The following is a 115343-nucleotide window of genomic DNA, read 5'->3' as shown; positions in this document are numbered from 1 at the left end:
TTTAAGGTCACGCATAAGCTGCTTTTGTGCCAGCTTTATATCCGCTAACTTCGGTAGTGGTCTAGTATCTAAACGTGCCACCGCTTCAGAACTCAGAAGGTGCGTTTCAATAAAGTGGCAAAAGCTATTCGCAAGTAAAGGCTGTTTAATGACAAAGTATCTATCTAATCTATACTTATCATCATAATGTAAATACACATTATTTAAGCTTGCTCCGCTGTACAATACCGTATTGTCAATGACGAAACCTTTGAGGTGTAACACACCAAATAGCTCTTTTGCTTTTACCGGCACACCATACACTTTTACATTACTATGTGTCTGAGCCAGTTTGTCGCAATATAGTTTCGCATTTCCTTCAGATCTTTCCTCGCCAATTAAGCCACGTTGTGCTCGATGGAAGTCGACCAACACGTTAATTTCAAGCGCTGGATTTTCAAGCGACTGCTTATGCAAAGCTTCTAAAATCTCACGGCCTGCTTCATCGTCTTGTAAGTACAATGCGGTGATGTAGATCCTTTCCTCTGCACCACGTATCAAGTCGAGTAATTCATCATGATACTGCTTTGCATCCGTTAAAATTTGGATTTTATCAGCTGTCAATGCAAATCCAGGTGTATCCTGCCAAAATGCCATAAATACCTATTCGTTAGGGGCTATTCTCTAGAGAATAACGAAACAAAATTACTAAGAACATACCAAAAAAAAACAATTTGATCATCGAATAGCGTTAGTTTTGCCTCTGATGGCTTAAATATCCATCAAGTACAGTATTTTTGACAACTGTACGATTTAGAGAAAAATGAAATTACGGTTTTATTTTACATCTAGGTTGAATTACATAGAATCGACCTCATTAATTCTCGGTATGTTAATTTTAGGAATGACCCATGAGTGATGTTAAACACTGCAAACTGCTTATTTTAGGCTCAGGCCCCGCTGGCTACACTGCTGCAGTCTATGCTGCACGTGCAAACTTAAATCCAGTATTGATCACTGGTATGCAACAAGGTGGACAATTAACCACTACAACTGAAGTTGAGAACTGGCCTGGTGATGCCCACGGTTTAACAGGTCCTGCGCTTATGGATCGCATGAAAGAACATGCAGAAAGATTCGAAACGGAAATTATTTTTGACCATATTAATAAAGTAGATGTGACTAAGCGCCCTTTCACATTAACAGGTGATCAAGGTACTTATACGTGCGACGCACTTATTATCGCCACTGGTGCATCGGCTAAATACCTTGGTATGGAATCTGAAACAGCGTTCCAAGGGCGTGGTGTGTCAGCTTGTGCTACATGTGATGGTTTCTTCTACCGAGGCCAAAAAGTAGCTGTTGTTGGTGGTGGTAATACCGCCGTTGAGGAAGCCTTATATTTGTCTAATATCGCTGAAGAAGTTCACGTGATTCACCGTCGTGATACATTTAGAAGTGAGAAGATCCTTTCAGATCGTCTACTTGAAAAAGCGAAAAATGGTAACGTCGTTCTACATTTGAATCGCACTTTAGATGAAGTGTTAGGTGATGATATGGGCGTAACAGGAATTCGAATTAAAGATACGGATTCTGAAAACACTGAACAGCTAGATTTGGCTGGTGTGTTCATCGCTATCGGCCACAAGCCAAATACAGATATGTTCGCAGGGCAACTTGAAATGAAAGATGGCTACCTTGTTGTACAATCAGGGCTGCACGGCAATGCTACACAGACCAGCGTTGAAGGTGTATTCGCAGCAGGTGATGTGTCAGATCACATCTATCGTCAAGCAATCACTTCTGCTGGCACAGGCTGTATGGCGGCTTTAGATGCAGAGCGTTACTTAGATAACTTAAAATAAATCTTGAAATGGGAGCAAATGCTCCCATTTTATTTATCACAGTTTTGCGCTATTTTAGCTATATCAGAAGCCATAACGTCTTTATATGACACAGCAATTATTCCACCTCAATCTGCACGATACTTTTTTTCCACCATGTAAATATGCTTTAAAAGACCCTGATGGCCTGCTAGCTATTGGTGGGTGTTTAAGTGTTGCACGTTTAAAAGTTGCCTACGCCAATGGTATATTTCCTTGGTTCAATGAGAACGAGCCCATCATGTGGTGGTCACCTAGCAATCGAGGGATTCTTGAACTTGACGAATTTCATGTCAGTCGGTCCTTAAAAAAGGCACTGCGACAACTGAACCCAACCGTCACAGTCAATACTGCGTTTAATGACGTTATCAATGCTTGTAGGATGCAACGTATTAATAAAGAGGGAACATGGATAAACAGTGATATGTTACTAGCCTACCAGAATGCACACGAAAAGGGTTTAGCACATAGTCTAGAGCTGTGGCAAAACGATCGCCTTATCGGAGGTCTATATGGCGTAATGCAATCTGGTGTGTTTTGTGGCGAATCAATGTTTTTTTATCAGCCTAATGCATCGAAGTTGGCCATGTGGGCATTGACTAATTGGTTGAGAAGGCATAATGCCCATTTCATTGACTGTCAGCTAGAAAACCCTTATCTAACAAGTCTAGGTGCAAAAGTTATATCTCGAGATGAATTCTTGACTAGACTTAATGTAGCGGCACAATTTAACGTGCCAAAAACAATGTGGCTTGCTCAAACATTGGATGACATTTATGACTGAACACTTTCCTTCTAAAATTGGTCTGAGTCAGCAGTTTAGTTGCAGTTATCTGCCGCAGCAAAACGAGCAGTTATTAGTGATTCTGGATCCGAACTGTTACACGCCAGAGCGCTTTGAAGCACTTTTGGAATTAGGGTTTCGGCGCAGTGGTGATCAAATTTACCGCCCTCACTGTCCAAAATGTAGTGCGTGTCAGTCTATTCGTATTCCGGCAAAACTCTTCACCCCCTCAAAGTCTCAAAAGCGTAAGTTAAAAAAAATAACGCAAGAGTTCTCTTTTACAGTCAGTCATAAAGAGAGGGAGGAATATTATCCTCTGTATGAACAGTACATTTCACTTCGACATTACGATGGCAGTATGTATCCGCCGAACAAACTGCAATATGAAAGCTTTCTGTTTTGTCAGTGGCTACCTATCTCTTTTATTGAGCTTTGGCATAATGACAAACTCATTGCCGTTGCCGTGACTGATACTATGCCAAATGCTTTGTCAGCTATCTATACATTTTTTGACCCTGAGTATGACAGTTACAGCCTTGGAAATGTTATGATAATGGCACAGATTGAACACGCGAAAAAATTAGACAAAGAATTTGTTTATTTAGGCTATCAAATCGATAGCTGCAAAAAAATGCGTTATAAGTCACAATTTTTACCTGCTCAAAGATTTGTAAACGATGTTTGGATTGAGCAAGATCCGCCTCAATAACGTGGACAATATGTACTGTGTAAGTAAAAATGAACTTAAATTGGCTATTTAAATAACAAATTTTTGACCCTTACCTTTACTTATTGCCAGCTTTTGGGCAAAATCTCCAGCGTTTAATTATTCAAAGAGGTGTTACGCTACACATGGCGAAAGAAGACGTAATTGAAATGCAAGGCACAGTCCTTGATACTTTACCAAATACAATGTTCCGCGTTGAGCTAGAAAATGGTCACGTGGTGGTTGCTCATATTTCAGGTAAAATGCGCAAAAACTATATCCGTATTCTTACTGGTGACAAAGTGACGGTCGAAATGACACCGTACGACTTGACCAAGGGACGCATTGTCTTCCGCGCTCGTTAATCGAACCGTGTAGAAACCTGCCGTTAATTAGTACAATCTTAGGTTGTAGACTTCACTTGCATTTAGCTATTTTATTTAAATGATAAGTCGTTGTTACTATCGGTGAGTATTCGATATATAACAAAAAGCCTAGCAAATGCTAGGCTTTTTGACGTGTAAAGCTCTGATGCTATGCCGATACAAGATTAGACTCATATCTAAAGTCCAGCTCTCCAGCCTTAACGCCAATTTTAACACTACCACCCTCGCTTAGCTTACCAAACAGGATCTCGTTCGCCAGTGGCTTTTTAAGCTTGTCTTGGATAACTCTTGCCATCGGTCTTGCCCCCATAGCTTTATCATAACCAAGGTCACCAAGCCATTCACGCGCTGCGGAAGTAAGTTCCAAGTTAACTGACTTTTTATCCAGTTGTGCTTGTAGTTCCACTACAAACTTATCAACAACTTGCAAAATAACTTCTTTTTCAAGGTGATTAAACCAAATGATGTTATCTAGTCGGTTTCTAAACTCAGGCGTAAACACCTTATTGATCTCAACCATTGCATCGTGTGAGTGATCTTGCTCTTGGAAACCAATAGATTTACGCACGGTTTCCTGCACACCCGCATTAGTGGTCATAACTACAACTACATTGCGAAAATCCGCTTTGCGACCGTTATTGTCAGTTAATGTACCGTGATCCATAACTTGCAGTAAGATATTGTAAATATCTGGGTGTGCTTTCTCAATTTCATCTAAAAGCACCACTGCATGGGGGTGTTTTATTACCGCATCAGTCAGCAGTCCACCTTGTTCAAATCCTACGTAACCAGGAGGCGCACCAATTAATCTGCTAATTGCATGACGCTCTGAGTATTCAGACATATCAAAGCGAATAAACTCCACACCCATACACTTAGCTAACTGCTTAGTTACCTCTGTTTTACCTACCCCGGTAGGTCCTGCAAACAGAAATGAGCCGATCGGTTTATCTTCATTAGCAAGCCCTGATCGAGACAGACGTATTGCTGACGTTAAAGCATCGATAGATTGGTCTTGACCAAACACCAACATTTTCAAATTACGATCTAAGTTTTTCAAGGTCTCTTTATCACTATTAGAGACGCTTTGTTGAGGAATTCTCGCAATTTTTGATACGATCATCTCAATATCTGAAACACCGATTGTTTTTTTACGTCTTGATGCTGGTTGCAAGCGCTGATTAGCACCCGCTTCATCAATCACATCAATTGCTTTATCTGGCAAATGACGCTCATTAATATACTTGGCACTTAGCTCAGCTGCAGCTCGCAATGCCTTTTGCGTATAACGAATACCATGATGCTCTTCATAACGCTCTTTTAGTCCATATAAGATTTTGGTGGTATCAGCCACACTCGGTTCCACCACGTCAATTTTTTGGAATCGACGAACTAGCGCTCGGTCCTTTTCAAAAATATTCTTAAACTCAGTATATGTGGTTGAGCCCATACAACGGAGTTGACCGCTAGATAGCAATGGCTTTATCAAGTTTGATGCATCCATCACGCCACCCGACGCAGCACCTGCACCTATGATGGTGTGTATTTCGTCAATGAATAATATTGCTTGTGGTTTTGACTGCAGCTCCTTAAGCAATGCTTTGAAACGTTTCTCAAAATCACCTCGGTATTTAGTCCCCGCAAGCAAAGCCCCCATGTCTAGCGAATAAACCACTGCATCTTCGATAACTTCAGGTACTTGCTTGTTGATAATGCGATATGCAAGTCCCTCAGCAATAGCTGTTTTACCCACCCCTGCTTCACCAACAAGTAAAGGGTTGTTTTTCTTACGACGACATAAAACTTGAACCGTACGCTCAACTTCATCATCACGTCCTACGAGCGGATCCACCTGTCCTGCTTGCGCTAACGTATTGAGGTTGGTTGTAAAGTTCTCCAACTTAGTTTTTTCTTCGTTTTGTACGTCACTCGAATCGTCATGAATGTCTTCATGATCATCGTGATCAGATTCCTCATCAACTTTTGAAATACCATGAGAAATAAAATTAACAATATCGAGGCGGCTAATATCGCTCTTTTTCAACAAATAAACCGCTTGGCTTTCTTGCTCTGAGAAAATCGCTACCAACACGTTAACACCGGTAACTTCACTACGCCCTGATGATTGTACGTGAAACACTGCACGCTGTAATACGCGCTGAAAGCCCAACGTTGGCTGCGTTTCTCTGTCTTCTTCTAAATCGGGAATAACAGGCGTTGTTTCGTCAATAAATTCTGACAATTCCCGTTTTAGATTTTCTATATCCACCCCACAGGCGCCTAACGCCTCTCCTGCCGATGGGTTATCAATTAGCGCCAATAACAAATGTTCAACTGTCATGAATTCATGGCGACGCGTGCGCGCCTCGCGAAAAGCGGCGTTTAAGGTAACTTCTAGATCTTTATTTAGCATTGGCAACCCCCAAACGAGAATTAAAAAGGTTATTCTTGCTCACAACTACACAGCAAAGGATGCTCATGGTCGCGAGCGTAACGATTGACCTGCTCAGCCTTGGTGTGGGCAATATCTGCAGGATATATACCACATACAGCTTTTCCCTCATGATGCACTTTCAGCATCACCTCAGTTGCTCTTTCGCTATCCATATTAAAAAATGTCATTAAAACTTCAATTACAAATTCCATTGGCGTGTAATCGTCGTTGTTCAAAATGACCTTGTACTTACGCGGTGGGCTTAGCTTTTGCTTTGCACTTTCGCGTACCGTGTCTATCACACCTGATTCTTTCGTCCCACTCATAATTAAATATAGTCTTGTCTTGGTAACTCAAGCAAACTTGAATTAAAAAATAAATAAAATGTTAAAAAATTCGTTAAAAAACTTGACTGACTGCTTATATAAACTACAGTCCTAATTAGATTGCTTAATCTATGGGCAGTCTAGCAAATTATAAAGTTTAGATTAACTAAATTAGTCAACTTATAGAAGGATGTAGAAGTATGGCTTGCGGAAAAGTCAAATGGTTCAACAATGCCAAAGGGTTTGGTTTCATCGTAGAAGACGGCAGTGAGGAAGATATCTTCGCCCATTACTCAACGATTGTAATGGATGGATACAAAACGCTTAAAGCTGGTCAGGATGTAACATTCGAGCTACAAGAGGGGCCTAAAGGCCTGCACGCTACCAACATCGCTCCGCGTGATGAAGAGTTAGTTTAGTTGTAGTTTTGGCTATCGGAAGCGGGCTGCAATTGTTGCTCGCTTCATATTCCTTATAATTTTTGTCCCTTCCCCTTTAAAATTTCTAATTAGCCCTCATCTATTTTGCTTGCTACAATAGCGTTCGTTGTCGTTAGGTAGGTTAGATATTTTTATTTACGTGCAAAGTGAAAATATCTAACAAACTTGCTATAACCTGTTGCCTTAGGCAACATAGCATTCCCTTTGCATTGTTGAATGGCGAAAAGCCACAAATCTAGGAATGATGATGACATCAAAAATTATTTACACCAAAACCGATGAAGCTCCGGCACTTGCCACTTACTCATTGCTTCCGATCATTCAAGCTTACACCAATGCCGCTGGCGTAGAAGTAGAGACTCGTGATATCTCTCTTGCTGGACGTATTATTGCTAACTTCCCTGAGTTCTTAACTGAAGAACAGCGTATCAACGACGCACTTGCAGAACTGGGTGAATTGGCGAAGACACCAGAAGCCAACATCATTAAGTTACCGAATATCAGTGCTTCTATTCCTCAGCTTCGTGCAACCATTAAAGAGTTACAAGAAAAAGGTTACGCACTGCCAGACTACCCTGCTGAACCAAAAGATGACAAAGAAGCAGCAATCAAAGCTACTTATGACAAAATCAAAGGAAGTGCGGTAAACCCAGTATTACGTGAGGGTAACTCAGACCGTCGAGCACCTGCTTCAGTTAAAGCGTATGCTCGTAAGAATCCACATTCAATGGGTGCCTGGTCAGCTGATTCAAAATCATATGTTGCAAGCATGACTGACGGCGATTTTTTCGGCTCAGAACAATCTACAACCGTCAGCGAAGCAACAGATGTTCGTATTGAGCATGTAGCAGCTAATGGCGATGTTACTGTTTTAAAAGCGAGCACACCACTACTAGCCGGCGAAATCATTGACGCTTCACGCATGAGCGTTGCTGCTTTACAAGAGTTTTTAGCTGCTGAAATCGCGTCTTCTAAAGACAAAGGCGTACTGTTTTCACTGCATATGAAAGCAACCATGATGAAAGTGTCAGACCCAATCATCTTTGGTCACGCTGTTAAGGTTTTCTATAAGGATGTATTTACTAAACACGCAGCGCTTTTCGCTGAACTAGGTGTAGATGTAAACAATGGTTTAGGTGATGTTTATTCTAAGATTCAACAGCTTGACGACGCGAAGCGTCAAGAAGTAGAAGCTGATATCGCAGCGGTATATGAGTCTAGCCCAAGCATTGCAATGGTAGACTCAGATCGTGGCATCACTAACCTACATGTACCAAGTGACGTGATCATTGATGCATCAATGCCAGCAGCTATTCGTACAAGTGGCCAAATGTGGAACGCTGAAGGCAAGCAGCAAGACACTAACTTTGTGATCCCAGATCGCTGCTACTCAGGCGTTTATCAAGCCACAATTGACTTCTGTAAACAAAATGGTGCATTTGACCCTCGTACTATGGGAACAATCCCTAACGTTGGTTTGATGGCACAAAAAGCTGAAGAATACGGCTCACACGACAAAACGTTTGAAGCGCCAGCCGCGGGTATCATCCGCGTTGTAGACAGCAACGATAATGTACTGCTTCAACATGATGTTGAGCACGGCGATATCTGGCGCATGTGTCAGGTTAAAGACGCGCCAATCAAAGATTGGGTTAAACTTGCAGTGAACCGCGCTCGCGCGACTGGAGTACCAGCGGTGTTCTGGTTAGATGAAAACCGTGCTCACGACGCGCAATTAATCAAAAAAGTACAAGCATACCTACCAGAGCATGATACTGACGGCCTTGAAATCCTAATCAAAGCGCCGGTAGATGCAACTTTATACTCTCTTGAGCGCATGAAAAACGGTCAAGACACTATTTCTGTAACTGGCAACGTACTGCGTGACTACCTAACTGACTTATTCCCAATTCTTGAGCTTGGTACAAGTGCTAAAATGCTGTCTATCGTGCCACTGATGAATGGCGGCGGTTTATTTGAAACAGGTGCAGGTGGTTCAGCACCAAAGCACGTTCAACAGTTCGAGAAAGAAAACCACTTACGTTGGGATTCATTAGGTGAGTTCCTTGCTTTAGCCGCATCTTTAGAGCACTTGAGTCAAGTGACTGGCAATACTAAAGCACAGGTATTGGCTGATACACTTGACCAAGCAACTGGTAAGTTCTTAGATGAGAACAAATCTCCTTCACGTAAAGTGAATGAGTTGGATAACCGCGGCAGTCACTTCTACTTATCACTGTACTGGGCTCAAGCGCTTGCAGCACAAACAGCTGATGCGCAGTTACAGTCTCAGTTCACAGAGATTGCACGTGATTTAGAAGCTCAAGAGCAAACTATCGTAGCTGAACTCAACGGTGCACAAGGTAAAGCTATGGATGTAGGTGGCTACTATCAACCAAATGATAAGCTAGCATTTTCAGCAATGCGTCCTAGCAACACATTCAACGAAATCCTAGCTAAGCTAGTGTAACGTTGTAGCAATGTGGAAAAGCCTGCATATGCAGGCTTTTTTATTATTTATACACTAAAACTGATATCTGTAGGACAGTGAAACGTTGCGCCCTCTTGCTTGATATTCTCCAAATGGCTGGTTGTTCTTCTCTCCAAACGGAATAATAGCGCTGGTACTATACTCTGTATCCAATGCGTTATTGATATCTAATGACAATGACATATTATCACTCAGTTGATAATTAACCGCCGCAGAAACCGCTGTGTTTGAATCTTTATCTGACAAAACTTCCACCGCACTTCTGCCATTGACCGACACCGAGATGCTCCAGTTTTTATTCGGATAATACATAAGTGATGTCATGCTGTAGGTTCTCGGAACGAGTATGTCTGATGGCGTTATTTGCTGTGCTTCCTCAATATGTGTCTGATTACTAAACAGGTGCGTGATAAATCCTTTTAATTGCACTTTGTTAAACAGCCTCAGTTGCCAGTCTATTTCCACACCTTGTGCAGTATTACTTGCAATGTTATCTAGAAATACATTATCTCCATCCACACGAAAATCTATCAGATCGTTAATATCGTTCCTAAACAAGCTAGTACTGATCGAAAAACCCTCACCGACAAATTGATACACAAATTCTAATGCCTCGATTGTTGTTGGATGGAGGTTTTGATTACCTATCGTCAAGCCGCTTTCTTCGTCATACAAATCTCCAAGTGAAGGCACTCGGTAGGCTTGGCCATAAATTAACTTAAAGGTGTGCCGTTCATTTGGACTGTAGATCAAAGTTGCCCTAGGGTTGGTTTTATCTGCCACATCATTATACGCATCATTACGTAAGCCCAATGTTGAGCGCCACTGGTCATTCCATACTGATTCCAGCTGTACGTAAACCATTTCTATACGCCGTTCGTTATCCAAGATAATACGCTGTTCGGGTGCCGTTAACTCAACCACATTCCCGAAGTATTCGAGATCTCCAAAAATATTGTAGTTACTGCGTAAATACCCTCCTGGCACTTGGGAGCGAACGAATTCGAGCCCTGCAGATACTCTATGCTTAGCAAATAGTTGGTAACTGTAATCAATATTTGCTCGAAAAGAATCATGCGTAAAGTTTTCTCCAAATAGAAAATCCGCTTGGGTAAAAGGCCCTGCTCCTTTTAGTTCAAGCGCCGAAAGAGATTTACGCTTGGCCTTGGAATATTCTAGCCCCGCTTTAAACATCCACTCTTGCTGCTGAGCATTTTGGTATTCCAGCCGAGATAGCCAGTGTTTGTTTTCTACATGCGTCGTTCCATCTCTCAATCTGCGAAACAGGTAATGATTCTTACGCTTTGAATTAAAATAATGGTTTCTGAGGGTAAACCCCGCATAGGATAGATAGGCCTCTAACTGATTCGCCTTGTGTGCATCATTTGTAGTAGTTTGAATATTAAATCGATCAAATACATTTCCTAAAGTATCACCATCATCTTCATAAATACGCGCATCAACGCCAAAGGATAACTGATCACCTTGATAGTTAAAGCCCCCGCTGATTTCTCGTCTGTCAAACGAGCCCACAGCAACTGCAATATTATTCTCTATTTTGGTCACGATATTAATAACACCGTTAAACGCATTTGAACCATATAAAGTCGAACCTGGGCCCCGAATAACCTCAACTTTCTCAACATTATGTAAGCTGACAAACCTGTCTATGTAGTTAATTCCACCTGTATAGTCTTCGTTCAAACGTTGACCATTAACTAAAACTAAAAGCGTGTTAGCGTACTTTTGTGGGTGTCCGCGTGTGATCAGATAAGATTGGTTACCTTCGACCGAATTATACATTGGATAAAACCCAGGAATGTGGGCAAATAATTCACTCAGTGTTTCAATACCTAACAGTCGGATATCTTGTCTCGAAAAGTAACTGACCGTTGAAGGGGCATATTTAAGTTGGGTATCCGTCTTGGTTGCGATGGTTACAGTAACGTTTTGTAACTCTTCAAGAGACAAGCCATAGATGTCCTCTTCTGCAACACAGTTACATGCCGTAAAAACACCCAACAAATAAATCAAGTGGATGGCAGGCGTATTAGTCATAGTTACATATCGGGTTACTTTAAAGTCATATCTATAAGTTAGTTAGGTTACATTCATTTGTCACGTGAAACATTGTGCAACTCGCCCCTTTGTCACTATCACAGGCAATGATACAATTCATAGCGCTACAATTAATCGGTGAAGTAATGAATAAAGCCCGTACACAGTTCAACAAAAGTAATAGAAACAAGCCTAAGACCAAGTTTCAAAGTAAACGCCCTGTCAAACAGGCTCTCCCTCCAGAACAAGTAAAAATAATTTTGTTCAACAAGCCCTATGATGTTTTGTGTCAATTTACCGATGACGCAAATCGCGCAACGCTTGCTAATTACATCAAAGAAAAGCATGTCTATGCCGCAGGTCGTTTAGACAGAGACAGCGAAGGTCTATTGCTTTTAACCAACTGTGGAAAACTACAACATCAATTAACTAACCCCAATCAAAAAACCACTAAAACTTACTGGGTGCAAGTCGAAGGTGTTCCGTCAAATGAAGCTTTAAAAGCTCTATCTGAGGGTGTAGAGCTCAAAGATGGTCTAACTCGACCTGCCACTATTAAAGTTATTGAAGAGCCAGATATTTGGCCAAGAACTCCACCAATTCGAGAACGTGCAAGTATTCCTACAACGTGGTTAAGCATCAGCATAAGTGAAGGTAAAAACCGCCAAGTTCGTAGAATGACAGCGCATGTCGGCCATCCAACACTGCGACTAATTAGAGCAAAGATTGGAAAATACACCCTTGATGGATTAAAAAATGGCGAATATAAGATACTCAGCGGTTATTGATAGAGATATCGACTTTTAGCGGCAGGCTTTTGCGTGCTATAATCACGGCCTTTCCACATCAGGTAGATTTACAGCAAAAAATTATGAGCGATAATAGTCACATTAAAGTCATCGTTGGCATGTCCGGCGGTGTTGATTCTTCGGTTTCAGCGTATCTGTTAAAAGAGCAAGGCTATCAGGTTGAAGGCCTGTTCATGAAAAACTGGGAAGAAGATGATAATGATGAATATTGCGCCGCCGCTGAAGACTTAAAAGATGCGCAAGCTGTCTGTGACAAATTAGGTATTGAACTACACACCGTAAACTTTGCAGCTGAGTATTGGGACAATGTGTTTGAATACTTCTTAGCTGAATATAAAGCCGGCCGTACACCTAACCCCGACATCATGTGCAACAAAGAGATTAAATTCAAAGCGTTCTTAGAATTTGCCGCACAAGCACTAGGTGCCGACTACATCGCCACCGGTCATTATGTTCGTAGAGAAGAACGCGATGGTCAGTTTGTTATGTGTCGCGGTTTGGACGATAACAAAGATCAAAGTTACTTCTTATACACTTTAAGTCATGAGCACATAGCTCAAACGCTTTTCCCTGTTGGTGATATTGCCAAGCCTGAGGTACGTCGTATCGCAGAAGAGCAAGATTTAATTACACATGACAAAAAAGACAGTACAGGCATTTGTTTTATTGGTGAGCGTAAATTTAAGGACTTCCTACAAAAGTTTCTACCCGCCCAGCCTGGCAAAATAGAAGACACCGAAGGCAATGAGGTAGGTGAGCATGAAGGCCTTATGTATCACACTCTAGGTCAGCGTAAAGGTCTACTAATAGGCGGTATGAAAGAAGGTAATGGTGAGCCTTGGTACGTTGTTGACAAAGATATTGAGCGTAATGTGCTAGTTGTAGGACAAGGTAAAGATCACCCTCGTCTTTTCAGCAACGGTCTAAATGCCGACCAACTTCATTGGGTTGACCGTACGGGACCTAAAGGCACCACCCGCTGCACCGTAAAAACCCGTTATCGCCAAACTGATATTCCATGTACCTTACTCGTTGGTGCAGACGGCATGGCACGTGTTCTGTTTGATGAGCCACAAAAAGCAGTCACGCCAGGTCAGTCGGCTGTCTTTTACGCAAATGAAGTTTGCTTAGGCGGTGGAATTATTGATTCGGTGATTAAGTAATGGCAGCAAACTATGTAATGCCACTTGCGGCAATGTGTCAAATAACACACTTAGTTCAAAAAGCTGCAAAATTTGGTCAGTTTAATGAACGTGAAGTTGAGGGCTTTTTACAAAGCATCGTCAACCTAACCCCAGATAAACCTGAAGACGTTTACCCGGATCACTTTGCTTTGAAGTCTGGTTATCGCACCTTGCTTGCACAACTAACCCCACAAGGTGAAAAAGACGTAGAGATGGTTAAGTATGTGGGCAGCTTAATGCAGCTGGAAAGGGCTTTATCCAGCAATAAAAAAGCACTCGATATGCTTGCAAAGCGCCTTAAAGATATAGAGCGCCAATTACAACATTTCAATCTATGCGATGACACAATCATTGCGGCTTTCGCTGACATTTACAGTGAAGTGATTAGTCCGCTTGGACAAAAGATCCAAGTATTTGGGCAACCTGAATTGCTAAAACAACCTGCAGTTCAGCAAAGAGTTAGAGCACTACTACTTGCGGGTATTCGTAGTGCTGTGCTTTGGCGTCAACTAGGTGGTAAACGCCGCCAGTTTTTCTTCGGTAAGAAAAAAATTATCGCCCAAGCACAAAGCAGAATTTAAAATATCGTTCAAAACCAATTAGTTTAGGAGAAATTATGGAGCTTTCAGCGTTAACCGCTATCTCTCCAGTGGATGGTCGCTACGGCAGTAAAACTACCGAATTACGTGGCATCTTCAGTGAGTTTGGCTTAATTAAGTACCGTGTCACTGTCGAAGTACGTTGGTTACAAGCACTAGCCCAAGCCCCAGGCATTGCTGAGGTACCTGCATTTAGCGATGAAGCTAACGCGTTATTAGACAGCATAGTTGATAACTTTAGTGAAGCTGATGCCGCTAGAGTCAAAGAGATAGAACGTACAACAAACCATGACGTTAAGGCTGTTGAATACCTTTTAAAAGAAAAGGTTGCAGATAATGCTGAATTAAATGCTATTAATGAGTTTATTCATTTCGCATGTACATCTGAAGACATCAATAACTTGTCTCACGGCTTAATGTTAAGCGAAGCACGTGACAAAGTATTGTTGCCTTATTGCGATGAACTACTCGCTGCACTGAAAGCAAAAGCAGTTGAATACCGTTCTGTCGCTATGATGACACGTACCCATGGTCAGCCTGCTTCTCCTTCAACTATGGGCAAAGAGTTTGCCAATGTGTATGTTCGCTTGAAGCGTCAACGTGATCAAATCGCACAAGTGGGTATTCTTGGCAAAATAAACGGCGCTGTTGGTAACTACAATGCACACTTAAGTGCCTACCCTGATTATGACTGGCACGCTCACGCAGAGCAGTTTGTTACTAGCCTTGGCTTAACCTGGAATGCGTTTACCACACAAATCGAACCACATGATTACATTGCAGAATTATTCGATGCTATCGCTCGTTTCAATACTGTTCTACTTGATTTTGATCGTGATGTTTGGGGCTATATTGCGCTTAACCACTTTAAGCAAAAAACGGTAGCTGGCGAAATTGGTTCCTCTACAATGCCACATAAAGTTAACCCAATCGATTTTGAGAATTCAGAGGGTAACCTTGGCTTAGCGAATGCTATTTTTGCTCATCTTGCACAAAAACTACCTGTTTCTCGCTGGCAGCGTGACCTGACTGACTCAACAGTGCTACGTAATCTAGGTGTCGGTATGGGTTACACACTGATCGCTTATCAAGCAACGCTTAAAGGTGTTAGCAAGCTTGAAGTGAACGCTGACAAGCTACTTGAAGAACTTGACCAAAATTGGGAGCTACTTGCAGAGCCTATTCAAACAGTTATGCGTAAATACGGTATTGAGAAGCCATATGAGAAGCTTAAAGAACTTACCCGTGGTAAACGTGTCAACCAAAGCATTATGGCTGAGTTTATCGACGGCTTAGAGTTACCTGAAGATGTAAAAGCACAGATGAAGCAAATGACGCCAGCTAACTATATCGGCCGTGCGGAAGCTTTTATCGACGAGCTCGTATAACTTACACGTAAATTAAGTTATAAAGCGAAAGAAGCATTTCTTTCGCTTTTTTTATGGAAAAATTATGTACCAATTGAGAATTAATGATCTAACCACAGCGCAGTTTTTATCGCAGTATTGGCAAAAACAGCCTTTACTAATTAAGTCTGGTTTCAGCAACTTTATTGACCCTATAGAGCCTGAAGAACTTGCTGGATTGGCGATGGAGGAAAGCATTGAATCTCGCTTGATCACCAATCATAACGACGATTGGCAAGCACACCATGGGCCCTTCGAAGACTTCACACTGCTAACTCCAGAAAACAGCACACTTTTGGTGCAAGCGGTTGATCACTGGCATCCTGAAGCCGCACAATTACTCACACCCTTTAGATTTATTCCGAATTGGCGGATTGACGACTTGATGATCAGTTACTCGACTCCTGGCGGAGGGGTTGGCCCGCATTTAGATCAGTATGATGTGTTCATTATTCAAGGCCAAGGTAAAAGGCACTGGCGTGTTGGTTTGCCCGATCAGAACCTAAAACAATTTGCAAAAAATAAATCTCTGCTGCAAGTAGAGCCCTTCGAGGCTATCATTGATTCGGTATTAGAGCCTGGAGACATCCTTTACATACCGCCGGGTTGTCCTCATGAAGGATATGCCGTTGAGAATGCACTTAACTACTCCGTCGGATTTAGAGCGCCAGATCAAAAAGATTTGGTATCAAGTTTCGCCGACTACCTTATCGACCATGAGCTTGGAAATACACGTTATAGCGACCCTGATTTACTTACTCCCAAATCTATTGGTCAAATCAGCGATACTGAAATCAATAATGTACGCAAACTGATGCAAGACGTTCTTGCCGATGACAATACCTTCAAGCACTGGTTTGGAACCATGATCAGTCAAGCCAAGCATGATATGGATTTGGCACCATTAGATGAGCCTTTGAGCGTAGATGACTTGCAAGAATACCTTGAGACAAGTGAAGTCATTATTCGCGCAGGTGGTGTTCGTTCGATGTACCAAGTTTTACGTCACTCCATATTATTAAGTGTTAATGGAGAGAGTTATACTTTACCACTAGAAACGCTTGAGAGTGTAAAGCTGTTAACCGACGAAACTGAATTTACAGTATCACAAATAAAAGAATCATTTAGTCGTTTGGAATTTATGAAAACCTTAACTAAACTGATTAGTGAGGGAACGTATTACTTACAAGAAGACGATGAGTTTGAATAGCTTGACTGAGGCGTTCAAACTGTGACCGTTGCCAAGTTGATTTAGGTTTTTATTTATTACTTTGCAGACACTAGCACTGTAACTAAATAGCAGCAAAAATAGGCACTTAATAACTTGGTAACCTGCGCAAATACGTTATGTATTCGGTGGAGGAATCATGAGTTACCACGTTGACAAGGTCAGTTGGCTTCAGAAAAAGGCGCTGCTAAAGCAAATTCGTGAACGCGTATTTGTATACGAGCTTCACATACCAAAAGAAGTCGAATTTGACTCACTAGACGCGCTATCGGAACACGTTATCATTCACAGCGAGAAGAATGAAGCGGTAGGAACAGGAAGGCTAAGCCCTGATGGATTAATTAGCCGAATTGCGGTGCTGCAATCCCACCGCAACAGGGAGGCGTACACTTCGTTGCTAAACTTTCTTGTACTGATTGCCAGTGAAAAAGGCTTAGACACAATTTATGTTAATTGTATACTTGATGAAGTTCCGAACTTTATTGAGAGCGGCTTTTTAAAACAAGGTTGTGTATTTATGGAAGCAGGGATCCCGAGGCAAAAGCTCAAGTGCCCTATCTCCTCATTCAACACCGAACCATTTACGATGCTTCATTAGCCCAAAGTTGCTCTCTATCTGCAATTTCATATATTCCATGGGCACTGTTAACAAGTAGGTTTGCAAACTTGACTTGTGTTTCGTCATGTTTACTTGTCGCCAGAATATCATCTGCTTTTAACTGCCAACGGTATGAAAAGTACTTAATTGCTTCTCGTGCTGTTTTCGCTGCACTTGCTTCCATATGATCTGTTGGTAATCGACCCGTGATCACCCAGTAGTTTTTACCATTTTGTGCTTTCATTTTCCAAATTGCGCAAAGTGGCGCTAAAAAGCGGCTTTCATTATCAAAAACTGTACTTGGGATAATACCCTTCTCGGCCAAGTGCTTTTGAGCATTTTGAAAACACTCTCTTTGCCATTGTCTTTCTAGTTCTTCAATTTGCTGTGGTGTTAACTGTTGTTCGCTCATGATCTACTTCTTACCTAAGCTTGAATTGTGACTGTAATGTACGGGTTTACGAACGTGCTTGCAAGCATCAAGGTACAATACATAATATGTCGCGTAAGCCACAACCGTTAGTTGTTCCCAAGTACCTGTGCAGGATCGGTTTTAGTCGCCTGCCATGCAGGGTAAACACTTGCAAGAGTTGCCAGCAAAAGCGTCACAGTCAAAGTGATAAATATATCTGACCACACTAACTTCGATGGCAAGAACTCAACAAAGTATACGCCTGACAGGGGGTTACTTTCTGGACTCGAGTAAATAGCATTAAATAAGTCAGGCAGATTAATAGCCATTAATACCCCGAAAAGAGTGCCAATAACAGCACCAATTGTAGCGTAAGTCACCCCTTGCAACGCAAACGTAGCGAATATAGTACTATCTTTTGCCCCCATGGTTTTTAAAATCGCGATATTTGCCTGTTTATCTTTCACCTCCATGACCATGGAGGAGACTATGTTAAAACTCGCAACTGCGATAATCAAAAACACAACTAAGAAAACTATCGTTCTAACCATTTGAATATCTTGATATAAACTACCTTGTGTTCTAAACCAGCTATTCACATATACTAAGTCGGGAATACTCTGCCCTGCACTCATGGCGATATCATGGGCACTGAATACATCATTGACCTTTGCTCGAAGTCCTGTCACTTGATTTTTGTTCAGCCCAAGCGTTTCTTGCAGCGCGCTGATATGTGTTAGGGTCAAACTTTCGTCAATTGGCCCACCCATATTGATGGTCGCTACTACTTGCAACGTTAACCTTTTTGGCGCGGCAAGCGGCTGCTCTGCGTGCTGATTGGCGACCAACAGCGTTACTTTATCCCCGGCTTGCACATCAAGCGCTTGTGCTATCTTAGCTCCTAACACGACTTCGTTAGCAGCGAGTTGCGATATGGCTTTGCCCTGAATATAACGACCGACGTTGGAAACTTTATGGTGTAAATGAGGTACTATTGCTTTGAGCTGCGATGCTTTGAGCTTACCTTTATACTGCACCATGGCAGTCAAATTGATCTCTGGCGTTGCAGCCATTATGTTCGAATGAGCTTCCAGCGTTTCTACCTTTTGTGGCCAGTCTGATATCGGCTCATATGGCGCTTGATAACTGACATGGGGAACCACTGAAAGAAGTCGCTCTTCTAACTGCTGTTCAAAACCATTTATGACCGATAAAGCTACAATCAAAACTGTCACGCCCAACATAACACCGAGTGTAGAGGCTTTGCTTAATAAGCTAACGATCCCTGTTCGTCTCTTGGCATGACGAAAACGTTTGCTCAAAAATGCACTAAGCATGACTCACCTCAGCAATCACACCATCGTCTAATTGAACGCTGCGGCCCAGCTTTTCAGCTAATTCCAAATCGTGCGTTACTACCACAAAACTGGTATTAAGTTGCTGATTAAGCTCAGCAAGTAACTCATAGATATTGATGGCATTGTGCTTATCTAGGTTTCCGGTTGGTTCATCAGCAAGTACTAATGCAGGTTTAGTGACCAATGCGCGAGCTATCGCCACACGCTGGCGTTCACCGCCAGATAATTCCGATGGCTTATGAGATGCGCGCTTCCCTAATCCTACCCGCTGTAACATAGCCTGCGCTTCTGGTTCGGCCTGTTTGATACTCATCCCTCTTATCAACAGTGGCATTGCCACGTTTTCTAAGGCTGTAAACTCCATCAGCAGGTGATGAAACTGATATATAAAGCCCATGTGTTGGTTACGAAACTCGGCTTGTTTTGCCCTTGATAATTTTGCCACCTCCACGCCTTTAATACTCACAGTACCCGATGAGGCGCTATCCAAGGTGCCAAGAATATGAAGCAAGGTACTTTTTCCAGAACCCGAACTTCCGACGATAGCAAGCATTTCACCTTGTTTGATTTGTAGATCCACACCTTTTAACACTTCAACTTGTGCTTTCCCATCTTGATAAGATTTACCCAACTTTTTACAATCTATAACTAAATCATTCATATCTTAATACCTCAGCTGGTAATACACTTGCTGCCTTTTTCGCGGGATAAAGTGTCGCTATAAAGCTCAAGGCAATACTTACCAACGTCATCATCAGTAAACTTGACGTTGAAAAAACAACCGGCAAACTGGCACCGCCCAAAAGTGAAAGCCCAGTAAATTGCAAAATTTCGTTAATATTGTTGGCCACTAACAGTCCAAAGAATACGCCAATTCCCGTGCCAATCAGGCCATTATATAAGCCCTGTATCATGAACACTCGGCCTATCATGGTTGGTGTAAAGCCAAGGGTTTGCAGAATCGCCACCTCTCCTTGCTTTTCTCGTACCATCATCGAAAGCGCCGAGAGAATATTGAATATCGCCACAATTACGATGAGACCAAGTAACAGCGACATAATACGTTTCTCCATCGCTACCGCGGCAAACAAAGTGCCTTGTTGCGACTGCCAATCATCAACAACATATTGCTGCTGTAAATTAGGCATTTCTTCATAAAACTCAGCCAAGGAGAAAGCATCATCCAACGTAATACTCACATCATATTGAGCGCTATCTGTGCGACGCATTAATCGAGCTAAGCTTCGTCCATCAGCAAAAGCTAAGCTTGTATCAGCTTCACTATTGGAGTCATAAATTGCAGCCACGCTGAACAGTCGCTGCATTGGTACGCGCCCAAGCGGTGTGTAACTTGTGACATCAGGCATGATCACCCTAATCTCTTCTCCCACCCCGACGGAAAGTTTGCTGGCGAGATAGCGGCTTATCATCAGCTGATATTTTTGCGAAACTAAGCGTTGGCTGGTGCCACTATATACAGAGTGCTCAACTGGGTTCTTGTAACCGTCAAAAACCCCTTGTAGGCGCACGCCAACCAGCTCTTTGTTAGTTTGTAAAATAACATCTGAAGTCAGATAAGGCTGTACACGTTTTACTTGTTCTTTTGCCATCAGTTCAGCCATCAATGACTCACTATTAAACTGTGACGCGCTAGTTTGCTTGACCTGAACATGTGGGATCAAATCAAGCATCGCGGTTTTTAAGGTTTGCTCAAAGCCATTCATCACAGAGCTGACAGTGATCAGCGACATCAAACCTAGTGAGATACCCGCAATAGAAAAAAACGATATAAAAGAAATAAATGCGTTACCTTTGGCAGCCGTAGCATACCTTAAGCCAACGAATAAGCTGACAGGCTGAAACATACTTAATTTTGATTATGTTTGAGGTTAATGCGACGCATATTAGCACAAACCAACTGAGCTTTGGTACGCTACAAATTGTAAAAAAATATTGGATATCCAATAGTTAAATGAGATTTTTAGTGTAAAATGCCTGAAATCTCACGGCATGGAAGTTTTATGTTGTCTTTATCTAGATTTAAGCACATGAATTTAAAGGGGGATTTGTTCGGTGGTGTAACTACCGCAATTATATCCCTTCCATTAGCTCTCGCCTTTGGTGTAGCTTCCGGCGCAGGTGCCGAAGCTGGTATGTGGGGCGCAATACTCGTTGGCCTCTTCGCTGCTTTATTTGGTGGCTCTACCTCTCTGATTTCTGAACCAACAGGTCCGATGACGGTCATTATGACCGCAGTTTTAACCACTATGATGGCTAAATACCCTGAAACAGGAATGGCCATGGGTTTCACCGTTGTCATGATGGCCGGAGCCTTTCAAATCTTACTCGGTACACTCAAACTCGGTAAATATGTAACCTTGATGCCTTATAGCGTCATCTCAGGTTTTATGTCTGGAATTGGGGTTATATTGATCATTTTGCAAATTGCACCATTACTTGGTCATAAAGCCCCCCCAGGAGGCGTTATTGGTACACTCTCAATGTTACCGGACCTGATAATGAGTCTGCATTTTTCAGAGTTATTGTTGGGTGCTCTAACCCTTGGTATTCTATTCTATCTACCAGAAAAGTATCGCCAATATGTTCCCGCGCAACTGGTTGCTCTAGTTGCCATTACCCTATTCTCAGTCATCTTTTTTGACACTGATAGCATACGACGCATTGGTGAGATCCCGAGCGGACTGCCAGACATGGTCTTTCCGACATTTGGGGCTGAAGTCTTTACTGAAATGGTTATAGATGCATTAATTTTGGGCACTTTAGGGTGCATCGACACCTTGCTCACTGCCGTTATCGGAGACAGTTTAACCCGTACGGAACATAACTCAGATAAAGAATTACGTGGCCAAGGTATAGCAAACATGGTATCGGGTCTATTTGGCGCATTACCAGGAGCTGGCGCGACAATGGGAACCGTGGTCAACATTCAAGTTGGTGCGCGTTCGCCGGCTGCTGGTATTATCAGAGCACTCATTTTGATGGCCGTGGTGTTCGTGGCCGGTAGCCTAACAGAGCCCATCCCAATGGCCGTTTTAGCGGGTATTGCGGTATATGTTGGCTTCAATATTTTAGATTGGAGCTTCATTCAGCGTGCTCACAAGTTAAGTCTCATGCAAATGGCCATTATGTATGGCGTTATGCTTTTAACAGTATTTGTTGATCTCATGGTCGCCGTAGGGCTTGGCGTGTTTATATCAAACATCATTGTAATCGAGCGGCTGAGCCAGGTACAAGCAGAGCAAGTTAAGGCTATCAGCGACAGTGATGATGATGTGCCAATGAGTGAGCAAGAGCGTGAACTGTTCAATCAAGCACAGGGTCAATTGCTCTACTTTTACCTCTCTGGCCCCATGATTTTCAGTGTCTCTAAAGCAATTGCCAGACAGCACCGCGATGTTGCAAAGTATAAAGCTATGGTGCTGGACTTAAGTGATGTTCCAATGTTAGACGTCACGGTAAGTCTAGCGCTTGAAAATGCCATTATTGACGCATTGGACGCCAACTGTGAAGTATTTATCTACTCACCAAACCCACAAACTAGCGAACAGTTACATCGCTTCAACATCAATGAGCGATTGGGCGGTAGTGCCTTCTGTCAAAGCCGTGAAGAAGCACTTAATTGTGCTCTTGCTGCTATGCAGACAATTGAGCAAACCGCAGGGCTAAATAATCAAGCAACAGGCGTAAACTCGTAGGCATGTATTGTCTGGGCGGATATAACGCCCAGACTCCTTCTGGCTCAGGCCTAAAATGCGGTAGCACCTCCACAAGCCTTTGTTCATTAAGCGCTTCTTGAACGTAGTAATGCGGTAATTGAACCAACCCTATTCCTTTACACGCCGCATCTAACAAAGACCACCCGCTATTACAGATCAGATTGCCATGTACTGTAATGTTACGTTCTTTCTCATCATCTAAAAACCGCCATGATCTACTATTCCCTATCAAACAATTATGCTGAGCAAGTTCGCTTAAACTATTAGGCTGTCCATGACTTGCCAGATAATCCGGCGCTGCACAAACCAAGGTGTTGCGCCACGCTAATTTACGGGCTTTGAGGCTAGAGTCTTTTAGGTTGCCAAGCCGAATCGCCACATCAATACCCATAGCAACAATATCCAACTGCTCATTACTTAACGTCATTTCAATGCTCACTTTTGGATATTTACGCATAAAATCGCTGACTATTGGCATAATATAATGTTCGCCATACATTACTGGTGCGGTGAGTTTAAGCACCCCTGATGGTTGTTGATCCCTTTGTCGAAGCGCCAAAGTAGCATCATCATAGGCATGTTGAAGATGCCGTGCATGCGTGAGAAATACTTTTCCTTCTTGAGTCAACGTAAGCGTGCGCGTCGTGCGAGTCAGAAGCTGATGATTTAGCTGCTGCTCTAGCTCTTTAACTCTACGACTTACCTGCGCAACCGACGTATTTAACTTTTTGGCTGCACGAGTAAACGAGCCTAAGGTTGCAACAGCAACAAACTCATCAATACCAATCCATCTATCCATTATTACAAATACGTAAAAGTGTTTTATTTATATTGATATTATCAAAAATAAGAAACTAATTATACTTAGGTATCTTTTACGGAAAATGAGAACAAAGTATGTCTGAATTTATCAAATCAAAAGCTGCTATCGCTTGGGGTCCAGGTCAGCCACTTAGTATTGAAGAAGTGGATGTTATGTTGCCAAAAGCAGGCGAAGTATTGGTTAAAATCACCGCCACTGGCGTGTGTCATACAGACGCTTTTACACTTTCAGGTGAAGACCCTGAAGGCGTATTCCCTGCAATACTTGGCCACGAAGGCGCTGGCATCGTCGAAGCTGTTGGTGAAGGCGTAACGAGTGTGTCAGTAGGCGACCATGTTATACCGCTTTACACCCCTGAATGTGGCGAGTGTAAGTTCTGTACATCAGGCAAGACTAATCTGTGCCAGAAGATTCGAGAGACACAAGGCAAGGGCTTGATGCCAGATGGGACAACACGTTTCTACAAAGACGGAGAGCCTATTTATCACTACATGGGTACTTCAACTTTCTCTGAGTACACCGTATTGCCTGAAATTTCGCTTGCCAAAGTTAACCCTGAGGCTCCTTTGGAAGAAATCTGCTTGCTGGGCTGTGGTGTTACCACAGGTATGGGCGCAGTGATGAACACCGCAAAAGTACAAGCTGGTGATACCGTGGCTATTTTTGGTTTAGGTGGTATTGGCCTATCGGCCATTATTGGTGCAACTATGGCTGGCGCTAGCCGTATCATTGGGATTGATATCAACGAAAGCAAATTTGCATTAGCAACTAAGCTTGGTGCTACAGATGTTATCAATCCAAAAGATTATGATAAGCCAATTCAAGAAGTGATAGTAGAGATGACAGACGGTGGCGTTGACTTCTCTTTTGAATGTATTGGTAATGTAGATGTAATGCGTTCAGCCCTTGAATGTTGCCACAAAGGCTGGGGTGAGTCAGTTATCATAGGGGTCGCAGGTGCTGGCCAAGAGATCAGCACCCGTCCATTCCAATTAGTCACTGGTCGTGTTTGGCGTGGTAGTGCTTTTGGTGGTGTAAAGGGCCGTTCCGAACTACCAGAAATCGTTGAACGCTACATGGCAGGTGAATTTAAGCTTGATGACTTTATCACTCACACAATGGCGTTAGAAGACATCAATGAAGCGTTTGATTTAATGCATCAGGGTAAGAGCATTCGCTCTGTCGTACACTATAAGTAAAGGAAGCACCATGGAATTAGTCGCCAGCAACAAAGTGGTTGGCGGCTGGCATAAGCGTTACCGCCATGCCAGCGAAACCACTCATTGTGACATGACATTCGCTATTTTCTTACCCGAAGCTGTTAATAAGGGTAACAAAGTCCCTGTTTTATATTGGCTGTCAGGATTGACCTGTACTGATGAAAACTTTATGCAAAAAGCAGGCGCTTTCAAGCTTGCCAATGAGCTAGGAATTGCCATTGTTGCACCTGACACCAGCCCCAGAGGGGATGACGTCGCAGATGATGCAAAAGGCAGTTATGACTTTGGGCTTGGCGCTGGATTTTATGTCAATGCGACCATGCCGCCATACAAAACTCATTACCAAATGTATGATTACATTGCCTCTGAGCTTCCTAAACTAGTTCAGGCCCATTTTCCTGTCACGACGCAACAAGCCATCAGTGGTCATTCAATGGGCGGTCATGGTGCGTTAGTGATAGGCATGCGTAACGCCCAAAGCTATTCAAGTATATCGGCATTCAGTCCAATCTGTAATCCAATGCAATGTCCGTGGGGAGTGAAAGCATTCACTGGATATCTCGGCATTGATACCAAGCAATGGCAACAGTACGATGCCACCGCTGTGATGCTAAATCAGCAATTTGATGCGCAAATCCCAATATTAATTGACCAAGGCGATGCGGATAACTTTTTGGAAGAACAACTACAACCTTGGTCTTTACAAAAAGCAGCTGAACAAGTCAACTATCCGTTTGTTTTAAATATGCACGAAGGCTATGATCACAGCTACTTTTTCATCAGTAGTTTTATAGATGAGCACTTGCGATTTCACGCCAAACATTTTTAATTTCTAAAGGGAGCGATTATGGCCTATTGCTCCCTTTTACCAACAACGCTGTTTGTATACGAATAAGGCTACTTTATGCCATGAAGCATACTTGCCGTTGCAAATTAACCTGCCGTCTTCCACAATAAGATTAATTATCGTTTTACATCAAGGCAAACCATGGAAGTTGAACATCAGGAAATTGCCCGATTCTTGGAAGCTTACCCCCCTTTTTCAGATCTCCCTAGCGACGCTTTGAACTCGCTGGCTAGTAGTGTTGAGGTGAGTTACTATCGCTCGAACAGTGAGATCTTTAAGTACGGTCAACAAATCACACATCTGTATATTGTGCGTTCTGGTGCAGTAGAGCTTTCTCGACGTTCCGGTGAGCTTTATCACCGTATTTCAACCGGTGGAATCTTTGGACATCGTGGTTTGTTGATGAATCGCAAGGTGCGTTTTGACGCAAGTACACTAGAAGACACATTGGTGTATTGTATTCCGGTCGATATTTTTGATGAATATTGTAATGATTTCGAGTTTTTCGCCGACTATTTTGAAGCGGATGACAACGCTCACTTAAAAATGACCGTGTCAAAACACGCTGACAGCAATGATATGACCACTGCCAAAGTCGCCAAGCTGATTTTACGCGATGTTGTATATGTTGATCGTAACAGCACAGTACAACAAGCGGCACAAATGATGGCAAAGGAGCAAGTTTCGTCGCTTTTAATTTACGACCCAGCAAAACCTGTGATGGAAGACCCAGAAGAAGATGATGCGCAAGTCGTAGGATTGATAAGCGATAAAGACTTGCGTACGCAAGTCGTCGCACAAGGTCTACCCTACGACACCCCTGTCAGTGACATCATGACTACAGATGTGGTGATTATCGACTCAAATGCCTATGTTTTTGAAGCCATGATGTTGATGCTCAGAGACAGCGTACACCATTTGCCAATCGTACATAAGCGCAAGCCTATCGGTATGTTGACGCTGTCTGATATTTTACGTTATGAATCACAAAGCAGCTTGTTGTTTGTTCAGGGCTTAATGGAGCAACAAAGCGTTGAAGACCTTGCAAAATATTCCAAGCACCTAGACGCCATATTTACTCGCATGGTCAATGAAGATGCCAATTCCCATATGATAGGTTCAGCCATGTCTGTCATAGGGAAAACATTTAAGCATAAACTGCTTGAACTGGCGGAAGCTAAACTTGGCCCCCCTCCCATCCCCTACTGCTTTATCGCATTAGGCTCTATGGCCAGAGATGAGCAACTTATAGTGACCGACCAAGACAATGCTTTGATATTGCATAACAGTTATAAAATCGAGCAACACGGTGCATATTTTGAGAAGCTCGCCAAGTTTGTCTGTGATGGGCTCGCTAATTGCGGCTATAAATATTGCGATGGTGGTATTATGGCAAGTAATCCAGCTTGGCGATTAACCTTTGATCAATGGCAAAACCAGTTTCAAGATTGGATAGAAAACCCAAAACCTGAAGCGTTGCTCAACAGCTCTATCTTTTTCGACCTAGAAGGTGTTTGGGGCGAACTGAAGTGGGCCGAGCAGTTAAGTGCATTTATCAGTAAAAAGGCGCAAAAAACACCAAACTTCTTAGCTGCTATGGCATACAATGCGCTAAAAAGAACACCTCCTTTAGGGTTTTTCAACGGTTTCGTGCTAGAACAAGATGGTCAGCACAAGCACTCAATGAACATCAAGCGCCGTGGTACAGCACCACTGTCTGATTTAGTGCGGGTTCACGCTTTAGCTGTCGGCTCACGCAAACAAAACTCATTCGAGAGACTAGATGACATTGATGAAGCTAACATTCTGCCCAAAGGAAAAGTACAAGATCTACGCGCTTCTTTGGAATATATTGCGATTATGCGAATTAGGCATCAATCTTGGCAAATCGAACAAGGTAGCAAACCCGACAATAGCCTCGCACCTGAGACCCTCTCAGAATTTGAGCAGCGCAATCTCAAAGAGGCCTTTGGTGTATTAGACAAAGCACAGAGCTTCTTGAAGTTTAGATATCAAAATAAAGCGAAAATAAAATAGTACGCGGCTAAATGATATGATACAGACGGATTAACTATGCAAGGCAAAATTATATCGTGGCAAAGTCGTTTTCAGCGCTTGGCAGACATTTCAAAAGATACTCGGTTGATTAATTTTTATCAGCAAGGCGTGCCTGACCCGTTTGGTGCGCTAGAGGATTGTGAGTTTGCTGCCCTTGATTTTGAAACCACAGGGCTAGACCCTAGCAAAGATGATATTGTAAGCGTTGGTATCGTGCCATTCGACCTAAAGCGAATTCGCTGTGCGCAAGCCAAACATTGGCTCGTAAAGCCGCGTAGCGCCTTAGCGGAAGAGTCGATAATATTACATCGAATCACTCACTCTCAAATTGAGCAAGCCCCTGATTTAGCAGATGTGCTTGAAGAGATATTAGCTACCATGAAAGGTAAAATCATCGTAGTGCATTATCAATTTATAGAAAAAACGTTTTTCCATACCGCTTTGATGACACGATTAGGCGAAGGCATAGAGTTTCCCGTCATTGATACCATGGAAATCGAAAAGATGGCAATTAACAAACATAGAAGCTGGCTTGATAGACTCACAGCAAAGCCTATTCCATCTTTACGTTTAGCGGACTGTAGAAAACGTTATGGACTGCCCTTTTATCAAGCCCATCATGCATTGTCAGATGCACTGGCAACAGCTGAACTGCTACAGGCACAATCTCAGTATTGCTTATCGCCAACAAAAATGATCAAAGATGTGTGGTGCTAATTTCCCTAGGTTCTTAAAAAGTAAAAAGGCGAAACCTGAGTTTCGCCTTTTTATGACTTATTAACTCGCTATCAATAACCGCCTTTTGGCTCCGTTCTTAATCCTAAGATTAAGCTCACACACATCAATAGCAGTACAAAGGTAAATGGCAAACCTGTGGATACAGCCCCTGCTTGCAGAGCTTCAATAGCCTCAGTTCCACCAATCCAAAGCAATGTCGCCGCAATCGCGCCTTCTAAGCTGGCCCAAAAGATGCGCTGTGGTACGGGTGCATCAATCTTACCCCCTGCTGTTATGCTATCAATTACCAACGAACCGGAGTCAGAAGAAGTAATAAAGAATACTAAAACCAACACAATAGCTATAACTGACAAAACATTACTCAAAGGCAAGCTTTCAAACATTTGGAACATCGCCAGTGGAACTTGTGTTAGCCCTTCTGTTCCCAACACACCAACTCCATTTTGAACTTGATCAATAGCAATACCACCATAAATAGACATCCAAACGACTGTCACTAATGTTGGTATAAATAACACTGCCGTAATAAACTCTCTAATGGTTCGACCCTCTGAAACACGGGCAATAAACATACCAACGAACGGTGACCATGAGATCCACCAAGCCCAATAGAATACCGTCCAACCTTGCAGCCATGCTTGGTCTTCCCGGCCATGAGGGTTACTCAGTGGAATGATATTTTCTGCATAAGCCATCAGGGTAGTTGGAATATTTCCCATCGCAATCGCAAAGCCTACAATACCTACAAACAGGAGCAGTACAAAAGCAATGATCATATTGGTGTTACTGAGTACCTTAACACCCCCATCAATACCACGTACCACCGAAATAATTGCCAGCATTGTGACACCTACAATGACGCCAATCTCAAGGCCTAGCCCGAGCTCTAAACCAAACACATGCTCGATGCCAGCACCAGCCTGTTGCGCCCCAAGGCCCAGTGAAGTTGCTAGGCCAAACAAAGTTGCCAACACAGCAAGAATATCAATCACATGTCCCGGCCAACCCCAAGCTCTATCGCCTAAAATCGGATAAAAGATTGAACGAATTGATAGAGGTAAGCCTTTGTTATAGGCAAAAAATGCTAATGACAAAGCAACAACGGCATAAATAGCCCAAGGGTGTAATCCCCAATGGTACATGGTTGCCCCCATCGCCATACGTGCTGCCTCTGGCGTATTTGCCTCGACATTAAGTGGGGTCTCATACCAACCCGTGTAATAGGCTACAGGCTCGGCCACTCCCCAAAACATTAAGCCAATTCCCATGCCCGCAGCAAACAGCATTGCCAACCATGAGAGCGTTGAGTAACTGGGCTTGGCATTCACCCCACCAAGGCGAATTTTACCAAACGGTGAGATGACCAAGACAAAACAGAAAATAACAAACAAATTCCCTGACCACATAAAAAGTGTGTCAAAGGAACCTATAATACTCCATTTAACACCATCTAAGGTGGATTTAGCCACTTCGGAATCTACGAGTAAAACGGCGATTAAAAATGCCAAAATTAAACCCGCACTGACCCCAAAAACGGGGTTATGTACATCAAATCCCCACTTTTGGACGTTGTCCTGTCCAACCGTGTAGTCGGTATTGTCGATGCTATACTTATCGTGGTGATTACCCATGATACCCTCTTGATTTTCATCGTGATACGACACCAAGCTTGGTTTTATATTTAGCTTTTCTCACAACATTTTTAGTCTATGTATGCGAGTTCCACCAGCTCGGTAAGAAACCGTAAAAAGCGCAGTTGCAACCTATTTAGCTTAGGGTTAGAAAATTCGAAGCCCTACGCTTGCTAGGATTTGTAACAAAAGGCCAAACAGCAATATCAGCACAGCTAAAAAAAGTCTCTACAAACATAAAATGGCACGTAGCAAAACCTCTCTAGCCTAAACCGCTTTCATTGCTGTACAGCGAGCGTTCTGAACTAAGTGGCATATGATGGGTTTATGTTAGTTACAGCGACAATATAATGCCTTGAATATTGTAATTAAGATAAACCAACCAAACTGTCTATAAATCTGTTTTTTATTTCAGCTTGATAATCAGTCAATACAACTTGCAACCGCTCTTCTTACAGACTCTTTTAGTTTAGGGCTTCATACACAAAAGTAAATGGCAGCTGAATTTTTATTTGTAAATCATAACTTTCAACCAGATAGCAGCGCCTTTGAATATATTAAAATAGTTCAAAAAACACTCACCATGGAGCATATTCTATCGCAAGGCTGGTTTAAAGAATTGTGTCCCCAAGAGCATCAAGATAACACCTAAAACTCAAGCGACGAAAAAATAGACTGTTGTTATAGAAAGTCATAAGCGATGAGTAACAAAACCGACCAAGATGGCTTAGCTTTAGTGAGCTGCCATGGCGAAAATCTACTCAAAGTGCCACAATTATTGTAAGAAAGGGTGCTATGAAAAGAGAAAAGAAAGAAACGTTAACACGTTTCTTTCTTTTGATGTTGTAGCCAATAATCAATCTGGCTCACAGAAGGCTGTCCATAGACTGTAACTAACACCACCAGCAACATGATTAGTAACATCTTTTGGTAGTTTATTTTCTTTAGCTGATAAAGACTTTACAGCTTTCTTTTTTAGTTTTAATTTCATGGTTTTTATCCTTTTATTTAAAATAACCAACTTAAATATAAGAAAAAGCCCAAAAGAAATAAACCTGTAACAATTAACAGCTATCCAATTTCAAAATACAAAAAAGGAGCTTTTATACGCTCCTTTTAAAGATTTCATTAACTAATCTGGATAACATAAATTACAGCTTCTAACTCTACTCCACCAACCCGCACCAGCAATTTCATTTGTTGCTTCTATTGGTATTATATTTTCTTTTGGAATTAGAGGTTTTACCGCTTTCTTTTTTAGCTTTAATTTTCATATTTTCTCCTTTTAAAAACTAAGCACATGGTATGTGAATGAAGAAATAATGTAACTGTAAAAAAGACCTATTGAGTGACTTTAAAAGGTTAAATTTCCATCTAATTAAATAACTGTATCTACTGGTTTTTATTTATTCAGAGATTTCGATAATATAAAAATAAAAAAGGCGCTCTTCCTATGAGCGCCCTACTTTGCTTAACAATTCTTTCTAGCTGAGGTCCGTGTATGGGTTAATACCGGTTAACGATATTGTTTGTTCAAAACCAGGGATAGTGAGAGAGTCTTTGCTGATCAGCAAACCTGATTCATCAATTTGCCCCTCTCCAAAACGGTAGATTAACTCATACTGACCCAAGTCTGCCGCTTGTTGATATTGCGTTTGAGCTTGTTTGGTATCACTAAGTTTATTCTCATACTCGCTAAATACATCCCTCGAATAACGCTTCTCTAACAAACGTATGGTTTGCTTCGGTGACAACACAGTTGCTGTTGCATTATTGCCACCAAAGCCTTTAGAGTTGATAAATGCAATATCCATATCTTCACACTCATAATGCTCTGTCCGAATATCTAAATACTCGCTGTAAACATCGTCCGCAACTTTATTTATCGTGGTTATACCAGGCATAATGTTGTGACTGAACACGCCAAGAGCCATCGCCAGCTGATCACCACTTGCAGGCGCAATTGTATGACCCACATATGCTTTGGGCGCCGCAACTTTCCAGCCATTGATAGAAAATGCTTGCGCAACTTTATGATAAATTAAAGACTCGGTGACTCGGTTTTGAGGTGTACTAGAACCATGAGCCAAGATAAAGCTGCGAGTTTGCAACGCGTCTCGACCTGCAATTTGCTCTGCCAATGCGACTGACTTTGCCATGGTAATATAGTTACCTGGACCCGGCGCGGTAATTGATTTTTTAATACCGTCTGCGTTAACAAATACATCAACAACAGAGCCCATGATTTCAGCGCCAAGCGACAATGCCAACTCATCATCCATAAGAATCGCAACTTGAGCACCTTCGCCTATGGTAAAGCCACAATTTTCACCAAATGGGCGGCTGGTGCGACGATGATCGACTTGATCTGTGTTATCGAGTTTCTTCAACCCATCTTCATTAGCAAGTGCCCCCATGGTACCAAAGCCTTCAATCACTTCTGGCGTTAGGGCACACTCAACACTTGCCACAATGGCAACACGCGTCCTACCAGCCTGAATGTCATTCACTGCAGCGCGTAAGTTATACAAAAAAGTGGCACAGGCGCCAGAAGTGGTGAAGGTTGTGCCCACATTGCCCGTTACATACGCGTTGATAAAGTCTGTAGACATCGTATTTAGACCTAGTGCTAGCTGCTTGGTACTAACACGCTCCCCCTTCATGCGCGCTTTGACAAGGCCGCCAAACCCTTCATCGTTCATCTGCCCAGCAATTGATGCTGAATAAGTACCGATTTGATCAGGCCTAACACTGTTCATAACGTGTTGCCAATCTAACCCAGTAGAACGCACGGCATCTGTAGCTGCAAATATAGTGGCCTGTAACCCCCTTGGCTGATATCGGCTGTTATACATCTTCGCAGGCTCAAAACCTGTCGGAAACTGCCCTGCCGCTTTAATGGGATTGTCTCTATAGCTATCGTGTTTGACATCCAGTTGATCAGGAACCTGCACTGCAACCGTTTTATTGTCTATATCCTCTACACGCCAAGTTGAAGGCACCGGAGATGGCAAATCTCTTTTGCGGCAGGTAAACTTTAAACCTTCTTCATCATGGCCTTTTATTGTGAGTTTTTGCTGCCAATGAGTTGCGTCTACATCAAAGTGGTTACTTTCAATTTTACGAATTAAAGTACCTGCTTTAATTTGCTCACCAAGTAATGCTTCGATTTTCTCCGCTGTTATCACAGTGCCATCTTTTTGTAGCACCAAACTGCCATCTTGATAGGACACAAGATTCATCAGTGTGGCTAAACCTAAAAATGTTTCCTGTCGCGCCTTTTCAGTCAACTTGTCTAATACAATGCGACGAAACCCTTGATGAAATGAGGTACGCCCAGCGGCGTTAATGCCCCCCATGCCAACGATTATCGGTAATGCTGTCATATGGTTCGTTCTATAAAACTAACAATACCACTGATTTTAGTGGTAAGTTTAAGATTAAATAATACAATAATGGCCAAATATCATGACTTTTTCGCCAAAACATAATGGTATGACCAGATGAAACTTCCTATTTGTATCGCTTTTACTCTCTATGAGCACATGCTTTTAACCAGTGTGACAATGCCAGCTGAAATGCTACGTGCCGGAGAAGCCTATGCCAAAAGGCATTTGGGTGAAGCTTTTCGTCCATTGAAGCTGTCCTGGCTAAGTGAGCACAATACGCCACACAAAAATGAACTTGGTATGCAAATCATTCCAAATGGCGACTTGACCCAAGTAACCCAACAAGACTATGTCATTGTGCCAAGTATCTGGCGAAATCCAAGGCCGGTCATTCGCCACAATTCCAAACTAGCTCAAGAACTAAAGTTGAGTTGGCTTAACGGTGCAACACTCATTGGCGTAGGAACTGGAGTGTGCTTTTTAGCGGAGTCTGGATTACTAGATGGTCACCCAGCCACTACTCACTGGCATTATGCCAAGCAATTCCTGCGAAATTACCCCAAAGTCAATTTGAAACCCGATTTTTTCATCACACAGTCGGAGAGAATTTATACCGTTGCCAGCCTAAATGCCTTAGCGGACGTCATCGTCCATTTAATTTCCTTACTTTACGGCAAAGCCGCCGCCAATCACGTACAGCAAAACTTTTCTCATGAAATTCGCAAGCCATACGAAGATCAGCGCTATATGGAAGGCGCTGTTGATAAGCACCCTGATGAACAAATAGCTGCTATTCAGTTCTGGCTAAAGCACAATTACAGCAACGAGTTATCACTGACACAAGTCGCCAAACAGTTCGATTTGAGCCAACGTACGTTCAATCGACGATTTAAAGCCGCGACGGGTCAGACAGCAGCCGACTATCTACAATCCTTACGCCTTGAAGGCGCTAAAGAGTTACTCGCCAACAGTAACTTGTCTATTCAAGACATCGCACTATCTGTTGGGTTCAATTCGCAAGGCTTGTTAACTCGCATATTTAAAGCACGCCTTAATCAAACACCCAGTGAATATCGTAAAGTTGTTCGGAAAAAACTATTCTTCTAGCCATAAAATGTCATGCTATGTCATAGCAGGATCATTGCTGCCCATAACAGAAGGAACTACCTAAGTGCTTCTCTATCAATAAAAGTAAACTCATAATTAGTCCGGATCCCCTCGACAGATTCTTGCTCCACTTGGCCACGACAAGCTACCGCCTGCAACCTGTTTTATTGCACCAATGGGTAGCTGATTATCGTTATTGGATAGAGACTTCATTGGTTTCTTTTTTAGTTTTAAGTTCATTTCACTTCCTTTTTATAATCATTCTTTAAATGCCAACTGGCTGAGGTTATAATTTTATTTATTTGACAACGCCCAGCCCACCCAAAACACCTTATAAAAGGCAAATAAAAAGCAACTATTTAACATAAGTTTAGATTTTTTAAAACACAAGCCGCCATTTTAAAAATTTAAAAGACTTCACTTTTAACAAAAGTCAACCCGGCTCACCACACATTCTATAATCGGTTGGCCATCGAGAAAATGATATACCGCCCGCAACCTTCTGAGTTACATTGCTAGGTAGGTTTTACCATCATTAGACAACGATTTAACTGGTTTCTTCTTTAGTTTTAAGTTCATTGCAATTTCCTTTTTCTTTTCGCTCAAAGGGATAATAACAAGTAAACTAAATATGAAACCCTGCGATAATTCACAGTTTTATTTTTCTGTATACTCCTCTATGAATTACTGCAAATATAGTTTGCGTATTATTTATATCTTCGATAGGTGAATTATTTAGAATAACAACGCTTGGTTGTGCACCAGCGTCTAGGTCAGTTGGCTTACCCAGAAACAGGCGAGAGTCACTCGTTGCGCTAGCAAGAGCCTGCCATGGGTTATAACCGGCAGCGACGAACTTAGCAAGCTCACGGTGTAGGGTAAAGCCTTGTAAAGTCCCATAGTTTCCGGCATCCGTACCTGAGAGTAATGGCACATTTGCAGCAATTAGATGTTTAATAGATTGGTAGTACTTGAGTGTTCTTTGTTTGGCATTTCGCTTCTGTTCATTTGTCATTTGAGAGGCCTTCTGTCGATAGCCCGCAATGATTCTGGGCGCCGTCACCTTTGCTGCCAACTTTGCATCAAGTGTATTTGAAAATAAAAACTCGTATTCATCGGTATCACAGGCAAGCGTTGGGATCACAACCACACCATGCTCTGATAATTTTTGTGCTAGACGTTCAGAGATAGTGCCATCATCAGGTAAGTGAGTTATGGCATCAGCGTTGGCAGCAATGGCGCTTTCAATATCAGCGAGGGTATGAATGTGAACGATGACTTTAAGGCCATGCGCGTGGGCTTGGCTAACTGCAAACTTTAGCAATTGAGGTGAGAGCGATGGTAACTTTCCGCCCAAGGTGCTAACCAGCTTAATCACATCCGCCTGCTTTTTGGCTAATGCTGTTATGTGCTCAATTGCTTCTTGTTCATTTGCAATGGTACGTGTTTTTCCAAATTGTGAACAATGGCCCCCCGGCGCAGTTAAGCATGATAAGCTGGCATAAATATCGGCACCACCAATAAGCCCTTGTTGTTGCAAGCGACGATGTTCAAAGAGTTTTTGTTCATTGCCAAACAAATCAACGAGCCCAGTCACTCCTGCTTGAAGTACAACTTGTGCCGTGGTACTCGGCCCCATTGTTTCTGTCACTGTGTTGGGCGCTCGATTGCCAAATGCATGAGTGTGCATATCTACAAAACCTGGTAGCACAAACTTGCCGCTGATATCTATCTTTGTGCCTGTAAAGTTTTCAGGCATTTCATCAAACCGGCCTATTATTTGATTCTCGTCTAACAACAAATGTTGTTTGCGAGCGCTTTGATTGCTTGGGTCAAGTAAGGTGCCATTAGTGAGTAGGATTTGCTGAGCTGTTACTGTTTGTGGGACTATCCATATTATGAGGGCGATGAATATTATTAGCTTTTTCGACATAAAACTTCTCCTTAAAAAGTCTCTTTGTCGCAAAATGTGTCACAAAGGTTTAAAACCGCATCACTTAATTACTAAATAAATACAATCCACACTATTTGATATGTAAAAGCACTCGAATATTGCCACACTTGCTAGTTATCAGATTGCGGCGCACTGAGAGCCTTACTGTAAAACCCTGACGTGTCAAAGCAGCACACCCGCTTTTTACCCTCACTTAACATGCTGCAAGCATCATTAATGCGCTTCAGTCGTGTTTTCGCTTGCTTAGCGGTCGTGATCCAATGGATCCAATCAACGCGTGCAATTGTGGTGGTTGCTTGCCACGTTCTAAGTGTCAGAGGGTCTTGCTCTAAGGCTGTGAGCAAGTCATGCGGTATGTCAGGTTCAGGCTCTTTGTCTATGGCTTGTATCTCAAAATGCGCAAGTTCTCCAAACCGTGTATTGGCCTTTTTCAGAACCGTTTCATCTAACCTTAGCCAGTGGCTTTTTTGTCCGTCTGGTTCGAGTAACTGTTGAAATGGCAGCTCATTGATATGTCCCACCACCGTGGTACGCCCTCTTCGGGGCAAACAGGCACTTGCATCAGGAGGCAAAATGATAAATGCCCAGGCTTCTCCATCTCCCATATATTTTGGACGTAGTAACTGTGCAGTAAATTGATAGCGCTTAGGTTGTTGTGTCATCTCACTCTCCTTGTCAGTACTCCTCCACATCTATCAATTCTAGAGTAGCATGCAATGGAAACGCTATAAAATATCCAAAATCTCGAAGCTATATGTTTGGCTTGCAACTTGGTATTCACATTCATCGCCAATCATTTTGTTAAACAACGCCCACCCGATTGGTGCTGATTGAGTTATTACCAATACGGCCTGTTGTTTTACGGTGACTTTTAAACCACCTTCACTTGGGCCGAAGTAAAACCAGTGGGTTTTATCATCTAAGTCAATGGCTTTGATCAAACTCCCCACAGTAACTTGATTGGCGCTTTGTAAATCATAGCTTTGTTCAAACTGAGCAATAGATTTATGTGCATCATTCACTCGCTCACTTTGGCCTTGAGCAAGATAACCAGACTCGATACTCAGCGAATCATACTGAGTTTCTGCGGCGCTTTGTTCATGTGTGGCGTCTAAGCGGGCACTATCTGCTGCGTTTGTGGCTTCGCTGAGTTTTGCCTCTAAAGCAAACCGGATGTGCTCTATAACATGGGCTTTATTCATTTTGTATCTCTGAGGTTATCTGGTCACGTATAGTGGAAACTTGCTTGACGTGGTCACACCAGTGCTGCTTGTCAGCTCGATAGTTAAACGCCACTTCATTAGTTCATTGCTGCACAAGCCGACCATTGCTTCAGCTTTATAGCGTGTTGCGGATATGGGTGTAAAAAATACAGGAATGTGGCCCATATTCATATTCTCACCTGATAATACCGCGGAACTCACTTGCATGTGTGGTTCTACTTCCAACATAATTTCAAAAGGTTGTTCACCTACAATGACCGATTCGCTATACCAAACTCTTGTTCCTACAGGGTTTATACAAGGTTTATCGGCTAAACAATTAGCGAAATATAAGGAACTTTCACTTTTTTCTGAACTTTCATGTATAATGGTCGAAGGGTCTGAGCATGCGCTCAACACACTCGCAGCAACAAGTGCGTAAAAAAACCAAACTTTGGTCATTATTTATCCTAATGTGCCTTTGCAGAACTGCGCCATGGTAATGCAGAATTTGTAGATAATCCACATTGGTGAATAGTTGAACAATTTATTACCCAAAATTTGATTGATGTCATAATTTTAGGTGTTTGAGGTATCTTTTCTTTTGCAAAAAAATTATCATTTCCTTGCAAAAAATAAGGGTTTCTCAAGTTGGTTTGAAATAGATTTGCTAAATCAGATTTATTTTTAAACGAGCTTGTTGAAATAATAAGCAGGGCCTGTTTATGCAGGTAATTCATTTCTAATCGCATTAATTGCAGCGGAATCCAGAAAATGAGCCAAACAGTAGCATCACAAACTGAGTACAATTATAAAGTTGTACGCCAATTCGCTATCATGACAGTGATTTGGGGCATCGTTGGCATGGGTGTTGGTGTTCTTATTGCTGCCCAACTCGCTTGGCCAGCTTTGAACTTTGACACGCCATGGTTAACTTACTCTCGACTTCGTCCGTTACACACGAACGCAGTAATCTTTGCATTTGGTACTAGTGCACTATTCGCAACATCTTATTATGTTGTTCAGCGTACATGTCAAACGCGCCTTTTCTCAGACAAATTAGCAGCTTTCACCTTCTGGGGATGGCAAGCTATTATTGTTTCAGCAGCCATCACACTACCACTAGGTATTACTTCTTCTAAGGAGTATGCTGAGCTAGAGTGGCCTATCGATATCGCTATTGCGGTAGTATGGGTTTCTTATGCTGTGGTGTTCTTTGGCACGCTAATCAAACGCAAAGTATCTCACATCTATGTAGCAAACTGGTTCTATGCTGGTTTCATTATCACGGTTGCGATTCTTCATATCGTAAACAGCATGGCTGTGCCAGTATCACTCACTAAATCATACTCTATCTATGCAGGTGCTGTAGATGCGATGGTTCAATGGTGGTATGGCCATAATGCAGTAGGCTTCCTTTTAACTGCTGGTTTCTTAGGTATGATGTACTACTTCGTGCCTAAACAAGCAGGTCGTCCAGTTTATTCATACCGTTTATCGGTTGTTCACTTCTGGGCACTTGTTTCTCTTTATATTTGGGCAGGTCCTCACCACCTTCACTACACAGCTCTACCTGATTGGACTCAGTCATTAGGTATGGTGATGTCAGTGATCCTATTCGTGCCATCTTGGGGTGGTATGATCAACGGTATCATGACGCTATCTGGTGCATGGCACAAACTACGTACTGACCCTGTATTACGATTCTTAGTTGTTTCATTATCTTTCTACGGTATGTCTACCTTCGAAGGCCCAATGATGGCAATCAAGTCAGTAAACGCACTTTCTCACTACACTGACTGGACAGTTGGTCACGTACACTCAGGTGCCCTAGGTTGGGTTGCAATGATTTCAATCGGTGCAATTTACCACCTGATCCCTGCACTATTCGGTCACGGTAACATGTACAGCGTGAAGCTGGTTAACACCCACTTCTGGTTACACACAGTTGGTGTTGTTCTATACATTGTTGCTATGTGGATCTCTGGCGTAATGCAAGGTCTAATGTGGCGCGCTGTGAACGCAGACGGAACATTAATGTACAGCTTCGTTCAGTCTCTTGAAGCGTCTAAGCCTTTCTATATCATGCGCTTCTTAGGCGGTGTGTTCATCGTTGTTGGTATGCTAGTAATGGCGTACAACGTGTTCCGCACTGTAACTGCAAAAAGTGGTTCACTTGCCACTGATGCAAACGCGCAAATGGCTTAAGAGGTGTAGATTATGAGCAATAATAATTCAGCCAACAAACACGAAATCGTAGAAAAGAACGTCGGCTTGATGGCTATTTTGACCGTGTTCGCGATTAGCTTTGGTGCACTGGTAGAAATCACACCACTAATGTTCCAAAAAGACACCACGCAACCTGTTGATGGCTTACGCCCTCTTACAGCGCTTGAGATGGAAGGTCGTGACATTTTTGTTCGTGAAGGTTGTTATAACTGTCACTCACAAATGATCCGTCCTTTCCGTGATGAAGTTGAGCGTTACGGTCACTACTCTGTAGCAGGTGAGTCAGTATGGGATCACCCATTCCAGTGGGGTTCTAAGCGTACTGGTCCTGACTTAGCTCGTGTAGGTCAACGTTACTCTGATGACTGGCATTATGCACACTTAATGGACCCACGTTCAGTGGTGCCTGAGTCAAACATGCCAGCTTATCCTTGGTTAGATGAAAATGTACTAGACGGTAAGTTAACCGCCAAGAAACTTGAAGTATTCAAAGGCTTTGGTGTGCCATACACCGAAGAAGATATTCAAGGCGCAGAAGCAGCAGTTAAAGGCAAGACAGAAATGCAAGCCCTTATCGCTTACCTTCAGCAACTTGGCACACACTTGAAGTAATTATTATGGATTACGGCACATACAGAGGCATTTTGACTCTGGTAATTTTGGTACTATTTATTGTGATTGTTGCTTGGGCATATAGCAAACGCACTAAAAATCGTTTCGACGACGCAGCTAATGCCATCTTTGAAGATGAAAAGAAGCATAAAAAAACAATCTCTAACGAGGAAAAGGAGTCTGAAAAATGACTAGCTTTTGGAGTATTTGGGTCATTGTACTGACCCTTGCGTGTCTTGCTCTGATCTTAGGCTTATTGCTTTGGAACCTAAAAAATTATGTAGGTGTTAAAGAAGGCGAAAGCTGTGGTCACGAGTTTGATGGAATTGAAGAAATCAACAACCCACTACCTAAGTGGTGGACGTACATGTTCTTCGCAACGTTCGTTTGGGCTGTGTATTACCTTGCGGCCTATCCTGGTCTTGGTAACTGGCAAGGCTTGGCTAAATGGACCAGTTCAAACCAAGGTGTGACTTCTCTTGCTGAATCTAAAAAAGCGACTGAAGAAGCGTTAGCAAACGGTGAAAAGGTTCAATTGGACCAAGAAATCATTGCTGCTGAAGCGCGCTTTGGCCCTATTTTTAACGAGCTTGCTAAGGTGCCAGTTGAAGAACTGCTTGCATCTAAGGTTGCTGGCGACAAGGCACAACAAAAAGCAATTGAAAATGGTGAAAAGCATGAACAAACTCAAGGCCAAATGGCATTAGAGATTGGCCAACGCTTATACGCACAAAACTGTGCGCAATGTCACGGTTCAGATGCGCGTGGTGGAACAGGTTTCCCTAACTTGACTGACAACGACTGGTTATACGGCGGTACACCTGACAAGATTAAAGAGACATTACTTCATGGTCGTATTGCTGCTATGCCACCTTGGAAAGATGCGCTAGGTGAACAAGGCGTTAAAGAAATGACGGCTTACGTTCTAAGTCTCTCTGGTCGTAAGGTAAACCAAAAAGAAGCTGATGCGGGTAAAGCTAAGTTTGCTATGTGTGCTGCATGTCACGGTATGGATGGTAAAGGCTCTGTGGCGCATAACTTACCGTTCGGTGCGCCTAACCTTACCGACAATATCTGGTTGTACGGTGGTTCTCAACGTGCTGTTGAAGAAACGCTTAACAATGGTCGTGCTGGTGTAATGCCTGCTTGGAAAGATATTTTAGGTGAAGACAAAGTACACCTATTGACTGCGTATGTTTATAGCTTATCGCAAAATAAATAATAACAGTCTAATCGTTTAATTAAGATCAAAAAAGCCTCCATTTGGAGGCTTTTTTTTAGGTATTTAACGCCAAATAAGATAAAATATCGCCACACTTTTCAAGCATTAGAGTCGTTATGAATCCTACTCCCTGGTATAAGAATTTTTGGCCTTGGTTTTTAATGTTTTTCCCTCTGGCAACCATCGTTGCTTGTGTAGTTTTAGTCGTCGTTGCTGTAGGTAATGGTCCTGATATGGTGGTAGATGACTACTACAAAAAAGGTAAAGCCATCAATTTGGAGCTGACCAAATTCAACAAAGCCAAGGCGCTATACTTGCATGGAGAGTTACAGGTAGACAACGACTACATCAAATTTGTATTTACCAAAGGCGATCACAGCAAAGTTCAGGCACTGAAAGCCTCATTCTATCATCGCACCATCAAAGCGCATGACTTCAATATAAATCTGCTGCCTAATGCTAATGGTGAGTTTACAGCTATTCTTGAGCAGATCCAGCAAGGTGCCTATACAGTCTTTCTCGAACCTATGGATGGCAGCTGGAAGTTAAAAGAGAATATCCAGCTTCCTACTCAGGAAATCTTGAAAATATCTCCAGAATATAAGTAACTAACATGGCAAAAGCTTGTTTCCATTGTCTTGAACCTATTCCTCAAGGATTTAAAGGTGAAGTGGTTTATCAAAATCAAGCTCAGCCAGTGTGCTGTATTGGTTGCCAAAGTGTCGCTCAAACGATCCTCAGTCAAGGGATGAGCGATTACTATAAATTTAGAACCAAAACCGCTGGCAAAATTGATGAGCTGGTTCCTGAGCAACTAAATCTTATAAAAAGTTATGATAATCATGATGTTCAACAGGATTTTGTCACCTCATCTGGGGAATTGAATGAGGTACTGCTTAGTGTCGAAGGCATCAGTTGTGCCGCTTGCGCCTGGTTGATAGAAAAACAGTTATTAGCAATCAAAGGCGTAGCTCGAGTTGATGTTAACACCTCAACCCACCGAGCTATGATTTTGTGGAACGCAGAGCAGGTACTGTTAAGCGACATCATCCAGTCTTTAATGCTGATAGGCTATAAAGCTTATCCATTTCAGGCCGACGATGAAGCCACTCAAAAACAAGCGGTTGCCAAAGCTTATATCCGCCGTTTAGGCGTAGCAGGTATCATGACAATGCAGGTTATGATGTTTGCTTTTGCCATGTACTTTGGCATGTTTTCAGGCATGGAAGAAGACTTTGAACAATACTTTCGTTGGATAAGCCTGGTACTGGCCTCTCCTGTCATTCTTTATTCTGCGTTGCCTTTTTTGACAAATGCTATCAAAGGGTTAAGAGCCAAACAGCTCAATATGGATTTGCCCGTTTCGCTGGCCATTTTTGGTGCCTATGGCGCAAGTTGCTACGCCACTGTAATGGAAGTGGGTGAAGTATACTTTGAGTCCATCTGTATGTTCACGTTCTTACTGTTGTTAGGGAAGTATCTTGAATTCAGAGCGCGATTAAAGGCCAGTGAATTTACCGCCAACTTACAGAAGCTATTACCATTAACAGCTCGTAAGATTGTCGAAGGCGAAGACGAAGACGAAGACGAAGACGAAGACGAGCAGATCATTGCAGCAAAAAACTTAAAGTTACAGGACAAAATTTTAGTCAAACCGGGCGAAACCATCCCCGCTGATGGCTTGATTCTGAATGGCCAAACCAGTGTTGATGAATCAATGATGACGGGAGAGCATTTACCTGTCAGCAAATATCAGGGCCACCAAGTATTTGCTGGAACGGTTAACCACGATGGTGTAATAAGCATTGAGATCAATAAAGTCGGGCAAAACACCCTACTCAACCAAATTATTCGTTTACAACATTCAGCATTAAGTAAGCGCCCAAAACTGGTAGAGATCACCGATAAAGTTGCGCAGTGGTTTGTTGCTTGCCTACTTATATTTGCCTCTTTAACCGCGATTGGTTGGTACTCCATTTCACCAGAGCAAGCGTTTTGGGTTACCATTTCGGTCTTAGTGGCAACCTGCCCTTGCGCCCTCAGCTTGGCAATTCCCACCGCGCTTACCTGCGCCGTTGCAAACTTAACCAAGCAAGGTGTACTGATAAAAGAAGGCCATGTACTGGAGACTTTAACCAAACTTACTCGTGTCGCATTTGATAAAACGGGTACTTTGACGGAAGGTCGTTTCTCTATTCAGAAGGTTGATATTGTTGATAATCAACATACAGAGCAAGCAGTGTTAGCACTGGCAGCAAGTTTAGAGCGCTATTCTGAACACCCCATTGCTGAAGCATTTTCACAGCACCTCAGCGTTCATCACGATTTACAAGAGGTAGTTGTTCACCCAGGTATTGGGATCAGTGCTAAGTTAGAAAATGATGAACTCGCTATCGGTAAAAGGGATTGGTTTGGTGCCCCGAAAGGGCAGTCACAAGCCACGCTGTTTATCAATCAAAAAGCTGTCGCTGAGTTTCACCTAAATGACAAAGTACGTGACAACGCCCACTCAATTATTAAAACGTTGCAAACTAATGGCCTGTCCTGTCATATGCTGACTGGAGATAGCAGTAGCGCAGGCGAGCAACTTGCGCAGCAGCTCGGCCTTGATTCGCAACACACTAATTGTTCGCCGCAAGATAAACTAGACATGGTTGAGTCATGGTCAAGTCAGGGCGAAATTGTCGCGATGATTGGCGATGGCGTCAACGACAGCCCTGTATTTAACAGCGCTCACCTGTCTGTTGCCATGGAAACTGGCGCTGATATTTCAAAAAATGTGGCTGATGTGGTGTTATTAAAGAGCAATTTAAATGCCATCATTCAATTACAACAAGTTGCCAAACAAACACGCCGAATAGTTAAACAAAATTTAACTATTTCGTTGCTGTATAACGCCTCTATCCTGCCACTGGCAGCACTTGGTATGGTGCCGCCATGGGTTGCTGTCATAGGTATGTCAGCAAGTTCTATAATAGTGATAGGTAATTCACTTAGGTTGTTAAAGATATGAGTATCATTTATGTGTTAATCCCAATTGCTATTTTATTCGTGATTATTGCCATTGGGATCTTCTTTTGGGCAGTAAAAAGCGAGCAATTCTCCGATTTAGAAAAGCAAGGCCACAGCATCTTATTCGAAGACGACAAAGAACAACATAAAAACGCCAATGAACGAGATTAGCCTACTTAGCGCATTCATCATGGGTTTGGTTGGCAGTGGTCACTGTCTTGTGATGTGTGGTGGCATTGCCTCAAGCTTGCAATTAGCTTCCTCTACACTTAATAGCTGGCGGGTAAGCCTACTGTATAATACCGGTCGCATTTTAAGTTACATGCTAGCCGGTACTTTGGTTGCTGCATTAGGCAGTACCTTTGCAAAACAAAACACCACATTCGCACTGAGCTTAAAAGTGTTAAGCGGTATTTTTATGTTACTCGTCGGCATTTATGTTATGCGTCTTGCCAGTACCCTGAAATGGCTAGAGGCTGGCGCAAAGACCGTAATATGGCAACATTTAGTCAAGCTGAATAAATATCTATTGCCCGTAACAAGCTACGCTCGAGTGCTTGCATATGGCATGTTGTGGGGTTGGTTACCTTGTGGTCTTGTGTATTCAGCCCTTACATGGACACTTCAGGCCGACTCAGCAAGTTATGGTGCACTCATCATGTTGAGCTTTGCACTGGGCACATTGCCTGCGATGCTCGCTGTAGGCCAATCAGCTCAACAGCTGAGTCGCTTTTTAAACCATACATTGGTAAGAATTGGGCTGGGCAGTGTTTTCATTTGGTACGGTATTTATCTACTAATCATTGCAACCGATAGATTAGTACATTAACCTAGGTAAGAAGTCTTAGAGAATGGATTTATTATGGATTTAAACAATCAAAATCGTGCCAAAAGCCAATGCACGATAAGCTGCAATAACTGTAGTATCAGCCAGTTGTGTTTGCCGTTCACCCTAAACGGGAGCGAAATGGACAAGCTTGATGAAATCATTGAGCGTAAAAAGCCGCTACACAAAGGCGACTACTTGTTTGAGTCTGGTTCTCCACTAAATTCTATTTTTGCGGTTCGTTCAGGGTCATTTAAGTCATACACTTTGTCTGAGCAGGGCGATGAGCAAATCACTGGCTTTCATTTAGCTGGCGACTTGGTTGGCTTTGATGCCATCAACAAAATGCAGCATCAAAGCTTTGCACAAGCGCTTGAAACCTCCATGGTATGTGAAATCCCATTTGACACGTTAGACGAGCTAGCGGGTAAGCTTCCAAAATTACGTCAACAAATCATGCGTTTAATGAGCAATGAGATTAACTACGACCAAGAAATGTTGTTGCTATTGAATAAAAAGACCGCAGAAGAGCGTCTTGCGACATTCATCTTTAACCTATCAAATCGCTTCGGCGAGCGCGGTTTCTCACGTAAAGAGTTTCGTTTTACCATGACGCGCGGTGAGATAGGCAACTATTTAGGGTTAACGGTAGAGACTATCAGTCGCCTGCTGAGTCGTTTCCAGAAATCAGAGATAATTAAAGTAGAAGGTAAGTTTATTACCATTTTAGACATTCCTGCACTGGCACGCACCGCTGCCATCTCAATTTGATCTAACGCAACGAATTACTGGTAAATTCTTTAACCTTACGCTAAATCAGTTACACTTAGAGTTAACTGATTTAGCTAACAAAGCACGTTAAGGAATTCGCGATGGACAAAATTAAACGCATTTTAGCCGTTATTGACCCAACCAAAGCGCAACAAGACAGCCTACAGCGCGCGATTACGCTGGCCAAGAAGACTGGTGCTGAAGTAACCGCATTCTTATCAATTTATGATTTCTCTTATGAAATGACCACCATGCTTTCTAAGGACGAACGTGAAGCTATGCGTGACGCTGTTATAAAAGACAGAGAAGGATGGATAGACGAGATCTTAAAAAATGTTCAGGGGATCAACATACATAGCCAAGTGCTTTGGCATAATCGACCCTATGAAGCGATTATTAAGACCGTTATCAAAGATGATTATGATCTTGTCGTCAAGGGCACACATCAACATGACACCTTAAAATCGGTTATCTTTACCCCCACCGATTGGCACCTCATCCGCAAGTGCCCAGCACCGGTTTTATTGGTTAAAGATCAAGACTGGCCAGCTCACGGTCATATCCTTGCAGCGGTTAACGCGGTCAGTGACAATGAACAACATTTAGAGCTTAACCGCCGTATCATCAGTGATGCACAGTTTATTTGCCAGCTTGCCAATGCAAAGCTCAGTCTGGTGAATACCTACCCTGCTACGCCGGTGAACATTGCCATCGAAATACCCGAGTTCAACCCAACGCAATATAATGAAGCAGTTAAAAAACACCATGAAGAGGAAACCTTCGCGCTAGGCGCATCCTTCTCCATCGCACAGAGCGATTGCATCGTTAAAGAAGGCTTACCGGAGGATGTCATCCCTATGGTCGCAAAAGAGAAAAAGTCGGAACTGGTAGTAATAGGTACTGTTGGGCGAACTGGGCTTAGTGCAGCGCTCATCGGTAATACCGCAGAGCATGTTATCGATAGTCTAGACTGCGACGTACTGGCACTGAAACCTGATGGTTATAAAAGCCCACTGGAAGACTAGTTAAAAAAGCCCCTCAAACGAAGGGCTTTTTTCATCTAAAACGAACTAACCTCTGCGGAGGTTTACTAGATATTTGTAACGTCAATGAACAGCGACTCATCAATGTTGGTGGAAGACACAACGGCTTCAGAGAACTCATATTCCTGACGCTCTTCACTTCTGTCTAAAGGCAGGTTTTCAAAATCAAACAATGCTTTGTCAGCAAGCTGGCTTGGGCTCACGTTCTGCATTGATTTAAAGATATTTTCCACACGTCCCGGAGTTTTCTTATCCCATTCAACTAGCATCGCTTTGATATTTTGGCGTTGTAAGTTTTCTTGTGAACCACATAAATTGCATGGAATAATTGGAAAGTCTTTGTGCTGTGCATAGCGGATCAAATCATCTTCACGACAATAAGTAAGTGGGCGAATAACCACATTACGTCCATCATCTGAGCGTAGTTTGGGTGGCATGCCTTTGAGGCGCGCACCATGAAACATGTTCAAGAATAATGTTTCAACCATATCGTCCATATGGTGACCCAACGCGATTTTCGTCGCACCGATTTTTTCCGCAAATGAATACAAGGTGCCACGGCGCAAGCGCGAGCACAAACCACAGGTGGTCTTACCTTCAGGAACCTTCTGTTTTACCACTGAGTAAGTATCCTTATCAACAATGTAATATGGAATGTTCAGTGATTCAAAGTACTCTGGAAGAATATGCTCAGGAAATCCAGGTTGTTTTTGATCCAAGTTCACCGCAACAACCTCAAAAGAAATCGGGGCGACCTTTTGCAATTGTAATAGAATGTCCAGCATAGCGAAGGAATCTTTACCACCACTGATACAAGCCATAACTACGTCACCTTCTTCAATCATGCCGTAATCTGTAATGGCGTTACCAACGTTTCTTCTCAGTCGTTTTTGTAGTTTGTTAAATTCAAAAACTTCTTTTCGCGTATCTGTTTGACTCATCTACCTAACCCACATAGCCAGTGGTACTGACTAAATTTGCAATGGAAATTCAAGGGCGGTAATTATACGGATTTTTTACGTTTTGAACTAGCTTAATCTCTTTGATCACTCATAAATTGCTATGCTTTTAAAAAAGGTGAGATGTTATCGCGCGTGTATAATGTACGTCATGGGCCCGTGGTAAACACTTTTTTCAGTGTTTACCACGGGTGTTTAAAGATTAGCAAACTTCTTTATCACCACCGCCACTGAGGCGGAGCTCTTCCAAGTCCCACTTGTCTTTTATTTCCAAAACTTCAGGTATCAGACTAAGAAACAGTTCGACGATTTCTCTATCTAAATGATTCAAAGCCATTTCTTGCAGGGTTGAACTGACTTTATCCAGCGGCCATGGGTCTTTGTACGGCCTTTTCATCGTGAGGGCATCAAACACATCAGCAACTGCAACTATCCGAGCCGCCTCGGGGATATCGTGCCCTTTAAGACCTTTTGGATATCCTGATCCGTCCCATTTCTCGTGATGGTACAAGGCGATTTGTGCAGCTAACTTAAAAACAGGATCCTCACTGCGACTTAAAATATCGTAGCCAATTTGTGAGTGACGTTTCATTATTTCCCACTCATTGGCATTTAACTTTCCAGGCTTTTTCAAAATTGCATCGGGAATACCTATCTTTCCAGTGTCATGCATTGGGGCTGCAAGCTCCAATAGCTCAGCACTATTTTCACTCCACCCCAAATGAGTCGCTATAAGCCGAGAGTACGCCGCCATGCGCCATATATGTACCCCTGTATCACTGTCATTGTAATGCCCAGCATCCGCAAGCATAAAAATTGCAGCTCTTTGGCTTGCTTCCAGTTTTGATGCCCTTATCAAAGACAAATGAGTCTTTACTCTCGCTCTTAAAATTACAGACGATATCGGTTTAGAAATATAGTCAACACCGCCCACGTCAAAGCCCTTTTGCTCATCATACTCTCGATCCAGCGAGGTGACAAATATGATAGGAATATGCTCAAGTTCTGGAATTTCCTTAAGTCTAACTGCAAACTCAAAGCCACTCATCCCCTGCATTTCTACATCAGACAGAATCAAAGATGGGCCATGTTTTAGTGCTGCCTCTAACCCTTCTTCACCATTGCGGGCAAATACCAATTTATAAGTATCTTTCAGAGTCTGATGTATTAACGCTAAATTACTCGGCTCATCATCAATACAAAGTATAGGGCTTGAGAATGGCATCTAACTATTCCTTGAGTTTATATACGCTTTAACAATTGTCTCTGCACGGCGAAAATCAAACTCACTTAAACAGGTATTAATACTACCCACAAGCTCATCTGGAAGCAGCTTATCAACCTTATTAAGTGTATTTTCTACTTCATCGGGGTTATCACTTTTAAGTGTTTTGAGCACTCTTTGACAAGCATGTTCTGTTTCATGAGTAAACTCCACCACTTTCAACTTTGACTTTATCTGTCTGTTCTCAGATAAGTAGGCTCTCACTAGTTCAATGGTTTCACCCATGCAAAGTGCTAGTTGTTTCAGCTGCGCTGAATAATCCCTATTACCTACTTGTATAGCTTTCTCTAATTTTGTCGCCTGCTGCCACAGTGGTTTTAATTCCAAAGCGCCTGCTGAGCCTCTAAGCTTGTGGCATAACCGCTTAGCTTCCGTTTTATTGTCTTTGTCCAGTTCATCCGAGATCCGTTGAATATCATTTTCATGATGCTCTAAAAACACGGCTAACTGGCTTTGGTAGCTTTTTTTATCTGACCACTTTTCCAGCCCCAAAATTTCACTAAAATACGGTACATTGAGGTTTTCGTCTTGTTGGTTATCATTTGCTTCCACAACATTATGTTGGTGCTGTTTTTTAGTACAGCGTATAACCGCACCAATGAGTTCCTCAACATCAAATGGTTTTGGTACAAAGTCATTCATACCAGCTTGAATTGCGGCATCCCTATCAGCTTTAAATACCGCCGCAGTCAATGCGATGACAGGGATATCTCTGAGCTCTTTATTTTGTTTGATTTCCCGCGTAGCTGCATAACCATCCATGACAGGCATTTGGACATCCATTAAGATCACATCAAATTTCTTGGGAGCTTTTACTAGTATCGAAAAAGCCATAGAGCCATTTTCAGCCAGCTCCACATGAGCACCTTCACTACTTAAGATATTTTGCGCGACCATACGGTTAATCTCATTATCATCAACCACAAGAATCGTTAATCCCTCTACCCGTTTTGCTTGTGAGCTCACTATGTTATTTTTAATCCCTCCACGGCGATTCTTAATTTCCAGCAAGGTGTTGTATAAGCTAGAGCTTGTCACCGGTTTGGTAATGACCGCATCAATCAATTTGCTTGCTGGGTTGTCATATAATTTTTCTCTATCAGCAGCGTTGACCATTAATATAATCGGGACATCAAAATCTGACATCTGTTCATGAATCGAAGCTGCCACTGATAAGCCATCAATACCGGGCATACGCCAATCAATTAACAATACATCAAACGCTGACCTGCCGCGCTTTTCCAGTTTGTCTAACGCGCCCTTTCCAGATGGAGTCGATTCTGGCCGCCAGCCTAGACTCACCGCAGTGTCCACGATCAAAGATAGCGCTACATCATGATCATCCGCTATGAGAATTCTTTGATGCAACATATGTGGCATGGAGTTGGTGGCAGGATCAGATAGTGGAAACGTGAGTTCAAAGTAAAATTCACTCCCAATACCCTCTTCGCTGAATAGTTGTAAATCCCCACCCATCAGGCTGACTAATTGTTTACTGATGGTCAGGCCAAGGCCCGTGCCACCAAATGTACGGGTAGTCGATACATCTACTTGAGAAAACGCGTTAAAAATCGCTTTTTGTTTCTCTTGTGGAATGCCAACACCGGTATCTCTCACTGAAAAGCGGATCCGCACCTTTTCACTGTGTATATAGCCATTAACCAGTGCCATGCCTACCACTACCTCACCGCGCTTGGTGAACTTCAAGGCGTTGCCTGTTAAATTAATCAGTACTTGACCAAGCCTTAGTGGATCGCCTTTTAAACTCTCAGCACCTTGTGGAATAGCCGACATAATCACTTCGATAGGCTTATCACCCACGGAAGAGGACATAATGTTAGCAACGTTATCCATGACATCAGCCAGTTGAAACGGTACACATTCTATATCTAAGCGGTGTGCCTCGATTTTTGAGAAGTCTAAAATATCATTGATAATACCAAGCAGGTTTTCGCCCGCATGATGGATTTTCTGCACCATATTGAGCACAGTTGGCGATAGTTGCTGTTTTTGTAGCAAATATGTCAAGCCAAGTATGGCATTCATTGGCGTCCTGATTTCATGGCTAATGTTTGCCACAAAGTTACTCTTCGCTTCATTTGCCTCGACCGCTTTTTTGCGAGCCAGCTCTAATTCCTTGGTGCGAACTTTCACCTTATCTTCTAAGGACTCATTCAGCTCGCTCAACAATGACTGAGTTTCTTTTTGTACTCTTATATCTCTAATGATTGCAGCGACACCTATTAATTTTTTACCATACACCATGATTGGCGAGAGCGTAATGGATACATCAATACTGTTAGTTTCTGAATCTTTAGCAACAATATCAAAAGGTTCCATCAATTTTTCGTCTAAGTTTTGTATGCCTTTGAGCGAAATTTTCGAGCAGTCAGGTGGAACAAATAGGTCATAAATTGATTTGTTAATTGCTTCGCCTTCACGAAATCCAAATATTTTTTGCGCTGCATGATTCCAGCTAGTCACAATGCCATTCAAATCCATACTGACTATGGCATCGGAAGACCCCTCAACAATGGCCTCATACTTGTATTTTGCCTCTAGCAAAGCGTTCTTCTTGTTGACACTATTCTGATATACAGCCCCAACCAATACGACAACTAAAGTAAACAACACCACCAACATAATTGTTTTACTTCGTCGATTAGCGACGATTTCTTCCAGCAGCGGCCGTGGCACAGAGACAACCAATTTCAAGAACGTTGGCGCGCCAGAGTATGAGAAGAATAGTTTTTTTTGTAGATACAATATATCTTGCTGTAAAATGGTGTCGTAAGCGACTGAAAACCCGTTGTCAGCGTCTAACGGTTCAAAAAGGTCACTCCACATATTTGAGTTACCGAGATCAGTACCAAAAGTCATCGCCTCGTCAGGGTGGATTTTAAAGTCACCATGATCGTTCAACAGATATAAATCTAGCCCTTTGCTGAGATCCTGTTGTATGTCTTTCAGTAAAACTTCTGCTTTTATATTAATAATGACAAACCCAAAAAAATCTCGTGTTTGATCAAAAACAGGCATAGCAACACGCATTGTAGGCATGTAAGGAAAGTCCAGCTTACCAAACTCCCTGTTCAAGTTTAGATCCGAGATATATAGCTCACCTGGATTAAGCTTGCTAATAGCTTGAAAGTAAGATGTATGGCCTTTGCCCTGTAACCTATTTTGCTCAACAACCGAAACGATGCCATCACGTCGTTCAACACGGACAAGCTCTTTGCCATCATCAGCAGCACCTATGTACCTTAATTGCAGAATATCAGGATTGTTATTGATGTACCCTTTGAAGATAATTTTAAGTCTCGCTATCCATTGCGATTCAACCGTACCATCTAGAGGGTCAATACCATTATTGCCAGCAGCTCGCATAATGCCATTGACAGGAGGAGTAGCATGCAAAAATCGAATTTGTCTTTTCTTGTCATCTAGTTGATTTAAAAGTAAGTTATGCCGTAATGAGAGTTGTTCAGTAAGTTTGTTGTAAAACTCGCTTTTTACCTCCACCTTGGTGTGGCTATCGAGTATAAAAATCAACGCGATTCCTAGTAGCACCACACACGCCACAAACATACCAAGCGCGCGATATCTAAATAACCTTTTAAGTCTACTCATATACTGTAATACGCCGAACATGGTAGGGCCGTCCTTTGATTTATCAGCCTCTGTAAGGTTTAGCAGAAAGAGCTTAGCCTTGCCATTGTTCGGTTCAATTCTAGTGTTGATATAAAAGAATATTTGGCTCAACGGACGTTGAGCCAAGAATAGATGCCGTTGCTATTTACTGATCCATGGAGTGACTTGAGCAATGTCAACCGGTGTATTGGGACTGTTGAACATCTGCGAGTTCTCTTGCCATGCTTCATTGACCTCAAAAGTACAGCTCGATTGAGCACATTGAACTTGTGGATCATCAAAAGTCACAGGCCGTGAGAATGTGATCTTCACCCCCTTTTGTTCAGGCAGTAAAAAGCCCATTAACTTGCTGACAAAAAATCCTGATAGGTCCGAAAGCAGTTCGTTAAATTCGCTATGAAGTTGATAGATGTCCGCTTTATTTAAGTTCTTTGCGCTAAAATGGTCAGCTTCAATTTGGAACTTTAATTGGCAGTCATGATTTGGGTTTTCCGGCTCAATAACAACAACCGCTTTATCTTTATCAAGTTGCTTGTCGTAAGGTAACAGCAATTGTGCCTGATTCGTGTAGGTCAGTGGTGACGAAGAATTTTCAGTAACGATTTCACCCTTTTTCACTTTACAAGGTTCAAGTGTCGCAATATCTACAATATAAAAATTAACACGAGCAAACTCAAAGTTACCCTTCTCAACGACTTTTAACCGATCATAGAATCCATCGTAAGACACCACAAATTCCTTTGCATTTGCAGAGCCCCCAACAAAGGCAAGTAAAGTTAATAGTACAAAACAACTATTCTTCATCAAAATAATCCTTGTTATGGCGGATCATATCATTGAGTTCTTCTACGTAAGCATCACCGCGCTCTGAATAAGCAACGAGTCCCTGAGTCAATAAAGTCGCTTCAATAGGCAGCTTATTAGCCCTAAGCTCAGCTCGCTTTTCACGCAATTGACGATAAGCATCATGTGTATTGATATTTCTAAAATATGATTTCACTGCTGCACGTACTGACTGGAATGCGGCGACTTCATGCGCAGCTTCATCATTTCTGTCCCTTGGCACCATGCCGCACCCTTTTTTGTAGCACCATTGCCCAAAAAAGTTTAAACCTATTCTAGCAAATCGAGAGGTTCCCCAAGCCGATTCATTAGCAGCCTGCATCAGTGCTAGTTCTCTTGGAATAATATCTACATGTTTGAGCGCTTCTTGTACACTTTCTACAGTAAACTGTTCGTCATCTAGCCGATAGTAAGCAAAAATATTGTTAAGCTTTTTTGTTTGTGCTTTAGTTAGCGCTTCATCCATTTGCAGCATCATCAAGGCTATTTCTAACGTTGCGCGTTGCTGTCTAATTTTCGTATTTTCAGCAATAACATGGGGCTTTATGAAATCAAAAAAGCGTTGTTTTTTCTCTTTCACATCCGTAATACTACTAAAATCTGGCAGCTTTACGGTGTGTAATGGCTTTTCCACAACTTTTGGAACACTCGGCTTTTTAGGTTTAATTGTCTGCTCTGAGGTCAGTGGATAAGTTGTTTCATACAAAAACGGATAGCTCAATGCCCAAACCGACACTAAAAATATAACTAATTGAATAACTCTGACTTGCATGTGTGTCCTCTGTGTTAGTGTGCCAGTCTTATCCATTCGTTAGACTGTAAGTTTTAGAACTAGCTTGCTAGTATCGGTATACAAGCACACAACTCTTTATTTTTTACGTAATAAATTGGCCCCGCATTATACTTAAAGTAACAATTAAACGCGAATTACAGTTCGCTCATCGTCTTTAAGTATAGCAGTCTACTATTCATTGTACGGAGCAACCATGCAAACAGTTTGGCAGCAAAGATTGTCAGAACAACATAAGCACCGACCAAATGACAATCGCTCACCGTGGCAGGTGGACAGGTCAAGAATTATTCACGCCGCCGCATTTAGGCGCTTACAAGCAAAAACTCAAATTATGAGCATCGGCGTAAATGATTTTTATCGAACACGCCTGACCCACTCTTTGGAAGTTTCACAAATTGGCAGCGGTTTATTAAGACATCTAAGAATTGCCAATCCAGAGTTTGAGCACTTTCCATCAACCAGTTTAATAGAAACGCTTTGTCTTGCGCACGATATTGGCCACCCTCCATTTGGCCATGGTGGAGAAACGGCACTGAATTATCTGATGAGAGATTACGGCGGTTTTGAAGGGAATGCGCAAACCCTCAGAATTGTGTCTAAGTTGGAACCATACAGCAAAGGATATGGTATGAACCTGACACGCCGAACCTTGCTAGGGTTTGTGAAATACCCAGCTATTATCGATCAATTGTGGTTCAATAAACCCAGTCACGACCCCAGTCAACGCTTCATTAAAGCCAATGACTGGCTGCCTGCGAAAGGGGTATACCATTGCGATAGCGACGTATTTAATTGGATCATAGAACCGTTTACAGACTCAGACAAAGCGCTTCTGCAACAACATCAGGTTATCGACCAATATCGCTGTAAAACCCTATTCAAATCTTTGGACTGTGCAATTATGGAGCTCGCGGATGATATTGCCTATGCCGTGCATGACCTTGAAGATGCGATTGCGACAGATACGTTAACCTTAGCAGATTGGACACTCTATGCGGAGCCTAAGCTGATAGCGCTTAGCTCACCTTGGTTAAAGCAAAATTTGACGCGGCTGACGCAACGGTTGTTCTCTCAAGACGAAGCCTATCGTAAAGATGCAATTGGAGAACTGGTAAACCTATTTATTGTAAACAGCGCATTAAATATTCAAAACCCAGATTTTGAATCACCACTGCTTCGCTACAAGGTCACCTTAGATAACGAGTTTGCGGACATTTTGAGTATTCTAAAAATATTTGTCTTTGAAAGATTGATAAGAGAGCCAAAAATGCAACAAATAGAGTTTAGTGGGCAAAATCTACTCATTGACTTATTCAGTGCATTGGCGAGCGATCCAATGCGCTTATTGCCTTACACAACTCAGGAGCAATATCAAAACACGAATACGACCAACGAAAAAATGAGAGTGTTGGCTGATTATTTAAGTGGAATGACAGATGAATATGCTCGGCGAACTCATAAACGACTATTCGCCAGTGAATAAAAAAACGCCAGGTATTTTACCTAGCGTTTTTATATTGTTGCCAACGTCAGGTAAAACCTGAGCATTTGCCAACGCATCAATAAGATTAGATAGCGGCTTTACCGTACTGTTTAACAAATTCTCTAACAGGTAAGTTATTACAACGTAGGCTGCGAGCTTTGTGACCGTGAATAGCAATACTGGCAACACCGTTTTTAGCAGCCTTAATACACAGCTCTGTTTCTGTAGAGGCTGTTTTAGCTACAAGCGCCACAGCTGTATCTTGCGTCTGTGCTTTGGCAAGAGCTGCTTGTTTGGCGATGTCGCGTACATCTTCACCATTACATACTAATGTTTTTGAAAAGCGAGAGATATTGATACCGTATTTCTGTGCTTCCGTACGTGCGGCACTGAGTCCTTGTTGGGCTGCTATCACACAAACTTTTGATTCTGGTGATGCGTTTGCAGCTGAATATTCAACCTGAGCAGACACAGAAGTAATGGTAGAAAGTGCAACAACTAAAGATAATGACTTAAACATAATATACCCAATATGAACGAATTTGCGCGCATTATATAGCCAATATATATCTTGTAAATGATATACGTATTCTTTTTTGCTCATTTAATAGACTATTTACATCTATGTAAAACGTTCAGCTAGTCACGCTAACAACTGTTCATATTTTTACAAGTCCAGCCTAACTATTAACCTTTCCTCGCGAAGCTGAATACCACATTTTTAGGCCTGCTTTTGAAGGTGTTGATGCCACTTTGGCATACAAAAACCTAAAATAGGCACATACTGTGATAACTAAAAACAGGCTAAACAGCCATATCAGCCCAATGAAATCTTAAAAATGCGAAGGTTTTAAAATTTACTTTTTAGCTACAAATACTTGCAAAGCCCTAAACGAAAGCTACTTTTAATTTGTAATAGCAAATTACTTGCTTACAACTCTTTGCAAATCACATAAGGAACACACTATGTTACTGTCCACCAAAAGTATGACGTGGAAAGTTGTTCTTGCAGTATCCACGCTTAGTTTATTTTCTTTGTCTAAAGCATCCGCTGAAGTGTCCATAATCGTTCACCCAAGCAACACATCAACATTTGATCAGGAAACAATTAAAAAGATCTTTCTTGGCAAAACCAAATCATTTACCAATGGCCGCTCTGCAATTTTGATAAGCGCCAGTGCGAGTGACCCAGCTAGTGATGAGTTCAATACCAAAGTGATAGGTAAATCGAGTAGCCAAGTAAAGGCTTATTGGTCAAAAATTTTATTCACGGGTAAAGGGACCCCTCCTCAAGAAATGGACTCCAGCAAAGATGTGATATCTGCCGTGTCTTCAAACCCAGATGCAATCGGTTATGTCGACGCAAGTGCTACGACCGACTCGGTCAAAGTTGTCGCAACATTTTAGGTAGGAGTAAACATATGAAAACTTTATTAGCCGTGACTTCCGGCATTACGATGCTGATATCATCATCAGCGCTCGCCGACATGCGTATCAGTGGCTATGGCTCAATCATAGCGGGTAAAACTTTAGGAACGGTGGATGACCCGCTTAACCCAGGGCAAACACGTGACGAAATACTTACCGCTGACTTTTATGATGTTGGCCAGTACGACAACGACATCACCATCAAAGCCGAGTCAATCTTTGCCGTTCAAGCCGTTATGGATCTCGCTGAGAATTTCTCTGTGACCGCACAGCTGGTTGCCAAAGGTGTTGATGATTTTGAACCTGAGTTTGATTGGTACTATGTGACTTATCAAGCAACTGAAAACCTTACTCTGATGGCTGGGCGTCGTAATATTCCCATGTACTATTTTTCAGAGTTTTCTGAAGTCGGCTATGCCTATCCGTGGATGAGACCTCCATCAAATCTGTATTGGTGGCAAGTTACTCAGTTCAATGGCGTACATGCTATGTATGACTTTGAACTCGGCGGCTATTCCAATACCTTAACTTTCTTCTACGGCAATGAATACTCTGACGACAATGTTGAAATGCTCTATTATGACAAGTTATACGGTGGAAGTGCGCGTACAGTTAATGAATATTGGACCGATATTACTGGTATGAACTGGAATATCTCAGGGGATAGCTTCGACTTACGATTTGTGTATTTCCAGAATGACCGCGATAGAGAAACCATTCAGCAAGACGGTAGTATCGACCCCTATACGCCATTCTCGCAAACTTTTGTCGGACTTGGCGGCAATATTTCGTTAGATAAGTTTACCTTGTTATTTGACTGGAACTTTGTGGAATACGATGATGCGGTTGGCACTGAGTTCCCAACATATCTTGTGTCTTTAGTTTACAACTGGGATGATTATCAACCTTACATTTCCTACTCAAAAGCGGATCACGAACGCACTAATGTTCCCACCGAAGACTTAGAAGAACACTATGTTTTAAGTTATGGCTTACGCTACAACTTTTTACCTACTGCGGCGTTCAAAATACAGTACGATAAATTTGTAGACCAAGGTCATGCGCCGAGTGGATGGGCTTATCATGGTGATGCACGCGCAATCAGTATGGGCGTGGATTTTGTTTTCTAAACTTGGTACTCACTCATGGTATCAGCTTTTGCTGATATCATGAGTTATCAGCTCTTTATCATTTCAATAACGTAACCTACTTTCTATGACCTGAACCGTTTAGCTCGCTGTAAATGAGTGATATCATTTTAACGTTGATTCTTTGCTGTCAATTGCCCGACGCTTTACTAAACATTGCACTCTCCATGGCGATAAAGGACAAGGCAGCTACTGCATAGTGAAAATAAGGTTACGAAAATAACATGAAAATCATCTCTTTTAATATCAATGGACTTCGAGCTCGGATCCACCAGCTACAAGCCATGATTGATAAACACCAGCCAGACATCATTGGTTTACAAGAAATCAAAGTCCATGATGAAGCCTTTCCACTAGATGAAGTACAAGCGCTGGGCTATCACGTGTACTTTCATGGCCAAAAGGCACACTATGGCGTAGCTTTGCTATCTAAAATGCCAGCCAAACATATCCAAAAAGGGTTTACCACTGACACAGAAGAGTCACAAAAACGTATGATCATCGGTACTTTTGAAAGCGACTCTGGTAAAGAAGTGACAGTTATGAATGGTTACTTCCCACAGGGTGATAATATTAGCCACGAGACGAAATTCCCTTATAAACGCCAGTTTTATGCTGATCTAATGACTCACCTCAACACTCACTACGATAAAGAACAAGCGGTTGTAGTAATGGGAGACATCAATATCTCACCCACAGATCTAGATATCGGCATTGGTGAAGCCAATCGTAAACGCTGGTTAAAAACCGGCAAGTGCTCGTTCCAACCTGAAGAACGTCAATGGTTAGAAACACTGTTATCTTGGGGATTAAAAGATACATTTAGAGAGCTAAAGCCTGAAGATACCCAGCAGTACTCGTGGTTCGACTACCGTTCTCGTGGCTTTGACGACAATCGCGGGCTTCGTATTGATGTCATTTTAGCCACAGAGTCATTGATGGCCCACTGTGTTGAAAGCGATATTGACTATGAACTACGTGGTATTGATAAACCTTCTGATCACGCGCCAATTTGGGCCACATTTGAAATTTAAACATGCTGCTAACCATGTTCACGGCGGCTGTTTTTGCCGCCACCTTAAACAGGCACACCTATCAAACGCTACTTAAGCGCCCTGCACGTCAAACTGGCGTGTTTGCCTGCGCATTATGCTTAGCACTTATCTGGCAAATCCAAGCCGGCATTCTAGAGCATCTTAACATTCATATACTTGGTATCACCGCTGCTACCTTAGTCATGGGTTGGCGTTTAGCCGCATTATGCGCTTTACTTGCAAGTCTGCTGCTGCTTTATTTCACAGATTTACCCGTTAATCAATTAGCTGAATTTTTACTGTTTAGCGCGTTAATCCCCATCTACTTAAGCTATGCGCTTTACCTGCTGTGTTATCAATTTTTACCCAGACATTTTTTCGTCTATATTTTTGTATGCGCATTTCTGTGTGCTGGCTTTGTTGGCGCCGCGAAAATTCTTATCAGCGGAGGTTACTTTTACTTACTTGGCCTGTATGATCTGCCCACATTACTAGATAACTACATGTTTTATTCTGTGATTATGTGGTTCCCAGAAGCCATGCTAAACGGCATGGTGATCACATTACTTATCACCTACCGACCTCATAGGGTGAAAACATTTTACGACCAGGAATACTTAAACAAATGACACTATTGTACCGATGCCCATTGTGTTTGGAGCCTCTAAAGCAAACTCAGAACAGTTTGTGCTGTGCAAAGCGCCACCAGTTCGATTTCGCCAAAGAAGGCTACGTCAACCTGCTTCCTGTGCAGAACAAAAAGTCCAAGCAACCTGGCGACAATCTGCAAATGGTACAAGCCAGAAGAGCGTTTTTTGCCACTGATCATTACGTATTTTTAAGACAAAAGCTCGTCGAGATCATCGCAAAACAAGCACCTAAGACTATGATTGATCTTGGCTGTGGAGAAGGCTTTTACACCCATGCCATCGCAGATGCCATTGATGCACAAGTATATGGTATAGATATTTCGAAGGCCGCGGTTAAGTACGCAGCGAAAAGGTATAAAAACGTTCACTTTGGCGTGGCCTCAATTAAGCAAACGCCGTTTTCTAACCACTGCGCCGATGTACTGTTAAGTGTCTTTGCCCCCATTTTTACACAAGAGCTTCAGCGCCTATGCAATGACAACGGAACCTTAATCATCGTCAGCCCAGGGCCAAAACATTTATTTGAATTAAAACAATACATCTACGATGATGTGCAGCTACATGAGGTGGTAGAAACGCCACACGGCTTTGCATTACAGGAGCACACGTTATTAGAAGTGCAGCAACAGATTGATACTGATGTGTTAGAGCACTTGATACAAATGACGCCATTTGCTTGGAAGTTTAAAGACAGTCATTATGATGCTTTGCGCAGCGCCAAAACACACGCCATTACACTGTCTTTCTACATCAGTGAGTTTAAAAAAGTGGATAATTAGCAGTTCTGACTTAGAACTGCTCTTTGGTAAATGCCTTGTCCATTTTGTTGAACATATCAGACAACAGCTTCGCCAACTCTCTATATCTTGGCTTTCTTGAGGTTGAAGGCGCGTCATACCCGTTAGCAACCATTTTGTGATACAGCTCGTTGTACCAACTATTTAGCGATGGGTTCAACGGGGTATCACAACGCTTACCTAACCAAAGCAGACCTTGCACGGGCAATGATAGGAAAAACAATGCCGCCGCTATCGCCTGTGGTAAATACTGTGCACCCAGCTGACTTGTCTGAAAAAACACGGTAAAAATTGCCAATATCGGCATCACTGTCAACGACAATTCGGTTGCCTTTATCACCCTGTATTCTGCAAATATTGGCGCAAGCTCTTTGCGCATGGGCCACTCCTTTGCATATTGGCGTCCAAGCTGCACTTGTGTAATAAGACTATTTTGCATCATCACTCCTAGGTGCTAACTTTAAAGTAAAAATTCAGGTAAAATTATCATTAATAAGTCAATTATACCTTTGTCTAGCGTGTCGCTTATTGGCCACTATGCTTTAAGCTTAATACGCGTTTACTGTTATTGTCAAAACGGAAAGTCATTATGTCATCTTCCCATGTTCTCGTTTTAAACTGTGGTAGTTCAAGCCTTAAGTTTGCCATTATTGATATTCACTCCGGCTCAGAAGTACTTTCAGGGTTGGCTGAGTGTTTAGCTGAACAGCAACCACTTATCAAATACAAATACGATGGCGAAAAACAAACGATCACCCTCAGTGCCGGTGATGCGCATCAAGTGGCTATCACTCGGTTAGTAGAACTGGTCAAACACCTTAATTTAGACAAACAATTGATAGCCGTCGGTCACCGCGTAGTACATGGCGGTGAACATTTTACACACTCTGTTCGTATCACACCTGAAGTCATTGAAGCTATCAAGCAAACCAGTGCCTTAGCTCCGTTACATAACCCCGCAAACTTATTAGGCATTGAAGCCGCTCAAACCGCGTTTGCTGCCTTACCACAAGTTGCCGTATTTGACACAGCATTTCATCAGAGCATGGAACCAACAGCATTTTTGTATGCTCTACCCTACTCTTTATACAAAGAGCATGGTATTCGCCGTTATGGTTTTCATGGTACTAGTCATTATTATGTATCGACCCAAGCACACAAGATTTTAGGCCTAGATAAAGATAATTCACGAATTGTCAGTGCTCATCTAGGTAATGGCTGCTCCGTGACGGCCATCAAAAAGGGTCTTTCTGTCGACACCAGTATGGGCCTAACACCACTTGAAGGCCTGATGATGGGCACCCGAAGTGGTGATATTGACCCCGGTATCTTCGCATTTTTAGTGAACCAACTAAAATACTCTCCGACACAGGTAGACTTGCTGTTAAATAAGCAAAGTGGCTTGCTTGGTATTAGTGAATTGTCGAACGATTGTAGAACCATAGAAGAGGCTGCAGCCCAAGGTCATGAGCAAGCGCAATTGGCTTTGGATATTTTCTGCTATCGACTTGCCAAACAGATTGCCGCTTTCGCGGTACCACTTGGTGGTCTAGATACCCTAATCTTCACCGGTGGCATTGGCGAAAATTCCGATGAGATCCGTCGCAAGGTGGTTTCTCAACTCGGGTTCTTAGGCCTTACACTCGACGATGAAAAAAATCTCGCCGCACGCTTTGGTCAACTGGGCATAATAACTACTACAAATAGTCCATGCGCAGTTGTTATCCCAACCAATGAAGAATGGGTTATTGCCACTGATGCAGCAACCATAGCACAGGAGCAATAGTATGGGACGTCGTATTATGCTGATCCCCGTTTCAACGGGTGTAGGCTTAACTTCCGTATCAGTTGGCCTAGTCAGAGCATTAGAGCAAAAAGCTGTAAAAGTTAACTTTTTCAAGCCCATTGCTCAACCGCGTAAAGACGAACATGGACCTGAAAAGTCAACAGTGATCGTTCGCCAAGGATCTGCTGTGAACCCACCTACCCCCTTTGAGCTGAGTTATGCTGAACAAATGATAGGGGATGGAAAAGGAGATGATTTACTTGAGGAGATTGTTGAGCGTTTTGAGAGCGCAATACAAGATGATGAAGTTGCAGTTATCGAAGGAATGGTGCCCACACGCTTGCAGCCCTATGCAGGAAGAGTCAACCGAGAAATAGCGCAAACCTTGGGTGCCGATATCGTGTTTGTACTCACCCCTGGAAACGACAGCAATGAACAACTTGAAGACCGCCTTGAAATTGCAGCGGGAAATTATGGCACCGTAAACCACAACCGTGTGTTGGGTTGTATTTTCAATAAAGTCAATGCGCCGTTAGATGAACAAGGCCGCGCACGTGCTGATCTTGTTGATCAACACAACCCCGACGAACTCGAAAACGAAATGCATCGTCTTGCATCACTTCCTATTTTTCGAAAGCATCCGTTTATGCTGCTCGGCTGCATCCCTTGGGATTTCGATCTTGTTGCACCACGCGTTATCGATTTATCCAACTACCTCAAGGCTGAAGTAATTAATGCCGGCGACATGGAGCATAGACGTTTGCGCCGAGTTACTTTTTGTGCTCGAACAGTATCAAACATACTCAACCATTTTACACCTGGGGCGCTGCTAGTTACCCCAGGAGATCGTTCAGACGTATTAGTTGCAGCGTGTTTATCCGCTATGAATGGGACCAAATTAGGTGCCATTCTACTCACCGGTGGCTTTAAGCCAGAGCCGCGCATCATGACTCTGTGCGAGCAAGCTATGGAAACTGGACTGCCAATTTTAGCCACAACTGCGGATACTTGGCGTACATCGCTGCTGCTACATAACTTCAACATGGAAGTGCCCAGTGACGATGATCAACGTATTGATAAGGTCAAACAGCATAATGCAGATCATATCGACTCTGACTGGCTATATGAACTGGCCGTTGGCGTTGCAAGAACGCGTAAGCTGTCTCCACCAGCGTTTCGCTACTTGTTAACAGATCTAGCAAGAAAAGCCAATAAAACCATTGTACTGCCAGAAGGAAATGAGCCGAGAACGATTAAGGCTGCAGCAATTTGCGGAGAGCGAGGTATAGCCAAAACGGTATTATTGGGCGAACGCGAAGAAATAGAACGTATTGCAGCACAACAAGGTGTTGAACTAAACGAGAATGTGACCATTTTAGAGCCACAAAATCATCTCGATAATTATGTCGCGCCTATGGTTGAATTACGTAAAGGAAAAGGCCTTACAGAAGTGGTTGCACAAGAGCAGCTACAAGACAATGTGGTATTAGGCACTATGATGTTGGCACTTGATGAAGTAGATGGTTTAGTCTCAGGCGCTGTACACACTACCGCCAATACCATTCGTCCGCCACTGCAATTGATAAAAACTGCGCCCGGCTCATCTTTGGTAAGCTCGGTTTTTTTCATGTTGCTGCCAGATCAAGTACTGGTATACGGAGATTGCGCAATTAACCCTGACCCTACGGCGGAGCAGTTGGCAGATATTGCAATTCAGTCAGCCGAGTCAGCTGCTGCATTTGGTATTGAGCCGCGTGTTGCAATGATAAGCTACAGCACAGGTACCTCCGGTCATGGTGCTGATGTAGATAAGGTGCGTGAAGCGACAAAAATTGCGCAACACAAAAGACCAGATCTCGATATCGATGGTCCACTGCAATATGACGCAGCAATTATGGAAAATGTCGCAAAGAAAAAGGCACCGAACAGCAAGGTTGCAGGCAAAGCAACAGTTTTTGTATTTCCAGATCTCAATACCGGTAACACGACATACAAAGCGGTGCAAAGAAGTGCCGATCTAATTAGTATTGGACCGATGTTACAAGGAATGAGAAAGCCTGTGAATGATTTAAGCCGTGGAGCACTGGTTGACGACATAGTTTACACCATTGCGCTTACCGCAATTCAAGCTCAGCAAATAGCTGATCAGCAACAATAATAGTAACGATGCCAAGAGTTAATAGGGTTCGCTTTCTTAACTCTTGGCTATACTATCTAGATAAAGTTATTGGATAGAGGTAGAGCATGTCAAAACAAACGCTGCAATTGCTCAGCCATAAATTTACCATTCACAGCCTAGATAGTGATGCGGCTATTCCTACGCAGGTAGTTAATGCCAATATATTTTTCATCGCCAAAACTGAAGATGAGTTATCCATTGTATGCCCCAGTAGTATCAAAGTTGATAGCTTTGCAGCAGAAGATGACTGGCGAGCTTTAGAGGTGCTTGGCCCACTTGGGTTCTCGCTGACTGGGATCATGGCCAATATATCGGGGGTACTTGCTAAGGCCCATATCTCTATTTTTTCGTTGTCTACCTACGATACAGATTATATTCTAGTAAAAGAGCAACAAATCAATGACGCCATTAAAGCACTCAAAAAAGATGGATACCTAGTTCTATAATGCAGTTTTCTACTCCTGTTGAATATGCCCCAATTACGACCATTAGTAACCCGTTAATGCATTTAGCCAGCCCATTTACGGGTAAAGTGCTCCCGTTACTGTCTCATCCAGACCCCCTATTTGCCAAAGGTATGCTCGGAAGAGGGGTTTGCGTAGACATGAGCAGCAACAAGGTGTGCTCCCCTGTAACCGGCACTATTGAGAGAATTAAACGCAAAGGCAGCGAATTTATTATTGTTGCCAATAACGGGCTCAAACTATTGGTGCACATTCAGTTGCCTCCTGAAGACAACACAATGGAACGTCAACCAATCAACGCGTTCGGCAAGGAGCATGTTGAGCAAGGTGAAATACTTGCTTACTTCGATTTATCTGACCCCCATGCAAGAATGTTAGGTACGCTTATTGTACTCAATGCAGACAAACTCGGACCATGTTATTATCCCTTAAAACAAGTGAATGCAGGGCAAGATCCTTTACTCACTATCACTAAGAAACAACCATAGAAAGGCCTTAAGTAATGACCACCATGTACGGCATTCCTAATTGCGACACCATAAAAAAAGCCAAAAAATTACTCTCTGACAATCACATTGAATTCACCTTTCATGACTATCGAAAAGATGGCATTAGCCCTGAGCTTATCGACATATTCTTCAAACATCTTGGCTGGGAAAATGTCCTCAACAAGCGCGGTACAACTTATCGTACACTAAGTGACGAGCAAAAAAAGAATCTAAATGAGCAAAATGCCAAGCAACTTTTGCTTGATGCGCCAGCCATGATTAAGCGTCCAATCATTCTACATAACGATAATTACCACCTCGGCTTTAAAAAAGAACAGTACTTAGAGATTTTTTCAATATGAGTCAACACCGTTGCAGTGACGTCATCAAACTTGCACAAGCGCTCATCCAGCGTCCCTCTGTTACGCCCGAAGACGCTGGCTGCCAAGCGCTTATTAACCGAAGGCTGGCGGCTATAGGGTTTAACATTGAAGAACACTTCTTCGTCGATACCCTAAACACTTGGGCAAGAAAAGGTAACTCAGGCACACATTTTTGCTTTGCAGGCCACACTGATGTTGTCCCTACCGGTGATGAATCTGCATGGGACTATGCTCCATTTGATGGTCAAATCCATAATGGCATGCTTCATGGCCGTGGTGCTGCAGATATGAAAGGCTCATTAGCAGCGATGATTGTTGCCACTGAACGTTTTGTTGAAAAGCACCCAAATCATAAAGGTTCAATATCATTTTTGATCACTTCAGATGAAGAAGGCCCCTTTATCAATGGCACCACACGTGTGATTGATTTACTCGAAGCACGGGGAGAAAAAATCGATATGTGTCTGGTTGGTGAACCCTCGTCAAGACACCAACTAGGAGATGTGGTCAAGAATGGACGACGAGGCTCATTAACAGGCCATTTGACTGTCAAAGGCAAGCAAGGACATGTTGCCTACCCTCACCTTGCAGACAACCCGATTCATAAAGTCGCCCCAGCTCTTGCGCAGTTGAGCGAAACAGTATGGGATAACGGTAATGAATATTTCCCAGCAACCAGCTTTCAAATATCCAATATTCAAGGCGGTACGGGGGCGGGTAATGTCATTCCAGGCACAGTGTATGTGCAATTCAACTTCCGTTTTAGTACGCAAGTTACTGCCGATGAGTTACAGCACAAAGTAGCAGAGATTTTGCAAAACCATGGACTGGATTATGAGCTTAATTGGATTGTTAATGGCTTGCCTTTTCTGACCGAGCCAGGTCAGTTATTGGATGTGACGCTCAGTGCTATTGAGGAAGTTACGGGTATAGAGAGCACGCCTGAAACCTCCGGGGGGACTTCGGATGGACGCTTCATCGCGCAAACAGGTTGTAAAGTCATTGAGCTTGGGCCTATTAACGCCACCATTCATCAGCTCAATGAATGTGTAAGTATTCAAGATCTAGAAAACTTAGCGCTCATTTACGAACGTATTTTAGAGAAGTTATTAACATAAAGGTGACCGATGGATTTGTCTCTTATCGCCTGTGGGCTCAGTGAAATACACCTAACTGACTGGCGCGCTAAACCAGTGCACAAAAGCATCATCGCTGATCTAACAGCACTGGCTAATGCTTCTAAACAAGCAGGGTTTGACCTTACAATAGCCTCAGCGTTTCGTAACTTTCAACGTCAAGCGACCATTTGGAATAGTAAGTTTTTAGGCCAGCGACCTGTGTACGACATCAATAACTGTGAAGTGAAACTCGCAACGCTAAGCGAAATCGAAAAGTGTAAAGCCATTATGTTGTTTTCAGCACTGCCCGGTGCTAGCCGCCACCATTTTGGCAGTGATTTAGATATCTATGCTAAAAACTGCCTTAATAGCGAACAGTCTCTACAACTGGCTCCATGGGAGTATCAAAGTGGCGGACCTTTTTCAGAATTTAGCGCTTGGCTTGATGAAAACCTAACAGATTTTGGTTTTTTCAAGCCGTATGCAACGTACAATGGCGGTGTGGCGCAAGAGCCATGGCATATTAGTCATATCACAACCTCTGAACAGTTGGAACAGCACCAAAATATCGATGCAATCGCCGATGCGATTAGCCAGCACGATATCTTGGGCAAGCAAACTATTTTAGTGAATCTAAAAAGTTTACATGAGCAGTTTGTTACCAATATAATCAAAGTGCAACTGTAATAGGTACAAGTACAGCCTTAAAGGCTGTACTTGTTGAGAATTTTAAGACTGGCGATAGCCATCAAAGAATCTTTGCATACGAACCATTGCAGGCTCTAACTCATCTTTATGTGGTAAAAATACCAATCTAAAATGATCAGGCTCCGGCCAATGAAATGCTCGGCCATGAACCAATAAGATTCTTTCTTCTCGTAACAGGTCCAACATTAACTTTTCATCGTTCTTAACATTGAACTTGGCTGTGTCTATTTTGGCAAATGCGTACAATGCCCCTTTAGGTTTAACGCACGACACACCATCTATTTTATTCAGCCCTTGATATGCTATGTCTCTTTGTTCATAAAGCCTACCACCAGGTTCTATCAACGCATCAATAGACTGTACGCCGCCTAGCGCCTGCTGTATCGCAAACTGGGCAGGTACGTTGGCACACAAACGCATGGAAGCGAGTATATCTAAACCTGTTATCAAGTCAGCCATATCACTGACTTTACCACTTAAGATCATCCATCCCATACGCAGACCCGCGGCACGGTAGTTTTTAGCCAGGCCATTAAAAGTGATGACAGGCAAATCATCACATAAAGAGGCTATCGGGATGTGTTTAGCGTCGTCATATAGGATTTTTTCGTAGATTTCATCGCTGAGTAGCAGCAACTGATGTTCACGAGCAATATCAATCAACCCTTGTAACAATGCCTTGTCATATACCGCACCGGTGGGGTTATTAGGATTGATCAAAAGTAAGGCTTTGGTTTTGTTCGTTACTTTTTTTCTAATATCTTCTAAATCAGGGAACCAATCTTGCTCCTCATCACAACGATAATGAACAGGTGTACCGCCCGCTAATTTAACTGAAGCAGTCCATAACGGATAATCTGGTGATGGGATCAGTACCTCATCGCCATTGTTAAGCAATGCCTGTGTGGTCATTTGGATTAATTCACTGACGCCATTACCGATATAGATATTGTCTACGCTAATATTTGGCAATGACATTTGCTGATAATGTTGATACACCGCTACGCGAGCAGAATACAAACCTTTTGAATCACAATAGCCTTGTGCAGAGTACAAGTTACGAATGATGTCACGGTGCATATCTTCTGGCATATCAAAACCAAAAGCGGCTGGATTACCAACGTTTAGCTTAAGCACCTTAAGCCCGTCTTCTTCCATTTTCTTTGCTTGGCTTAGCACCGGCCCGCGGATGTCGTAACAGACCCCATGTAATTTATTACTTTTTGATATTTTAGACATTTATCCCCCCATTTCCAACGCCTAGCATAGCCTAAAGTTGACTATGAAAACTAGAGGGATAAACAAAGATAAAACAAGAATTTTAAAATTTTAAGGATGCATTGATAGCCACTGTAATAACTGTGACTTAGAGCCTAAAACTTGCTCCGAAATTTGCTCCATATTTTCGCTTACGGTAACATCATCACCTTTCATTAGTCCTTGCTCGATAGCTCTGGCGGTACTGCTCAAACTGGTTGCCCCAAACTGCGCAGCATTAGACTTTAAGCTATGGGCGTGACGGATAGCCTCCTGTCTATCAGAATTCAGTGCAAGTTTTAGATCATTTTCCAGCCTCTCAAACTCACTGCAACAGAAAACTAATGTATCTTCGAACTGCTCTCCAAGAAGCGACTGCATATTTTCCAATGCGCTGCTATCTATACTTACATTCATAAAGTTCCCTTCTCGCGGTTGTTAATACCTATGCTAGACAATTCAGTTCATGTTAGCAAAACAAATTGATATTTATGATAAGATTTAGCTAAGGTTTTTGTTTTAGAACATACAATGAAAAGAAATTTTTGCTCAAAGTGTCGCTACCCTGTAAAAACGTGTGTGTGTAAGTACGTATCCTCTACCGTACATTCACGAACACAAATAATTGTTTTACAGCACCCAGACGAAGCCAACTTAGCAAAAAACACGGCGCGCCTATTACAACTGCAACTAGGCAATATACAGCTCTATGTTGGACAAGACTTTCAACAACTAAAGGCGTTAACATGCAACCAGCATTGCGCCTTACTGTATCCCAATGAGCATGCAGTCACGGTACAACAAATACAGCAGCTACCCAAGCTTGATATATTATTCGTAATAGACGGAACTTGGAAAAAAGCACATAAGATATTGGCATTAAATGCATGGTTACTAGACCTACAAGCAGTTACATTTAATGTGATCCCAGTTAATCAATATCGTATTCGCAAGGCAGAGCAACCCCATAGTCTCTCGACACTTGAATCTGTCTCTTTATTTCTCAACCAATATGAGGGCATTGACCAGCGACCGTTGCTGAGTTTACTAAACGGAATGATCACTGAACAAACCAAACTTATGCCCACTCATGTTAAAGCTAGATATGATTTATGAGTCGTATACCGCGCCTAACAGATGGTTTTGTAAGACTTGGCCCAGATTACCGCTTTGATGATCAAACTGATTTTCAAGAAATAAAAGACACCTTTGGCTTTTGTACTATCACTGTCGGCAGTTGGGTGACGCCTTCAGAACAGCGCATCAGTGCTAACCTTGTCTACGATGCATTAGCTGATTTAGCACAAATTCTAGCAATTCCACCATGGGTAATAGGTCTAAATGGTACCTTGAATTTTGCGTTTGGTGCGGGAGGCCAAAAAGGTGTGCAAGCGCACTACGCGCCATCATCAAGAACACTTGCTTTAGCTAAAAATGCCGGAGCGGGAGCCCTTGCCCATGAATGGTGGCACGCATTCGATCACTATATCTGTAAAAAGCTCTTTGCGGACACCAATGCTCTATCATTCGCTTCAAGCCTTTGGCTACAGACGCCAATAACCAATCGGCATCCTATAAACCTACATCTAGATAAATTTTTTAAACTCATCTTTTTAGACGATACGGGCAGCAAACCTAGCGAGTATTTCCTAAATGCCAAATCGCTCGACAACCAATATGAACAATTTTATTTCAGCCGCCCTCAAGAGCTCAGTGCAAGGGCATTTGAAGCATGTATATCTAGTAACGCTAAAATTCGCAATGATTTCTTGGTCAGTGGTGTTCAAAATAGTAAACTCGCAAGCCAAGGAGGTTTTCCGGAGTCAACGCATTTATCCTTGCTATGCGACACCATTTTTAGCTACTTCAGCGTGCTAGGTAATGCTTTACATCATCGCTCTGACTAACTCTATACAACCAATCTAAATAATCCTCGTAAGCCATCGGCTTTGCAATAAAATAGCCTTGACCAAAGTCACAACCATAATGCGCTAACCTCGCATAGCTTTCTATGCTTTCCACCCCTTCAGCAACAACCTTAAGACCTAAGCTATGCGCCATATCGGACATCGCTTTTGCAATCGTCTGATTGCTAGATGACGTCTCAATATCCATAACAAACTGCTTGTCGATTTTTAGCTCATCGAAGCCAACTCGGCTTAAATAAGCTAATGATGAATACCCAGTTCCAAAGTCATCTATCGCTAACTTAACCCCAACGCTACGATAATCATCTAAAACACTCTTTAAGTTATCTTCGTTGTCGATAGTCACTGACTCAGTGATCTCTAGCACTATTTGTGAAGGGTTTAAATTCAGTTCATTCACCAGTGTGATGAGATGAACAAGCAGCTCTTTTTTAGATAAGTCTTTTCCCGACATATTCAGAGATAGTACATGACCTGGGTACTGCTCAACAAGCTGTTTTTGGTATTTCAGGCCTTTTTCAAACACCATTTCTGTCAATAAGTGAATAAGTCCTGACGACTCTGCAATTGGAATAAATTCATCGGGTGGAACTTGCCCAAGTTTTGGATGAAACCACCTCAGTAAGCCTTCGGCGCCATAGACTTTACCCGTTTTTAAATTAACTTGAGGCTGCAAATATAAGCTAAAACTATCATTATCAATCGCATCTTTTAATGCTGAAGACAACTGCATACGACGTTCAGAGATCACTGAGTTGGCAACATCAAAAATTTGCCACCTGTCACTCTCAAGCGCCTTGGTAGACAAGGCCAACATCGCTCTTTGGATCAATGCATCAGCTGTTTTAGCATGAATCGGAAAGTGCGCTACCCCGATTTCTATTTCATCGACAAGTCGAGTTCCTTTGTATTCAATACCTTCCTCAAAAACCGAAGACAAAATACAAACATACTGTTCAATTTGACTCAGTGATAACTTGCCAATTAGAGTGATGGCAAAAGTCCCATCATCTAGTCTGAAAATTTCAGTTTTTGTACCTTCTGGGACTGCAAGTGTTGCAGCTCCATAGGTATCTAGTTGGGTATAAAGCTTTCCAAACAATTCTTTTAGATGTTTGTTGGCGTTCGCCACACCCAAATTCAAGCGGATCGAATGAATGATTAATGGCCTAAATAGCAGCAAAGTATGATGCGTATTCTTATTGGCCAGTTGTTCTAGGTAAGTGTTTAGTGCAAAACGGTTAGAAAGCCCAGTATCTGGGTCATGTAAGCTGTAAAACAAAAACCGCTCTTTTTGTTTTTTATCTTGCATAAACACGCTAAGCGTCAATAGTACGATGTGGGTAACGACCGCGAGCTTGCTGACACCGAGCATGTGTCCATTGGTCACTATACCTAGCTGCATTCCCACCCACACTATCCCTAGCATAAACATGGGTAACCAAGCCGCACTTACCAACCAGACATCCCGTCCAAAACCTTGTTTTGCTTTGCTATACATTACCGCCAGCACAACCATCGTACCTAAACTGGCTATCGCCTGAAGTTGTACAGACAAGGCCGACCCCATCCCAAAAGACAGAATCGCCATAAAAAGTAAAGTGGCCGCACTTCCCCATACCACATGGTTGAGCAGTTTATTGGTCTGTGAAATAGAAAAATATGATTGGTGATACAGCAAACAAAGAGCACATGCCAAAATTAGCCAGCTGCCATTAAATGACGACACTAACTGGCCTATGCTCGCAGGTATGTAAAAGTAAATACTGCCATTATTTACACTGCATTGAATCGCTAGAAAACACACATATATTGATAATAGCGCGAGGTACTGGCGTCCGCTGAATAATGCCATTATTGCCACTGCCATCGCTATAAAATATAACAAGCCTAATTCAAGGCCATACCAAAACAACCTCGACTGGCTGAGTCTTTTAAACTCTGCTTCCGAGACAATTTGAAAGTCAAACATCACTTTGTATGGAGAGCGCAACTTGATGTAAACCTGAGAGTCTTCACTTGGTGATGGAAAGTTGATGTGGGGAAAAATACTGTGCATTCTGGCAGGAGAAAAGTTGTCGCTGGATATTCGCACCTGATCTAACAGCTTATTTTGTCGCACCAAATACAGTTCAAGCTCACTATTTAAAGGCTTATCAATATATAAAACTTTACGCCCTTCTGATGATTGTTCGCCTGACACATCTACTTTGACCCAAGTAGATACGAGCTTTGAAGCTGTAAGTTCCTTTTCATCTAGCGCAACAAACGATTTGTCGTCTTTTAAAATATCATCAATGGTCTTTTGATTGCTCACATCACTATATGTTGATGTTGGCAACGCAGTGGAAATATTACTAAAGACGATTAAACATAAAAGCGAAGCGACTTGAATAACTTTGCTGGCACCCATCTTAGCTCCTTTAACAATCACCATTGCCTTCGGCGTAGGGACATAGTTTAGTATGGAAGCTTTATACAGTAATGCCAGCTCAAACTGGACAAAATAACACCAGCTTGAGGTGTATAACTTAAATTCTAAGCATTATTTTAGCCTTAATCGCTATTATTATCGGCGCTGATACGACTCGCCACAGCGCTGTTTTGGCCTTTATATTTAGCATCTTTGCGAGTGTTATACGGGTTCTCAGCAGCGCTGGTCATGGTTTCAAAGCTTAACGCTCCAATTTTCATTTTTGGTCTGAGTGCAAGCGGCAGTTTACCTGAGTTATAGAACTCTAAAACAATGTTACCCGACCATCCGGGATCGATACGATGGGCTGTAACGTGAACCATCAGGCCTAACCGCGCCAATGACGAACGTCCATCTAGCCAACCCACTAAATCAGCAGGTAAAGTTACAGATTCATAGGTGATTGCCAATGCTAACTGTCCAGGGTGCAAAAAAAATGCTTGCCCATCTTGCAGAACAATTTCATCACTCATGATTGACTCCATCGCCTCGTTAAGCTGGTCTTTCGGCCCACTTAAATCAACGTAGGGCGCACCATGGTCTTGAAACACTCTAAACTTGTTACCCAGTCTTAAATCGACCGTAATACCAGAAATCATTTCCTCACTGGGTGCAGGTTCAATAATAATCTGCTGGTTGGCTATCGCTTGCTTAATATGTGTATCTGATAATCTCATTGATTAGTCGTCCGTAATCACAATATCAACAACTGGCGTTGATAATGTTTGATAATAAAGCATGCTACTCATTGCCTGCGCACACGAAACGTAATGCTCAGCAATATCAACATGCTGTGTTAATAGGTTATATCCTTGTTCGGATGCCTCTCTGATCTGAATGTTAAGCGGGATCTGTGCAAGAAGCGGTACACCGTGGCGAATCGCTAACTGTTCTCCACCTAGATGTCCAAAAATATGATTCTTCTGGCCACAGTGTGTACAAATGTAATGACTCATATTCTCGATAAGACCCAGAATAGGTAGATTGACTTGATTGAACATCGCAATCCCCTTTTGCGCATCAAGGAGCGCTAAATCTTGTGGCGTTGTAACTATCAAAGCGCCACTTGCCGGCACTTTTTGCGTCATAGTAAGCTGAATATCACCTGTGCCAGGGGGCATATCAACAATCAAATAATCAAGTTCACCCCATTGTGTTTCATTGAGCAGTTGATTAAGCGCTTGTGATGCCATTGGCCCACGCCATACAGTTGCGTTATCAGCAGGAACTAAAAAGCCGATGGATTGTATCTTGATGCCATTTTTTACTATCGGATTGAGTGTCTTGTTGTCTTTTGTTGTAGGTTGCTCGTCAATAGCACCAAACAACGATGGGATCGAGGGTCCATAAATATCAGCATCCAAGACGCCTACACTTGCACCTTGAGCGGATAAAGCCAGCGCAAGATTAGCTGCGGTTGTTGATTTACCTACCCCACCTTTACCCGATGCAACCAACACAATATGCTTAATTTTTTTGTACTGGTAGCGAGTAGGTAGTTGAATCTCAATATTCACTTCAACCCGCATTCCTAATTGCTCAGATAACGCTGCACTGAGCAATTGTCGCTGTGCATTAGCTGCAAACGGCAGTGTTAAACTCACAGTTGCACTGGAGTTTTTTACCTCAATGTTATTCACCCACTGTGGCTCAATCCCCAAAGGAAAGACGCTATTTTTGAAAGCCGTTAACTTAGTGAGAATCTGTTGTTCTAACTGATTGTCTTTTTTAAATAGTTTATTGAGGCCAAACATTGAAATAAAACGTACTCTGGTGATGAAAAAGGCCACGGAATTATGTAACATTCATCCCATTAAAACCAGTCTATTGATGCTATACACACCGAGTAAATGGCATGTGTTAGCTTTAACTAAGCGATTTGGCTGAAATTTGAGCGCAGCCACGCGATAATCTTGGAACAGTTATGACGAAGAGAAAAATTCTCATCACGAGTGCATTACCCTATGCGAATGGACCAACACACTTGGGTCACATGCTAGAGTACATTCAAACAGACATTTGGTCGCGCTTTCAAAAATTACGTGGCCATGAAACATATTATGTATGTGCAGACGATGCTCACGGCACACCTATTATGCTCAATGCGCAAAAGCAAGGGATCTCCCCTGAAGAAATGGTGAAAAATGTTAGCATTGAACGCCAACGTGATTTTGCTGACTTCAATATTGAATTTGATAACTATCACAGTACACACAGCGAAGAAAACCGCGAGCTAAGTGCACTTATATACAAGCGCCTAGATGAAAAGGGCCACATTAAGAAACGCACTATCTCACAGCTTTTTGATCCAGAAAAAAGTATTTTCCTACCCGATCGCTTTGTTACGGGCACTTGCCCTACTTGCGATGCACCGGATCAAAATGGTGATAGCTGCGATGCATGCGGCACAACTTATAGTCCAACTGAGCTAAAGAACCCTCGTTCAGTGATGTCTGGCGCGACACCTGTGCTAAAAGATTCAGAACATTTTTTCTTTGACCTTCCTGCGTTCGAGAGCATGCTCAAAGAATGGCTACATTCGGGGTCATTACAAGCCGAAATGGCTAATAAGCTTGAAGAGTGGTTTGCTGATGGCCTACAACAATGGGACATCAGCCGTGACGCGCCGTATTTTGGCTTTGAAATCCCAGGGGCACCCGGTAAATACTTCTATGTATGGCTAGATGCACCAATCGGCTACATGGCGAGTTTCAAAAATTTATGTGATAAGAAAGGCATGGATTTTGACGCTTTTTGGGGTGAAGACTCACAAGCAGAGCTTTATCACTTTATCGGCAAAGATATCATCTATTTCCACAGTCTATTTTGGCCGGCAATGTTAGATGGCGCGAACTTCCGCAAGCCAACAAATATTTTTGCTCACGGTTTCGTAACCGTCAATGGCGCAAAAATGTCGAAGTCAAAGGGTACATTTATAAAAGCACGTACCTACTTGGAACACTTAGACCCTGAGTTCTTGCGTTACTACTTTGCAGCCAAATTAAACGGCGGCATTACCGACTTAGACTTAAACCTTGAAGATTTTGCACAACGAGTAAACTCTGACTTAGTAGGTAAAGTTGTTAATATTGCTTCTCGCTGTGCAGGCTTTATCAGCAAAAAGTTTGATGGCAAAATGAGTGACACAGTGCTTGAGCCAGAGCTTATCGCACAATTCCAAACTGCTGCGGACAGTATTGCTCTACACTATGAGCAACGCGAATACAGCAGAGCCATTCGCGAAATTATGGCCTTAGCTGATAAAGCCAATCAGTTTATTGATGCGCAAGCGCCGTGGGTTCTTATCAAAGATGAGCAAACACAAGCACAGGCCCATGACGTATGCTCAGCTGGTTTGAATATGTTTAAAATCCTTATGACATATTTAAAACCTGTGCTACCTGGCATGACTGCAAATGTTGAGCAGTTCTTGAATACAGAACTCACGTGGGAAAGTGCACAAACGGTTTTGAAAGGACATGCAATTAACAAGTTCAAAGCCCTGATGCAGCGTGTTGACATGGATAAGGTCAATTTAATGCTTGAAGAATCTAAAGAAAGCCTTGAGGCAAGCAATAAGCCAACACTTGATCCAAACAGCCCGTTAGCAAAAGAGCCTATCAGCGAAGAAATTGAGTTTAATGACTTTGCAAAAGTAGACTTACGTGTCGCCAAGATAGCGAAAGCCGAACACGTAGAAGGTGCAGAAAAACTACTGAAGCTGACGCTAGATTTAGGTGGTGAGACCCGTCAAGTATTTGCAGGTATAAAATCAGCCTATGCACCTGAAGATATCGAAGGCAAATTAACCGTGATGGTTGCCAACTTAAAGCCTCGCAAAATGCGCTTTGGCATGTCTGAGGGAATGGTTCTGGCTGCAGGACCCGGTGGTAAAGAGATTTACATTCTGAACCCTGATGAAGGGTCAGAGCCTGGTATGCGCGTTATGTAGCCTAACAACACCACTATCTTAAAAAGGCCCAATCGGGCCTTTTTTTATGCTTACCACTTCCTATTCATGCAACTATTTGTGCTCAGCTATTAGTATTTGGTATTAAATATTTCGAAGTCGACGCAAATGTAATGCTTTGTTACAACTTTAGAACCTAAATAAACAACTAGACATATCTTATCGTTTAATATGCAGCTAATGGTATTAACACTGATGCAAATACCAACAACATCAACAGTTGGAAGGAAGATAACGTGGCTAGTAAAAAACAAATATTCTTACCCCTTGTGGTACTCATTGGAGGCATAGGTGTTGCGGGCGCATTCTCAGCGATGAAGCAACCACCTGAAGAAAAATCCGTACAAATCGTTCACCCTCTTGTAGAGGCTGAGCCTATCGTCGTTGCACCAATGCAGCTTAATGTAGACTCCTACGGCTTGGTTAAACCCAAATATACCACTGAGTTGGTTGCACAAGTGAGCGGGCAAGTCATTGAAGTATCAGATGCTTTTGTAAAAGGAGGATTTGTAAAAAAAGGCGCAATCTTAGCCCGTATCGATCCTAACGACTATGAAGCTGCACTTATCGAGTCTGAAGCAAACTTAGCACGAGCAAGCTCAGCACTTGAGATTGAACAAGCACAAGCCCATGTTGCAAAAAAGGAATGGCAACGCATAAAGGACAATGCCAATGCCACAATTCCGTCTGAATTGTATTTACGTAAACCTCAATTAGCTGAGAAGTTAGCAAGTTTCCGTGCCGCACAAGCTAGTGTTAAACGAGCCAAGCGTAACTTAGAACGCACATACATCAAAGCACCGTACGACGCTATCATTGCAAGTCGAGAATTGAGCTTAGGCAGCGTGGTAAATCCAGGCAGTAAATTTGGTGAGCTAAATGCAATTTCTGTTGCAGAAGTTCGCCTACCCGTTGCAGATAATGAATTACAATACCTTGTGGATGGCGGTATTAATGCCAACGTCACGCTAACAGCACATGTAGAGGGTAAACCGGCACAGTGGCAAGGCAAAATTGTTCGTAGTGAAGGAGTAATAGACCAACGCAGCCGCATGACGTACTTAGTTGCGCAAATACAACACCCCTATTCCGACCAGCGCACTCCACTTCGATTTGGCGCATATTTAAACGCCACGATTAACGGCAAAATTCTCGAGAACGCCGCTGCAATCCCGCAACACTTAGTCAAAGACGGCAGAATTGCCGTGCTTAACAGTGATGAAACACTGAGCTTCAAAGCTTTAAATGTCGTACGCGAATACAATGGTAAAACAATCATTGACAGTGGTGTTAATGACGGCGCTCAGCTAATTACTTCCGCACTTGAGTATCCAACGGAGGGGATGCAATTACAACTCAATGACGGTACGCACTCAGTTGCAGACACGCAACTTGCGTTAAAAGAGGAGTAAGCCATGAGTCATCTAACTGAAAAAGGCTTAATTGCCTGGTTTGCACGCAACCCTGTTGCTGCAAACCTGTTGATGGCCTTCATTCTCATCGGTGGTTTGCTCACTGCATTTTCCATTCGCAAGCAAATGTTCCCTCAATTTGAGAGCCATTGGTTAAGTGTGCAGGCTGTATACCCAGGTGCTGCCCCACAGGAAGTAGAAGAAGGTATCACGATTAAAGTTGAGGAAGCCATGGAAGGGCTTGAAGGGATCAAACGCATGATCACTTATTCCAACCGTGGCTTTTCACAAACTTGGATCGAAGTAGAAGAGCATTATGAACCACTTACTGTGCTTGACGAAGTCAAAATGCAAGTGGACTCCATACCTAGCTTTCCCGTGGGAATGGAGCGACCGATTGTTAGCTATGACAAGTTTGTACAAGAAGTCATGTGGATATCGCTATATGGCGATTTAAGCAATGCCCAACTTAAAGATCTCGGCAATGTAATTCACGATGAAATGCTCGCGCTACCTGGCATCAATCTGGTGGAGTTTCATAGTGGTTTAAATTACGAAATTGGCATAGAAATAAGTCCAGATAAGCTAAGAGAATATGATCTGACCTTCAGAGATATTTCTCAAGCTGTGAAAGCATTTTCTGCCAATATGTCAGCAGGACAAATTCGTTCAGAAAATGGTTACATTTCAATGCGTGTTGAGAATCAAGCTTATCGAGGTAAAGAGTTTGAAAATCTTCCTCTTAGAACTTTAGAGGACGGAGCGCAAATTCTTTTAGGTGACGTGGCAACCGTTCACGATGGCTTTGAAGAAGGGCTGCAATACTCCAAATACAATGGTAAGAACTCGCTAACATTTGAAATTCAAGCATCAAAAGATCAAGACATCACCAAAGTTGCGACTACCATCAAAAACTATCTCGCTGAGCGCTCAAAAACCTTGCCTGAGGGCACCGGTATTGAGCCATTGATTGATTTAACCTACTACCTGAACGGTCGCCTAAATATGATGGTCGAGAATATGATTCTCGGTGGTATTTTGGTGATGCTCATGTTGGCTTTATTCTTAAGAGTAAGGCTAGCTTTTTGGGTTATGATGGGACTGCCAGTATCGTTCCTTGGTGCATTTTTGTTTATGCCCATAGGCGCACTCGATATCACCATTAACTTAGCCTCGTTATTTGCCTTTATTCTGGTGCTGGGTATTGTGGTCGATGATGCCATTGTTGTTGGCGAATCAGTACACGCCGAAATTGAACAACATGGACATACCCTAGATAATGTAGTACGTGGCGTTAAACGCGTCGCAATTCCTGCAACATTTGGCGTACTTACAACAGTCGCCGCATTTTTGCCACAAACATTCGCAACCGGTCCTGCCGCGGCGTTCTCAAAAGCCATTGGGGGCGTAATTATCTTGTGTTTGCTCTTCTCATTGATAGAATCAAAACTAATATTGCCTGCACACCTTGCGGCAATGAAAGATAAACCAAGTAACCCTAAAAACCCGTTCCACCGCCTACGTGAATCGTTAGACAATGGACTTAAGCACTTTATTGAAGACCTGTACCGCCCGTTCATTGAGCGCTGCATTCACTATCGCTACACTGTTATTGTTGGCTTTCTAACGATTATCATTGTGACCGCAGGTCTGTTCGCGGGTGGATTAATTAAGTTTGTAGCCAATCCAAAAATTCCTCATGACTTCCCTGAGGTTCGTATTGAAATGAACTTATCTTCATCAGAGTCCGCGACCTTACAAACAGCCCAAAAAATTGAAGCATTGATCTTGGATGTGGATAAACAAATAGAAGCAAAATATGGCACAGGCATGATCCGTGACTTATCTGTAAGCCTTCGAGGCCGTACTAACGCTAACATTATGGCCATATTGGTAGAGCCCGATCTTCGCCCTATCGATACGTTCGCGCTCAGTGCCATGTGGCGTGAACAGATGCCGCCACTTCCAGGAGTAAAAACGCTAAATATTCAAGACAGTATTATGAATGGCGGGCGTGATGACGGTGATATTAACTTCCGCCTTGAAGGTAAAAATAAAGACCAACTTAAAGAAGTCGCTAATTTACTCAAAGAGAAACTTGGCAGTATTGAAGGGGTTGGTGATATTAATGATTCCTTACAAAGTGCTACGGATGAAGTTCAACTCGAGCTTAAACCGCTGGCCTACAGCATGGGGCTTACGCTATCGGATGTGGCATCTCAAGTAAACTTCAGCTACTACGGACTTGAAGCTCAACGTATTTTGCGAGAAGGTGAAGAGATCAAAGTCATGATCCGCTACCCCAAAGAGTCTCGCAACTCTATCAGTGATATACAAGATGTTCGTATCATTACTCCATCAGGCGCTGAAGTTCCACTCATTGAAGTTGCAGATGTAAAATTGGTTGATGGTGTTAACCGTATTCGCCGAGAAAACGCTAAACGTACAGTGAACGTGTGGGCGTCTGTTGATACCAACCAAGCCGAACCGTTCAAAATAGCGGAGGAAATTCGAGATGAATACTTACCAACGCTACTTAAGAGTTACCCAGGTGTCAGTAGCAATGTTGCCGGTCGAATTCAAGAAGAAATGGACAGTGTCGCAGAGCAAATCAGAGATTTTGTATTGTCACTGATGATCATCTTCGCATTGCTGGCTATTCCTCTACGTTCATATTCACAACCAATTCTAATCATGTCGGTCATTCCATTTGGTGTTGTTGGCGCGGTTGTAGGGCACGTTGTTATGGGCATGACGATGAGCAGCTTGTCATTCTTTGGCATCATAGCCGTAGCGGGTGTGGTCGTTAATGACTCTTTGGTTATGGTGGATTTCGTAAACAAGGCCAGAGAGCAAGGCAGTACCATTAAGCAGGCGGTGATTGAGGCTGGATGTCGACGTTTTAGAGCAATTCTATTGACTTCGTTAACTACGTTTATGGGTCTTGTACCAATCATCACTGAGACTAGTCTGCAAGCGCAAATAGTAATTCCAATGGCAGTATCACTCGCCTTTGGTGTGCTATTCGCCACTGTTATTACCCTAATCTTGATACCTTGTCAGTATGTCATGCTAGAGGACATAAAAGCGTTATTCAGAAAATGGTTTAAAAAAGCTGATACTGATAATAACCGACTAACTTCAGAACAAATTTAAGACAAAAGTAATCTTCCCAACCAAAAAGCTCGTTCGTTAACGAGCTTTTTTTATTTCTGAACGATTCCACCTTTACATATTGCAAGTTTGCTTACAAACTTAGGTTATCTAGAACTAATTCAATTTATTATGAAGTTAATACATACGATTTTAGTGACTTTGTGTCTAATTCTAGTTGGCTGTGTTGAAGAAGATAAACCCAGAGGTGATGAAGATACCCCAGGTTACACGGCTACAATCTATTTTGATGCTTTATATAATAAAAATAATATGGATTTGGCGCTTGAGCATGTCACTCCGAGACTTGCAAGAATTATGCGCTCATACGGTACCGCATCACAATTTACCCGTAACCTTGTCAATATGCGCTTTGATGAAGTCACCATTGAAGTTGATATGACGAACGAGAGCCTGCGTGAACAATATGGTGACAACGCGAAGGTTAATTTAGTATTTACCGGCTATTTTAACGGTGAAAAGGTTGATGATATGCGTAGTGTCCAAATGCTTAGGAAAAAAGGCAAATGGTACATAGATAAAATCAACCCAGACCCATTTGCCCGTTAAGCACACCTAATCAAAACACATCAACTGCAATCGCTTTTTGACGTAAATCTTCAGACTCAATAAGTGATTGCGCTTCTTCTTGGCTTATTACCTGATCTCTGACCGCCAACGAAACTAGATCCGCAAACGATTTGTCATAGTAGTAAACTTTATAACTGCTTTGCCACTGCTTGAGCTTGTTTCGAGCAGCGATTGTAGACTTGTAGCTAAGGTAAGCTTGCTCTACCTCAGCTACGGCAGGGTTAGATTCACTGCAACATAAATGACTTATCCGCTCACGCGCACTTTTATCTTTCCAAAGTGCTGTACATACCCCTGCGATAATTTTATCGCTTGGTCCTTTTGCACCGTGACCAAATGCATGACACCAGCGTTTAATGAGTTGCCCAGCAAAGCGATTGGTGAAATTATCTATAAAGTCATCCAAAGCGCTAAAACCAGCCTTAAGATGATGCGATAACGCGTAGTGAACGGCATTTAAGTCACCCTGCTGACGCCCATCGTGCTCATATTTTTTTAACACACATGATGCCAAATATAAGTGGCTTAACACATCACCGAGCCTCGCCGACAACAGCTCTTTTCGTTTCAGTTCACCACCCAATCTTAACATCGCTAAATCGGCACAGACCGCAAGGCATACACTGAGCCAATTGAGCTTTTGATAATATTTTTGTGTTGGCCCAGATATAGTCGCAGGCAACCCATACCCTCTTGTCAAACCTAACCACAAAGCTTTAAACACGTTAACCGCCGTATGTTGAATATGTGACATCAGCAATTTATCAAATTCTCTTAAGCCATCATCTGCTTGGCTATTTTGGATGATTTGGATCTCTTTAAATATAAAAGGATGACACCTTGTAGCTCCTTGTCCAAAGATCATTAGACTGCGCGTTAAAATATTGGCACCTTCCACCGTAATCGAAATTGGGATCCCCGTATAATTGTTGGCAAGATAATTACTCGGTCCTTTTTGAATAGCTTTACCACCATGAATATCCAGCGCATCATTCATCACAAGGCGTGACATTTCTGTTAGATGATACTTAGCAATGGCGGTAATTACAGCGGGGCTTTTTTTCATATCAATGGCTTGTGCCGTAGTTTGTCTACAGGCTTCAATGCTATATGTCAGTCCTGCAATTCTTGCCAAACTTTCTTGGACGCCTTCAAAATCAGCAATAGACAGCCCGAACTGCTCACGAACTCTAGCATATGCCGACGTTGTTCGGGTACATAAGTGCGCGGTGCCCGCGCTCAATGCTGGTAACGAAATCCCCCTACCGGCGCTTAGGCAAGATACCAGCATACGCCATCCCTTTCCAATTCCCGCTTGACCACCAATGACCCACTCCAAAGGAATGAAAACATCTTTACCTTCTGTTGTACCATTCATAAAGCCTTGATCGAGTGGATTATGACGGCCTCCAGTTTTTACACCTTTGTGATCAGTCGGGATCAAAGCACAAGTGATCCCCAGTGCAGATTTATCCCCCAATAACCCATCTGGATCATAGGCTTTAAATGCTAACCCCAAAACGGTAGCAACTGGTGCCAAGGTTATATAGCGTTTTGACCAAGTTAACTGTAAGCCAAGTACCTTTTTACCTTGAAAAGCCTTTTTACATACCACGCCATAGTCTGATATTGCTCCTGCGTCAGAGCCAGCTTCTAGCGCTGTTAATGCGAAGCAAGGCAACGCTTCTGCGGTCGCCAGTTTTGGCAACCAATCACTCTTTTGCTCTGGGGTACCATAATGCATTAACAATTCTGCTGGCCCTAGGCTATTTGGTACCATCACAGTGACAGCCGCAGACAAGCTTTTGCTGGCTATTTTAGCCACAATAGTAGAGTTAGCCTGAGCGCTGAATTCTCTACCGCCATATTTTTTCGGAATAATAAAAGCAAAAAAGCCATTTTCTTTGAGGTAACTCCAAACAGGCTCTGGTAAGTCTTTATCATGCCTGATTTGCTGCTCATCCAGCATCGATAGCAACGTTTGCAATTCATTATCAATAAAGTCTTGTTCGCTATCACTCAGTAGTGGTGCATCATTTTGGTGCCATTTATGCCAATTCGGGTGACCTGAAAAGAGTTGGCTATCCCACCAAGTATCCCCAGCCTCCATAGCTTCTTGCTCTGTCTGTGTTAGCTTAGGTAAAGCGCGTTTAAAATACCGCATCACAGGTAAGCTAATGACTCGATAACGCAATGGTTGAAATGCGAAAATAACGCACACAACAACAATAATTAATACAATGATACCCATACAGACCTCCTGTTCGTAACGCTTTAAGTATGCTTGAAAATCGAGCAAACTCAATTTATCTGCACCATTGGACCTACATTATTTGTCGCCTGCTAAGCACACTGTTATTATTCAACGCTCAAACAACAACAAGTGATAAATCAAATGAAACCATTATTTAGACTGAGTGTTGGTGCATGTGTAGTTGCTACTGCACTGTCACTATCAGGCTGTAATAGCACTGAAAAAAATAAGCAAACTCTGACTGAGCAAGATGCAGAAACTTTCCTAGCAAATGCACAAGCAACTTTGGAAGACTTAAGTATCAGAGAAAATCGCGCACAGTGGATTTACGCTAACTTTGTGACCGAAGATACAGCTGCCTTAGCCGCGAGTGTAGGGCAAGAGTCAACGGATACCGTTGTACGTTTAGCAAGCGAAGCTGCTCGTTTTGATTCTCTAAGCTTAAGCGAAGACAACCGCAGAAAAATGGATAAGCTTAAACTTAAGTTGACGATTGCAGCCCCACAGAACGCCGAAAAATCAGAGCAACTGGCAGGACTGCTTGCTGAACTTGATGGTATATACGCAAAAGGTAATTACTGTAAAGATGGTAAAAACTGTCAAAGCCTTGGTGAACTCACTACCACCATGGCAAACAGCCGTGATTACGAAGAGTTACTAGATACATGGCAAGGCTGGCGTCAAATATCTAAACCAATGCGTCCGCTTTTTGAAAAACAAGTTGTATTGGCCAATGAGGGTGCAAAAGAGCTTGGCTATGAAGATACTGGCGCCATGTGGCGCAGTAAATATGATATGCCAGCGAATGAATTTGCTAACGAGTTAGACCGCCTTTGGGGCCAAGTTAAACCTCTTTACAATGCGCTTCATTGTCATGTCAGAGCCAAACTTGGCGAAAAATATGGCGAAGACAAAGTACCTCAAGACAAGCCTATTCCAGCACACTTGTTGGGTAACATGTGGGCACAACAATGGGGTAACATTTACGATGTGGTTGCACCAGACAACGCGGACCCAGGCTATGATGTAACTGAGCTGCTAGCAGAACATAACTACTCTGAAATGGATATGGTTACAGGTGCTGAAAAATTCTTCACTTCGATGGGGTTTGCGCCACTACCGGAAACCTTCTATCAGCGCTCACTATTTCTTAAGCCGCGTGACAGAGACGTACAATGCCACGCCTCTGCATGGAACTTAGACAACCAAGACGACATCCGCATCAAGATGTGTATCCAGCGCACTGGCGAAGAGTTCTCAACCATTCACCACGAGCTTGGTCATAACTTCTATCAGCGCGCATACAAAAACCAGCCGATTTATTACCAAGACAGTGCCAATGATGGCTTCCACGAAGCAATTGGTGACACCATAGCGCTTTCTGTAACTCCTGGTTACTTAAAAGAGATTGGCTTGCTAGATACTGTACCGGATGAGTCAAAAGACATTGGTCTGTTGATGCGCATGGCCTTAGACAAAGTTGCCTTTATTCCATTTGGTTTATTAGTTGACCAATGGCGTTGGAAGGTATTCTCAGGTGAAATTAGTCCTGAGCAATACAACCAAGCTTGGTGGGACCTACGCGAAAAGTATCAAGGTATCAAAGCACCGATTGCACGCACAGAAGCTGATTTTGATGCCGGTGCAAAATACCATGTACCTGGTAACGTACCGTACACTCGTTACTTCCTAGCGCATATTCTACAGTTTGATTTCCACCGCTCATTGTGTGAAATCGCAGACAACAAAGAAGCTATTCACCGCTGCTCTATTTACAAATCCAAAGAAGCAGGTGAAAAGCTAAATACAATGTTGGAAATGGGTAGCAGCCGTCCATGGCAAGAGGCTCTAGAATCTGTCACGGGTAAAAAGCAAATGGATGCAACAGCTATTCTTGACTACTTTGCGCCGTTACAAAAGTACTTAGACGAGCAAAATAAAGGTCGTCAATGTGGCTGGTAATACCCTAAGCAGGTAAATGTTACATTTGCCACACTCTGAAACATATTTGCGGTTTCTATCCTATGCCTAACAGGTTACTGTATGTTCAAAGGAGATACTATGAATATACAAAGAGTGTGGCAGTTAGCACAATTTGAGTTAACTCGCCTATTTGCCACAAAACGGGGTCTACTTGCCCTATCCGCTTTTGCTATGTTGTGGCTCATGATACTCCGCTATCCGATTGGACATGCGGTACCATTTCTAAGTAGCCCTGAATTTTCAGGTGTTGCACAACAGCTCGCTGGCAATGTAGGATTAAAAGCACTGGCTAGCTGGCCACAAGCCGAGCTGGCTATTTTCTGGCTGATTGCCTTATATAGTTTTCCAGTTTTTGCCTTGTTTGTATGTTCTGATCAAACGGTTGGCGACAGACAAAGAGGTACACTACGGTTTTTGAGCTTGCGTTGTACCCGAGACGAAATCTTAATGGGTCGATTCTTAGGTCAGCTCACCATTGTATTTAGCCTGATAGCACTCACCGCATTGGCAACATTTTGTGTAATGGTCTATCGCGCCCCAGAGTTATTTTTATCTGGCTCCTTGCTGGCTTTCACGCTAGTAATACAACTCACAGTTATCGTTATGCCTTTTATCGCGCTGATGGCTGTGCTTAACCTGATTAGCAGCTCATCAAGGCTTTCCATTGTGCTTGCTATCTTACTATTTACGCTTGGCAACGCGCTACTGAGTTTTGCTAGCAGTTATCTAAGTGCTATAGATGTGCTTTTTTATATCTTCCCAGGTGTACAACTACTAGATGTTGCACCACATGAAAATGTTCCACTGATACTATGGGGACTCCCTGCCATACAAACCGCCGCACTACTTGCATTGGGTGTATTCATTTTTAGGAGACGTGCGCTATGAGTACACTTATTGAAGTCAAACAACTGTCGAAATCGTTTGGCAACAAAAAAGCCCTTAATGATGTGAGCTTTACCATAGATGCTGGCACCACTACCGCACTTGTTGGCCCCAACGGAGCAGGGAAAACCACCTTATTTAGTATTTTGTGTGGCTACCTTGCGCCTGATCACGGTGATGTAAAAATTCTAGGTCAACCTTTGCGTCACCCTTCGCTGTTTGGCAAGCTCACTGCACTACCACAAGATGCGATGCTGGACCCTAGATTCTCCATTCAAAAGCAGCTGAGCTTTTATGGGGCCCTACAAGGATTTGGCAAGAGTGAAGCTCTTAAAGAAACGGCCCGAGTACTAGAATTAGTTGGTCTAAGTGATAATCATCACTCGCAAATCAATGAGCTTTCACATGGTATGAGAAAGCGCGTGTGTATAGCTCAAGCATTACTTGGCTCTCCCAAAATCGTTTTATTAGACGAAGCCACAGCAGGACTAGACCCACTACATGCCAGAGAGATCCGATCGCTAATATCGACATTGAGTGATGACATTAGTTTTATTTTAAGCTCCCATGATTTGGCTGAGCTAGAACGACTATGTGATCACGTCTTGTATTTAGACAAAGGAAAGCTCACGGCCCATAACCGTAACGCACCTGTCGGCCAAAGCAAATACATTACCTTACAACTACATGAACAATACAAAGATGCACTTGAGCGCCTCAAACAGCTCAGTGGTGTGCTCCATGTTACTCAAAGTCAGAACAAGGAGTATATTATTGAGTATCAGTGGGAGTTTGAACAATTTGATATACACTTGCTTAAATACTGCTATAAATGTAACTGGCAGTATCATCAACTGGTCAACGGCCATACACTTGAAAACCAACTATTTCAGAAGGACTAAATAATGGGATTGTTAAGCGGCATTTTAGGAAACGCCAGTGAAGTCGATCACGATAAACTGGATGCGTTACTCAAAGATACACTAATCGAAGGCGAACATATTGAAAAAGCATATCAAGTCATTCGAGACATGTTTGTGTTTTCAAATAAACGCCTGTTGCTCATTGATAAACAGGGAGTGACCGGCTCGAAGGTTGAGATCCTAAGTATTCCATACAACAAAATCACCAAGTTCAGTAAAGAAAGCGCGGGTCACTTTGACTTAGACGCAGAGCTAAAAATCTGGGTTGGCTCAGATCCAACACCCATCTGTAAAGAATTTAAAGCTGGCGATAACATTAATGAAGTTTACCGTATTATCAGCACTTACTCTCTTTAATAATATGCACTTGGCTTTAACCAAGTGCATATTTAAAAAGTAGTTTATGTGTTTACCTACAGGCGAGCATTGTTAACTTTTGACCACAAGGATACACCGACCCTTTCAAGCGCAGCACTAAAGCCCAATCCCACTTTCTCCGACAACGTTTTTTTACCTCGATAAGTAACCTTAAAGAGTTGATGCGTCTTGTCTAAAGACAGCAGCACGTCATCGCTGGTACTAATTTCATCTACCAGATTGAATGACTTTGCATATGTTGCAAACCAGTGCTCCCCTGTCGCGACCTTAGATATATCTAGCTGAGGTCTATGCTCAGCAACGAAAGATTTAAACAGGCCATGTGTGTGCTCGATTTCTTCTTTGAACTTTTCGCGCCCTTTGTCAGTGTTTTCACCAAACATAGTCAATGTACGCTTATATTCACCAGCTGTGATCTGTTCAAAGTCAACATCGTTCTTTTTGAGAATTTTATTAAAGTTTGGAATTTGCGCCAACACACCAATCGAACCGACGATCGCAAAAGGTGCTGCAATGATTTTATCGGCAACACAAGCCATCATATAGCCGCCACTTGCCGCCACCTTATCTACACAAACCGTAAGTGGTAAGCCGTGCAGCTTTACACGATTCAGCTGAGAAGCAGCTAAACCATAACCATGGACGACTCCACCGCCGCTTTCTACATTCACTACCACTTGGTCTTTACTTTTATCAGCGATAGTCAAAATTGCGCTAATCTCCTCACGCAAATTTTTAACTTCATGAGCATCTAAGCTGCCGATAAAATCCACCACAAAGACTTTGCCCTCGTCTTGCTCATCCTGTTGCTTTTTTAACGCTTTATGATAAGCCTTGAGTTCCTTTTTATCTAAAGCTTGCTCAACAAAACGCCCTTTGGCTTGCTGCATTTGCTTTGACAAATCTTTCAGCTCAACTTCTCCTGATTCATTCTTCGACTTTTGACCCGCGCCAACAATCAAGGCCACGACAACCCCTATCGCCACAACTAGCGTGACAGCTTTTGCCAAAAACAAACCATACTCAAATAAAAATGCCAACGTAGACTCCTTTGAAACTAGCAATAAACCATAAAAAAAGCCGCTTTACAGCGGCTTCTCATCTTGACTCAATAACTATTAATTAGCAATAACTGCAGAGTTAGTTATCTGCAAATAGAGCCCTTTTGATTTCAAGAAAGACGCTATTTGCGTTTGCATTTCAACAGCAGCCATTGCATGGCCCTGAGGTGTTCCACCTGTATTTTCACGCATTGAAGTTGTCAATGATGAAGCATGGTTACCTTGACTAAAGTTAACAACATAACTCATAGGTGTTTCTGAGAGCTGCGTTGTAGATACAGTTTGTAAGCCCATCAAATTAGCCATAGGTGTACCGCCCGATAAAGGGTTTGCTGTGGTCGGCGGAATAACTGTATCCGCTTTGTTACCATCAACGCCACCGGTGATCAAACTCATGTAAACCGGAGTTTGCACAGCTTGAACAAGGCTTGCATAGTTACCTGGGTCGCCGCTTTCCAACACCGTCTGAGCTGCATAAACAAACTGTTGAATAATACTTTGAACCGCTGCCAGTGATTGAGTATCGCCCGTTTCTGCCAAGTGCTTGGTATAAGCCACAAATGCACATGGCGCTACCGCAGATAGATATGCAGGATCTTGCGGATTAGGCTCGATACCTTCAACAGGGCAAACAGACGCAGCATTCGTTGCAATAAATGTGATAAATGCCTTAGATGCTAGATTGTTAGCCGCTAATAAAACTGAACCTTTTACAAACGGGCCGAACTCTTCTGACTCTGCTAAGAAACTCGCGATGCCACTACCGCCACTTGCCAGTGCGGCGCTTTGCACTTTAAACAACGGATCAACTTGTGGGTCAAGCGGTAAGTTCGCATGAGCAATAAAGCTTGGTGCAACTATAGCCCCCAACGATTGACCAAAATAACTAACTTGTGTTGGATTTAAACCCAGCGCAGGGTTTACAAAGTTCAACCCTAAACGTAAGCCAAGTAAATCAGCTGCTGACTGGCGCAAGTTGTCACGTGCAACAAGTAAAGAAGTCAGGTTCATGTAAGATAGCACAGACCCTGTTGATGCGTTGAAATCATCAGTACCATCACCGTCAATATCTAAACCTCGCTCACCGTGCATTGGGTGATCAATCGCAACCGTTGCAAAGCCTTGTGAACTTAATGCAAGTGTAAGACCCAACATTGCCTCTTTATTTGAGGTAATACCGTGTTGAAGAATAACCACAGGCCAACCTGTCGCTGGTTGTTCAATACCAAATAGCTCAGGTATTGGTTTAGTTATTTGTACTGGTACATTTGCTAACCACTGAACTTGTGGAATTGTGTTGTACTTGGTTAGGAAGCGTGTTGTATCTAGACCGAAATCACGTAGTACGCCATTTGACATAGCCGCACAGGCCGCATCGTTAGTATCCACTTGTGGCTCAGGCAATGTGCCACCAATCGCCGCTTTATAACCTAACACCGCAACTGCACTATCACACTGAGCGCGCCAGTAAGTATCTGCGGCACTGCTGATGTCAGTGGTTGCAGGCTTAGCGGAATACATAGGTAATTGGACACTACCACGCATGTATTGCACAGCCTGAAATGGTGCAAGTGTAGCTGGGTCTGTGATCACCGCAGATAACACATCAGCTACGGTCATCATAGGTTGTTCTGGTACAACTACTTTCGGGTTAGTGCCTTGTGCAAGGCTTGCTGCCATTAACTTTTTGATAGTGCCAACAACTGGTCCAACTGATTGCATCGTAGCCGCAGCGGTATAAATAATATTCTCTTTGGCTAAGTCACCACCACTTGTTACCGCACTCTCATAACTTTTAATCACAGCTTGTAGTGCGATTTGCGTGTCTGTCACTAATGGTGCATCTTGACGCAGTAAAGTGTAAGTCGAAGAAGGTTTAATGGCACGTCCATCAGCCATGGTTAACGAATCAGTCAGCACTGTGATATACGTCTTGCCCGCTTTGAACGGCTTCAGTGGCTGGATCACAATACCATCGCCACTGTCATTTAAAATAGATACGAAATCACCTGTCATGCCATTTTCAAGCTCACCAACTAGGCGACATGCGATACCTGCCGGTACAGCCGCACATTGTTCATCGCTTTGACTCGCACCCATAACTACTTCAAAAATACGCACTGATTGCGGATCGCTAGCAGCTTGCGCACTGACAGACTGTCCCGCAGGTACATTTAAATCGATCACATATGGCATTTGTGTAGACCAGCCATCTTGCGCGCCCAACGCCAATGATGGAGACGAATAATGTGCGCGCGTTACCGCTGGGTTGCCATTTTCATCAAGTTCACCTGGTAGATTAAGGGTACCATCTTTTGTACCACTCAAAAGTAAATCGTTAGGGACAGAAATAACACTGTTTGATGGGTCAAATTTAATGGAAACTGAAGGCAGTACTGGGGTTGAATCTTTTTTTACATCTTCTAATGTTTCACCGCCACCACAGCCAACGAGGACTGAAGAAACCGCGAGTGAGAGTAGCATTTTTTTCATTTTATAGGCTCCGACATAATCTTATTATTCTTAGTGCTCTAATTCGTTAAAACTATGTAATTTTGTTTTTAATAAGACATTAGACCAGTTAAAGTTAACGTAAAGTGTAGCCTTTCGCCACCTATATTTACAATAAATTCGATAACTTGTGGTAAAATGTCGAAAATTTACCAGTTGAGGTTAAAAATGCACGATTATATAGCCGCGGCTAATGCCTTAGAGAACAAAACAATTTTAGTAACCGGTGCTGGTGATGGTATCGGTAGAGTGGCTGCAATCACTTATGCTAAGCACGGTGCAACCGTAATTTTACTTGGCAAAACTACCAAAAAACTTGAGTGTGTCTACGATGAAATTGTCAACGCAGGTTATCCTCAACCGGCAATCGTACCGTTAGATATGCGTGGTGCCACTAAGCAAAATTATCGCGACTTAGCAGCCACCATTGAGCAACAGTTCGGTAAATTAGATGGATTACTCAATAATGCATCAATTTTAGGTTCCTTGGGGCCGCTTGAGCACTTTTGCGTTTCTACCTTTGAGAACATTATGAAGGTCAACGTAACAGCACAGGCGATGATCACCAAATATATGTTCCCACTACTACGAAAAGCGCCCAATGCGTCAATCATCTTTACCTCGTCAGGTGTTGGTCGTCAGGGTCGTGAGTTTTGGGGTCCTTACGCTATTTCTAAGTTTGCTACAGAAGGCATGATGCAAACATGGGCATCAGAGGTTGGAAAAACCAATATCCGTATTAACTGTATCAACCCCGGTGCGACGCGCACAAGCATGCGTGCATCAGCATTCCCTGGTGAAGATAAAGACAGCCTAAAAACCCCTGAGCAACTTATGCCAACCTATTTATATTTGATGAGTGATGATTCAACTTCGGTGAATGGTCAATCAATTGATGCTCAACCAAAATAACCTCCCCTTTAGATAGTTATAAGGCAAGTTACCAGTGAAGTGATGACACCTTGTGTGGTCATCACTTTATATCGTCACCTCTTATCCTTGTACATATCACCTTCATTTGCACTTTCTCATACTCGATAGTTACCCTACTCGTGCTTGCTTGTGCTTAACGATCGAACAGCAAAGGTCAATCTTATAATGTGTTACAAGAATAGCTTTTTGCAAAATCTAATATTGCGTTAAAATCCAAAACTTGCATAACAGTTCTAGGTAAAGCACCTCATAATGATTAAGGATATTTGTGGCAAATTTTGAAACTCATTTTAAAGGCTCTGTAGTCACCAGCGCTGCGCTCGGTTCAGTTATTCTAGCTACCTCTTCTGCTACCCCAACCGATACGCTATTACTTTTTGTGATTGGCAGTTTGGCGGGGTTGTTACCCGATTTAGATGCGGATAAATCCCGTTCACTTAACTGCCTATTCACCGTGTTTGCGCTGTGTATTGGGATCTGTCTGCCCGTGATATGGTCGTTGAACTCATTAACTGAAATTTGGCTCAGTGCGATTAGCGTATATCTAGTCTTAATGTATGCGCTAAGACCCATATTTGAGCGCTTTACCATTCACCGCGGTGCGAGTCACTCTTTATTGAATGTGGTAATGATAACGCTGCTGGCCGTCAACCTTGCTATTTTAAGTGGTAAGTCTAGCCACTTCGCTCTGTTGTGTGGTGTGGCAGTCATCGTGGGTATGCTTACTCATCTGATTTTAGATGAGTGTTACAGTGTCGATATCAATAACAATGAAATAAAAGCCTCATTTGGCAGTGCGCTCAAACCCATGGCCATTAACTCGCCGATGGCGTGCCTATTGCAGTTAGGTGTGATTGGGCTGTCAATTTATATGTTGATACCACACCAAGCAGCTTTGCTAGGTGCAGTTAAAGGCTGGCATTATGAGTTAGCAAGGCTTCCGCTATTGCCGAACGCTGACATAATACAAAGATGGTTATAGTAGCATAAAGGCTACCGAGTGGCAGCCTAAGGGAGAGAAGCTTGATTGTGTTACCACACGATACGGTATTTAACCGAGAAGGTGCGACCACGACCAGGAATTGAACTGCTGTTATTACCGTTACGTTGTAATTGGCTGTACACTGGGAAATATTGATTATTAAACAAGTTCTCAATACCTACTGTCACTGTGCCCTGCTCAAGTTCAATTTGAGAGTTAAAATCAACCAAGGTATAGCTTTCAACGTCTCTTCGACCAAATGCGTTTTCACCTTCTAAGCGATAGTCTTTGCTACCACTGTGCATCAAAGTCAGATTTGTGCGCCAACTGCTGGTGAGATCATAGTTTAACTGCGCGGTCAGCTTGCTTGGTGCAATGCTAAAACCGTTCATTTGTTGGAATTGTTCCGCGTTTTGCGCTTTTTCGTCACCATTGGCTTTGCTGTAGCTCAAGTCCATGCTCAAGCTATTGGTAATGTCCCATGATGATGCGATTTCAAATCCGTCAATCTCAACTTGGTTACGACTGATTGAAAGACCCATGCCTTCGCTCTTAACACGACCTAAGTCAGATTTAGAAACAAAATACGCTGCGCTGAAGCTTAAAGACCCCAATTCCCCACGCCAACCAATTTCGCGATCTGTTGACTCAATGGGTTGTAATGATGACTGACTTAAATCAAACTGGCTGCTAGCGTAACGGATCTGTAAGCCAATATCAGGCAACTCGTATCCTTCATTGAATGCAACATATACTGTATGTTTATCATTGATATCGTATGTCACACCAAGATTGTAAACCGTTGAGCTATAATCATAACTACTACCAGAAATAGCAACCGCTTGTCCAAGGGTTGTAAAGTCATCAAAGCTGGCATCAATGCGCTCAGCTCGAAGACCGGCTTCAACACCAAGTTGCTCCGTCACGTTAGCACGCGCTTGAGCGAATGCCGCTAAAGTACGGTGGCTAATTTCTGGCACAAAAGCTTTGTCACCCGTTTCTTTGAACACTAAATAGCCGCTATTGTCGTAAACTTCACCGTCATACGTAGTAACAGGCATTTCACTGCGCTCGTCTTGTGCGTCAAAACCCCAATCTAGTTCCAGGTTTTCACTGAGCTGACTGTTTACAGTAAGTTTAAGACCTAAGTTTGTGCTCTCTAAATACGTTTGCGCCAAGTGATTCCAAGTAGCATAAGGACGACCATCGAATGGTGCAAAACGTGCATCATAATCACGGAAATAGAATTGCGCAGACAGTTTATTATTTTCACTCAGTTGGTTTTGATAACCAACATTAAAAACCAAGTTGTTGATCTGATTTTGCTTATCCAGCTGTAGGCCTTTGATAGACTGAGCTTTGTTGATATAAGGTAACGCTTTCACAGTTGGGTCTGAGGCATAGTCGGTGTCTTGCTCAAGTACATAACTTAGTACTGATAAAGATAAAGATTGCGCATCCCATGTCTTCGACACTTTTGCATCAAAACTGTAGATATCACTGTCGAAGCTATCGCCCTGACTTGGCTCAACCGCGATACGATCACCATCAGCGTCTGAAAAGCTATCAACATTTTCATAGCTTGCGCCAACACGATATTGCCAGTCATTTACTTGACCAACAAACGATTGTGCTAGCGTGTAAGCTCCATTTTTCACTTCAATACTTGATGCAATTTCAGACGCCTGTTGTCCACCCTTAGTATAAATATAGATAACGCCACCTGTTGCACCGCTACCATATAGCGCATTACCACCACGGAAAACTTCTACTCGTTCAACTTGTGCTGGATGCAGGTTGTGCAAATCACGAGAGATATTGCGATTGGTGTTCATAGGTACACCATCAATCAGTACTAAGGCATTACGACCACGTAGTGTTGTACCAAAGTTTGTTAATGCTGGTGTTGGAGGTGCCATACCCGGAACCGTTTTAGCCAATACTTCAGCAATGTTTTGTGCGCTAGAGAATTGCGTACGCAACATTTGCTCATCAATCACTGAAACATTGCGAGCGATAGAGTTTAAGTCAGAAGCCATGCGCTGTGCACGGATCTCTACATGTTCAATATCGTCAGCTAATACAGTATGCGAAACACCAGCTAACAACGCGGTAACACTCACACAGAGCAGAGATTTTTTAAGAAGCATTTTAGTCCTTATACTAATAAGTATTATTATTTATATTTAAAAGTTAAATTCTGAGTGCATGATAATCTAACTGATAACTATTATCAATAAGCAACTTGAGTGAAATATTGCAATTTGGTAAAGGACGAACAAATTGATGGCGCGTGCTTTTAGCTGGCAAACGTTGTCCTGCCTGAGCATGCTCGATAACACACTTAGGTGTTAAAGCTCTGCTCGGATGAGTGCTAATGAACTCGACTTCATCATAATCCAGCAAAATACAAGGAACTTTTGCCAAACCCAAACGACACGCAACCAAGTGTCTATGATGACCATCCATGATAGACCCAGAAAGTCTATCCACGGTGATTGGTACGCGCCAAAGCTGCTCATGTAACACTTTTTGCTGTAGCCACTCTACGCGTTCAGGGATCACCTCTTCATTAGGCTTGAGAGCTTGCGGTGACATAAAATGTATTGATTTATCTAGTGGCATAACATAGCTTCCTTATACGTTGATTCAATTTAAATTTTGCGCAGCGGATACTGACCGCAGCAGCCGCTGCTGCACCGAAGGTTACAAATACACTCTTTGTGGATGAGGGTGAGATAAAAAGTCGTGGTGAGAAATATGCCAACCATACGCACCCGCTTTTTCAAAAACGATGATATCGCCCGCACGCAAGCGCTCTACCACTACCCCTTTGGCTAGCACATCTTTAGGCGTACAGAGTTCTCCACATAAGGTCACTGGCGCATCGTTTAACTCAGGCCTAGTAAATGGATAGGGCCACTCTTCTCGTGCAAGCACCCTAAATGGATGATTGTGCTGCCACGATGATGGCAACCTAAAGTGATGGTTACCACCTCGCAGCACCGCAAAGTTTTCACCATGATTACGCTTAACATCCGTCACCTCAGCCAAGTACACACCACAATAAGCACTGACAAAACGGCCACATTCCATGGCAATATTTAGTTCTGGAAAACGCTTAAGCAATGCGCTTAGTTGCTCACAATAGCTTGACCAATCGAACGGGCGCTGCTGCGCTTGATAAGTGACACCTATGCCGCCACCTACATTGACGGTACTCAGCTCTAGGTCATATTGCTGTTGCCATTGCAGCGCAGTCGTTATGTATTTTTCAATCGCTTTGATCTGGGTATTTTCTTGTAAGTTATTAGAAATACAATGAAAATGAAATCCAACAACACGTAAATTTGGATAACGACTTAGCTCAGAGAGTATGCCCTCAAGCTCACTTTGCTCAATACCAAATTGGGTCGCCTTGCCAGCCATTTGTAATGTCGCATCGGGCAATGCAAAGCTTGGGTTAACTCTTAGTAGCACCTCAACTATTTTTCCTTGCTCTTGAGCCAACCAATTCAAGCGCTGCATTTGCAACTGACTTTCAAGATGGTACAACGTGACATTATGCGCCAAAGCAGCTGTAAGCTCAGTGAGTGTTTTTCCTGGGCCACCAAACGCAATGGGAACAGTTTCGCTCACTGCCCTGACTTTCTCTATCTCGCCCATTGACGCAACTTCAAAACCATACACGTGCGGCAGTAATGCACGTAATACCTGCTCATCGCTATTGGCCTTAATGGCATAGTAAAACTGTACCGTTTCTGGCAACGGGTTAAGCAATGATTGAACATGCTCTGTTAAGCTATTTAAGTCGTATATAAAGGCACAAACCTCTTGTTGCTGCTTAGCAACATACTCGTTGATTTTTTCAATGCTGACGGTCACTGTTCCAGCTCCTTTTTAAACTGCGCAATATGTGCTTTATGGGCGTTACGCATGATGCTTCTATCATCGCCTAGGACAAAATTGGTCACGCCACTTTGCTGCCATTGCGCCACAGCCTCAGTGGTGCGTGGAATTGCCATAAAACTGCTTTGTGCGTGCTCACATGCTTGAGCAATTTGTGTTACCGCAGCGCGTACACTTGGGTGCTGCGTTTGCCATGCAACGCCCAGAGATTGCGATAAGTCAGCGGCACCTTCAAGTACAGCGTCAACACCCAGTGTTGATGCTATCTGCAGTGCATTTTCAACCCCTAGTTGGGTCTCTATCATGGCGACCACCACGGTTTGTTTGTTCGCCTCAATCATGCTTTTGGCGAGATCTTTTGTTGCGTAGCTATTGAGCCGCGTGGAATTTAATCCACGCATACCTAACGGCGCGTAGTAACAACGTTCCACCAGCAGCTGCGCCTGCTCTGGTGTTTCCACCATAGCGCAAACAATGCCACTGGCGCCTGCATCCAACAACGGTGCGATTAGGTCATAGCGTCCTTGTGGGATCCGTACCAATACGTCCAACTCCGCAGCTCTTGCTGCCAACAAAGCTATTTCCACATCTTTTAAGCTATGCAAGGTGTGTTCTAAATCAAATATGATGAAGTCATAGCCCGCCAACGCTAGCTGCTCGATAGCCACTGCGTCGGAAATAGAGCTAAATACTCCAAAGCATGGATTTGGCTGAGATAGCCGCTGTTTTAACCTAGGCTGACTCATTTTTTAACCCCAGAGTTTGCCTCAGCCAACGGGTTGCTCACTGACATGACACGCAAACGCTGCTCTGGCATAAAGCGACGACAAGCCAATTGTTCTACGTCGATGTTCGGCGCAAAAAAATCAAACATTTCGAAGCGCTCGTTAAGGTGAGAATGAGCACTTTGATAGCGTTCAATACGGCTGCGAACTAAATCCCAGAAGGCCTCGCCATCCAATGCAAAGTGCTGCTCTATAAACCAACCCAGCTCAGCCAAATTCACAAAACACAATGCATCTTGAGTAAAGTCGCGCAGTTCATCTTTACAATCAGTCTGCAAGAATGAATTTGGGTTAACACGGGCATGCTCTGCTGGTGACTCAATAAGACTTGGCAACAGCTCTGGTTTATCAAGCAAAGCCACGCTAAATCTCACACCGTCATGAAAATCTTTCAATGCAGCCTGAACAGGTAAGCCTTGCCTGTGTACCAACAGCATGTTTTGTGCGTGAGACTCCATAGCCACACCATGCTGCCAAAGCATATGCATAACAGGTATATAAACATGGTCAACCAACGCACTTAGCCATGTTGTTAAACCATGCAGTTCTACCCAAGGTGCAATCAATGGCTGGTCATCGATATCTAGCTGCATCAGTGCCGTCACTGGTACCACTGACTCTGGCGATTGCACATGCTGATAAACACTTTCACGCCAGATACAACCCAATGCGCCATACTGCGCGCTAAGCATAGGTTGTGATAACACACTGACCCCAGCCACTTCCTTAAGGATGATAGGTCGCGTGACCTGTTGCCAAGCATCATTGTCTTGCAACAAGCTGCACAACCAATCGCTTATCATCCCCGCATTGGCAATGGTGTGTGGAGCCAACACTCTAGATGTTGATGTATTGGTAATACTCAGCGCCAATTTAACAGACAACGCCGTTACATCACTGTAATCACTGAGCGTACGAATTGATTGCTGCGGCAAGTAACGATGACCATCTATCTCAATCGGGTAGAGTCCTCGGCGCGATGCAAAGTAAATTTCGCCAATATGCTCCCACTGCCAAGGATGCACAGGTAACAACATGACTTGATTTAGCGTTGTACCATAAGCCTTGAGTTGAGTTTCAATTTGCAACAACTGGCCATCATTAAAGTGATTCTGGGCTAGGCTCTGAGTGCTATAACCGCTTGCAAAATTGGCGCTCACCTGCTGTAGGTCAACAGCTAGCCAGCGCAAATGCATTGGCTTGGCAAGCTCAGGGCCGTAGTTGGCGTTATCCTTTAATGTAAAGCCTAATCGCGATTTAAAACTGGGGTGATAAAGATGACCATTACTTATTTTCGCTTCACACTGTGCATAATCCATATCTCTAATTGGTGTCTGTGGCTTTGCGGCCAAAACCTGACTATGCTTTTGCGTGGTATGATGTAACTCATCATAGAACCTAGACCATACGTCGGTTGGAGCGAGCTCTAACTTTGCTAAATCTACCATGACCTGCGCCAATGATAACCCACTAGTACGGCCACCCTGGTGACGCACTAACGTTGCATAATCAATGCGAATTCGCTCAAAATGAGCAGTTGTTCGTGCTATCACTTCATAGTGTGTTTGCTCATCCAAAGGCAACACTAGTTTATTGTTTTGCCAATGGTATGGGAGTACTTTTTCATACAGTAAAGCTTCAATTAGCTGGGTGACAACCCTTTGCTCTGCGCTCTTTTGATTCGACACGTGTGAGTCACTTTGATAACGCAATGGATTATCTATATTTACCCAAACAGGCGATTCGCCACAGCCATGTAGCGTACTGAGTAAGTTACCTTTTGCTGGTAATGTAGCGCTATCTAATAACGCCACGGCTTGGGGCTTTGCGATGTCATCGCTTGCTACATTCGCTAAAAACTCACGGGTGACAGACCAAAGCGTGTTTTCAGAAATGCCGTGGTTACGCGCTACAGCTGATAGTACATGTGCAATGTGATTAACCACCACGTAGTATTGGTAACGGAACCATGCTTCGTCTTCACTGTAACTGGCTGAGCTATTTGGATCTAAACTTGGCTGCCTGTGTGCTGAAACACTGCACCCTTCCATATCTCTGACCACCAGCATGCTTGGCCATCCATTCTCAAAGTACATCAACGCATTTTGTAGATGGGCTTCTAGACTCACGCCTGAGCTTGCGAACAATCTAAGCGTTGGTAATAGCGCAGCATCTAAATACCCATGCCACCACTGGCTTAGAAATGCCTCATTAACCGTGGTGTTATGTGCTTGCGCTGAACTACAAATAAAATCACTTAACGGCATTGTGCCTGTAATTGGCGACTCCTCTACTAACGCTGCTAGAATGCGCGTTTGCGCTTGCATGGATTCACTCAACCCTTGACGATATAGAACGGCAAATGACGCTGCCAACGCCTCATTGTTGATTGTTTGATAAGCAAGTTCTGGCAATAGCCTTAAACGTGCGATACCTTTTTCCAGTTGATTTTCAACGATAACTTCACTGGCATCGAGCGCGCGTTCCAAATGGCTTGGGGGATTATTACGTATAAAGTTAGTGATACGTACATCCAGTGCTAACTTCACGAATAAGCCTTGTTTTGGCGCAAACACCGTACGTACAGATGAAGTTGGCCACACCGTTTCCCCCATCGGCCCTAAAGAGATAATTTCATCTTCCGCTAGGTACGCTTTCACTGTTCCATCTTCTAGTAAGTGATTTGCTTGCCATGGATGACAAGGTAGCAGTTGGTAATCATCAAAACGCTCACCTAGCAAAGACTTTGCTTCCTCAAGCATAATCGGGTCTTGCGGTATCTGATAATCGCTGATCACACGCTGTTTATACAGTGCAGGAGATAATGCAAAATAATGTAGCTTAAATGCTGCGCCTAACTCTGGGCTATAGCGTGCTAAGTCTTCATCACTAAAACCTTGGCAGGCTTTTGAGGTGACATGAAATGGGTGACCAAGCAATAATCCCTGCTCCGCTGATACGAACTCATCACGCTGTGATGACTTGTTAGATTGTTTTATCACTTCGTTAACATAGTGACGGCAGTAACGTACGCTGTTGGTCACTTTGTTGTAGAACTCATCCGCAGCCTCTTTAGTGCTCACTTGCGCCAATGCATTACACAAATGAACAAGCAAGACATTGATATCTTTAAGCTCTTTCGTTATACCCGATTCACAAATTGCCACCGGCATGTCATAGCTGTGATAACCGGTCATAGAATAGTGCTGTATATCAAACAACACCTGTAGGTCATCTGACAAAGGTAATGCATATTGATAGCTGCCAGAATAACGACACTGCTCTAGGTCGATTTCTCGTTCGCGAATATATGTGTTGAGGTACTGTTCAACTAGCTTTGTGTCTAACAAAGCCCATTCCATCGTGTTCATTGTGTTTTTACCTTAAAATTAACTTGTTGTACTGATAGTAAAAAACTCACCAAAATTGCGGCGGCGATAAATAGTCCGGCGGTCAGCCAAAGCACACTGCTGGCGCCAAAATGGGCAAAGCAAAACGCAGCAGCAAAGGGGCCAACCAATTGCCCCACAACTTGGGCGCTTTTTGCACACCCCAACGCCTGACCTTGCTGCTCAGCAGGACTCAAGGTGCTGATTTGTAAAAATAAGCTTTGTGATTGGGTCGCGAAAAACCCACCCTGTATGATGCGCAGTATGGCGATAAGCCAAAGCGACGATACTAAATCGATTAGCATGACTGAAAGCCCACAACCCAATGCGCCAAGGGCAAATGATTGTGCGCTAAATCCACGCGCGTTGCGCCGCCCCCAAAAGCCTGCTAAGGCAAAGGTGCCACACCATGCCAAAGCGTGGATCACACCTATTTGGCTTGCGACATTTGAGCTTGGCCACTGTTGTGTCATGTACAGAGCAAAACCTACCACTAACGCAAAAGCGCCAGCCTGCGACAAAGCGCCAGCTATCAGCCAGCTCCATACCTGCGTTGAAAAACGACATTTATTGACTGGGCGTTGACGAGACTCAGAGATTTGAGGTTGTAGTACATCTTTATCAAGCAACCACATCAGCGCCAATAAACAGCTAACGGTCACACCCGCGGTAACGGCTAAAACGGTGTCCATACCTATCGTCTGTAGGCTATAGCCACCTACCAATGGGCCAAGCAAACACGCCAGTGAAATAGCCTGTTGTTGCATACCTAATTGATGGCCTTGCGGGGCAATCGTGGCACGGCTAAAAAACAGTGTCAGCACCACGCCAATACCAGAGAGCCCCAATAAGAATCGCGCCCCGATAAATAACGTGATTGACTCAAACCACGCCATACCCAGCAAAGACAACACAAACAACACAAGCGCTACAACAAAGATATTCTTGTAGCGATAGCGGTCACCCAGCATACCGACCAAAGGCGCACTGAACAAAGCGCCAACAGCAGGAGCGGATAACGCTAACGCTGAATAAAAGCCTGAAACCGCCTGTTGATCACCTAATTGCTCTAAGTAAAGAGGTAATACAGGTATCAGCACCATTAATGAGAAAGTGACTAAAAATTGCGTGGCGAGTAGCAAATAAAGCGGCTTAGTTGGCGACGTCACTTGCCCTCTCCTGTCGATGCTGCCTAACCGATGACAGTGGGTTCTCGATAGTCGACATGGCGCTTGGCATGCCTGTCACGTCATCATCGGCGGCAAACAATGGTGCTAATACTGCTTTAAATGGCCAAGATTTCGCATTCAATAAGCATTGCTCTGCCCACTTGGTAAATGTATCGTCGTTGATTTGTGCAAGGCAAGTCTTTATATCTCTATACACAGTGCGCCAAAACACCTGCTCGTCTACTCCTTGCCCCACCGCTTTAGCAATAGGGTACAAGTTCACTTGCAGCCCCAACGTAATAAAGTATTTAGCCAACTCAGTAAGGTCCGGCAACACTAAAGTGTTAGGCGTATGCCAGTTGATTTGATAATCAGGTAAAGCTAATTGATTGGCGGTCAATTGCTTAGGGCAAATTCTAAGTGAGTCATGGTCACGCAGTACAAAGGTAAAGTCGTCGTGACTATTGATATAAAGAATAATATTTTGTCCATGACATTCTGGTGCCACACCATAGAACAAAAAGTTCAGCCCCATTTGTACAAAGCGCTGAGTTAAATTAGTAAAAAGCTGTTGGGTGTCCACACCCGCTTGAGCAAGCATCTGCCACGCTTGAGGGTGATTTAGCGCTGCCATAGAGAGTACAAACTGTTTGTTATGCGTCGGAAGGCAACGAAGTTGTACGCCTATCTCGCCTTTGCACTGCAACATATCTCGATGTGTACTTAGGCTCCACCACTGGCGTTCATCACACAATTGTACATTTTGTGCGAGTGTTTTTGAGCGCGAAAGAATGTCCTGCAATAACGCATACGCGCAGTCACCATTATACAAATATCGAGGAGGCATGGTACGCATCGCCCCTAATGGCGTAGCACTGCTGGCCATTTTTATATGCTTTAGCGCGTCAGTTGGGTGACAAAAGGTACGTAGCGAACTGGTGGCAAGTCCAAGTTCAGACGTAAATTCTAAATCTCTGCTTGCTGGAATTTCACGTGCCACGGCCACCTGACTTGAAAGCATAGGTAATGCAATATAATCGTCGCTTAAATCAGCCAATTTGGCTTCTAAACGCAGCTGCTGAGTGTCGTTCAGTAGCAAGCGATATGCAGTATGTGATTGACGAGTAAACACCTGCTCTTTAGGGAAAGCCCACCATTGCACTTGCTGCTGGGTCCAATTTTCAAGCACAGTTTGCAAACTCGCTTTGGCATGGGCAAATGGGTGGTTAGGTCTGTCTATCACCAATGCTAGCCATTCAAATAAATCAGACGTTTGTGTAACAGGCGCTGACTGAGCTAATACGTTCACCGTCTGTACGACTTCACGCCACTTCGATAGGGTTCTTTGGTTGTCACCCACAGGCCACCAGTCTGATTCGATAAAATGGCTCATTAATGAAGTCACAGACACCAATGTTGGCTGTTGATTTTGCTTTTGTATAGAAATGTCGGGGTCGGTTATGACATAAGGAACCATATCCATAGGACGAAATTGACAGGTAAAAACCAGCTGGCTTTGCGAATCAAGACGCACCAATAGCTGACCGTGTTGATAGACACAGTGGCTTTTAAAGTCACCATAGTTTTCAAGATAAAGTGCAGCGATGAGTTTTTGCACCAGTGCAAAGCGGGGGTTATAAAGGTTAACCGATAAAGTCATTTCAACTCCTTTAAATCGCAAAGCCTTATAAAACTTTGCTCACACTCGGCTTAATAGTCAGAAAAGTGGACATGCTATTTAGCATGTCCATGCGCTTCTTTAGCGTTTAAAATAGTGGTAGTTTTGTACCCGCGTCTTTTGCCAACGCAGCTTGATAAAACCAACGCGCACACACAATGTCATCGATTGCCATGCCCATTGGGTTGAGAAGAATAATTTCATCATCATTTTCACGGCCAACCACTTCGCCAAGTACGATTTCACCCAACTCTGCATGTAGTGCATCACGACTAAATTTGCCTTCTTCAACAAGCTGGTTGATAACCTTCTTCTCACGGTTTGACTGGTCCCAATCATCAACGATAACTTTGTCTGCTTTTACGAACACTTCTTTTTCGATGTCCATGATCGAGATGTTCGAAACAAAACAGCCCTTCTTAAGCCATGCGTATGGAATATAAGGCGCATCTGAAACAGTACAAGTTACTAATACATCTGCTTGCTCAACAGCCCCTTGCGCGCTTGGGTGAATAACAAACTCAACTGCTGGGTAGTCACCGGCAAATTGACTGATCAATCGATCCGCCGCTGTTGCTGATAAGTCATATAAATGAATTGTTTTAATAGATTGATATTGCTCAAGTAATGTTTGCACCTGCATCTGCGCTATCGGACCACAACCAATGATAGAAACATCACTGAAGTCCTTTTTAGCCAGATACTTGGTCGCAACTCCTGTGATAGCTGCAGTGCGCATCGCGCTGATTAAGCTTGCTTCCATGATAGCCACAGGGTAGTTAGTTTGAGCATCATTTAGGATGATCACTGCACTGGCACGTGGCATATCAAATTTACTCGGATTGTGTTGGCGAGAGCCTATCCACTTAATACCAGCAATTGGGTTTTCACCACCTAGATAACAAGGCATTGCAATGATACGGTCTGCGATGTGTGGCGCATCTGGCCATCTTAAATAAGGCTTAAGTGGCTGAACAAATTGTTGTTTTGCATGTAAGCTAAGACCCTCTTCAATTGCTTGAATAAAGGCATCACTGTGATCTGCGCCCAACTTCTTAAGGTCGGTTTGACTTAAATAGCGTAGTTCAGTTTGTACTGTCATTGATAATTCCTTACTAGACGATTTGTTCTAATTGCGTAATTGAATTTGAAAGGTGGCGTTGCTTAACCATGTCGAACCAATCCTGGTCGTAAACTAAATCCAGATAACGGTCGCCACGATCAGCAAACAGAGTTAACACAACGCTGTGTTTAGGGATTGTAGGAAGCAGCTTTTTAATCGCTGCAATTGCAGAGCCACTCGAGCCTCCAGCAAAAATGCTTTCTTTTTTAACAAGCTCTCGGCAGGCTGATGCGGACTCATAGTCGTCCACATAAATCACTTCATCAACCTCTGTTGGGTCTAACAGCTCTGGCACTCGGCTCGCACCTATGCCTGGTAATTCTCTTGGCCCAGAGGTGCCACCAAAAAGTACTGAACCGGTAATGTCTACGGCGATAACTTTAAGGTTCTTATTTGCCTCTTTTAAGCGACGCGCTACCCCCATCAAAGTGCCAGAGGTACTCGCTCCGACGACCAAATAGTCGACTTTTACTTCAAGGTCATTGAGAATTTCTTCAGCTTCACCAAAATAATGGCTACGCCAGTTATCTGGATTCGCATATTGATTGATCCATACACTGTTGGGTGTTTGCGCAACTAAGCGTTGTACCGTGTCGATACGAGTTTGCAGATAGCCATTGTTTTGGTCCTTTTCAGTAACCTGAACGATGTTTGCACCATATATCTCTAGTAGCTTCAAATTAGTTGGTGAGATTTTAGGATCAACGACCGCCGTAAAAGGAAGTGCATGTTGTTGACAAATCATCGCAAGCGCAATGGCCAAATTGCCCGATGAGCTTTCGATGATATGACTGTAAGGTGTGATGTCTCCTCGCTTAATCCCCTGCTCTACCATGAACTTAGCAGGGCGATCTTTAATACTACCTCCAGGGTTAAGCATTTCTAGCTTTGCTAAAACGGTATGCTCTTGATACGGAAACATTTTGTTTAAACGTACCGTTGGTGTATTGCCTACACAAGATAGGATACTGTCGTAAATCATTGTCCTTTGCCTCCACATTCGTTATGGAGCGCTAATTTACACTAAATGCAAATAAGATCAATTACCATTTGCATTTTTAATTGAAATTACAACTTTAGTATCAAAGACTATTTGCTTACACAGAAAAAAACATCGTTACTACACCTTAGCCGTACACACTTGGCACCTTGTAATCGCAAAAAGATAACAGCAAAAAATAGCAATGAGCGTACTTTCAGTGTGTATTGGTGTGGACGACAAAGAACGTGAGACCTTGCAATTTATCCCTGATTTCTCAATTCACATACCATATCTTAAATTCCCTATTAAACTCATTAAGTGACGAGTGAACTTAGTAGCCGTTCCTTATTGAGGATTAACAATGTCAAAAATGATTCTTGGGCTGTTGGTTGGCGGGTTTGTGGGTATTATTCTTGGCGCTTGGCTGGGCTATACATTGAATATTGGCCGAGACCGACGAATTGAATTTAACGAAGCAATAGAACCGATTCGCAAAGCTTTGATGCGGGGAGAATACATTAACGAGCAAGACATCAGTATACTGGTTGCTAAGCTCGGAAGAGACAGTAAAGCCGTACTCAATACCTATAGAAAAGTTTATCAACCAAAAATGAATATGTCCGACGCTATCCTCAGGAAAGACATCTACGGCAGACTAACCTGTACACGCGAAGAGTACGAACACGCGATGAAATTAAAAAAGGATGCCATGACCAGTTTGTTGGTCAAATGTAAGCATCGTTAATCGACACCTCACTTGAAACCTAGCGTCAAATTATTACCTTTAGCACAATAAAAAAGCATTGAGTCCATATGTACTCAATGCTTTAATGATATTTAAGTATTGCATCCGCTAGAGGGTAACAATCCCCCTAAACAGCCACTTATTTTACCCTCTAAACCTTACGCTCTGCGCCTGTCTTAGCACGGATAAACAAAGTAGTAAGAATATTAATATACTTAAGCTACCTCCCGATCCGCCATCATCAGTGCCAGAGTTGCTGCTGCCACCCGTGCCGTCTCCATCAAGTGGCTTTTCAGCTTTTACTGTTATGGTTACTGCTTGCTGACTGGACGCAATACCATCACTTACAACAACTTTGAAGGCTAACTCCGACTGTTCCTCTACTGTTGGAGCAACAAACGTCAGGATGTTACTAGTGGCATTTTCTATATTGACTTTGATGCCACTGGTTTGTGTCCATTGATAAGACAAAGTATCACCATCTAAATCGCTTGCCTGTGCAGAGATTGTGAGCTTTTCACCACTTTGTGCACTGATATCCGTAATAGCATCAACCTGAGGAACTCTGTTGACGTTTTTCACTGAGATGGAAAACGGTGACTCAAACAACTCATGTCCATCATCAATAAATAGTGTGATAACCGCCTCAAAGTCTTGAGAGATCTCACCTACTTTAACGATTGCAACCCCGCTTACATCAGTTGGAGTGACTTCTAAACTCGCGTGATTAGAGGTCCAGTTGTACGTTAAACTGTCTCCATCCGGGTCAGCTGTTTGGCTCACATCTAATGTAATTTGCGAACGTTCATACATGGTATCCGGGTAATCAGCTATCACCAGCTCAGGTGCTTGGTTCGGTTTATCAATCGCAAGTTTCACAACGACTTCAATATTGCCAGACTCTTCACCGTCTAGGTCCATTTCACCACCATCATTGATGGCGATACCCAAGCAAGACTCACAACCGGACAAATCACTCTCTAGACTTACCATATCCAAATCTTTCCACCCTGTGCGGGTAAGTGCTCTCGCACTAATCTCGTCGCTTGCGACAAGCGTGTTTTTGACTGGGACATATAGTACAGATGATGAACCTAAGTTTCCTACTTCAACGTTTACACTGACCATTTCACTGACCGACTGATACTCTTCATCAGTTACCTCAGCATCCCACTGTTTTGCTGCGACGTAATTAGCAATCACATCCTCAGACACAGAAACATCACTGGTCGAAAGCCCAGAATCTGCCAATTTAGCTGCTCCCGCTCTAAGTCGTTCTGTTACTTTGGTTGTTCTTGCATATGTGTTGTCGTTAAGTTTGGCCAAGGTCACATCAGGCTGATCATCTAGGTAATCAGGTATACCGTCACGATCACTGTCTTTAACCCCCTCTTCAAGGTCCGAGATACCATCGTTGTCAGAGTCCGTTTGCGCATCCAGCTCAATTGCGTTGCCAAGTGGTAGAGAGTATTTCACCTGTCTTTCAAAACGGCCCTCTGCAGTCATGTCTACTGCCAATGCAATTTCGTCACCCTCTATATTTTCAGGATTAAACCCTACTGTCGCGACATTAGCATTGTACTCAATGCTCTCAAGCGCGTGACGAGGAACTTCTGCAAACATAAAGCCATAGTCGCTATTGCTAGGAATGTTTGCCAGTGTGAAATCAATATAGATTAAGCCACCTTGCTTCTCGCCTAGCGTAATTGGCTCACCGTTTTGCCATGCGTTTATGTCTACCTGTAATTTCGGCTCAGCTTCAGAGTAACTGAAAGCAGACACTGAGAATTGGTTAACATAAACCGCATCCGTATCTATAAACTCAACATAGACGAAATCTGCCCCCGTCAAAAACTGCTCACTAAGATATAACTTGCCGTTTTCTTTAACGTTGAAAGACTCAGAGTATCCATTGCTACTTGTCAATGTTAACGCAAACTCAGACGTTGGCCTGCCAATAAACGAGTAGTTAAGAAGCGCGTGAAAATTACTGTACACCACAACTTGCGGTTCAATACGCAACTCAGTCAACACATGTAGATTAAGCTGATAAGTGGCACTGTTACCTGCAGCATCCGTTAATTTTAACGATATTTGCTTAATGCCAGGACTAAAGTTTGCAGCTCCAACTACTTCAATCCCTGTTACCTCACTCACGCTGTCATGGACAATCCCGCTTTCATTAACTGCTAATAGAAAAGCAGCTTCATCTCGGCCCTTTAGTTGCAAGGAGTCTTTCACCAACACAGGCGCTGTCGTATCAACAATAAAAACAGTTTGAACAACCTCAGCTCGATTACCGACGAAGTCTTCTGCAACCCAAGTTAATTGATGCTCACCAAGCGGTAAAGCGTCGCTGTTTTGTAAATAGACAGCCGGCGCTCTGTGGCCATTATCTGTCGCTTCGGGTAACGATAGTACTGAGTCGATTGGAGTAAACTGGGCTGTCGCTTCAATTGTCACCGCGTCTATTACCGCAAATTCAGGTGCCGCATTTTCACCAACATCAGGGTTACTCGGTTCAATGTCTTCTACATCCATAACGCCGTCACTATCACTGTCTTGGTTATTAGGCATAGCGTTAAGATTGAACTCTTCTAAATTCGTCAACCCATCCGAATCACTATCTATAGATGCATCTGTTGCATTTAACGGGTTAAGGCTATACGAAACTTCCCAACCATCAGGCATACCATCATTGTCCGTATCAGCATTATGAGGGTCTGTTGAATTGTTAAACTCTTCAAGGTTTGTTAAGCCATCTAGATCTGGGTCTGCTGACGCGTCCGTAGCATCATTTGGGTCTAAGTTGTGAGAGGTTTCCCATCTATCGGGCATGCCATCTTCGTCACTATCTTGTGAGTTATCAATTAAGCCAGAAATATTCAGGTTATCGATAAATACGGCATCTAGACCATGTGAAACGCTTGTATCTTTATAGTATTCAAAGCGAATTGTGTAAGCACCCGCTTCGAGCGGTGACACAAAGCTTTGCCAATCATGTTCACCCGACAAACTCAAGATTAACTGACCATTGAGGTAGACTCGAAGATAGTCCCAACTCTGTTCGGTGCTCACTAAATAATCATAGGAAAGTGTTCCTGCATCCGATTCAAATGAGTATTCCACATAGGTAGTTTGTGAGTCATCAATGTCATTATTACTGAGGCTGTAGTTCTCTTTACTTCGCGTAGTGGTTACAATCCATGGTTGATTTGCATCCGATGAAGTAAAATCTTCGGGTAATACCCCATTTTCGAAATTAAATAGCGGTAACTGAGATTGAGCTGGTACAGACTCAGGGTTATTAGGCTCTGTACCATATAAAAACTCAGATAGATTGCTTGCACCATCGTTGTCTAAATCTAGGTTCTTATCAGAGTCAGATAGTGGGTTTAATCCATAAGAATGCTCCCAACCATCTGGCATTAAATCACCATCGGAATCGCTATTATCGGGGAACGTGCTTAGGTTTAATTCTTCAAGATTAGTCAAGCCATCTTCATCAAGATCACCATTTGCGTCTGTCGCATCCATTGGGTCTAAACCGTAACGAATTTCCCATAGATCAGGCATACCATCTTCGTCACTATCGGAATTTGCACCAAATACTCGGATATTATCTATAAATACCGCATCTAATTCGGTCGATACGCTACCGTCTTTAGAGTATTCAAACCGTAGTCTGTGTATACCTGAATCGATATTTGTCTGGAAGTTCTGCCAATCCTGCTCCCCAGAGATACTCAGGAGCTCAGAATCATTAATATATACTTTAAAGTAGTCGTAACCTTGCTCTGTATTTATCAAATAATCGAATGCCAGTATTCCCCCATCTGTTAATACCAGAATTTCAGCATGAGTTCTTTGTCCATCATCGATATCATTGTTCGTTAAACTGTATGTTCCTTTACTTTTAACATTGGTTATTTGCCAAGGATCCGCTGAGTCTGAAAACGATAATTCCTGTGGCAACTCACCATCTTCAAAATCAAGGTTTAAAGCGCTACTGATATCAGGGACTGAAGCACTGTTATTCGGTTCTGTGCCAAATATAAACTCGACTACATTACTAGCGCCATCGTTATCTAAGTCTAATGTTGCATCTGCTGACGAAGTCGGATCTAAACCATAGTTAACCTCCCAACCATCAGGCATTTGGTCTGAGTCTGAGTCCACATTGGTTGGGTTTGTTTGATGAGTATGATGCTCATCATAATCTGATAGACCATCCTCATCCGTATCGCTCAATGTCGGGTTAGTTTGTAACTCATACTCCGTTAAGTTATTTAACCCATCGTTATCAAGGTCAGACTGAGCATCATTGGGATCATTGGGACTTAACCCGTAAAGCAGCTCCCAGTTATCATCCATAAGATCATTGTCTGTATCAATGAACTTAATATTATTACATTCCACGCCCACATCAGCGAAAGCTTGGATAACATCTTGAACCGTGTAATTGAGGTCAATGGCTGAGTTGATAACACCACATGCCCCATCCTCGAAATTTGATGAAGCAACCCAATATTGCTGGTTTGCTCTGACCATCAAATCAAACGCCTTACGCACATCCCAGCCATTGGTGTTCGAAAGTAAATAAAATGCTCTGTTAAACACACCACTGCTGTAGTGAACGTCAATTCCTGCATAATATTGAGAAGCATGATCAATAGAAACGCCGTCTCTAGAGGGGGTCTCAAAATAACGCAGGCCATCGGTTGTTTTGGTCATGTCACCACCAGTTAGCCAATCATTACTCCCTCTTAAGTAATACTCAGCTGCTTCACCTGCAATATCAGAGAAAGCTTCGTTAATGCCACCCGATTGGTCCGCATATATCAGATCTGAATTTTGATTGGTGAAACCATGACTTACTTCATGTGACACAATGTCTAGCGTCACCAATGGGTGGAACCTGTCAGCACCATCACCAAAGGTCATCGCATAGCCATTCCATGTTGCATTTTCCCACCCATTACCTGAGTGAACACGCATCAACAGCTTAAAAGTTAAAGGCGCTGTGTTATACCAATCGCGGTACATATCATAAACAGCGGTACCAAACGCATGAGCATCGTTCAGTGGTGAATAAGCACCATTTATTTCTTTATGGGTATTGTGACTACACGCAAATGAGAAAGCTTCACTAGGCTCGCTCCCTGATTCCATGGTAACCGTTTTGACTTTTTCATTCTCTAAATAACAAGTCTCGTCAACTTGTGTCACCACAAGCGCTGGAAAATCAGTTCCATACTCATAACGACCAATCTTTGTGTTACCGCCTGGCCCAGTCGCTTCAGCACTGTGAACATTATTCCAATGCTTTACCAATGAGTAGTCTGACTCAAGCACTAATACGACAGGCTTGGAGTGCATCTGCTCGGTCAATACGTCTAACTCAACCATGCGTGCAAACTTTGCTTCACCTGACTGCACGACTACATATCGCTGATTCGAGCTAATTGTATATGGTGTTGATTTATCTAACTTTGCCCGCAGCAAAGCTATTTGAGCGGCCTTATTGACGTCGAATTTGAGGTTTTGTGATTTCTTTAATTCGACCTCATTCACGCTTTGTACAAAAAAACCACTAATATGTCCATCATTGCCTTGCACGCTCAATTGCTGTGCCCAAATCGGAGTCTGTCCATAATACTGCTGAAGTCGATATGGCTGATCTGCTCCTTTTGCCATCCGAGTAGCAGTCACTGGAGTGTGTATTCTTTTAAAGTTCAATACATTTTGACTACTATTCCCTTTACTCGCATAGTCATTCTCCGCGAGTAAAGCTTGTACCGTCTCGTAATTATGGCGGGTTACCAACTGAGACTCTTCAGCCAGAGTGCTTCCTGCAAATAGGGTAGCGGCTGCAACTACACCTAGATTTGGTTTCATCTTCATTAATGTTCCTATTATCCCAATATTAACCTTTCAATTGTCTCTAATTTAGGTGTAGGTCACAAGTTATTAATTGATTAAATTTGAGGCAAGCTAGAGTGCAAAAGTTTAATGGCAGAGCGCGAAGCGGTCGCATTCCTTTTGCGCAAGGTGAATACAGTGCAAATGTTTAATGACAAAGCGCGCAGCGCTTACATTCCATTTGCGCAAGGTGAAACAAGCCATTTTATAGAATGCTGAGGGACTCTGCGCTTATTAGAGTGGTAACT

Annotated in this window: 96 protein-coding genes (1 of these 96 running past the window's edge); 54 read left to right on the top strand and 42 right to left on the bottom strand. The window is 42.9% G+C overall.

What is annotated here, in order from left to right:
• On the bottom strand, positions 1–636 hold the 5' portion of the coding sequence (pssA, locus tag L1070_RS11910; RefSeq protein WP_237125709.1) for a CDP-diacylglycerol--serine O-phosphatidyltransferase. 690 nt of this gene lie to the left of the window's left edge; the window shows 636 of its 1326 coding nt (coding positions 1–636); it begins with the start codon at positions 634–636; its stop codon lies off the left edge, out of view.
• A gap of 254 nt (positions 637–890) precedes the next feature.
• On the opposite strand from pssA, the gene trxB reads away from it, so the two are divergent.
• The 4 genes from trxB (at position 891) to infA (ending at position 3717) form a co-directional block, all read left to right on the top strand.
• Positions 891–1844 (top strand): thioredoxin-disulfide reductase, encoded by a 954-nt coding sequence (trxB, locus tag L1070_RS11905; protein ID WP_070987023.1) that lies wholly within the window; start codon positions 891–893, stop codon positions 1842–1844.
• 85 nt (positions 1845–1929) lie between these two features.
• The gene (gene aat, locus L1070_RS11900; RefSeq protein WP_237125708.1) at positions 1930–2646 is read left to right on the top strand and encodes a leucyl/phenylalanyl-tRNA--protein transferase; all 717 of its coding nucleotides are present in this window, start codon (positions 1930–1932) and stop codon (positions 2644–2646) included.
• The gene (locus L1070_RS11895) at positions 2639–3355 is read left to right on the top strand and encodes an arginyltransferase (protein ID WP_237125707.1); all 717 of its coding nucleotides are present in this window, start codon (positions 2639–2641) and stop codon (positions 3353–3355) included. Before aat ends, L1070_RS11895 begins: the two co-directional genes overlap by 8 nt.
• 143 nt (positions 3356–3498) lie before the next feature.
• Positions 3499–3717, top strand: a complete 219-nt coding sequence (gene infA, locus L1070_RS11890; RefSeq protein ID WP_058029687.1) for a translation initiation factor IF-1 — start codon at positions 3499–3501, stop codon at positions 3715–3717.
• A 169-nt stretch (positions 3718–3886) separates the two neighbouring features.
• On the opposite strand, the gene clpA is transcribed toward infA, so the two are convergent.
• Positions 3887–6151 (bottom strand): ATP-dependent Clp protease ATP-binding subunit ClpA, encoded by a 2265-nt coding sequence (gene clpA, locus L1070_RS11885; RefSeq protein WP_070987028.1) that lies wholly within the window; start codon positions 6149–6151, stop codon positions 3887–3889.
• A gap of 29 nt (positions 6152–6180) precedes the next feature.
• Positions 6181–6498: an ATP-dependent Clp protease adapter ClpS gene (clpS, locus tag L1070_RS11880; RefSeq protein WP_070987030.1), complete on the bottom strand. Its 318-nt coding sequence runs from the start codon at positions 6496–6498 to the stop codon at positions 6181–6183.
• 200 nt (positions 6499–6698) lie between these two features.
• On the opposite strand from clpS, the gene cspD reads away from it, so the two are divergent.
• Positions 6699–6917, top strand: coding sequence for a cold shock domain-containing protein CspD (gene cspD / locus L1070_RS11875; protein ID WP_237125706.1), 219 nt, complete (start codon positions 6699–6701; stop codon positions 6915–6917).
• Positions 6918–7185: 268 nt separating this feature from the next.
• Positions 7186–9408 (top strand): NADP-dependent isocitrate dehydrogenase, encoded by a 2223-nt coding sequence (locus L1070_RS11870; protein WP_237125705.1) that lies wholly within the window; start codon positions 7186–7188, stop codon positions 9406–9408.
• Between the two features lie 54 nt (positions 9409–9462).
• Here the strand turns inward: L1070_RS11870 and L1070_RS11865 are convergent, their stop codons facing one another.
• Positions 9463–11487 carry a TonB-dependent receptor gene (locus L1070_RS11865; RefSeq protein WP_237125704.1) on the bottom strand — a complete coding sequence of 675 codons (2025 nt, stop codon included), beginning with the start codon at positions 11485–11487 and terminating at the stop codon, positions 9463–9465.
• Positions 11488–11633: 146 nt separating this feature from the next.
• Here L1070_RS11865 and L1070_RS11860 point away from each other — a divergent pair, with 146 nt between their 5' ends.
• The 6 genes from L1070_RS11860 (at position 11634) to L1070_RS11835 (ending at position 17311) form a co-directional block, all read left to right on the top strand.
• Positions 11634–12275, top strand: coding sequence for a pseudouridine synthase (locus L1070_RS11860; RefSeq protein WP_237125703.1), 642 nt, complete (start codon positions 11634–11636; stop codon positions 12273–12275).
• A gap of 83 nt (positions 12276–12358) precedes the next feature.
• Positions 12359–13459 (top strand): tRNA 2-thiouridine(34) synthase MnmA, encoded by a 1101-nt coding sequence (gene mnmA / locus L1070_RS11855; RefSeq protein ID WP_070987039.1) that lies wholly within the window; start codon positions 12359–12361, stop codon positions 13457–13459.
• Positions 13459–14061, top strand: coding sequence for a high frequency lysogenization protein HflD (gene hflD / locus L1070_RS11850; RefSeq protein ID WP_237125702.1), 603 nt, complete (start codon positions 13459–13461; stop codon positions 14059–14061). The genes mnmA and hflD overlap by 1 nt, the downstream gene beginning before the upstream one ends.
• Positions 14062–14096: 35 nt before the next feature.
• The gene (gene purB, locus L1070_RS11845) at positions 14097–15467 is read left to right on the top strand and encodes an adenylosuccinate lyase (RefSeq protein WP_237125701.1); all 1371 of its coding nucleotides are present in this window, start codon (positions 14097–14099) and stop codon (positions 15465–15467) included.
• A 64-nt stretch (positions 15468–15531) separates the two neighbouring features.
• Positions 15532–16695 carry a cupin domain-containing protein gene (locus L1070_RS11840; protein WP_237125700.1) on the top strand — a complete coding sequence of 388 codons (1164 nt, stop codon included), beginning with the start codon at positions 15532–15534 and terminating at the stop codon, positions 16693–16695.
• Positions 16696–16852: 157 nt separating this feature from the next.
• Positions 16853–17311, top strand: a complete 459-nt coding sequence (locus L1070_RS11835; RefSeq protein WP_070987046.1) for a GNAT family N-acetyltransferase — start codon at positions 16853–16855, stop codon at positions 17309–17311.
• Here the strand turns inward: L1070_RS11835 and L1070_RS11830 are convergent.
• The 4 genes from L1070_RS11830 to L1070_RS11815 all read right to left on the bottom strand — a co-directional run bounded on the left by L1070_RS11830 (position 17295) and on the right by L1070_RS11815 (position 20946).
• The gene (locus L1070_RS11830; RefSeq protein WP_237125699.1) at positions 17295–17723 is read right to left on the bottom strand and encodes a DUF4826 family protein; all 429 of its coding nucleotides are present in this window, start codon (positions 17721–17723) and stop codon (positions 17295–17297) included. The two genes, L1070_RS11835 and L1070_RS11830, sit on opposite strands and share 17 nt — an antisense overlap.
• Before the next feature lie 107 nt (positions 17724–17830).
• On the bottom strand, positions 17831–19060 hold the full coding sequence (locus tag L1070_RS11825) for a lipoprotein-releasing ABC transporter permease subunit (RefSeq protein ID WP_070987050.1): 1230 nt from the start codon (positions 19058–19060) through the stop codon (positions 17831–17833).
• Positions 19053–19742: a lipoprotein-releasing ABC transporter ATP-binding protein LolD gene (gene lolD, locus L1070_RS11820; RefSeq protein WP_070987052.1), complete on the bottom strand. Its 690-nt coding sequence runs from the start codon at positions 19740–19742 to the stop codon at positions 19053–19055. Before lolD ends, L1070_RS11825 begins: the two co-directional genes overlap by 8 nt.
• Positions 19735–20946, bottom strand: a complete 1212-nt coding sequence (locus L1070_RS11815; protein ID WP_237125698.1) for a lipoprotein-releasing ABC transporter permease subunit — start codon at positions 20944–20946, stop codon at positions 19735–19737. The genes lolD and L1070_RS11815 overlap by 8 nt, the downstream gene beginning before the upstream one ends.
• Positions 20947–21102: 156 nt before the next feature.
• Between L1070_RS11815 and L1070_RS11810 the strand changes: the two genes are divergently transcribed.
• Positions 21103–22797, top strand: coding sequence for a SulP family inorganic anion transporter (locus L1070_RS11810; RefSeq protein ID WP_237125697.1), 1695 nt, complete (start codon positions 21103–21105; stop codon positions 22795–22797).
• Here the strand turns inward: L1070_RS11810 and L1070_RS11805 are convergent.
• On the bottom strand, positions 22736–23617 hold the full coding sequence (locus tag L1070_RS11805) for a LysR substrate-binding domain-containing protein (protein ID WP_070987057.1): 882 nt from the start codon (positions 23615–23617) through the stop codon (positions 22736–22738). The genes L1070_RS11810 and L1070_RS11805 overlap by 62 nt on opposite strands.
• A gap of 98 nt (positions 23618–23715) precedes the next feature.
• On the opposite strand from L1070_RS11805, the gene L1070_RS11800 reads away from it, so the two are divergent.
• The 4 genes from L1070_RS11800 to L1070_RS11785 all read left to right on the top strand — a co-directional run bounded on the left by L1070_RS11800 (position 23716) and on the right by L1070_RS11785 (position 28483).
• Positions 23716–24840 (top strand): S-(hydroxymethyl)glutathione dehydrogenase/class III alcohol dehydrogenase, encoded by a 1125-nt coding sequence (locus L1070_RS11800; RefSeq protein WP_237125696.1) that lies wholly within the window; start codon positions 23716–23718, stop codon positions 24838–24840.
• Positions 24841–24850: 10 nt separating this feature from the next.
• Positions 24851–25690, top strand: a complete 840-nt coding sequence (fghA, locus tag L1070_RS11795) for an S-formylglutathione hydrolase (RefSeq protein WP_237125695.1) — start codon at positions 24851–24853, stop codon at positions 25688–25690.
• Between the two features lie 159 nt (positions 25691–25849).
• Entirely contained in the window at positions 25850–27745 is a 1896-nt protein-coding gene (locus L1070_RS11790) for a DUF294 nucleotidyltransferase-like domain-containing protein (protein ID WP_237125694.1), read from the top strand.
• 36 nt (positions 27746–27781) lie between these two features.
• Positions 27782–28483 (top strand): 3'-5' exonuclease, encoded by a 702-nt coding sequence (locus L1070_RS11785; protein ID WP_237125693.1) that lies wholly within the window; start codon positions 27782–27784, stop codon positions 28481–28483.
• Positions 28484–28554: 71 nt separating this feature from the next.
• Here the strand turns inward: L1070_RS11785 and L1070_RS11780 are convergent, their stop codons facing one another.
• The 3 genes from L1070_RS11780 to L1070_RS11775 all read right to left on the bottom strand — a co-directional run bounded on the left by L1070_RS11780 (position 28555) and on the right by L1070_RS11775 (position 33521).
• Positions 28555–30135: a BCCT family transporter gene (locus L1070_RS11780; RefSeq protein WP_237125692.1), complete on the bottom strand. Its 1581-nt coding sequence runs from the start codon at positions 30133–30135 to the stop codon at positions 28555–28557.
• 856 nt (positions 30136–30991) lie between these two features.
• A complete protein-coding gene (locus tag L1070_RS20350) occupies positions 30992–31126 on the bottom strand; it encodes a hypothetical protein (protein ID WP_275423275.1) in 135 nt (44 codons plus the stop codon).
• Between the two features lie 493 nt (positions 31127–31619).
• Entirely contained in the window at positions 31620–33521 is a 1902-nt protein-coding gene (locus tag L1070_RS11775) for a beta-ketoacyl synthase (protein WP_237125691.1), read from the bottom strand.
• Positions 33522–33638: 117 nt separating this feature from the next.
• Here L1070_RS11775 and L1070_RS11770 point away from each other — a divergent pair, with 117 nt between their 5' ends.
• Positions 33639–34631 (top strand): helix-turn-helix domain-containing protein, encoded by a 993-nt coding sequence (locus tag L1070_RS11770; RefSeq protein ID WP_237125690.1) that lies wholly within the window; start codon positions 33639–33641, stop codon positions 34629–34631.
• Positions 34632–34727: 96 nt separating this feature from the next.
• Here L1070_RS11770 and L1070_RS11765 read toward each other — a convergent pair whose 3' ends face one another.
• The 5 genes from L1070_RS11765 to L1070_RS11745 all read right to left on the bottom strand — a co-directional run bounded on the left by L1070_RS11765 (position 34728) and on the right by L1070_RS11745 (position 38249).
• Complete coding sequence (locus L1070_RS11765) at positions 34728–34871, bottom strand: hypothetical protein (protein ID WP_237125689.1); 144 nt, start codon at positions 34869–34871, stop codon at positions 34728–34730.
• A gap of 409 nt (positions 34872–35280) precedes the next feature.
• Complete coding sequence (locus tag L1070_RS11760) at positions 35281–36564, bottom strand: amidohydrolase family protein (protein ID WP_237125688.1); 1284 nt, start codon at positions 36562–36564, stop codon at positions 35281–35283.
• 131 nt (positions 36565–36695) lie between these two features.
• A complete protein-coding gene (locus L1070_RS11755; RefSeq protein WP_237125687.1) occupies positions 36696–37247 on the bottom strand; it encodes a YdeI/OmpD-associated family protein in 552 nt (183 codons plus the stop codon).
• Positions 37248–37310: 63 nt separating this feature from the next.
• Positions 37311–37787: a GreA/GreB family elongation factor gene (locus L1070_RS11750; RefSeq protein ID WP_237125686.1), complete on the bottom strand. Its 477-nt coding sequence runs from the start codon at positions 37785–37787 to the stop codon at positions 37311–37313.
• Positions 37788–37802: 15 nt separating this feature from the next.
• Positions 37803–38249 (bottom strand): hypothetical protein, encoded by a 447-nt coding sequence (locus L1070_RS11745; RefSeq protein WP_237125685.1) that lies wholly within the window; start codon positions 38247–38249, stop codon positions 37803–37805.
• Between the two features lie 312 nt (positions 38250–38561).
• Between L1070_RS11745 and ccoN the strand changes: the two genes are divergently transcribed.
• The 10 genes from ccoN to uspE all read left to right on the top strand — a co-directional run bounded on the left by ccoN (position 38562) and on the right by uspE (position 47484).
• Positions 38562–39995 carry a cytochrome-c oxidase, cbb3-type subunit I gene (gene ccoN, locus L1070_RS11740; RefSeq protein ID WP_237125684.1) on the top strand — a complete coding sequence of 478 codons (1434 nt, stop codon included), beginning with the start codon at positions 38562–38564 and terminating at the stop codon, positions 39993–39995.
• 12 nt (positions 39996–40007) lie between these two features.
• A complete protein-coding gene (gene ccoO, locus L1070_RS11735) occupies positions 40008–40628 on the top strand; it encodes a cytochrome-c oxidase, cbb3-type subunit II (protein ID WP_237125683.1) in 621 nt (206 codons plus the stop codon).
• Between the two features lie 5 nt (positions 40629–40633).
• The gene (locus tag L1070_RS11730) at positions 40634–40819 is read left to right on the top strand and encodes a CcoQ/FixQ family Cbb3-type cytochrome c oxidase assembly chaperone (RefSeq protein WP_070987084.1); all 186 of its coding nucleotides are present in this window, start codon (positions 40634–40636) and stop codon (positions 40817–40819) included.
• Positions 40816–41850 (top strand): cytochrome-c oxidase, cbb3-type subunit III, encoded by a 1035-nt coding sequence (gene ccoP, locus L1070_RS11725; protein ID WP_237125682.1) that lies wholly within the window; start codon positions 40816–40818, stop codon positions 41848–41850. The genes L1070_RS11730 and ccoP overlap by 4 nt, the downstream gene beginning before the upstream one ends.
• A gap of 116 nt (positions 41851–41966) precedes the next feature.
• Positions 41967–42458: a FixH family protein gene (locus L1070_RS11720; protein ID WP_070987088.1), complete on the top strand. Its 492-nt coding sequence runs from the start codon at positions 41967–41969 to the stop codon at positions 42456–42458.
• A 5-nt stretch (positions 42459–42463) separates the two neighbouring features.
• Positions 42464–44863: a heavy metal translocating P-type ATPase gene (locus L1070_RS11715; RefSeq protein WP_237125681.1), complete on the top strand. Its 2400-nt coding sequence runs from the start codon at positions 42464–42466 to the stop codon at positions 44861–44863.
• Complete coding sequence (ccoS, locus tag L1070_RS11710) at positions 44860–45033, top strand: cbb3-type cytochrome oxidase assembly protein CcoS (RefSeq protein ID WP_070987092.1); 174 nt, start codon at positions 44860–44862, stop codon at positions 45031–45033. Before L1070_RS11715 ends, ccoS begins: the two co-directional genes overlap by 4 nt.
• On the top strand, positions 45020–45691 hold the full coding sequence (locus tag L1070_RS11705) for a sulfite exporter TauE/SafE family protein (protein WP_237125680.1): 672 nt from the start codon (positions 45020–45022) through the stop codon (positions 45689–45691). Before ccoS ends, L1070_RS11705 begins: the two co-directional genes overlap by 14 nt.
• 33 nt (positions 45692–45724) lie before the next feature.
• Positions 45725–46459 (top strand): FNR family transcription factor, encoded by a 735-nt coding sequence (locus L1070_RS11700; RefSeq protein ID WP_237125679.1) that lies wholly within the window; start codon positions 45725–45727, stop codon positions 46457–46459.
• A 101-nt stretch (positions 46460–46560) separates the two neighbouring features.
• On the top strand, positions 46561–47484 hold the full coding sequence (gene uspE / locus L1070_RS11695) for a universal stress protein UspE (RefSeq protein ID WP_070987097.1): 924 nt from the start codon (positions 46561–46563) through the stop codon (positions 47482–47484).
• A 65-nt stretch (positions 47485–47549) separates the two neighbouring features.
• On the opposite strand, the gene ttcA is transcribed toward uspE, so the two are convergent.
• The 5 genes from ttcA to L1070_RS11670 form a co-directional block, all read right to left on the bottom strand.
• Complete coding sequence (gene ttcA, locus L1070_RS11690) at positions 47550–48443, bottom strand: tRNA 2-thiocytidine(32) synthetase TtcA (RefSeq protein WP_070987099.1); 894 nt, start codon at positions 48441–48443, stop codon at positions 47550–47552.
• A 220-nt stretch (positions 48444–48663) separates the two neighbouring features.
• Positions 48664–49686 carry an HD domain-containing phosphohydrolase gene (locus L1070_RS11685; RefSeq protein WP_237125678.1) on the bottom strand — a complete coding sequence of 341 codons (1023 nt, stop codon included), beginning with the start codon at positions 49684–49686 and terminating at the stop codon, positions 48664–48666.
• On the bottom strand, positions 49687–53376 hold the full coding sequence (locus L1070_RS11680; RefSeq protein ID WP_237125677.1) for a response regulator: 3690 nt from the start codon (positions 53374–53376) through the stop codon (positions 49687–49689).
• A gap of 162 nt (positions 53377–53538) precedes the next feature.
• Positions 53539–54201 (bottom strand): DUF2987 domain-containing protein, encoded by a 663-nt coding sequence (locus L1070_RS11675; RefSeq protein WP_237125676.1) that lies wholly within the window; start codon positions 54199–54201, stop codon positions 53539–53541.
• Positions 54191–55012 (bottom strand): glucosaminidase domain-containing protein, encoded by an 822-nt coding sequence (locus L1070_RS11670; RefSeq protein ID WP_237125675.1) that lies wholly within the window; start codon positions 55010–55012, stop codon positions 54191–54193. The genes L1070_RS11675 and L1070_RS11670 overlap by 11 nt, the downstream gene beginning before the upstream one ends.
• Positions 55013–55226: 214 nt before the next feature.
• Here L1070_RS11670 and L1070_RS11665 point away from each other — a divergent pair, with 214 nt between their 5' ends.
• Positions 55227–56516, top strand: a complete 1290-nt coding sequence (locus L1070_RS11665) for an anti-phage deoxyguanosine triphosphatase (protein ID WP_237125674.1) — start codon at positions 55227–55229, stop codon at positions 56514–56516.
• Between the two features lie 85 nt (positions 56517–56601).
• Here the strand turns inward: L1070_RS11665 and L1070_RS11660 are convergent, their stop codons facing one another.
• Positions 56602–57036, bottom strand: coding sequence for an exonuclease III (locus L1070_RS11660; RefSeq protein WP_070987151.1), 435 nt, complete (start codon positions 57034–57036; stop codon positions 56602–56604).
• 446 nt (positions 57037–57482) lie between these two features.
• Between L1070_RS11660 and L1070_RS11655 the strand changes: the two genes are divergently transcribed.
• From L1070_RS11655 to rlmA, 5 genes are all read left to right on the top strand, one after another.
• The gene (locus tag L1070_RS11655; protein WP_070987109.1) at positions 57483–57923 is read left to right on the top strand and encodes a phosphate ABC transporter substrate-binding protein; all 441 of its coding nucleotides are present in this window, start codon (positions 57483–57485) and stop codon (positions 57921–57923) included.
• 14 nt (positions 57924–57937) lie between these two features.
• Positions 57938–59074 (top strand): porin, encoded by a 1137-nt coding sequence (locus L1070_RS11650; protein WP_237125673.1) that lies wholly within the window; start codon positions 57938–57940, stop codon positions 59072–59074.
• A gap of 242 nt (positions 59075–59316) precedes the next feature.
• Positions 59317–60126, top strand: a complete 810-nt coding sequence (gene xthA / locus L1070_RS11645) for an exodeoxyribonuclease III (RefSeq protein WP_237125672.1) — start codon at positions 59317–59319, stop codon at positions 60124–60126.
• Positions 60127–60128: 2 nt separating this feature from the next.
• Entirely contained in the window at positions 60129–60755 is a 627-nt protein-coding gene (locus L1070_RS11640; RefSeq protein WP_237125671.1) for an energy-coupling factor ABC transporter permease, read from the top strand.
• Positions 60752–61555 (top strand): 23S rRNA (guanine(745)-N(1))-methyltransferase, encoded by an 804-nt coding sequence (rlmA, locus tag L1070_RS11635; RefSeq protein WP_237125670.1) that lies wholly within the window; start codon positions 60752–60754, stop codon positions 61553–61555. Before L1070_RS11640 ends, rlmA begins: the two co-directional genes overlap by 4 nt.
• A 10-nt stretch (positions 61556–61565) precedes the next feature.
• Here the strand turns inward: rlmA and yfbV are convergent, their stop codons facing one another.
• Entirely contained in the window at positions 61566–62012 is a 447-nt protein-coding gene (yfbV, locus tag L1070_RS11630) for a terminus macrodomain insulation protein YfbV (protein ID WP_237125669.1), read from the bottom strand.
• 150 nt (positions 62013–62162) lie between these two features.
• On the opposite strand from yfbV, the gene L1070_RS11625 reads away from it, so the two are divergent.
• The 7 genes from L1070_RS11625 (at position 62163) to L1070_RS11595 (ending at position 68678) form a co-directional block, all read left to right on the top strand.
• On the top strand, positions 62163–63359 hold the full coding sequence (locus L1070_RS11625; protein ID WP_237125668.1) for an acetate kinase: 1197 nt from the start codon (positions 62163–62165) through the stop codon (positions 63357–63359).
• A 1-nt stretch (position 63360) separates the two neighbouring features.
• On the top strand, positions 63361–65517 hold the full coding sequence (pta, locus tag L1070_RS11620; protein WP_237125667.1) for a phosphate acetyltransferase: 2157 nt from the start codon (positions 63361–63363) through the stop codon (positions 65515–65517).
• An 86-nt stretch (positions 65518–65603) separates the two neighbouring features.
• Positions 65604–65984: an ACT domain-containing protein gene (locus L1070_RS11615; RefSeq protein ID WP_237125666.1), complete on the top strand. Its 381-nt coding sequence runs from the start codon at positions 65604–65606 to the stop codon at positions 65982–65984.
• A complete protein-coding gene (locus L1070_RS11610; protein ID WP_083330604.1) occupies positions 65984–66490 on the top strand; it encodes a PTS glucose transporter subunit IIA in 507 nt (168 codons plus the stop codon). Before L1070_RS11615 ends, L1070_RS11610 begins: the two co-directional genes overlap by 1 nt.
• 14 nt (positions 66491–66504) lie before the next feature.
• Positions 66505–66852 (top strand): ArsC family reductase, encoded by a 348-nt coding sequence (locus L1070_RS11605; RefSeq protein ID WP_237125665.1) that lies wholly within the window; start codon positions 66505–66507, stop codon positions 66850–66852.
• A complete protein-coding gene (dapE, locus tag L1070_RS11600; RefSeq protein ID WP_237125664.1) occupies positions 66849–67991 on the top strand; it encodes a succinyl-diaminopimelate desuccinylase in 1143 nt (380 codons plus the stop codon). Before L1070_RS11605 ends, dapE begins: the two co-directional genes overlap by 4 nt.
• Positions 67992–68000: 9 nt before the next feature.
• Complete coding sequence (locus tag L1070_RS11595) at positions 68001–68678, top strand: M15 family metallopeptidase (protein ID WP_237125663.1); 678 nt, start codon at positions 68001–68003, stop codon at positions 68676–68678.
• Between the two features lie 42 nt (positions 68679–68720).
• Here the strand turns inward: L1070_RS11595 and L1070_RS11590 are convergent, their stop codons facing one another.
• Positions 68721–69938: a pyridoxal phosphate-dependent aminotransferase gene (locus tag L1070_RS11590; RefSeq protein WP_070987121.1), complete on the bottom strand. Its 1218-nt coding sequence runs from the start codon at positions 69936–69938 to the stop codon at positions 68721–68723.
• Between the two features lie 90 nt (positions 69939–70028).
• Positions 70029–70373 (bottom strand): Hpt domain-containing protein, encoded by a 345-nt coding sequence (locus L1070_RS11585; RefSeq protein WP_070987122.1) that lies wholly within the window; start codon positions 70371–70373, stop codon positions 70029–70031.
• Positions 70374–70487: 114 nt separating this feature from the next.
• Between L1070_RS11585 and L1070_RS11580 the strand changes: the two genes are divergently transcribed.
• Together L1070_RS11580 and L1070_RS11575 are read left to right on the top strand one after the other, a co-directional pair.
• Positions 70488–71072: a tRNA-uridine aminocarboxypropyltransferase gene (locus L1070_RS11580; protein WP_070987123.1), complete on the top strand. Its 585-nt coding sequence runs from the start codon at positions 70488–70490 to the stop codon at positions 71070–71072.
• Positions 71069–71863 (top strand): CLCA_X family protein, encoded by a 795-nt coding sequence (locus tag L1070_RS11575; RefSeq protein ID WP_070987124.1) that lies wholly within the window; start codon positions 71069–71071, stop codon positions 71861–71863. Before L1070_RS11580 ends, L1070_RS11575 begins: the two co-directional genes overlap by 4 nt.
• Here L1070_RS11575 and L1070_RS11570 read toward each other — a convergent pair.
• The 3 genes from L1070_RS11570 to apbC form a co-directional block, all read right to left on the bottom strand.
• Entirely contained in the window at positions 71823–74297 is a 2475-nt protein-coding gene (locus tag L1070_RS11570; protein ID WP_237125662.1) for an EAL domain-containing protein, read from the bottom strand. The genes L1070_RS11575 and L1070_RS11570 overlap by 41 nt on opposite strands.
• Positions 74298–74440: 143 nt before the next feature.
• Positions 74441–75034 carry a dCTP deaminase gene (gene dcd / locus L1070_RS11565; RefSeq protein ID WP_070987126.1) on the bottom strand — a complete coding sequence of 198 codons (594 nt, stop codon included), beginning with the start codon at positions 75032–75034 and terminating at the stop codon, positions 74441–74443.
• Between the two features lie 3 nt (positions 75035–75037).
• Positions 75038–76111: an iron-sulfur cluster carrier protein ApbC gene (gene apbC / locus L1070_RS11560; RefSeq protein WP_237125732.1), complete on the bottom strand. Its 1074-nt coding sequence runs from the start codon at positions 76109–76111 to the stop codon at positions 75038–75040.
• Between the two features lie 170 nt (positions 76112–76281).
• Here apbC and metG point away from each other — a divergent pair, with 170 nt between their 5' ends.
• The 4 genes from metG (at position 76282) to L1070_RS11540 (ending at position 83462) form a co-directional block, all read left to right on the top strand.
• On the top strand, positions 76282–78309 hold the full coding sequence (gene metG, locus L1070_RS11555) for a methionine--tRNA ligase (protein WP_237125661.1): 2028 nt from the start codon (positions 76282–76284) through the stop codon (positions 78307–78309).
• A 254-nt stretch (positions 78310–78563) separates the two neighbouring features.
• Positions 78564–79739, top strand: coding sequence for an efflux RND transporter periplasmic adaptor subunit (locus tag L1070_RS11550; protein ID WP_237125660.1), 1176 nt, complete (start codon positions 78564–78566; stop codon positions 79737–79739).
• A gap of 3 nt (positions 79740–79742) precedes the next feature.
• Positions 79743–82895 (top strand): efflux RND transporter permease subunit, encoded by a 3153-nt coding sequence (locus L1070_RS11545; RefSeq protein ID WP_237125659.1) that lies wholly within the window; start codon positions 79743–79745, stop codon positions 82893–82895.
• Positions 82896–83024: 129 nt separating this feature from the next.
• Complete coding sequence (locus L1070_RS11540) at positions 83025–83462, top strand: hypothetical protein (protein ID WP_070987130.1); 438 nt, start codon at positions 83025–83027, stop codon at positions 83460–83462.
• 10 nt (positions 83463–83472) lie between these two features.
• Here L1070_RS11540 and L1070_RS11535 read toward each other — a convergent pair whose 3' ends face one another.
• A complete protein-coding gene (locus L1070_RS11535; protein WP_237125658.1) occupies positions 83473–85734 on the bottom strand; it encodes an acyl-CoA dehydrogenase in 2262 nt (753 codons plus the stop codon).
• 144 nt (positions 85735–85878) lie between these two features.
• Here L1070_RS11535 and L1070_RS11530 point away from each other — a divergent pair, with 144 nt between their 5' ends.
• From L1070_RS11530 to L1070_RS11515, 4 genes are all read left to right on the top strand, one after another.
• The gene (locus tag L1070_RS11530) at positions 85879–87699 is read left to right on the top strand and encodes a M2 family metallopeptidase (protein WP_070987132.1); all 1821 of its coding nucleotides are present in this window, start codon (positions 85879–85881) and stop codon (positions 87697–87699) included.
• Between the two features lie 99 nt (positions 87700–87798).
• A complete protein-coding gene (locus L1070_RS11525) occupies positions 87799–88608 on the top strand; it encodes an ABC transporter permease subunit (protein ID WP_237125657.1) in 810 nt (269 codons plus the stop codon).
• Complete coding sequence (locus tag L1070_RS11520; protein ID WP_237125656.1) at positions 88605–89507, top strand: ABC transporter ATP-binding protein; 903 nt, start codon at positions 88605–88607, stop codon at positions 89505–89507. The genes L1070_RS11525 and L1070_RS11520 overlap by 4 nt, the downstream gene beginning before the upstream one ends.
• A gap of 3 nt (positions 89508–89510) precedes the next feature.
• Positions 89511–89885 (top strand): PH domain-containing protein, encoded by a 375-nt coding sequence (locus L1070_RS11515; RefSeq protein ID WP_237125655.1) that lies wholly within the window; start codon positions 89511–89513, stop codon positions 89883–89885.
• Between the two features lie 56 nt (positions 89886–89941).
• Here the strand turns inward: L1070_RS11515 and sohB are convergent, their stop codons facing one another.
• Both sohB and L1070_RS11505 read right to left on the bottom strand, forming a co-directional pair.
• Positions 89942–90946: a protease SohB gene (sohB, locus tag L1070_RS11510; RefSeq protein WP_237125654.1), complete on the bottom strand. Its 1005-nt coding sequence runs from the start codon at positions 90944–90946 to the stop codon at positions 89942–89944.
• A 78-nt stretch (positions 90947–91024) separates the two neighbouring features.
• The gene (locus L1070_RS11505; protein ID WP_237125653.1) at positions 91025–93460 is read right to left on the bottom strand and encodes a VolA/Pla-1 family phospholipase; all 2436 of its coding nucleotides are present in this window, start codon (positions 93458–93460) and stop codon (positions 91025–91027) included.
• 186 nt (positions 93461–93646) lie between these two features.
• Between L1070_RS11505 and L1070_RS11500 the strand changes: the two genes are divergently transcribed.
• Positions 93647–94390, top strand: coding sequence for a YciK family oxidoreductase (locus L1070_RS11500; RefSeq protein ID WP_070987138.1), 744 nt, complete (start codon positions 93647–93649; stop codon positions 94388–94390).
• Positions 94391–94679: 289 nt separating this feature from the next.
• Positions 94680–95393, top strand: coding sequence for a metal-dependent hydrolase (locus tag L1070_RS11495; protein ID WP_237125652.1), 714 nt, complete (start codon positions 94680–94682; stop codon positions 95391–95393).
• 50 nt (positions 95394–95443) lie between these two features.
• Here the strand turns inward: L1070_RS11495 and L1070_RS11490 are convergent, their stop codons facing one another.
• The 9 genes from L1070_RS11490 to sbnA form a co-directional block, all read right to left on the bottom strand.
• Positions 95444–97543, bottom strand: coding sequence for a TonB-dependent receptor (locus L1070_RS11490; protein ID WP_237125651.1), 2100 nt, complete (start codon positions 97541–97543; stop codon positions 95444–95446).
• Positions 97544–97586: 43 nt separating this feature from the next.
• The gene (locus tag L1070_RS11485) at positions 97587–98018 is read right to left on the bottom strand and encodes a ParB N-terminal domain-containing protein (protein WP_237125650.1); all 432 of its coding nucleotides are present in this window, start codon (positions 98016–98018) and stop codon (positions 97587–97589) included.
• Between the two features lie 81 nt (positions 98019–98099).
• Positions 98100–99278 carry an alanine racemase gene (locus L1070_RS11480; protein WP_237125649.1) on the bottom strand — a complete coding sequence of 393 codons (1179 nt, stop codon included), beginning with the start codon at positions 99276–99278 and terminating at the stop codon, positions 98100–98102.
• Positions 99275–100048, bottom strand: coding sequence for an aldolase/citrate lyase family protein (locus L1070_RS11475; protein ID WP_237125648.1), 774 nt, complete (start codon positions 100046–100048; stop codon positions 99275–99277). The genes L1070_RS11480 and L1070_RS11475 overlap by 4 nt, the downstream gene beginning before the upstream one ends.
• Positions 100045–103458 carry an IucA/IucC family protein gene (locus L1070_RS11470; protein WP_237125647.1) on the bottom strand — a complete coding sequence of 1138 codons (3414 nt, stop codon included), beginning with the start codon at positions 103456–103458 and terminating at the stop codon, positions 100045–100047. The genes L1070_RS11475 and L1070_RS11470 overlap by 4 nt, the downstream gene beginning before the upstream one ends.
• Positions 103455–104645, bottom strand: coding sequence for an MFS transporter (locus tag L1070_RS11465; protein ID WP_237125646.1), 1191 nt, complete (start codon positions 104643–104645; stop codon positions 103455–103457). The genes L1070_RS11470 and L1070_RS11465 overlap by 4 nt, the downstream gene beginning before the upstream one ends.
• The gene (locus L1070_RS11460) at positions 104629–106305 is read right to left on the bottom strand and encodes an IucA/IucC family protein (RefSeq protein WP_237125645.1); all 1677 of its coding nucleotides are present in this window, start codon (positions 106303–106305) and stop codon (positions 104629–104631) included. The genes L1070_RS11465 and L1070_RS11460 overlap by 17 nt, the downstream gene beginning before the upstream one ends.
• Positions 106306–106411: 106 nt before the next feature.
• Positions 106412–107425 carry a 2,3-diaminopropionate biosynthesis protein SbnB gene (gene sbnB / locus L1070_RS11455; RefSeq protein WP_070987145.1) on the bottom strand — a complete coding sequence of 338 codons (1014 nt, stop codon included), beginning with the start codon at positions 107423–107425 and terminating at the stop codon, positions 106412–106414.
• 13 nt (positions 107426–107438) lie between these two features.
• A complete protein-coding gene (gene sbnA / locus L1070_RS11450) occupies positions 107439–108428 on the bottom strand; it encodes a 2,3-diaminopropionate biosynthesis protein SbnA (RefSeq protein ID WP_070987146.1) in 990 nt (329 codons plus the stop codon).
• A gap of 361 nt (positions 108429–108789) precedes the next feature.
• Between sbnA and L1070_RS11445 the strand changes: the two genes are divergently transcribed.
• A complete protein-coding gene (locus L1070_RS11445; RefSeq protein WP_070987147.1) occupies positions 108790–109173 on the top strand; it encodes a hypothetical protein in 384 nt (127 codons plus the stop codon).
• A 144-nt stretch (positions 109174–109317) separates the two neighbouring features.
• Here L1070_RS11445 and L1070_RS11440 read toward each other — a convergent pair whose 3' ends face one another.
• Entirely contained in the window at positions 109318–115077 is a 5760-nt protein-coding gene (locus L1070_RS11440) for a M4 family metallopeptidase (protein WP_237125644.1), read from the bottom strand.
• Positions 115078–115343: the final 266 nt, after the last annotated feature.

Source organism: Pseudoalteromonas sp. MMG022 (assembly GCF_021654245.1).
Lineage (GTDB): Bacteria > Pseudomonadota > Gammaproteobacteria > Enterobacterales > Alteromonadaceae > Pseudoalteromonas > Pseudoalteromonas amylolytica.
The sequence above is the reverse complement of the archived record's forward strand: the minus strand, read 5'-3'. Positions and strand labels throughout refer to the sequence as shown.

Coding starts and splice junctions, on each gene's coding strand:
- L1070_RS11545 (WP_237125659.1), top strand. CDS start 79,743: ATGAGTCATCTAACTGAAAAAGGCTTAATTGCCTGGTTTGCACGCAAC.
- metG (WP_237125661.1), top strand. CDS start 76,282: ATGACGAAGAGAAAAATTCTCATCACGAGTGCATTACCCTATGCGAAT.
- L1070_RS11615 (WP_237125666.1), top strand. CDS start 65,604: ATGTCAAAACAAACGCTGCAATTGCTCAGCCATAAATTTACCATTCAC.
- L1070_RS11520 (WP_237125656.1), top strand. CDS start 88,605: ATGAGTACACTTATTGAAGTCAAACAACTGTCGAAATCGTTTGGCAAC.
- L1070_RS11745 (WP_237125685.1), bottom strand. CDS start 38,249: ATGACCAAAGTTTGGTTTTTTTACGCACTTGTTGCTGCGAGTGTGTTG.
- L1070_RS11750 (WP_237125686.1), bottom strand. CDS start 37,787: ATGAATAAAGCCCATGTTATAGAGCACATCCGGTTTGCTTTAGAGGCA.
- rlmA (WP_237125670.1), top strand. CDS start 60,752: ATGACACTATTGTACCGATGCCCATTGTGTTTGGAGCCTCTAAAGCAA.
- L1070_RS11730 (WP_070987084.1), top strand. CDS start 40,634: ATGGATTACGGCACATACAGAGGCATTTTGACTCTGGTAATTTTGGTA.
- L1070_RS11570 (WP_237125662.1), bottom strand. CDS start 74,297: ATGGGTGCCAGCAAAGTTATTCAAGTCGCTTCGCTTTTATGTTTAATC.
- L1070_RS11470 (WP_237125647.1), bottom strand. CDS start 103,458: ATGAACACGATGGAATGGGCTTTGTTAGACACAAAGCTAGTTGAACAG.
- L1070_RS11810 (WP_237125697.1), top strand. CDS start 21,103: ATGTTGTCTTTATCTAGATTTAAGCACATGAATTTAAAGGGGGATTTG.
- fghA (WP_237125695.1), top strand. CDS start 24,851: ATGGAATTAGTCGCCAGCAACAAAGTGGTTGGCGGCTGGCATAAGCGT.
- L1070_RS11585 (WP_070987122.1), bottom strand. CDS start 70,373: ATGAATGTAAGTATAGATAGCAGCGCATTGGAAAATATGCAGTCGCTT.
- L1070_RS11540 (WP_070987130.1), top strand. CDS start 83,025: ATGAAGTTAATACATACGATTTTAGTGACTTTGTGTCTAATTCTAGTT.
- clpS (WP_070987030.1), bottom strand. CDS start 6,498: ATGAGTGGGACGAAAGAATCAGGTGTGATAGACACGGTACGCGAAAGT.
- L1070_RS11800 (WP_237125696.1), top strand. CDS start 23,716: ATGTCTGAATTTATCAAATCAAAAGCTGCTATCGCTTGGGGTCCAGGT.
- L1070_RS11685 (WP_237125678.1), bottom strand. CDS start 49,686: ATGCCATTCTCAAGCCCTATACTTTGTATTGATGATGAGCCGAGTAAT.
- yfbV (WP_237125669.1), bottom strand. CDS start 62,012: ATGCAAAATAGTCTTATTACACAAGTGCAGCTTGGACGCCAATATGCA.
- L1070_RS11580 (WP_070987123.1), top strand. CDS start 70,488: ATGAAAAGAAATTTTTGCTCAAAGTGTCGCTACCCTGTAAAAACGTGT.
- L1070_RS11785 (WP_237125693.1), top strand. CDS start 27,782: ATGCAAGGCAAAATTATATCGTGGCAAAGTCGTTTTCAGCGCTTGGCA.
- apbC (WP_237125732.1), bottom strand. CDS start 76,111: ATGTTTGGCCTCAATAAACTATTTAAAAAAGACAATCAGTTAGAACAA.
- clpA (WP_070987028.1), bottom strand. CDS start 6,151: ATGCTAAATAAAGATCTAGAAGTTACCTTAAACGCCGCTTTTCGCGAG.
- L1070_RS11865 (WP_237125704.1), bottom strand. CDS start 11,487: ATGACTAATACGCCTGCCATCCACTTGATTTATTTGTTGGGTGTTTTT.
- L1070_RS11680 (WP_237125677.1), bottom strand. CDS start 53,376: ATGAGTAGACTTAAAAGGTTATTTAGATATCGCGCGCTTGGTATGTTT.
- L1070_RS11500 (WP_070987138.1), top strand. CDS start 93,647: ATGCACGATTATATAGCCGCGGCTAATGCCTTAGAGAACAAAACAATT.
- mnmA (WP_070987039.1), top strand. CDS start 12,359: ATGAGCGATAATAGTCACATTAAAGTCATCGTTGGCATGTCCGGCGGT.
- sbnB (WP_070987145.1), bottom strand. CDS start 107,425: ATGACAGTACAAACTGAACTACGCTATTTAAGTCAAACCGACCTTAAG.
- ttcA (WP_070987099.1), bottom strand. CDS start 48,443: ATGAGTCAAACAGATACGCGAAAAGAAGTTTTTGAATTTAACAAACTA.
- L1070_RS11505 (WP_237125653.1), bottom strand. CDS start 93,460: ATGAAAAAAATGCTACTCTCACTCGCGGTTTCTTCAGTCCTCGTTGGC.
- sbnA (WP_070987146.1), bottom strand. CDS start 108,428: ATGATTTACGACAGTATCCTATCTTGTGTAGGCAATACACCAACGGTA.
- infA (WP_058029687.1), top strand. CDS start 3,499: ATGGCGAAAGAAGACGTAATTGAAATGCAAGGCACAGTCCTTGATACT.
- cspD (WP_237125706.1), top strand. CDS start 6,699: ATGGCTTGCGGAAAAGTCAAATGGTTCAACAATGCCAAAGGGTTTGGT.
- L1070_RS11665 (WP_237125674.1), top strand. CDS start 55,227: ATGCAAACAGTTTGGCAGCAAAGATTGTCAGAACAACATAAGCACCGA.
- L1070_RS11860 (WP_237125703.1), top strand. CDS start 11,634: ATGAATAAAGCCCGTACACAGTTCAACAAAAGTAATAGAAACAAGCCT.
- dcd (WP_070987126.1), bottom strand. CDS start 75,034: ATGAGATTATCAGATACACATATTAAGCAAGCGATAGCCAACCAGCAG.
- dapE (WP_237125664.1), top strand. CDS start 66,849: ATGAGTCAACACCGTTGCAGTGACGTCATCAAACTTGCACAAGCGCTC.
- L1070_RS11530 (WP_070987132.1), top strand. CDS start 85,879: ATGAAACCATTATTTAGACTGAGTGTTGGTGCATGTGTAGTTGCTACT.
- L1070_RS11830 (WP_237125699.1), bottom strand. CDS start 17,723: ATGAGCGAACAACAGTTAACACCACAGCAAATTGAAGAACTAGAAAGA.
- aat (WP_237125708.1), top strand. CDS start 1,930: ATGACACAGCAATTATTCCACCTCAATCTGCACGATACTTTTTTTCCA.
- L1070_RS11720 (WP_070987088.1), top strand. CDS start 41,967: ATGAATCCTACTCCCTGGTATAAGAATTTTTGGCCTTGGTTTTTAATG.
- L1070_RS11525 (WP_237125657.1), top strand. CDS start 87,799: ATGAATATACAAAGAGTGTGGCAGTTAGCACAATTTGAGTTAACTCGC.
- L1070_RS11660 (WP_070987151.1), bottom strand. CDS start 57,036: ATGTTTAAGTCATTATCTTTAGTTGTTGCACTTTCTACCATTACTTCT.
- trxB (WP_070987023.1), top strand. CDS start 891: ATGAGTGATGTTAAACACTGCAAACTGCTTATTTTAGGCTCAGGCCCC.
- L1070_RS11825 (WP_070987050.1), bottom strand. CDS start 19,060: ATGCTTAGTGCATTTTTGAGCAAACGTTTTCGTCATGCCAAGAGACGA.
- L1070_RS11515 (WP_237125655.1), top strand. CDS start 89,511: ATGGGATTGTTAAGCGGCATTTTAGGAAACGCCAGTGAAGTCGATCAC.
- L1070_RS11655 (WP_070987109.1), top strand. CDS start 57,483: ATGTTACTGTCCACCAAAAGTATGACGTGGAAAGTTGTTCTTGCAGTA.
- L1070_RS11755 (WP_237125687.1), bottom strand. CDS start 37,247: ATGACACAACAACCTAAGCGCTATCAATTTACTGCACAGTTACTACGT.
- L1070_RS11640 (WP_237125671.1), top strand. CDS start 60,129: ATGCTGCTAACCATGTTCACGGCGGCTGTTTTTGCCGCCACCTTAAAC.
- L1070_RS11765 (WP_237125689.1), bottom strand. CDS start 34,871: ATGAACTTAAAACTAAAAAAGAAACCAATGAAGTCTCTATCCAATAAC.
- L1070_RS11870 (WP_237125705.1), top strand. CDS start 7,186: ATGACATCAAAAATTATTTACACCAAAACCGATGAAGCTCCGGCACTT.
- L1070_RS11790 (WP_237125694.1), top strand. CDS start 25,850: ATGGAAGTTGAACATCAGGAAATTGCCCGATTCTTGGAAGCTTACCCC.
- L1070_RS11895 (WP_237125707.1), top strand. CDS start 2,639: ATGACTGAACACTTTCCTTCTAAAATTGGTCTGAGTCAGCAGTTTAGT.
- L1070_RS11670 (WP_237125675.1), bottom strand. CDS start 55,012: ATGCAAGTCAGAGTTATTCAATTAGTTATATTTTTAGTGTCGGTTTGG.
- L1070_RS11700 (WP_237125679.1), top strand. CDS start 45,725: ATGGATTTAAACAATCAAAATCGTGCCAAAAGCCAATGCACGATAAGC.
- L1070_RS11675 (WP_237125676.1), bottom strand. CDS start 54,201: ATGAAGAATAGTTGTTTTGTACTATTAACTTTACTTGCCTTTGTTGGG.
- L1070_RS11485 (WP_237125650.1), bottom strand. CDS start 98,018: ATGCCACTAGATAAATCAATACATTTTATGTCACCGCAAGCTCTCAAG.
- L1070_RS11490 (WP_237125651.1), bottom strand. CDS start 97,543: ATGCTTCTTAAAAAATCTCTGCTCTGTGTGAGTGTTACCGCGTTGTTA.
- pta (WP_237125667.1), top strand. CDS start 63,361: ATGGGACGTCGTATTATGCTGATCCCCGTTTCAACGGGTGTAGGCTTA.
- xthA (WP_237125672.1), top strand. CDS start 59,317: ATGAAAATCATCTCTTTTAATATCAATGGACTTCGAGCTCGGATCCAC.
- L1070_RS11780 (WP_237125692.1), bottom strand. CDS start 30,135: ATGGGTAATCACCACGATAAGTATAGCATCGACAATACCGACTACACG.
- L1070_RS11460 (WP_237125645.1), bottom strand. CDS start 106,305: ATGACTTTATCGGTTAACCTTTATAACCCCCGCTTTGCACTGGTGCAA.
- L1070_RS11835 (WP_070987046.1), top strand. CDS start 16,853: ATGAGTTACCACGTTGACAAGGTCAGTTGGCTTCAGAAAAAGGCGCTG.
- L1070_RS11610 (WP_083330604.1), top strand. CDS start 65,984: ATGCAGTTTTCTACTCCTGTTGAATATGCCCCAATTACGACCATTAGT.
- L1070_RS11445 (WP_070987147.1), top strand. CDS start 108,790: ATGTCAAAAATGATTCTTGGGCTGTTGGTTGGCGGGTTTGTGGGTATT.
- hflD (WP_237125702.1), top strand. CDS start 13,459: ATGGCAGCAAACTATGTAATGCCACTTGCGGCAATGTGTCAAATAACA.
- lolD (WP_070987052.1), bottom strand. CDS start 19,742: ATGAATGATTTAGTTATAGATTGTAAAAAGTTGGGTAAATCTTATCAA.
- L1070_RS11535 (WP_237125658.1), bottom strand. CDS start 85,734: ATGGGTATCATTGTATTAATTATTGTTGTTGTGTGCGTTATTTTCGCA.
- L1070_RS11705 (WP_237125680.1), top strand. CDS start 45,020: ATGAACGAGATTAGCCTACTTAGCGCATTCATCATGGGTTTGGTTGGC.
- L1070_RS11715 (WP_237125681.1), top strand. CDS start 42,464: ATGGCAAAAGCTTGTTTCCATTGTCTTGAACCTATTCCTCAAGGATTT.
- ccoP (WP_237125682.1), top strand. CDS start 40,816: ATGACTAGCTTTTGGAGTATTTGGGTCATTGTACTGACCCTTGCGTGT.
- ccoN (WP_237125684.1), top strand. CDS start 38,562: ATGAGCCAAACAGTAGCATCACAAACTGAGTACAATTATAAAGTTGTA.
- L1070_RS11595 (WP_237125663.1), top strand. CDS start 68,001: ATGGATTTGTCTCTTATCGCCTGTGGGCTCAGTGAAATACACCTAACT.
- L1070_RS11760 (WP_237125688.1), bottom strand. CDS start 36,564: ATGTCGAAAAAGCTAATAATATTCATCGCCCTCATAATATGGATAGTC.
- L1070_RS11650 (WP_237125673.1), top strand. CDS start 57,938: ATGAAAACTTTATTAGCCGTGACTTCCGGCATTACGATGCTGATATCA.
- L1070_RS20350 (WP_275423275.1), bottom strand. CDS start 31,126: ATGAAATTAAAACTAAAAAAGAAAGCTGTAAAGTCTTTATCAGCTAAA.
- L1070_RS11815 (WP_237125698.1), bottom strand. CDS start 20,946: ATGTTTCAGCCTGTCAGCTTATTCGTTGGCTTAAGGTATGCTACGGCT.
- L1070_RS11440 (WP_237125644.1), bottom strand. CDS start 115,077: ATGAAGATGAAACCAAATCTAGGTGTAGTTGCAGCCGCTACCCTATTT.
- L1070_RS11840 (WP_237125700.1), top strand. CDS start 15,532: ATGTACCAATTGAGAATTAATGATCTAACCACAGCGCAGTTTTTATCG.
- L1070_RS11590 (WP_070987121.1), bottom strand. CDS start 69,938: ATGTCTAAAATATCAAAAAGTAATAAATTACATGGGGTCTGTTACGAC.
- ccoO (WP_237125683.1), top strand. CDS start 40,008: ATGAGCAATAATAATTCAGCCAACAAACACGAAATCGTAGAAAAGAAC.
- L1070_RS11805 (WP_070987057.1), bottom strand. CDS start 23,617: ATGGATAGATGGATTGGTATTGATGAGTTTGTTGCTGTTGCAACCTTA.
- L1070_RS11575 (WP_070987124.1), top strand. CDS start 71,069: ATGAGTCGTATACCGCGCCTAACAGATGGTTTTGTAAGACTTGGCCCA.
- L1070_RS11605 (WP_237125665.1), top strand. CDS start 66,505: ATGACCACCATGTACGGCATTCCTAATTGCGACACCATAAAAAAAGCC.
- L1070_RS11775 (WP_237125691.1), bottom strand. CDS start 33,521: ATGACAGCATTACCGATAATCGTTGGCATGGGGGGCATTAACGCCGCT.
- L1070_RS11475 (WP_237125648.1), bottom strand. CDS start 100,048: ATGAGTCAGCCTAGGTTAAAACAGCGGCTATCTCAGCCAAATCCATGC.
- uspE (WP_070987097.1), top strand. CDS start 46,561: ATGGACAAAATTAAACGCATTTTAGCCGTTATTGACCCAACCAAAGCG.
- purB (WP_237125701.1), top strand. CDS start 14,097: ATGGAGCTTTCAGCGTTAACCGCTATCTCTCCAGTGGATGGTCGCTAC.
- ccoS (WP_070987092.1), top strand. CDS start 44,860: ATGAGTATCATTTATGTGTTAATCCCAATTGCTATTTTATTCGTGATT.
- L1070_RS11770 (WP_237125690.1), top strand. CDS start 33,639: ATGAAACTTCCTATTTGTATCGCTTTTACTCTCTATGAGCACATGCTT.
- L1070_RS11625 (WP_237125668.1), top strand. CDS start 62,163: ATGTCATCTTCCCATGTTCTCGTTTTAAACTGTGGTAGTTCAAGCCTT.